General features: G+C 55.6%; 127 protein-coding genes, 1 tRNA gene and 3 pseudogenes (2 of these 131 running past the window's edge). 84 read left to right on the forward strand and 47 right to left on the reverse strand.

Annotated features, from left to right (window positions below):
• A protein-coding gene (gene folD, locus ACOTY5_RS01095; RefSeq protein ID WP_006809817.1) for a bifunctional methylenetetrahydrofolate dehydrogenase/methenyltetrahydrofolate cyclohydrolase FolD crosses the window boundary here: on the reverse strand, nucleotides 1-319 show its start. It extends 548 nt beyond the left edge of the window; the window shows 319 of its 867 coding nt (coding positions 1-319); its start codon is at nucleotides 317-319; its stop codon lies off the left edge, out of view.
• 310 nt (nucleotides 320-629) lie between these two features.
• On the opposite strand from folD, the gene fimA reads away from it, so the two are divergent.
• The 6 genes from fimA (at nucleotide 630) to sfmF (ending at nucleotide 6636) form a co-directional block, all read left to right on the forward strand.
• Complete coding sequence (gene fimA / locus ACOTY5_RS01100) at nucleotides 630-1193, forward strand: type 1 fimbrial major subunit FimA (protein ID WP_003858911.1); 564 nt, start codon at nucleotides 630-632, stop codon at nucleotides 1191-1193.
• Nucleotides 1194-1262: 69 nt separating this feature from the next.
• The gene (gene fimI / locus ACOTY5_RS01105; RefSeq protein ID WP_045142071.1) at nucleotides 1263-1805 is read left to right on the forward strand and encodes a type 1 fimbrial protein subunit FimI; all 543 of its coding nucleotides are present in this window, start codon (nucleotides 1263-1265) and stop codon (nucleotides 1803-1805) included.
• 34 nt (nucleotides 1806-1839) lie between these two features.
• Nucleotides 1840-2532, forward strand: coding sequence for a type 1 fimbria chaperone FimC (gene fimC / locus ACOTY5_RS01110; protein WP_045142072.1), 693 nt, complete (start codon nucleotides 1840-1842; stop codon nucleotides 2530-2532).
• A gap of 14 nt (nucleotides 2533-2546) precedes the next feature.
• Nucleotides 2547-5105, forward strand: a complete 2559-nt coding sequence (locus ACOTY5_RS01115; RefSeq protein WP_015571221.1) for a fimbrial biogenesis usher protein — start codon at nucleotides 2547-2549, stop codon at nucleotides 5103-5105.
• On the forward strand, nucleotides 5098-6105 hold the full coding sequence (fimH, locus tag ACOTY5_RS01120; RefSeq protein WP_045142073.1) for a type 1 fimbria D-mannose specific adhesin FimH: 1008 nt from the start codon (nucleotides 5098-5100) through the stop codon (nucleotides 6103-6105). Before ACOTY5_RS01115 ends, fimH begins: the two co-directional genes overlap by 8 nt.
• A gap of 9 nt (nucleotides 6106-6114) precedes the next feature.
• Nucleotides 6115-6636 carry a fimbria assembly protein gene (gene sfmF / locus ACOTY5_RS01125; RefSeq protein ID WP_023296055.1) on the forward strand — a complete coding sequence of 174 codons (522 nt, stop codon included), beginning with the start codon at nucleotides 6115-6117 and terminating at the stop codon, nucleotides 6634-6636.
• Nucleotides 6637-6686: 50 nt separating this feature from the next.
• Here the strand turns inward: sfmF and fimZ are convergent, their stop codons facing one another.
• The 3 genes from fimZ to ACOTY5_RS01140 form a co-directional block, all read right to left on the reverse strand.
• The gene (gene fimZ, locus ACOTY5_RS01130) at nucleotides 6687-7319 is read right to left on the reverse strand and encodes a fimbria biosynthesis transcriptional regulator FimZ (RefSeq protein WP_003858901.1); all 633 of its coding nucleotides are present in this window, start codon (nucleotides 7317-7319) and stop codon (nucleotides 6687-6689) included.
• A gap of 809 nt (nucleotides 7320-8128) precedes the next feature.
• Nucleotides 8129-8845 (reverse strand): helix-turn-helix transcriptional regulator, encoded by a 717-nt coding sequence (locus ACOTY5_RS01135; RefSeq protein WP_017383240.1) that lies wholly within the window; start codon nucleotides 8843-8845, stop codon nucleotides 8129-8131.
• A gap of 24 nt (nucleotides 8846-8869) precedes the next feature.
• Nucleotides 8870-9532, reverse strand: coding sequence for an EAL domain-containing protein (locus ACOTY5_RS01140; RefSeq protein WP_045142074.1), 663 nt, complete (start codon nucleotides 9530-9532; stop codon nucleotides 8870-8872).
• 303 nt (nucleotides 9533-9835) lie between these two features.
• On the opposite strand from ACOTY5_RS01140, the gene ACOTY5_RS01145 reads away from it, so the two are divergent.
• Nucleotides 9836-9912, forward strand: a tRNA-Arg gene (locus tag ACOTY5_RS01145).
• 15 nt (nucleotides 9913-9927) lie between these two features.
• Here ACOTY5_RS01145 and ACOTY5_RS01150 read toward each other — a convergent pair.
• The 17 genes and pseudogenes from ACOTY5_RS01150 to ACOTY5_RS01230 form a co-directional block, all read right to left on the reverse strand.
• On the reverse strand, nucleotides 9928-11085 hold the full coding sequence (locus tag ACOTY5_RS01150) for a tyrosine-type recombinase/integrase (RefSeq protein WP_237707070.1): 1158 nt from the start codon (nucleotides 11083-11085) through the stop codon (nucleotides 9928-9930).
• Entirely contained in the window at nucleotides 10968-11390 is a 423-nt protein-coding gene (locus ACOTY5_RS01155) for a helix-turn-helix domain-containing protein (RefSeq protein ID WP_337459766.1), read from the reverse strand. The genes ACOTY5_RS01150 and ACOTY5_RS01155 overlap by 118 nt, the downstream gene beginning before the upstream one ends.
• Before the next feature lie 24 nt (nucleotides 11391-11414).
• A pseudogene (locus ACOTY5_RS01160) lies at nucleotides 11415-11687 on the reverse strand (dATP/dGTP pyrophosphohydrolase domain-containing protein); the annotation flags it as partial.
• Nucleotides 11688-11780: 93 nt separating this feature from the next.
• A complete protein-coding gene (locus tag ACOTY5_RS01165) occupies nucleotides 11781-11984 on the reverse strand; it encodes a DUF4222 domain-containing protein (protein WP_013095941.1) in 204 nt (67 codons plus the stop codon).
• Nucleotides 11962-12300: a phage protein NinX family protein gene (locus ACOTY5_RS01170; RefSeq protein ID WP_044158833.1), complete on the reverse strand. Its 339-nt coding sequence runs from the start codon at nucleotides 12298-12300 to the stop codon at nucleotides 11962-11964. Before ACOTY5_RS01170 ends, ACOTY5_RS01165 begins: the two co-directional genes overlap by 23 nt.
• On the reverse strand, nucleotides 12300-12518 hold the full coding sequence (locus ACOTY5_RS01175) for a TraR/DksA family transcriptional regulator (protein ID WP_045896259.1): 219 nt from the start codon (nucleotides 12516-12518) through the stop codon (nucleotides 12300-12302). The genes ACOTY5_RS01170 and ACOTY5_RS01175 overlap by 1 nt, the downstream gene beginning before the upstream one ends.
• A gap of 318 nt (nucleotides 12519-12836) precedes the next feature.
• Entirely contained in the window at nucleotides 12837-13055 is a 219-nt protein-coding gene (locus tag ACOTY5_RS01180; protein ID WP_421631810.1) for a hypothetical protein, read from the reverse strand.
• Nucleotides 13052-13603, reverse strand: a complete 552-nt coding sequence (locus ACOTY5_RS01185; RefSeq protein WP_259429735.1) for a phage N-6-adenine-methyltransferase — start codon at nucleotides 13601-13603, stop codon at nucleotides 13052-13054. The genes ACOTY5_RS01180 and ACOTY5_RS01185 overlap by 4 nt, the downstream gene beginning before the upstream one ends.
• 1 nt (nucleotide 13604) lies before the next feature.
• A complete protein-coding gene (locus ACOTY5_RS01190; RefSeq protein WP_350360795.1) occupies nucleotides 13605-14357 on the reverse strand; it encodes a hypothetical protein in 753 nt (250 codons plus the stop codon).
• Nucleotides 14354-14506, reverse strand: a complete 153-nt coding sequence (locus tag ACOTY5_RS01195; RefSeq protein ID WP_063438388.1) for a DUF1317 family protein — start codon at nucleotides 14504-14506, stop codon at nucleotides 14354-14356. Before ACOTY5_RS01195 ends, ACOTY5_RS01190 begins: the two co-directional genes overlap by 4 nt.
• Nucleotides 14503-14931: a regulator gene (locus ACOTY5_RS01200; protein WP_259429737.1), complete on the reverse strand. Its 429-nt coding sequence runs from the start codon at nucleotides 14929-14931 to the stop codon at nucleotides 14503-14505. Before ACOTY5_RS01200 ends, ACOTY5_RS01195 begins: the two co-directional genes overlap by 4 nt.
• Nucleotides 14928-15551 carry a lambda exonuclease family protein gene (locus tag ACOTY5_RS01205; RefSeq protein ID WP_259429738.1) on the reverse strand — a complete coding sequence of 208 codons (624 nt, stop codon included), beginning with the start codon at nucleotides 15549-15551 and terminating at the stop codon, nucleotides 14928-14930. The genes ACOTY5_RS01200 and ACOTY5_RS01205 overlap by 4 nt, the downstream gene beginning before the upstream one ends.
• The gene (locus tag ACOTY5_RS01210) at nucleotides 15548-15850 is read right to left on the reverse strand and encodes a hypothetical protein (protein ID WP_162183857.1); all 303 of its coding nucleotides are present in this window, start codon (nucleotides 15848-15850) and stop codon (nucleotides 15548-15550) included. Before ACOTY5_RS01210 ends, ACOTY5_RS01205 begins: the two co-directional genes overlap by 4 nt.
• A 2-nt stretch (nucleotides 15851-15852) precedes the next feature.
• Nucleotides 15853-16051, reverse strand: a pseudogene (locus tag ACOTY5_RS01215) (hypothetical protein).
• An 11-nt stretch (nucleotides 16052-16062) separates the two neighbouring features.
• Complete coding sequence (gamL, locus tag ACOTY5_RS01220) at nucleotides 16063-16347, reverse strand: host nuclease inhibitor GamL (RefSeq protein ID WP_259429739.1); 285 nt, start codon at nucleotides 16345-16347, stop codon at nucleotides 16063-16065.
• Between the two features lie 71 nt (nucleotides 16348-16418).
• A complete protein-coding gene (locus ACOTY5_RS01225) occupies nucleotides 16419-16616 on the reverse strand; it encodes a DUF1482 family protein (protein ID WP_059453074.1) in 198 nt (65 codons plus the stop codon).
• A gap of 275 nt (nucleotides 16617-16891) precedes the next feature.
• Nucleotides 16892-17530, reverse strand: coding sequence for a hypothetical protein (locus tag ACOTY5_RS01230; RefSeq protein ID WP_127341243.1), 639 nt, complete (start codon nucleotides 17528-17530; stop codon nucleotides 16892-16894).
• 694 nt (nucleotides 17531-18224) lie between these two features.
• Between ACOTY5_RS01230 and ACOTY5_RS01235 the strand changes: the two genes are divergently transcribed.
• The gene (locus ACOTY5_RS01235) at nucleotides 18225-18422 is read left to right on the forward strand and encodes a hypothetical protein (protein ID WP_063151926.1); all 198 of its coding nucleotides are present in this window, start codon (nucleotides 18225-18227) and stop codon (nucleotides 18420-18422) included.
• A 134-nt stretch (nucleotides 18423-18556) separates the two neighbouring features.
• Here the strand turns inward: ACOTY5_RS01235 and ACOTY5_RS01240 are convergent, their stop codons facing one another.
• The 4 genes from ACOTY5_RS01240 to ACOTY5_RS01255 form a co-directional block, all read right to left on the reverse strand.
• Nucleotides 18557-18796: a hypothetical protein gene (locus ACOTY5_RS01240; RefSeq protein ID WP_044704990.1), complete on the reverse strand. Its 240-nt coding sequence runs from the start codon at nucleotides 18794-18796 to the stop codon at nucleotides 18557-18559.
• Between the two features lies 1 nt (nucleotide 18797).
• Complete coding sequence (locus tag ACOTY5_RS01245; protein WP_046695767.1) at nucleotides 18798-19277, reverse strand: hypothetical protein; 480 nt, start codon at nucleotides 19275-19277, stop codon at nucleotides 18798-18800.
• A gap of 9 nt (nucleotides 19278-19286) precedes the next feature.
• Nucleotides 19287-19700 (reverse strand): hypothetical protein, encoded by a 414-nt coding sequence (locus ACOTY5_RS01250; protein WP_044704986.1) that lies wholly within the window; start codon nucleotides 19698-19700, stop codon nucleotides 19287-19289.
• A 112-nt stretch (nucleotides 19701-19812) separates the two neighbouring features.
• The gene (locus ACOTY5_RS01255; protein ID WP_017383045.1) at nucleotides 19813-20523 is read right to left on the reverse strand and encodes a LexA family protein; all 711 of its coding nucleotides are present in this window, start codon (nucleotides 20521-20523) and stop codon (nucleotides 19813-19815) included.
• Between the two features lie 103 nt (nucleotides 20524-20626).
• Here ACOTY5_RS01255 and ACOTY5_RS01260 point away from each other — a divergent pair, with 103 nt between their 5' ends.
• The 48 genes and pseudogenes from ACOTY5_RS01260 to ACOTY5_RS01495 all read left to right on the forward strand — a co-directional run bounded on the left by ACOTY5_RS01260 (nucleotide 20627) and on the right by ACOTY5_RS01495 (nucleotide 54104).
• A complete protein-coding gene (locus tag ACOTY5_RS01260) occupies nucleotides 20627-20827 on the forward strand; it encodes a Cro/CI family transcriptional regulator (RefSeq protein WP_017383044.1) in 201 nt (66 codons plus the stop codon).
• A gap of 3 nt (nucleotides 20828-20830) precedes the next feature.
• A complete protein-coding gene (locus ACOTY5_RS01265; protein WP_032666797.1) occupies nucleotides 20831-21373 on the forward strand; it encodes a toxin YdaT family protein in 543 nt (180 codons plus the stop codon).
• A 184-nt stretch (nucleotides 21374-21557) separates the two neighbouring features.
• Nucleotides 21558-22493: a replication protein gene (locus tag ACOTY5_RS01270; protein ID WP_259429740.1), complete on the forward strand. Its 936-nt coding sequence runs from the start codon at nucleotides 21558-21560 to the stop codon at nucleotides 22491-22493.
• On the forward strand, nucleotides 22490-23179 hold the full coding sequence (locus ACOTY5_RS01275) for a replication protein P (protein WP_045896281.1): 690 nt from the start codon (nucleotides 22490-22492) through the stop codon (nucleotides 23177-23179). Before ACOTY5_RS01270 ends, ACOTY5_RS01275 begins: the two co-directional genes overlap by 4 nt.
• A gap of 1 nt (nucleotide 23180) precedes the next feature.
• Complete coding sequence (locus ACOTY5_RS01280; protein ID WP_259429741.1) at nucleotides 23181-23756, forward strand: ArsR family transcriptional regulator; 576 nt, start codon at nucleotides 23181-23183, stop codon at nucleotides 23754-23756.
• Nucleotides 23757-23997: 241 nt separating this feature from the next.
• Entirely contained in the window at nucleotides 23998-24294 is a 297-nt protein-coding gene (locus ACOTY5_RS01285) for a DUF4406 domain-containing protein (protein ID WP_047727199.1), read from the forward strand.
• Entirely contained in the window at nucleotides 24291-24764 is a 474-nt protein-coding gene (locus ACOTY5_RS01290) for an ead/Ea22-like family protein (protein ID WP_047727197.1), read from the forward strand. The genes ACOTY5_RS01285 and ACOTY5_RS01290 overlap by 4 nt, the downstream gene beginning before the upstream one ends.
• Nucleotides 24761-25432 carry a Lar family restriction alleviation protein gene (locus ACOTY5_RS01295; RefSeq protein WP_259429742.1) on the forward strand — a complete coding sequence of 224 codons (672 nt, stop codon included), beginning with the start codon at nucleotides 24761-24763 and terminating at the stop codon, nucleotides 25430-25432. The genes ACOTY5_RS01290 and ACOTY5_RS01295 overlap by 4 nt, the downstream gene beginning before the upstream one ends.
• Nucleotides 25425-25751, forward strand: a complete 327-nt coding sequence (locus tag ACOTY5_RS01300) for a hypothetical protein (protein WP_229114422.1) — start codon at nucleotides 25425-25427, stop codon at nucleotides 25749-25751. Before ACOTY5_RS01295 ends, ACOTY5_RS01300 begins: the two co-directional genes overlap by 8 nt.
• Nucleotides 25752-25788: 37 nt before the next feature.
• Nucleotides 25789-26028 carry a DUF2767 family protein gene (locus ACOTY5_RS01305; RefSeq protein ID WP_063926221.1) on the forward strand — a complete coding sequence of 80 codons (240 nt, stop codon included), beginning with the start codon at nucleotides 25789-25791 and terminating at the stop codon, nucleotides 26026-26028.
• A 152-nt stretch (nucleotides 26029-26180) separates the two neighbouring features.
• Nucleotides 26181-26462 (forward strand): hypothetical protein, encoded by a 282-nt coding sequence (locus ACOTY5_RS01310; RefSeq protein ID WP_058655463.1) that lies wholly within the window; start codon nucleotides 26181-26183, stop codon nucleotides 26460-26462.
• Between the two features lie 210 nt (nucleotides 26463-26672).
• Nucleotides 26673-27122, forward strand: coding sequence for a recombination protein NinB (locus ACOTY5_RS01315; RefSeq protein WP_109948455.1), 450 nt, complete (start codon nucleotides 26673-26675; stop codon nucleotides 27120-27122).
• Entirely contained in the window at nucleotides 27115-27285 is a 171-nt protein-coding gene (locus ACOTY5_RS01320; protein ID WP_109948456.1) for a NinE family protein, read from the forward strand. The genes ACOTY5_RS01315 and ACOTY5_RS01320 overlap by 8 nt, the downstream gene beginning before the upstream one ends.
• Entirely contained in the window at nucleotides 27278-27922 is a 645-nt protein-coding gene (locus tag ACOTY5_RS01325; protein WP_045338843.1) for a recombination protein NinG, read from the forward strand. Before ACOTY5_RS01320 ends, ACOTY5_RS01325 begins: the two co-directional genes overlap by 8 nt.
• A complete protein-coding gene (locus ACOTY5_RS01330; RefSeq protein ID WP_101731559.1) occupies nucleotides 27919-28035 on the forward strand; it encodes a hypothetical protein in 117 nt (38 codons plus the stop codon). The genes ACOTY5_RS01325 and ACOTY5_RS01330 overlap by 4 nt, the downstream gene beginning before the upstream one ends.
• Complete coding sequence (locus ACOTY5_RS01335; RefSeq protein ID WP_163299835.1) at nucleotides 28032-28721, forward strand: bacteriophage antitermination protein Q; 690 nt, start codon at nucleotides 28032-28034, stop codon at nucleotides 28719-28721. Before ACOTY5_RS01330 ends, ACOTY5_RS01335 begins: the two co-directional genes overlap by 4 nt.
• Before the next feature lie 862 nt (nucleotides 28722-29583).
• Nucleotides 29584-29985 (forward strand): putative holin, encoded by a 402-nt coding sequence (locus ACOTY5_RS01340; RefSeq protein ID WP_001514183.1) that lies wholly within the window; start codon nucleotides 29584-29586, stop codon nucleotides 29983-29985.
• Complete coding sequence (locus ACOTY5_RS01345; RefSeq protein ID WP_001514184.1) at nucleotides 29982-30257, forward strand: phage holin family protein; 276 nt, start codon at nucleotides 29982-29984, stop codon at nucleotides 30255-30257. Before ACOTY5_RS01340 ends, ACOTY5_RS01345 begins: the two co-directional genes overlap by 4 nt.
• 2 nt (nucleotides 30258-30259) lie before the next feature.
• Nucleotides 30260-30802: a glycoside hydrolase family 108 protein gene (locus ACOTY5_RS01350; protein ID WP_108720712.1), complete on the forward strand. Its 543-nt coding sequence runs from the start codon at nucleotides 30260-30262 to the stop codon at nucleotides 30800-30802.
• On the forward strand, nucleotides 30799-31077 hold the full coding sequence (locus ACOTY5_RS01355) for a hypothetical protein (protein ID WP_108720713.1): 279 nt from the start codon (nucleotides 30799-30801) through the stop codon (nucleotides 31075-31077). The genes ACOTY5_RS01350 and ACOTY5_RS01355 overlap by 4 nt, the downstream gene beginning before the upstream one ends.
• Nucleotides 31028-31222 carry a hypothetical protein gene (locus ACOTY5_RS01360; RefSeq protein WP_044489031.1) on the forward strand — a complete coding sequence of 65 codons (195 nt, stop codon included), beginning with the start codon at nucleotides 31028-31030 and terminating at the stop codon, nucleotides 31220-31222. The genes ACOTY5_RS01355 and ACOTY5_RS01360 overlap by 50 nt, the downstream gene beginning before the upstream one ends.
• Before the next feature lie 87 nt (nucleotides 31223-31309).
• Nucleotides 31310-31519, forward strand: coding sequence for a hypothetical protein (locus ACOTY5_RS01365; RefSeq protein WP_017693186.1), 210 nt, complete (start codon nucleotides 31310-31312; stop codon nucleotides 31517-31519).
• A gap of 149 nt (nucleotides 31520-31668) precedes the next feature.
• Nucleotides 31669-31887, forward strand: coding sequence for a hypothetical protein (locus ACOTY5_RS01370; protein WP_259429744.1), 219 nt, complete (start codon nucleotides 31669-31671; stop codon nucleotides 31885-31887).
• Between the two features lie 165 nt (nucleotides 31888-32052).
• A complete protein-coding gene (locus ACOTY5_RS01375) occupies nucleotides 32053-32568 on the forward strand; it encodes a hypothetical protein (protein WP_039025437.1) in 516 nt (171 codons plus the stop codon).
• Entirely contained in the window at nucleotides 32568-34040 is a 1473-nt protein-coding gene (locus tag ACOTY5_RS01380) for a terminase (RefSeq protein ID WP_259429745.1), read from the forward strand. The genes ACOTY5_RS01375 and ACOTY5_RS01380 overlap by 1 nt, the downstream gene beginning before the upstream one ends.
• A 12-nt stretch (nucleotides 34041-34052) precedes the next feature.
• Complete coding sequence (locus tag ACOTY5_RS01385) at nucleotides 34053-35522, forward strand: DUF1073 domain-containing protein (protein ID WP_259429746.1); 1470 nt, start codon at nucleotides 34053-34055, stop codon at nucleotides 35520-35522.
• Nucleotides 35449-36462 carry a phage minor head protein gene (locus tag ACOTY5_RS01390; RefSeq protein WP_421631812.1) on the forward strand — a complete coding sequence of 338 codons (1014 nt, stop codon included), beginning with the start codon at nucleotides 35449-35451 and terminating at the stop codon, nucleotides 36460-36462. Before ACOTY5_RS01385 ends, ACOTY5_RS01390 begins: the two co-directional genes overlap by 74 nt.
• An 18-nt stretch (nucleotides 36463-36480) precedes the next feature.
• On the forward strand, nucleotides 36481-36669 hold the full coding sequence (locus ACOTY5_RS01395) for a hypothetical protein (RefSeq protein WP_259429748.1): 189 nt from the start codon (nucleotides 36481-36483) through the stop codon (nucleotides 36667-36669).
• Between the two features lie 30 nt (nucleotides 36670-36699).
• Nucleotides 36700-36819, forward strand: a pseudogene (locus ACOTY5_RS01400).
• Between the two features lie 67 nt (nucleotides 36820-36886).
• On the forward strand, nucleotides 36887-38272 hold the full coding sequence (locus tag ACOTY5_RS01405) for a DUF2213 domain-containing protein (protein ID WP_421631813.1): 1386 nt from the start codon (nucleotides 36887-36889) through the stop codon (nucleotides 38270-38272).
• Between the two features lie 3 nt (nucleotides 38273-38275).
• A complete protein-coding gene (locus ACOTY5_RS01410; RefSeq protein ID WP_047647778.1) occupies nucleotides 38276-38716 on the forward strand; it encodes a hypothetical protein in 441 nt (146 codons plus the stop codon).
• Nucleotides 38717-38727: 11 nt separating this feature from the next.
• On the forward strand, nucleotides 38728-39792 hold the full coding sequence (locus ACOTY5_RS01415) for a major capsid protein (protein ID WP_063963173.1): 1065 nt from the start codon (nucleotides 38728-38730) through the stop codon (nucleotides 39790-39792).
• Between the two features lie 9 nt (nucleotides 39793-39801).
• Entirely contained in the window at nucleotides 39802-40203 is a 402-nt protein-coding gene (locus ACOTY5_RS01420) for a hypothetical protein (protein WP_063963172.1), read from the forward strand.
• Between the two features lie 2 nt (nucleotides 40204-40205).
• Nucleotides 40206-40586 carry a DUF7370 family protein gene (locus ACOTY5_RS01425; RefSeq protein WP_063963171.1) on the forward strand — a complete coding sequence of 127 codons (381 nt, stop codon included), beginning with the start codon at nucleotides 40206-40208 and terminating at the stop codon, nucleotides 40584-40586.
• Complete coding sequence (locus tag ACOTY5_RS01430) at nucleotides 40586-40759, forward strand: 50S ribosomal protein L13 (protein ID WP_198740158.1); 174 nt, start codon at nucleotides 40586-40588, stop codon at nucleotides 40757-40759. The genes ACOTY5_RS01425 and ACOTY5_RS01430 overlap by 1 nt, the downstream gene beginning before the upstream one ends.
• A complete protein-coding gene (locus ACOTY5_RS01435; RefSeq protein WP_063931518.1) occupies nucleotides 40752-40985 on the forward strand; it encodes a hypothetical protein in 234 nt (77 codons plus the stop codon). The genes ACOTY5_RS01430 and ACOTY5_RS01435 overlap by 8 nt, the downstream gene beginning before the upstream one ends.
• A complete protein-coding gene (locus ACOTY5_RS01440) occupies nucleotides 40982-41332 on the forward strand; it encodes a hypothetical protein (protein ID WP_063931517.1) in 351 nt (116 codons plus the stop codon). Before ACOTY5_RS01435 ends, ACOTY5_RS01440 begins: the two co-directional genes overlap by 4 nt.
• Before the next feature lie 653 nt (nucleotides 41333-41985).
• Nucleotides 41986-42450: an HK97 gp10 family phage protein gene (locus ACOTY5_RS01445; protein WP_259429750.1), complete on the forward strand. Its 465-nt coding sequence runs from the start codon at nucleotides 41986-41988 to the stop codon at nucleotides 42448-42450.
• Nucleotides 42447-42830 (forward strand): phage tail termination protein, encoded by a 384-nt coding sequence (locus ACOTY5_RS01450; RefSeq protein WP_421631815.1) that lies wholly within the window; start codon nucleotides 42447-42449, stop codon nucleotides 42828-42830. The genes ACOTY5_RS01445 and ACOTY5_RS01450 overlap by 4 nt, the downstream gene beginning before the upstream one ends.
• 64 nt (nucleotides 42831-42894) lie before the next feature.
• A complete protein-coding gene (locus ACOTY5_RS01455) occupies nucleotides 42895-43638 on the forward strand; it encodes a phage tail tube protein (RefSeq protein WP_006808946.1) in 744 nt (247 codons plus the stop codon).
• Between the two features lie 57 nt (nucleotides 43639-43695).
• Complete coding sequence (locus tag ACOTY5_RS01460) at nucleotides 43696-44367, forward strand: DUF6246 family protein (protein ID WP_259429751.1); 672 nt, start codon at nucleotides 43696-43698, stop codon at nucleotides 44365-44367.
• A 12-nt stretch (nucleotides 44368-44379) separates the two neighbouring features.
• Nucleotides 44380-47310, forward strand: a complete 2931-nt coding sequence (locus ACOTY5_RS01465) for a tail protein (tape measure) (RefSeq protein WP_259429752.1) — start codon at nucleotides 44380-44382, stop codon at nucleotides 47308-47310.
• Complete coding sequence (locus tag ACOTY5_RS01470; protein ID WP_016245414.1) at nucleotides 47310-47807, forward strand: hypothetical protein; 498 nt, start codon at nucleotides 47310-47312, stop codon at nucleotides 47805-47807. Before ACOTY5_RS01465 ends, ACOTY5_RS01470 begins: the two co-directional genes overlap by 1 nt.
• Nucleotides 47807-48277 (forward strand): hypothetical protein, encoded by a 471-nt coding sequence (locus ACOTY5_RS01475; RefSeq protein WP_259429753.1) that lies wholly within the window; start codon nucleotides 47807-47809, stop codon nucleotides 48275-48277. The genes ACOTY5_RS01470 and ACOTY5_RS01475 overlap by 1 nt, the downstream gene beginning before the upstream one ends.
• A gap of 76 nt (nucleotides 48278-48353) precedes the next feature.
• The gene (locus ACOTY5_RS01480; protein ID WP_032668726.1) at nucleotides 48354-48818 is read left to right on the forward strand and encodes an HNH endonuclease signature motif containing protein; all 465 of its coding nucleotides are present in this window, start codon (nucleotides 48354-48356) and stop codon (nucleotides 48816-48818) included.
• Nucleotides 48819-48841: 23 nt separating this feature from the next.
• Entirely contained in the window at nucleotides 48842-49207 is a 366-nt protein-coding gene (locus tag ACOTY5_RS01485) for an NlpC/P60 family protein (protein ID WP_259429798.1), read from the forward strand.
• Nucleotides 49194-51671 carry a host specificity factor TipJ family phage tail protein gene (locus ACOTY5_RS01490; protein ID WP_259429754.1) on the forward strand — a complete coding sequence of 826 codons (2478 nt, stop codon included), beginning with the start codon at nucleotides 49194-49196 and terminating at the stop codon, nucleotides 51669-51671. The genes ACOTY5_RS01485 and ACOTY5_RS01490 overlap by 14 nt, the downstream gene beginning before the upstream one ends.
• A 57-nt stretch (nucleotides 51672-51728) precedes the next feature.
• Entirely contained in the window at nucleotides 51729-54104 is a 2376-nt protein-coding gene (locus ACOTY5_RS01495; RefSeq protein WP_259429755.1) for a hypothetical protein, read from the forward strand.
• A 24-nt stretch (nucleotides 54105-54128) separates the two neighbouring features.
• Here the strand turns inward: ACOTY5_RS01495 and ACOTY5_RS01500 are convergent, their stop codons facing one another.
• The 3 genes from ACOTY5_RS01500 to ACOTY5_RS01510 are packed head-to-tail and all read right to left on the reverse strand — an operon-like array spanning nucleotide 54129 to nucleotide 56721.
• On the reverse strand, nucleotides 54129-55439 hold the full coding sequence (locus ACOTY5_RS01500; RefSeq protein WP_032652862.1) for a DUF3329 domain-containing protein: 1311 nt from the start codon (nucleotides 55437-55439) through the stop codon (nucleotides 54129-54131).
• Nucleotides 55436-56362, reverse strand: a complete 927-nt coding sequence (locus tag ACOTY5_RS01505) for a glycosyltransferase family 2 protein (RefSeq protein WP_045344716.1) — start codon at nucleotides 56360-56362, stop codon at nucleotides 55436-55438. The genes ACOTY5_RS01500 and ACOTY5_RS01505 overlap by 4 nt, the downstream gene beginning before the upstream one ends.
• Nucleotides 56359-56721: a GtrA family protein gene (locus ACOTY5_RS01510; RefSeq protein ID WP_032652865.1), complete on the reverse strand. Its 363-nt coding sequence runs from the start codon at nucleotides 56719-56721 to the stop codon at nucleotides 56359-56361. The genes ACOTY5_RS01505 and ACOTY5_RS01510 overlap by 4 nt, the downstream gene beginning before the upstream one ends.
• Nucleotides 56722-56833: 112 nt before the next feature.
• On the opposite strand from ACOTY5_RS01510, the gene ACOTY5_RS01515 reads away from it, so the two are divergent.
• From ACOTY5_RS01515 to ACOTY5_RS01555, 9 genes are all read left to right on the forward strand, one after another.
• Nucleotides 56834-57223, forward strand: a complete 390-nt coding sequence (locus ACOTY5_RS01515) for a S24 family peptidase (protein WP_032652866.1) — start codon at nucleotides 56834-56836, stop codon at nucleotides 57221-57223.
• Nucleotides 57224-57673: 450 nt separating this feature from the next.
• Entirely contained in the window at nucleotides 57674-57949 is a 276-nt protein-coding gene (gene yahO, locus ACOTY5_RS01520; protein ID WP_015571217.1) for a DUF1471 family periplasmic protein YahO, read from the forward strand.
• A gap of 200 nt (nucleotides 57950-58149) precedes the next feature.
• Entirely contained in the window at nucleotides 58150-60333 is a 2184-nt protein-coding gene (locus tag ACOTY5_RS01525) for a TonB-dependent receptor (RefSeq protein WP_023296057.1), read from the forward strand.
• 127 nt (nucleotides 60334-60460) lie between these two features.
• On the forward strand, nucleotides 60461-62434 hold the full coding sequence (locus ACOTY5_RS01530) for a PhoX family protein (protein ID WP_023296058.1): 1974 nt from the start codon (nucleotides 60461-60463) through the stop codon (nucleotides 62432-62434).
• Between the two features lie 102 nt (nucleotides 62435-62536).
• Nucleotides 62537-63925: a phenylalanine transporter gene (pheP, locus tag ACOTY5_RS01535; RefSeq protein WP_421631818.1), complete on the forward strand. Its 1389-nt coding sequence runs from the start codon at nucleotides 62537-62539 to the stop codon at nucleotides 63923-63925.
• A gap of 294 nt (nucleotides 63926-64219) precedes the next feature.
• Nucleotides 64220-65455, forward strand: coding sequence for an MFS transporter (locus ACOTY5_RS01540; protein WP_421631819.1), 1236 nt, complete (start codon nucleotides 64220-64222; stop codon nucleotides 65453-65455).
• Nucleotides 65456-65470: 15 nt separating this feature from the next.
• Nucleotides 65471-66496 carry a sugar phosphate isomerase/epimerase family protein gene (locus ACOTY5_RS01545; protein ID WP_023296060.1) on the forward strand — a complete coding sequence of 342 codons (1026 nt, stop codon included), beginning with the start codon at nucleotides 65471-65473 and terminating at the stop codon, nucleotides 66494-66496.
• Nucleotides 66489-67631, forward strand: a complete 1143-nt coding sequence (locus tag ACOTY5_RS01550) for a Gfo/Idh/MocA family protein (protein WP_032682234.1) — start codon at nucleotides 66489-66491, stop codon at nucleotides 67629-67631. The genes ACOTY5_RS01545 and ACOTY5_RS01550 overlap by 8 nt, the downstream gene beginning before the upstream one ends.
• Before the next feature lie 75 nt (nucleotides 67632-67706).
• Entirely contained in the window at nucleotides 67707-68678 is a 972-nt protein-coding gene (locus tag ACOTY5_RS01555) for a LacI family DNA-binding transcriptional regulator (RefSeq protein WP_045142075.1), read from the forward strand.
• On the opposite strand, the gene ACOTY5_RS01560 is transcribed toward ACOTY5_RS01555, so the two are convergent.
• On the reverse strand, nucleotides 68679-69923 hold the full coding sequence (locus ACOTY5_RS01560; RefSeq protein WP_015571212.1) for a mechanosensitive ion channel family protein: 1245 nt from the start codon (nucleotides 69921-69923) through the stop codon (nucleotides 68679-68681).
• Between the two features lie 67 nt (nucleotides 69924-69990).
• On the reverse strand, nucleotides 69991-71427 hold the full coding sequence (locus ACOTY5_RS01565) for an MFS transporter (protein ID WP_015571211.1): 1437 nt from the start codon (nucleotides 71425-71427) through the stop codon (nucleotides 69991-69993).
• 107 nt (nucleotides 71428-71534) lie between these two features.
• Here ACOTY5_RS01565 and ACOTY5_RS01570 point away from each other — a divergent pair, with 107 nt between their 5' ends.
• The 3 genes from ACOTY5_RS01570 to ACOTY5_RS01580 all read left to right on the forward strand — a co-directional run bounded on the left by ACOTY5_RS01570 (nucleotide 71535) and on the right by ACOTY5_RS01580 (nucleotide 73141).
• On the forward strand, nucleotides 71535-72404 hold the full coding sequence (locus ACOTY5_RS01570) for a helix-turn-helix transcriptional regulator (protein ID WP_045142076.1): 870 nt from the start codon (nucleotides 71535-71537) through the stop codon (nucleotides 72402-72404).
• A 139-nt stretch (nucleotides 72405-72543) separates the two neighbouring features.
• A complete protein-coding gene (locus ACOTY5_RS01575; RefSeq protein ID WP_045142077.1) occupies nucleotides 72544-72873 on the forward strand; it encodes a type II toxin-antitoxin system RelE/ParE family toxin in 330 nt (109 codons plus the stop codon).
• Nucleotides 72854-73141 (forward strand): helix-turn-helix domain-containing protein, encoded by a 288-nt coding sequence (locus tag ACOTY5_RS01580; protein ID WP_015571209.1) that lies wholly within the window; start codon nucleotides 72854-72856, stop codon nucleotides 73139-73141. The genes ACOTY5_RS01575 and ACOTY5_RS01580 overlap by 20 nt, the downstream gene beginning before the upstream one ends.
• 36 nt (nucleotides 73142-73177) lie before the next feature.
• Here ACOTY5_RS01580 and nfsB read toward each other — a convergent pair whose 3' ends face one another.
• The 3 genes from nfsB to ACOTY5_RS01595 all read right to left on the reverse strand — a co-directional run bounded on the left by nfsB (nucleotide 73178) and on the right by ACOTY5_RS01595 (nucleotide 74900).
• Complete coding sequence (gene nfsB / locus ACOTY5_RS01585; protein ID WP_003858884.1) at nucleotides 73178-73831, reverse strand: oxygen-insensitive NAD(P)H nitroreductase; 654 nt, start codon at nucleotides 73829-73831, stop codon at nucleotides 73178-73180.
• A 120-nt stretch (nucleotides 73832-73951) separates the two neighbouring features.
• Nucleotides 73952-74320 (reverse strand): MmcQ/YjbR family DNA-binding protein, encoded by a 369-nt coding sequence (locus ACOTY5_RS01590; RefSeq protein ID WP_017382552.1) that lies wholly within the window; start codon nucleotides 74318-74320, stop codon nucleotides 73952-73954.
• Nucleotides 74310-74900 carry a TetR/AcrR family transcriptional regulator gene (locus tag ACOTY5_RS01595; protein WP_045142079.1) on the reverse strand — a complete coding sequence of 197 codons (591 nt, stop codon included), beginning with the start codon at nucleotides 74898-74900 and terminating at the stop codon, nucleotides 74310-74312. The genes ACOTY5_RS01590 and ACOTY5_RS01595 overlap by 11 nt, the downstream gene beginning before the upstream one ends.
• Nucleotides 74901-75091: 191 nt before the next feature.
• Here ACOTY5_RS01595 and ACOTY5_RS01600 point away from each other — a divergent pair, with 191 nt between their 5' ends.
• Both ACOTY5_RS01600 and ACOTY5_RS01605 read left to right on the forward strand, forming a co-directional pair.
• A complete protein-coding gene (locus ACOTY5_RS01600; protein WP_017382551.1) occupies nucleotides 75092-76195 on the forward strand; it encodes a RomA family MBL fold metallo-hydrolase in 1104 nt (367 codons plus the stop codon).
• A gap of 32 nt (nucleotides 76196-76227) precedes the next feature.
• Entirely contained in the window at nucleotides 76228-76569 is a 342-nt protein-coding gene (locus ACOTY5_RS01605; RefSeq protein WP_003858880.1) for a RamA family antibiotic efflux transcriptional regulator, read from the forward strand.
• 106 nt (nucleotides 76570-76675) lie between these two features.
• On the opposite strand, the gene ACOTY5_RS01610 is transcribed toward ACOTY5_RS01605, so the two are convergent.
• Nucleotides 76676-78820 (reverse strand): TonB-dependent siderophore receptor, encoded by a 2145-nt coding sequence (locus tag ACOTY5_RS01610; RefSeq protein WP_045142080.1) that lies wholly within the window; start codon nucleotides 78818-78820, stop codon nucleotides 76676-76678.
• Nucleotides 78821-78943: 123 nt separating this feature from the next.
• On the opposite strand from ACOTY5_RS01610, the gene ACOTY5_RS01615 reads away from it, so the two are divergent.
• Complete coding sequence (locus tag ACOTY5_RS01615) at nucleotides 78944-80512, forward strand: alpha/beta hydrolase-fold protein (protein WP_421631821.1); 1569 nt, start codon at nucleotides 78944-78946, stop codon at nucleotides 80510-80512.
• Here ACOTY5_RS01615 and ACOTY5_RS01620 read toward each other — a convergent pair.
• The gene (locus tag ACOTY5_RS01620; RefSeq protein ID WP_003858875.1) at nucleotides 80498-80746 is read right to left on the reverse strand and encodes a DUF1158 domain-containing protein; all 249 of its coding nucleotides are present in this window, start codon (nucleotides 80744-80746) and stop codon (nucleotides 80498-80500) included. The genes ACOTY5_RS01615 and ACOTY5_RS01620 overlap by 15 nt on opposite strands.
• Nucleotides 80747-81234: 488 nt before the next feature.
• Here ACOTY5_RS01620 and ACOTY5_RS01625 point away from each other — a divergent pair, with 488 nt between their 5' ends.
• From ACOTY5_RS01625 to ACOTY5_RS01635, 3 genes are all read left to right on the forward strand, one after another.
• Entirely contained in the window at nucleotides 81235-83943 is a 2709-nt protein-coding gene (locus ACOTY5_RS01625; RefSeq protein ID WP_017382547.1) for a cation-transporting P-type ATPase, read from the forward strand.
• A gap of 106 nt (nucleotides 83944-84049) precedes the next feature.
• Nucleotides 84050-85114, forward strand: a complete 1065-nt coding sequence (locus ACOTY5_RS01630; RefSeq protein WP_017694366.1) for an efflux RND transporter periplasmic adaptor subunit — start codon at nucleotides 84050-84052, stop codon at nucleotides 85112-85114.
• Nucleotides 85115-85123: 9 nt separating this feature from the next.
• Entirely contained in the window at nucleotides 85124-88279 is a 3156-nt protein-coding gene (locus ACOTY5_RS01635; protein ID WP_045142082.1) for an efflux RND transporter permease subunit, read from the forward strand.
• Here ACOTY5_RS01635 and ACOTY5_RS01640 read toward each other — a convergent pair.
• Nucleotides 88209-89330, reverse strand: coding sequence for a YbdK family carboxylate-amine ligase (locus ACOTY5_RS01640; protein ID WP_045142083.1), 1122 nt, complete (start codon nucleotides 89328-89330; stop codon nucleotides 88209-88211). The genes ACOTY5_RS01635 and ACOTY5_RS01640 overlap by 71 nt on opposite strands.
• Before the next feature lie 105 nt (nucleotides 89331-89435).
• Between ACOTY5_RS01640 and ACOTY5_RS01645 the strand changes: the two genes are divergently transcribed.
• On the forward strand, nucleotides 89436-90323 hold the full coding sequence (locus ACOTY5_RS01645; protein WP_045142084.1) for an oxidoreductase: 888 nt from the start codon (nucleotides 89436-89438) through the stop codon (nucleotides 90321-90323).
• Nucleotides 90324-90649: 326 nt separating this feature from the next.
• Nucleotides 90650-91345, forward strand: coding sequence for a hypothetical protein (locus ACOTY5_RS01650; RefSeq protein ID WP_047746743.1), 696 nt, complete (start codon nucleotides 90650-90652; stop codon nucleotides 91343-91345).
• Nucleotides 91346-91605: 260 nt separating this feature from the next.
• Here the strand turns inward: ACOTY5_RS01650 and ACOTY5_RS01655 are convergent, their stop codons facing one another.
• The 3 genes from ACOTY5_RS01655 to ACOTY5_RS01665 form a co-directional block, all read right to left on the reverse strand.
• Nucleotides 91606-92061 carry a hypothetical protein gene (locus ACOTY5_RS01655; protein WP_045142667.1) on the reverse strand — a complete coding sequence of 152 codons (456 nt, stop codon included), beginning with the start codon at nucleotides 92059-92061 and terminating at the stop codon, nucleotides 91606-91608.
• Between the two features lie 26 nt (nucleotides 92062-92087).
• Nucleotides 92088-92195 carry an ash family protein gene (locus ACOTY5_RS01660; protein WP_157843337.1) on the reverse strand — a complete coding sequence of 36 codons (108 nt, stop codon included), beginning with the start codon at nucleotides 92193-92195 and terminating at the stop codon, nucleotides 92088-92090.
• A 302-nt stretch (nucleotides 92196-92497) separates the two neighbouring features.
• Nucleotides 92498-93379, reverse strand: a complete 882-nt coding sequence (locus ACOTY5_RS01665) for a LysR family transcriptional regulator (protein WP_003858850.1) — start codon at nucleotides 93377-93379, stop codon at nucleotides 92498-92500.
• A 105-nt stretch (nucleotides 93380-93484) separates the two neighbouring features.
• On the opposite strand from ACOTY5_RS01665, the gene budA reads away from it, so the two are divergent.
• The 4 genes from budA (at nucleotide 93485) to ACOTY5_RS01685 (ending at nucleotide 97359) form a co-directional block, all read left to right on the forward strand.
• Nucleotides 93485-94264: an acetolactate decarboxylase gene (gene budA / locus ACOTY5_RS01670; RefSeq protein ID WP_026080550.1), complete on the forward strand. Its 780-nt coding sequence runs from the start codon at nucleotides 93485-93487 to the stop codon at nucleotides 94262-94264.
• Entirely contained in the window at nucleotides 94236-95957 is a 1722-nt protein-coding gene (gene alsS / locus ACOTY5_RS01675; RefSeq protein ID WP_152818972.1) for an acetolactate synthase AlsS, read from the forward strand. The genes budA and alsS overlap by 29 nt, the downstream gene beginning before the upstream one ends.
• Before the next feature lie 20 nt (nucleotides 95958-95977).
• A complete protein-coding gene (locus ACOTY5_RS01680) occupies nucleotides 95978-96748 on the forward strand; it encodes a (S)-acetoin forming diacetyl reductase (RefSeq protein ID WP_003858846.1) in 771 nt (256 codons plus the stop codon).
• Between the two features lie 137 nt (nucleotides 96749-96885).
• Nucleotides 96886-97359, forward strand: a complete 474-nt coding sequence (locus tag ACOTY5_RS01685) for a cold-shock protein (RefSeq protein ID WP_015571193.1) — start codon at nucleotides 96886-96888, stop codon at nucleotides 97357-97359.
• 69 nt (nucleotides 97360-97428) lie between these two features.
• Here ACOTY5_RS01685 and ACOTY5_RS01690 read toward each other — a convergent pair whose 3' ends face one another.
• The 5 genes from ACOTY5_RS01690 to ACOTY5_RS01710 all read right to left on the reverse strand — a co-directional run bounded on the left by ACOTY5_RS01690 (nucleotide 97429) and on the right by ACOTY5_RS01710 (nucleotide 102462).
• Nucleotides 97429-98133: an ABC transporter ATP-binding protein gene (locus ACOTY5_RS01690; RefSeq protein ID WP_032103075.1), complete on the reverse strand. Its 705-nt coding sequence runs from the start codon at nucleotides 98131-98133 to the stop codon at nucleotides 97429-97431.
• Nucleotides 98120-98956 (reverse strand): ABC transporter ATP-binding protein, encoded by an 837-nt coding sequence (locus ACOTY5_RS01695; RefSeq protein ID WP_045142668.1) that lies wholly within the window; start codon nucleotides 98954-98956, stop codon nucleotides 98120-98122. Before ACOTY5_RS01695 ends, ACOTY5_RS01690 begins: the two co-directional genes overlap by 14 nt.
• Nucleotides 98949-99782 carry an ABC transporter permease gene (locus tag ACOTY5_RS01700; RefSeq protein WP_045142669.1) on the reverse strand — a complete coding sequence of 278 codons (834 nt, stop codon included), beginning with the start codon at nucleotides 99780-99782 and terminating at the stop codon, nucleotides 98949-98951. The genes ACOTY5_RS01695 and ACOTY5_RS01700 overlap by 8 nt, the downstream gene beginning before the upstream one ends.
• Nucleotides 99782-100795 carry an ABC transporter permease gene (locus tag ACOTY5_RS01705; protein WP_023303249.1) on the reverse strand — a complete coding sequence of 338 codons (1014 nt, stop codon included), beginning with the start codon at nucleotides 100793-100795 and terminating at the stop codon, nucleotides 99782-99784. The genes ACOTY5_RS01700 and ACOTY5_RS01705 overlap by 1 nt, the downstream gene beginning before the upstream one ends.
• A gap of 98 nt (nucleotides 100796-100893) precedes the next feature.
• Nucleotides 100894-102462 carry an ABC transporter substrate-binding protein gene (locus ACOTY5_RS01710; protein WP_045142670.1) on the reverse strand — a complete coding sequence of 523 codons (1569 nt, stop codon included), beginning with the start codon at nucleotides 102460-102462 and terminating at the stop codon, nucleotides 100894-100896.
• A 200-nt stretch (nucleotides 102463-102662) separates the two neighbouring features.
• Here ACOTY5_RS01710 and ACOTY5_RS01715 point away from each other — a divergent pair, with 200 nt between their 5' ends.
• Complete coding sequence (locus tag ACOTY5_RS01715; RefSeq protein WP_045142671.1) at nucleotides 102663-103361, forward strand: GNAT family N-acetyltransferase; 699 nt, start codon at nucleotides 102663-102665, stop codon at nucleotides 103359-103361.
• Between the two features lie 93 nt (nucleotides 103362-103454).
• Here the strand turns inward: ACOTY5_RS01715 and betA are convergent, their stop codons facing one another.
• Genes betA through betI form a run of 3 tightly spaced genes read right to left on the reverse strand, consistent with a single transcriptional unit; the run spans nucleotide 103455 to nucleotide 107206 of the window.
• The gene (betA, locus tag ACOTY5_RS01720) at nucleotides 103455-105119 is read right to left on the reverse strand and encodes a choline dehydrogenase (RefSeq protein ID WP_023303251.1); all 1665 of its coding nucleotides are present in this window, start codon (nucleotides 105117-105119) and stop codon (nucleotides 103455-103457) included.
• Nucleotides 105120-105132: 13 nt separating this feature from the next.
• Nucleotides 105133-106605, reverse strand: coding sequence for a betaine-aldehyde dehydrogenase (gene betB, locus ACOTY5_RS01725; protein WP_045142672.1), 1473 nt, complete (start codon nucleotides 106603-106605; stop codon nucleotides 105133-105135).
• 13 nt (nucleotides 106606-106618) lie between these two features.
• A complete protein-coding gene (betI, locus tag ACOTY5_RS01730) occupies nucleotides 106619-107206 on the reverse strand; it encodes a transcriptional regulator BetI (RefSeq protein ID WP_017382531.1) in 588 nt (195 codons plus the stop codon).
• A 128-nt stretch (nucleotides 107207-107334) separates the two neighbouring features.
• Between betI and betT the strand changes: the two genes are divergently transcribed.
• The 3 genes from betT to sitB form a co-directional block, all read left to right on the forward strand.
• Nucleotides 107335-109368 (forward strand): choline BCCT transporter BetT, encoded by a 2034-nt coding sequence (gene betT / locus ACOTY5_RS01735; protein WP_045142673.1) that lies wholly within the window; start codon nucleotides 107335-107337, stop codon nucleotides 109366-109368.
• A 235-nt stretch (nucleotides 109369-109603) separates the two neighbouring features.
• Nucleotides 109604-110515, forward strand: a complete 912-nt coding sequence (gene sitA, locus ACOTY5_RS01740; RefSeq protein ID WP_062933920.1) for an iron/manganese ABC transporter substrate-binding protein SitA — start codon at nucleotides 109604-109606, stop codon at nucleotides 110513-110515.
• Nucleotides 110516-110517: 2 nt separating this feature from the next.
• Nucleotides 110518-110613 carry the beginning of an iron/manganese ABC transporter ATP-binding protein SitB gene (sitB, locus tag ACOTY5_RS01745; RefSeq protein ID WP_017382524.1) on the forward strand. 711 nt of this gene lie beyond the right edge of the window, so 96 of the gene's 807 nt are visible here — the first part of the coding sequence; its start codon is at nucleotides 110518-110520; its stop codon lies beyond the right edge, outside the window.

Here is a 110613-nt window from a genome sequence, read left to right on the forward strand (position 1 = left end):
TGTCAATGCCCGCAGGCAGCGGCAGCTGAACCAGGATGCCGTCGATCTCTTTATCGGCATTCAGAGTGTCGATCAGTTCCAGCAGTTCCGCTTCGCTGGTGGTTTCCGGCAGATCGTAAGAGCGGGAGACGAACCCCACCTCTTCACACGCTTTGCGTTTGCTGCCGACATAAATTTGCGAAGCCGGGTTGCTGCCAACCAGCACAACGGCCAGCCCGGGGGCGCGAAATCCGGCGGCTTTACGCGCCTTCACTTTTTCCGCAACCTCAGAGCGCACCTGCTGCGCAATCGTTTTACCGTCAATAATCTTTGCTGCCATCAGAGAGAAGATTCCGTCTGTAACGTTAGAAAGGGGGGATTGCCTGTATTTTGTCAGAAGCGAGCGCCGCTGTCAGTCACCCTTTACGAGATTTCATCGATGGCCCGCAAAACCCCTTCTCAGGGCATGGTCAATTTCTTAGAGGCGATTAGGATGTGACCTGGCAAAATGGCAGCGTTTTGACATATTACGAAATAGATTCCTGAGCTACTTTGTCCTCTCCGAAATAAGCCTTCAATTTTTTAATTGAACGTATTTCTTATTCCCGAATATGCGCGGGAAGGGTTATTTACATTTTAAAGGAATAGACATGAAACTCAGCAACATTGCTTCTACTGTTATTGCAACTCTGGCCCTGGTCGCGGGTGCCGCTCACGCAGAAGATCCGGTAGCGCCTGTATCTGTAAACGGTGGTACGGTGCATTTTAAAGGTGAATTAGTGAATGCCGCGTGTTCAGTGAATACTGACTCTTCAGAGCAGACGGTTAATCTTGGCCAGTACCGTACCGCGAAATTCACTAAAGTGGGTGACACCACCTCCAATATTCCGTTCACCATCGAACTGAACGACTGCGATCCTGCGGTAGCGAAAACCGCTGCTGTCGCGTTTACCGGCCAGATCGACGCCACCGACAAAACGCTGCTGGCGGTAAGCTCCGGTAACAACGACAACTCCGCGAAGGGCGTAGGTATTGAGATCCTCGACAGCAAATCCTCCACGCTGACCCCGGACGGCGCCACCTTCTCTGCGGCGCAGAACCTGATTGAAGGGACTAACACCCTGAACTTCACCGCGCGCTATAAAGCCACGGCGGCGACCACCGAGCCGGGCCAGGCAAACGCGGATGCAACATTCGTAATGAAATACGAGTAATGCCTGAGTACAGGGATGTGTCTGGCCTCAGGGAAGAGGTCTTTTGATCGCCTATACCGGGAGCGAAGGATGACAAGGACTGGGATACTGCTGTGCGCCCTTGCGATTGCCCCAGCGGTAAACGCACATACCGTGGTCATTGACGGCGGCAAAGTACACCTCAAGGGAGAGCTGGTTAACGGCGGCTGCGCCGTGGCCCCGGACAGCCAGAATATGCGCGTGGATATGGGGCAATACCGCACAAACGCCTTTTCCGGCGTCGGCAGCTTTTCCACGGTTAATGTGCCTTTCACCGTACGTCTGCTGGATTGCAGCGTGGACGTCTCCCGCACCGTGGGGATCCAGTTCCAGGGAGTGACACCGACAGAAGACCCGCAGGTTTTCCTGGCGACATCGCGGCCGGGGGAAAATGCGGTCAGCAGTGGTGTCGGGCTGGCGCTTTTTGACGAACAGCAACGTCAGATCATCCCGAACGCGACGGCGGTGAGCTGGTTACCCATTGACACCCGCGAGCTGGTATTTCATTTCAGCGCCCGCTACCGGGCAATTTCCGAACACCTTGTACCAGGCACTATTCAGTCGAATGTCTGGTTTACGTTGATTTATCCCTGACGCCTGCGAACTAATTATTAAAGGTACGGTTGTGATGAACACCCTGATTAAACCTGGACTGTTTTTAGCTTTTATTTTGATGATGGTTTCTGCCAGCGCGAATGCGTCCGGCGGGATTGCGCTGGGCGCGACGCGCGTTATTTATCCGGCCGATGCCAAACAAACGTCGCTGGCGATCACCAACAGCAATAAACAAGAGCGCTATTTAATTAACGCGTGGATAGAAAATGCCAACGGGCAAAAGGAAAAAACCTTTGCCGTCACGCCGCCGCTGTTTGTCAGCGAGCCGGCCAGCGAAAACACCCTGCGCATTATCTACGCAGGCCCGGCGCTGCCTGCCGATCGCGAATCGCTCTTTTACATGAACGTCAAAGCGATTCCCTCCGTCAGCAAAAAACATCAGGACGGTAACAACGTCCTGCAACTGGCTATTCTGTCACGTATCAAGCTGTTTGTTCGCCCGGCTAACCTGGCGATGCCGCCGGAAGAGGCGCTCTCACAGCTGCGCTTTGAGCGCGTCGGCAACCATCTTAAGGTGAGCAATGCCTCGCCGTATTACGTCACGCTGGTCAATCTGAAGCTCGGCGGTCAGACGCTGGATAACCTGATGGTTGCTCCTAAAAGCTCGGCGCAGCAGGTGCTGCCTGCCGCTACGAGCGGCACGCTCTCCTGGCAGAGTGTGAATGACTATGGCGCCATTACGCCGGCGCGTAGCGTCAGCCTGTGAGCAGAGACAGGGCGATGAACACTCAATGGCGTTACTGCCCGGTTGCGCTGGCACTGATGGCAACGCTCTGGCCACTCGCTGGCTGGGGCGAAAGCTACTTTAACCCGGCGTTTCTCTCCGATGACACGGCGAACGTGGCGGATTTGTCGCGTTTTGAAAAAGGCCACCAGCAGGCACCGGGCGTCTATCGCGTCGATATCTGGCGTAACGATGAGTTTATCGGCACGCAGGACGTGCGGTTTGAGCAAGCTGACAACACGCCGCCGGTCGCGGGCGGTTTGTCGCCGTGCATTACGCGCGCGATGCTCGATCGCTTTGGCGTCAATATCGCCGCCTTCCCGGAACTGAGCAACGTGCAGGGCGATACCTGCGTTCCGCTCACCACGGCTATTCCGGGCAGCGAAACGGCGTTCAACTTCGCCTCGTTGCGCCTGAACGTCAGCCTGCCTCAGGTGGCGATGCAAAACAGCGCCCGCGGGTATATTCCACCTGAACAGTGGGATGAAGGCATCCCCGCCGCGCTGCTGAACTACAGCTTTACCGGCAACCGGGGCAGCGACGACGACAGCTACTATCTGAACCTGCAAAGCGGGTTGAACTATGGCGCCTGGCGATTACGCAATAACGGCGCGTGGCGTTATACCGAAAGCAACGGCCAGCGGCACAGCAGCTGGCAAAATATTGGTACCTGGGCGCAGCGTACGATCATCCCGCTGAAAAGCGAGCTGGTGCTTGGCGACAGCAACACCGGTAACGATGTCTTCGACAGCGTTGGTTTTCGCGGTGGTCGCCTCTATTCGTCCGACAGTATGTACCCGGACAGCCTGCAAGGTTACGCGCCTACCGTGCGCGGAATCGCCCGCACCCCTGCCAAAGTGGTGATCCGCCAGAACGGATACGTGATTTACCAGAGCTATGTGCAGCCGGGGGCTTTTGCGATAACTGATCTTAACCCGACCTCCTCAAGCGGTGACCTGGAGGTGACGGTGGAAGAGAAGGACGGCAGCCAGCAGCGCTACACCGTCCCGTATTCCACCGTTCCGCTGCTCCAGCGTGAAGGACGCTGGAAATACGATCTGGTGGCAGGGGACTATCGCAGCGGCAACAGCGAGCAGGACACGCCGTTCTTTACTCAGGGTACGATGATTGCGGGTCTTGCCGACGGCTACACGCTATACGGCGGAACGCAGCTGGCCTCGCGCTATACCGCCATCGCCATTGGCGCGGGTAAAAACCTCGGTGACTGGGGAGCGGTTTCACTTGATCTCACCCATGCCCGCAGCCAGCTTGCCGATGACAGCCGCCATGAAGGGCAGTCCCTGCGGTTCCTGTACGCAAAATCCCTTAACGGATTCGGCACCAACTTCCAGCTGCTGGGCTATCGCTACTCGACCAAAGGCTTCTACACCCTCGACGATGTGGCCTGGCGCACAATGGAAGGCTACCAGTATGGCGACGATCAGGACGATGACGGCGTGCCGGACGTGCAGAGCTATCACAACCTGACGCTGAATAAAAAAGGGCGTTTCCAGCTCAATATCTCCCAGTCTCTCGGCGATTACGGCTCGGTGTACGTGTCGGGCAGCCAGCAGAGTTACTGGGGCACCAGCGAATCCAACGTCTGGTATCAGCTTGGCTACGCGGGCGGGGTGAAAGGGGTCAGCTACGCCTTATCCTGGTCGTGGAACAAGGCCGTCGGCATTGACGGAACCGACCGGATCGCCTCGTTCAACGTCTCCGTCCCGTTCAGCCTGTTCACCCGTCACGGCTACCGTCGCGATAACGCGATCGACCGGGCCTATGCCACAGCCTCTGCCAGCCGTAACAGCGACGGTGATACCAGCTGGCAGACCGGGATCAGCGGAACGCTGCTCCAGGATCGTAACCTGAACTACAGCGTCACGCAGGGTCACACCAGCAATAACGGTGCCAGCGGCAGCGCCAGCGCTAACTGGCAGGCGACGTACGGCACGCTGGGCGTGGGCTACAACTACGCCCGGGATCAGCACGACCTCAACTGGCAGCTCTCCGGCGGCGTGGTAGGGCATTCAGACGGCATCACATTCAGTCAGCCGCTGGGCGATACCAACGTCTTGATCAAAGCGCCGGGCGCGTCAGGCGTGAGCGTCGAAAACCAGACCGGCGTCAAAACAGACTGGCGTGGCTATGCGGTGATGCCGTACGCCACGGTGTACCGTTACAACCGCGTGGCGCTCGACACCAACACCATGAGCAACAACACCGACATTGAAAATAACGTTTCCAGCGTCGTGCCGACGAACGGTGCGCTGGTGCGCGCCAGTTTTGACACCCGCATCGGCGTGCGTGCGCTGCTCACCGTGAAGCGTGATAACCAGCCTGTACCGTTTGGGGCGGTGGTGCGTGAGACGCAGAGCGGCGTAACCAGCATGGTGGGAGATGACGGTCAGATTTACCTGAGCGGGCTGCCGCTGAGCGGAGAACTGCTGATTCAGTGGGGAGACGGGAAACAGTCCCAGTGTCGTGCGCCCTACAGCCTGCCAGAACAAAGCCTGCAACAGGCGATCACACTTAAGGGGATCCGCTGTGAATAAAATCCATTATCTGGGGCTATCCCTGCTGGCGTTTTTTCCGCTATCTGAGGCCTTCGCCACGGTCTGCGTCAATGAAAATGGCGTGCCGACGGAGGTGTATTACGACCTGACGGGTAAATTTAACAGCTCCAATAACCAGGTGGGGCAGATTGTCACGCTCAGCGAGAAGTCCCAGTGGGTGGGCGTCAACGCCGTCTGCCCTAAGGGAACGTCCGGGAACACCACCAAGCGCAGCTATGTTACCGATTTCCCTGTTACGGGCACCAGCGATGGCTACCAATATCTGAAGCTAAACGACTATCTGGACGGGGCGATGAAAATTACCGACAGCTACGCTGGCACGTTTTATCCGCCCAAAAGCTACATTCAGATGGGGAGCCACCCGAATGTGTCTAAAAACAAACCGTTTGGCGTACAGGATTCCAGCCTCGTCTTCCGGCTTAAAGTGACCCGACGCTTTATCAATATGGTGGTGATCCCCCGGGCGACTATGTTCCGGGTTTACGTCACCACGACCTCCTCGGATCCACTCACCACGCCGGTTTATACCATCAGCTACAGCGGGACCATTCAGGTGCCTCAGAGCTGTGAAATTAATGCCGGGAATGTGGTGGAGTTCGATTTCGGAGATATCGGCGCCTCCCTGTTCAGTAAAGCGGGCATCGGGAATAAGCCGGAGGGGATCTCAGCGCAAAGCAAAACCATCGGCATCAAATGCACCAACGTCGAGGCGAACGCCATGCTCACGATGCGTGTTGAGGCGGAGAAGGTTTCAGGCAGTACGCTGGTTTCCGATAACGCGGATGTGGGTTTTGTGATTGCCAACAGTAATGGCGTGCCGCTGACGCCCAACAACCTGACCAGCAAAATCCCGTTCCGTCTGGACGACAGCGCTCAGGCGCAGGTGGGGATCCGCGCGTGGCCCGTCAGCGTAACCGGTAAAAAACCTGCCGAGGGGCGTTTTACCTCTCGCGGCTATTTACGCGTCGACTACGACTAAGGAACAGGTATGCGAAACGGAATGCGGTATTTAGCCGTCGCTCTCTTTGCGCTTTGCTCCCCTGCACACGCAGAGACGGCGCTTGGGGAAATTAACATTCAGCTCTACGGCAATATCGTGGATTTTACCTGCGTGGCGGAGGGGGACGACAGCAATAAAACCGTCACGCTCGGCACCTGGCCCACGAAACAGCTTCGCACAACGGGGAGCCGGACGCAGCCTGTACCGTTCACCCTGAAGCTGACCGGATGTCCGCCGGGGGCGGCTTCGGTCACATTTACGGGGAAGATGGACGGGCATGATAACAGCCTGCTGGCGCTGAATGATGCCAGCGCGGCCAGCAACGTGGCCGTGGAGATCCTCGACCGGGATAAAACGCGCCTCGCGTTGCAGCAGGCCAGCCAGACGGTGGCGGTAGATGCGCAGGGAAATGCCGAACTGTCGTTTTATGCCAATTATATCGCCACAGCGGATAACCCGCAGCCGGGACGGGCTGACGCCGATGCAACTTTCATGATTAATTATAATTAATCGTATCCACTCTCCCTGTAACGGTTATATGTTGCAGGGAGAGGGTAGGATTATAGTAATTCGTGCGCTTTCGCGTAATCAATTAATTCAACGATACTTTGCACGCCCAGCTTGGAAAAGATATTAGACTTATGAGCGCTAATTGTTTTGTTGCTAAGTAATAATTGATCCGCAATCTCCTTATTAGATAATCCGTTCGCCAGATATCGCAGAACCGTCACTTCACGATTCGATAACGGCATATCCACAGCGGCGCCCGTCCGCGAGCCCAGATGGTTTATAAAACTCAATGTTTCTGAGGGGAAGAAGGAATAGCCCGTCAGGATCATTTCCACCGCGTTATAAATTTCCCCCAGATCTTTTCGCTTACTGACAAAACCATTTGCCCCGGCGCGGATGGCGCGTCCTGCGTAGAAGGCTTCAGATTTCGAAGAGAGGAAAAGAACCTTAATGTCTTTATTTAAGTTCCTGATTCTTTTCAGTAATACGAACCCATCCGTGCCCGTCATTTCAATATCGAGAATGACCAGGTCAATGGGGTGGTTGCGTATACAGTCAAGCACCTCGTGGCTGTCGCCTGACTTCAGTTTGACCTGGATGTTTTTATTTTTCTGTAGCAGGACTTCTATCGACATTCTGACGATAGGGTGTTCGTCCATAATGATAACGGATGCCGGTTTCATTTTTTATGCCTCAGATTGTTAAAAGCGTTATGCTGAGTTTTGTTAAAACTCTCGAAAAGCCGGAAGGATAATTGCGCAGATCCTTGTACGGTAAATGTCCCTGGGAAGAGCGAAAGCATCCTTGTTTACGTAGTGGTGATATCAATGCCTCAGCGCAGTTATCTCATAAGGCTGGTTATGGCAAAATGATTTTTCTTATTCGCGTGTCAAACACGTCTTATTATACCGTTTAAGTATTGTCCGAAAAGCCTGTAAATTAATATCCATATATTGCTGATTATTATGTTCTGGATCTGAATCACTAACTTTTTAAAATTAGCAAAAATGTCCTGATATTGCATTTACCACACACTTTCATCTTTATGTAATAACAAAAAATAAACGATTTTACTGTATGTTAAACGAATGTTAACAGCGAGCAGGCTGTGACAACCAGCATCCCGCCTGCCTGCCATCCCTGAAATCCGCCATTTCGTGCGTCATCTCTCCGTTTCAAACGCCTCCTGGCAAATTGCCGTTCCCAACAACAGAACAGTACTATCTGCTGTTTTCTTCACCTCTCATCGCATTCTTTTACAGGTGAATCGCTTGTTTTTACACCATTATCATCCTGTTAACTGAAGCGCCAGAACCTTAACGCATGGATAAAATCACTCTCGTTGAGCGTACCGGCAGCATTTCGCATGGTTTAAGACCTGGAATTAGGAATAGTTATAAAATCGAAAGTTTTGTTAAAAAACACAAAAATTTAACATATATCCTAAGTAATTTCCTAAAGGTCTTTAGGAATTAAGAAGTTACTGAATACGTTAATACGTGAAATCTGAGAGGTTGTTGAGAAGATGTAGCAACTCATGACGATGATTCAGCCCAAGTTTCGCCAGGATGCAGCTGAGACGGTAAATAATGCGGCTGTAGGGGCGGTTCTGTAACTGCGCGATCTGCCGCAAGGAGCTCCCCTGCGACAGCGCCTGTAAGATCGGCCATTCATCCCGTGAAAACCACTCTTTGCGGTTGCCGGCCGGTGACGGTGCTTCCAGCAAGGTTTGTTGCATAGCCAGCGCCGTTAGCTGGCGTTCAAGCACATGAAAAGGGCCAGCCGCTTTACAAAACAGGCGAGCATCATAATCATCGGCGCGGACGAGCAGGTAGGGTGTCAGGTAGGGGGCGAACAGGCTGTGGCGGCGTAATCGGTCCAGCAGGTCGATGAGCGGCGAGGCGCGGCTCTCAATGTCTATTACCAGACGCGATGAAGGCCAGTGATTTAAATCACTGAGGGCGGCTTCCAGCGTGGAATAGTCGCAGCAATTGCTCAGGGGCGACTGCCCGCTCAGTAAACCGGAACGGAAAAAATTATCCTGTGTGACCAGAATGATAAAGGGAGCATCGGTTTTGCGGGTCTGGTTGATTGACTGGCTCAAATATTCGAGACGATCAAAAAATGGGAGAGCAAAAGGCGAGTGCGTAGAACCCAGTGAATCACTTCCTGTCCGACGACGCCGGTAACGGCGCACTGTCATTCGCATAGCTTCCCTCTTGGCGATGACCGTTCAGTCCTCCTGCCATCTCCAGGATGGCCAATAATATCCCTGACCGAAGCGCGCGCCAGCATGAAGCGCGCAAGTACGGTCCCGTTCTGTTTCAATGCCTTCAATAAGCACATTCGCAGCGATTTTTGAACAAAGGGTGACCAGCTGTGTCAGCGCCTGCGTTTCACGTAAACGCCAGAAAGCGATCTTATCGATTTTTATTCCGCTTAATGGCAGGCGGCAGGATAAAAATGCTTGTCCTGACGCTTCATCAATATCATCCAGCCAGATCCGGTGTCCTCGCGCGGTCAACTGCTGAAGCGCACAACTCACCCTCAGACGCGCCGGGTCTGAGAGTGTAAAGAACGAGGCAGGCTCCACGAGTTCAATGTTCAGCGGTGGGCTGTTAAGTTGCAGTAAACGCTGGAACATTTCCGGTATGGTCAGAACGGTTATCGGCAAATTTATGAAAAGGTTGTCACAGGGGAAGGGTTTTTTTAACGCGGCGATCTGTGCTTCCAGCAGCATAAGCGCCCGGGCGGCGGACCAGTCCTGGAAAAAGCTTTCGTTTTGCTGATGCGGCGACAGCACACTGAGCACTTCGGCCCCCACCGTGCGCGAAGATGAGAGGGCGACAATGGGTTCAAGCTTAATGCCTGTAATATCGTGTGAGATGTGCTGCACGCACGAGGGAAAACCTGTCTGGTCTGGCGCTGTCACTCCGTCGTCCTGTTCACTTCCAGCCTCCAGGCGGCCGGGTTACCGCAGGACAGTGTGAAGGTGAAGTAAACAGGAAAACAGCAGGCGTTACTTAAAAGCGGCTAAGCCTTTTCGCAGCCCGTAAAAGAGGGATAAATGTTGAAAAAACAGCCGTATTTACAATCAGCTAGTCATTATCGCCAGAGAAGGCGGAAAAGGCATTGACTCACTACGCATTGACCGTATAATTCCAGGCGTTTCACCACCGCGAAGTACACTCTTCTCCGTGCGCCCTTAGCTCAGTTGGATAGAGCAACGGCCTTCTAAGCCGTAGGTCGTAGGTTCGAATCCTACAGGGCGTGCCATTTAAAAACAGGCACTTACGCCAGTTTCAAACCAGCCTGATTTTCTCCTTGTGTCGTAATTGTGTCATGGTTGCCAAAAATGGCATCAATTTTCCGTGCATGTTCGCTTAAATGGTTCGGTGCCAGGTGAGCGTATCGACGGACCATTTCGATTGACTCCCAGCCTCCCATTTCCTGAAGAACTGACAGCGGAACGCCGGACTGGATTAACCAGCTTGCCCAGGTATGGCGGAGGTCGTGAAAACGGAAATCCTCAATCCCCGCTTTTGCCAGGCCAATTCGCCAGGCGCTGTTATCATCCACACGCATTTTCCTGACCGCCGGAGTGACAGTTTTATCCGGGCGCGTTGATGGCTTCGTGTGAACGAATACCCACCTTGAACTTTTACCAATCTGATCCCTTAATACCCTGCATGCGGTATCATTCAGAGCCACGCCGATAGCCTTGCCCGCCTTCGCGTTCTCCGGATTTACCCATGCAACCTTTCTCTGCATATCGACCTGCTGCCACTCCAGATCAATTATGTTGGAGCGGCGCAGGCCGGTTGCCAGTGCAAATATCACCACCGGCTTTATCGACTCCGGCATGCAGGCAATTAACCGTTCTGCCTCGTCCCTGGTCAGCCAGCGGATGCGTTTGCTGATCGGCTTTTTGGTTTTTATAACCGGGGGCGTTTTAATCCAGCCCCAGTCATTAGCCGCAGCCTTGAACAGAGATCGCATGAACGAAAGGTGCTGGCTCTTTGTGGCGTGGCTTACCGGTTTCTCAACATACGGCGGCGGTTCTTTCCCCCGGCGTATAGCCGCGTCCCGGCGCGACTCCCACACCTGAATATGCTTGCGGTTGACCATCTTCGAAACTGCTTCGTTTACCTGGTCCGCCGTGATGGTCGAAATATCCCGGCCAGAGAAATGCCGCAGGAAATATTCGATTTTGGTCTTATCGTCATCGAGTGACCGCTTATGCTCCTTCTCGCGGATCCACCTGATGCAACATTCCTCAAACGTCCTCGTCGGTAGTTCCCCAATTTTATCAACCCGCCACGCTTCAGCCTTCAGCTTGTCGTGCAGCTCCTGCGCTTGTTTCTTGTCCCCCGTACCAAGAGATCGTCTAATTCTTTTCCCTGACGGCGTAACGAAATGACAGTGCCAGACGCCGCCTCTGAGGGTGATTGACATAAAATTTCTCCTTTATGTTCACCCGCGCTCGCAGGAACAGGATCGCGCGGGTCATGTAAATACGCAATACAGGCGACGTCGGTCGTTCGGTATTTGTTCCCGATCTTCTTCCCGGCCAACTGCCCCGAGTCGATAAGCCGGTAGACAGTTCTCGGTGAGGTGATCAGTAGTTCTGCCGCCTGTCTGGCTGTCAGTGTTTTTGCCTCAACCATGTATTTCCTCCAGGCAAAAAGAACCCGGCGCAGGGCCGGGCAAAAGGGATCACGAGGTGGCGCTTTCGCACCCAATAGCCAGCTCATAACTGGCTATCAGTTGCGTCATGCTTTGATGTGGAGGCGCGGCTCCCCGTCTTTCGGTTCCGGCCACTGGCGCGCCATATTCACCTTCAGCTTTTCTTCCAGCGCCGCGGTGATTTGCTCATCGGTGATACCGGCGCGCCGCTGTGCGTCCCATAGCAGGAACTGCAAATCAGCCCATTCGCTGAGGTCGCCAGGATCGGCAGCAGCTTCCAGCGCCTCTTTCGAAAGGTGCTTCAGTGGTCCAATGGGGCCGACGTTGCCGAAGGTTTGTTCTGACCATTCAGCGTGGCGCCGCCGGATCAGGTTTCTGGTGAACTGTGATTTCTTCGATTCGTAAGGTTTCACGCTCTCTCCTTATGCCGCACGCTGGGCGCGCAGCTTCTTCAGGTGTTATGCTGTTTCGATTTCTTCAGCGATCCGCTCGGCCTCTGCTTTGGTCAGCGGCTCGAAATCCTGATTAAAGCGTCCCATGCTGGCAATGCAGGTGCGGCCGTTGCGGATGTAGTGGATGACTTCGTGGGTAGCGCGGAGGATTTTGCAGGGCGCGCCGTGGGGATCGGCATGCCAGGTATTAGGCTGTATTATCCTGAACATTGGCTGACTCCTGCATCATGAGGAAGACAATCATTGCGGCACGAAGTGGGTTATCGTTAAAGCTATATGCATCGTTGGGATGAAAAGCCTCGGCCCCCCAACCGCCTCTTTTGTCCGCTTCGCTCATTGCGTAAATGCTGATTTTATTTGCGGTGATAATCGGCCATGCATCTGCCGGGTTATTGCACGGATCGAAGAATTCCCACTTTCCATCCCTGACAATTAGGACGCCTCTACCCGTCATTGAACCAATTAGTCTTGAAGCTATCTGAACCTTTCGATTAACTTCCTTATCACTCAACTTGCTGTAATCCATCAAATCCCCCTCTGCTTATTCCTCAATTCGATGACGCTCTGGCAATCCGCACAGGTCTGGCAGCCGGGAACGGCAGCGCGCCGCGGCTCGGGAATCGGTTCGTCGCATTCTTCACAACGCTCAGCTGATACGTCGTTACGGTTCACTCGGTGAGCGGAAAGGGCAGCGTTACGCTGAAGCTCTTCAATCTCTGCTGCTGTGTCGATGATATCGGCCATGGTCAATGCTCCCGGAACTGTCGGTTAATTCGGTTGAATGTGAACGCCAGCAATAAAAAAGGCAGCTTTAGCGACCTGGTTATTTGCGATGTCATGGCTGTATCCACCCCTTGCCTTTGACGTGCTGGATGACGCCAAGCTTCCTGAGTGACTGGAGTCGGCGATCAAGGATGCGGAAGACGTCCATCGGGTGCTTTCCTTCTGCTTCAGCAATGACGAGGCACTCCTGCCTGACGGAAGGGCTAAATAGTTCAGAAAACGAGGTAGGCTGAGCGCCGATAGCGCTTAACACTTCGCTATCCAGTTTCGCGTATTTGGTCACGATTCCACTCCGAAGCGGCGATTAAGCCGCCCTGTGTATACGACGAACTCCAGGAGGCTAACTCCCAGAGCTTCTATTTTCTTGTGATGCTTGTTGATGATGGGAGGCACCGTACCGTTCCAGTTTGGCTTTGACTTCTTGCGCATTGCCTGCTGGATTTCTTCGGTGCAGCGGCGGCAGGCTGCGCGGATGGCGTTTTCATTTGCTGGCGTCATGCGGCCTCCCGGCGGGCGAGAAGTTTCACCCCGAAAGCCATCAGCTCGTCCCGGTCCACAGTTGCGAAGTGGCAGTGTGTACGCGGGTACGGTCGCCAGATAATGAGCATGCTGCCTTTATTATTTCCGCTGACTGGCTTACCGGTGACCGGGTTGATAAATGCCAGCCGCCCGGCGGTGATGAGACGAACCTCGCTGGCGGTCTGGATAGCCTCTTTGAACCAGCCAACCGAAGTATCTGCCGGTACCAGCATGACCGTACCGATCTGATTGGCGCTCTCGGCAGCGGCCTTCTTCACGAATGGCGTGATGTCGCTGTACGGCGGGTTAAGCCAGACGTAGCCGGGAATGCTCAGGTAATCAGCCCAGGACGTTTCCAGCGTGTTCTGCTCGGCGGTGATGAACTTCCGGCACAGCGCGTTATGCGGAGCTGCTGCGGCATCAAGTTGGAAGCAGAACTCAGCATCAAGGGAAGCAAATAGGGCTGGTGGAGTGCGCCAGAGGTCGCGCTGTTCTGCTGGAGTGTTGCTGCCGGTGTAATCGGTCATATCAAACCTCGAATGCCAGTTGTGGTGTGAACCGATCGCGTTCTGCGTCGTAATTCAGTGAACTTGCAGAGTTAAAGGCTTCAATGCGTTCGACCAGCACCGCAGCGCGTGTTTCTTTGCTTGCCGGCGCGTAGGGCGAACCATTCCACACTTTGTCTATACCGATATTGCGAGCTACGTTTGTGCTGTCAGCTGACGAGAGCGGAACGTGGGAGAAGATATCTTTATTCAGCATGCGCAAGCCGTGAAGCTTCGTAATTGGATAGCCGTTTTTATCGACTACGTGGCGTATCAGGTCGCGCAGTTTCGCCCGGCACGCACTTGGTCGCTTGGCGTCATATTCACCCATGCTGCCGATACAAACGCGCGGGAACTCATGACACAAACGAATAAAGCGTTCGTCTGGCTCATTAAAGTGATACACCGGCGCGCCTACGACTTTTCCGTGAGGCCATTCAGCAATAAGCGCGTCATTCTCTTCGCTGGTGCCGCCTATAACGTCTGGGATAACAGCAAACCCGAAACGAGGATGGTTACCCCAGCGTTCAACGAAGCGATAATACTCGTTCCAGTCAACAACACGATTCTTTGTCCAGAAACTGAACGCGCCGTTATCCAGAGCGAATGACTGGGTTACTTCCGATGCCAGGTTAATCTGAGCTGGGTTGGCGAAGCTGATAAATGCATGACGGCCTTTCCATGCTTTCAGTGCGCATGTGTCCGGCGTAATAGGGCCGCCGTGAAAATGAATCATGCCGCCTCCTGCCTTTCCCGATATTCCTCAGCGAGCCGCTGCGCCTTTAATGGATTGCTGACCACTTCACCCCATGGCATTAGCCAGCCGTTACCAATGAAGGGAAGACATAGTGTGCCAACCCTGATTTCGTCGTGAGCGTGAGTCATAGGATGGACTCCATTTCGTCGATGTAGAGGCCCTGAGCAATCAGGCGGCTACGGCGGGCGGCACGTTCAATGCACTCCTGCCGTCTGCCTTCCTGCGATTGCTCTATGGCGCGCCGGGTGAATAGTCGTGATTTGCCCTGCGGCGTTACGACCTTTGGCTTCGTGACCAGGTCGAATATCCGGTCGCAGATCCCGTCCTCGTTGAGCCATTTTTCCGACTCAACGATCTGAGCTATCTGTCCGGATCCGCGGGTAATGCCGTTGGCGACCCGGTTAAACTCGATGAGCGTTACGCCAAACTTCTCAGCGATTTCGCTGCCGGTTACCGGGCGCCCTCGCGTCTGAATCATCCAGATAACGCGCTCACGGAGGCCGGAGAATTGCCCGGTTCGCCCGGGCCTGCGGTAGAAAGGTGTGCGTTTCATTCGAGCTCCAGAATGCGGCGCTTCGTGTCCGCAACAAGTTCGAGAAAGTCTTTTCTGCGCGCGCGAAGCCGGACTATTTCTGATTCACATTCAGCAGCTGTAAGGCGATAGACGATGAGCTGCTTACCGTCCGGGAAGTCTGAGCAGTAGCTGATGAAGTCCACCCAATCCCTGCCGGAGCAATCAAGGTGACCGACCAGTTGCCATCTGTATGCCGGATCGAAGGAGCCGCGGGTGAGGGTGGTGTAGTGAGTGGCGGCAATGACCGACTTAATCTCAACGAGCCCGTCCTGGCCAACGAGGCCGTCGGGGCTGTCTCCGTATGTTTCGTGATCAAAGAACCCGCCGTTATCCACGTCGACAAAGTTCATCTCTTCGTACAGCATGCGGGCAATTGGCTCCTGTTCGTGCCCGCGCTCCATGTGGTCGTTTGAGAAACCAAACTCAGACTTGCAACCCTTAATCTGCTCAAGAGCCAACTGAAGGGCATAACGCTTGGCTGGTTCGCCAAATGCCTTCCCATCGTTAGCCATGATCAGTCCGAAGTTTGAAGCGGTGGCCTTACCCAGGCGAAGAGCATCCCACTCTTCACCATTTTGCTCGACGTCATGCCATATCATGATGAACACTCCTGCTCAAGCTGGCGGCGATGCTCTGGAGAAATGTCCATTCTCGCCAGCACTGCATCAAGGTTGCCGTCGCGTTTGAAAGCTGCTTTAGCGTTATTCCATGCCTGCTTTTTTTCCGGCGAAAGCACCGGTTTCGTGACGCGCGCCGGGCTTAAGCGGAGACCTTCAACCGATTCCTTTCCGAACCGGACATTTTTATCGACGTAAACAGTGACCTTCACGCCAACCCAATCCTCAAGGAAAGGTGATCCGGTGATGCTTTTCAGCATCTTGCTGTTGGTGGCATTCAATATCATCGGCTTAAGCTTTTCGCCGGGGCGCAGCTCGCGCTCTTCAAAATAAGCGGTGTTAAAAACGTCTTTGGATTTTTTTGTTTTGTCGTTTTCTAACGTTGCCCGGGCGATCGTCAGCACGGTTGGCTCTACGATGTCGGCGCTGCTCAGGTATGGAGAGTCAAAAGCTTTGCGGTAGTGGGTTTTAGATTCAGACATTTCATGCATCCTTAAAACGGGCAGCCGGTACGGTGCTCCCAGTCGTATTCCGCCTGGGCGTAAGCAACTGCCGAAATGAAATCGTTGTAGGCCTCGCCAGCTTTATCGCTGCGAAGCCCTTCGTATGGGCTGGAGTCAATCGGGATCGTGAAGTGGAAGAGGCCGGACGGCTTTTTCGGCATCATGTCGATAATTTGCTGCGCCCGGTCGTCGATCCACTTCTCTTTCTCGTCGGTGAGCTGCTGCTCAGCCCAGCGCCGATCTTCGATGCGGTCGTAAGTGAGGTATGCGTTCATGGCTGAACTCCTGAAATTTGGATGTGCAGATCCCGCCCGCATTGAGCCAGGCCGATCGGTTGAATAGGGGGTTAGTGCTGCGCGATGGATTTCGCCGGGAACTCGCCGTTGCGGAGGATGCTTTCTACCGGCCAGCATTCAGCTGTTACTTTCTGCTCAGTAGCTGCCTGGCTGCATTCCTGCTGGCTGTCGTAAACGCCGAGAATGACGTCCTGATAATCACCGTTGGTCATTGCCACGGTCAGGACGAGCGCGAATAAAGTTTCCATCAGTGAAGAGTCCTCCCGATGGCGACGGCGTAAAGGCGCTTTGCTTCTTCCCACGCCGGAGCATTGCGATGGAGTACCGCGAACGACGCGAGCCGTTGGGCCTCTCTGATCTGCTGCTGGTTTACCATGATTTCCTCTTGGCCTTATCGCGGCGAACGGAACGGTTAATACAAGACTTCTGCGCTTGCAAAAAAATGTGAGGGCGGTGGATGGCCGCCGGTTGTCATAACTAAGCCGCCTCGGTGAAGCGACTGAGGTATGAAAAAAGCCGCTGGTTAGGCGGCTTTGATTGCTCGAATTGTTGTCCAGGTCACGGAGTGCTCAGCCGTCAGTTTGAAGTGGCGCTCGCACTCATGGCATTGATGCTCTTCTTGGCAGGCGTCGTATGATTCATCGGTGGAAATTTCAGCCTTACACCATGGGCAGCGAGCCTCATCTTCGTGCCAAAAATCCATCTCATCATATTCATCATCAGGAACGATCCGCGCCTCTGCTTCTGCAAGACGCTTTTTGTTAATTTGTTCCTGACAGTCATTGCAACGCCATCCGTCACTGCAACCCCAAACAGCACCAATTCCATCAATGCCTGGAGATTTAGCTGCACGCTCTCTATCTACACCGCAATCAACGCAGACATCATGCTTGTCACAGCGAACATAGGCCCATTTAATAGGTGAGCCATTGCAATGATCACAACCCTCAACCCAATGCCAAACCCCATCAATTTCCTTTGAGTACCAACTCCTTTCTGGTGGCGTGATTTCAAAGTCGCATTCCTGGATGCACTTTCCACCCTGGACAATCCGCTTTCCAAACATCTGAACTCTGCCGCTTCTGACACGTTCGATTCCTGAGAAGAGTCGAGGGTCGTTAATGACGCCCCGGATAATCTCCCCATCAATTCGTTTACACATACCCTTACCCTCTGTCGTTACCCGCTGATGCGGGAGAAATGCTTTGGTGCTGGCTCCCCACAATGAAGCAGGGAAGGCCGTCGTCGCCTTGGTGAGCCATTACCTCACCAACTAGCTGATAACCGTCTGCCAGCCCAAAGCACTCACCAAAAACCCCGACATCGCCGGGGTTTCCGAAAGCATTTGTGGTACCAATTATTTGTGAGCGATATAGCTTTGCCGTCGCATAGAAGCTCCTTTGTTGCGTGGGTTGATGAATCGAAATGCTTTGGTGATTGGATGGCCGGCGCTGATCTCCGGCATAAGGCGCTTATTCGGCGGCGTCGAGCTTGCTTATTCGCTTGAGCCATCCTTGTGAGTCAGCCACGTCCCACTGCGCATCAGCCTGCGCATTCATCCAATCCCAAAACATTCCAGTTACGCACCATTGCCGCTCTCCCTGAGCCCGCCGGGCGTCCGACGCATGGTTTACTGTCGCGCCGTTCGACTGACCGAATCTCCACTTCGCCGCTGGCTAACTTCGCTCAGCTGTCGATGTTTCGTTTCGATGGGTTAACAATACTAGCGGTATTAATATATAGCAATACCGCTAGTATTAATAAATCTTTGATTAATACTAAGAGTATGAATTTGATGTGATTTTATTTTTGTAAATACCAGTGCTACGCTTAAAAAAACAGCAGGAGGGATGTGCATGGTTCTGGATGAAGAGCGTATAAGCATGAAAATTCAGGCGATGGGGCGGGCGGTCATGGAATTGTCACTGGCTGATTTACCCATGACCCAGCAAAACATCATCGACAAGCTGGAGCAGTACCGGAAGGAAACAGGAAACGTGATAGGTAAGGGCGTGAGCAGGGATACAGCCGATATAGTGCCGAAGGGACAATAAAAAAAGCCCGCACGGGGCGGGCAGGTAGTGTTGCGATAGTTATTGTTATCAGCTTCAGGCTGGATAGTTATCGGCAGAATGGGTGATGGCTTTATGGGTGGGCAATAAAAACCCGGCGCGGTGGCCGGGTTGATTCAGGATGCCCACACCTCTGCATCAGGAAGTTTTCCACTGGTTTGCCAGTGTTTAATGACTTTAAAGGCTGCACGAGAAAAATAAACATTCTTCACGTCATTCGGCATTTTGCAGTAGTAGTCAATCTTACCGCTTTGTTCGTTTACGCTGAACTCTCCACTGCCATTTTCATTAAAAAACACATAGTTAGATGTCTTTCCATCAGAGGATTTTTTTTGAATTTGAACATAAAAGCCCATATCATTCCTCCTTAAGATTCCATACAAAACCGGCTTCGATCGTTCTCTTGTGAGCTTCATTATAGGTGAGTCCATCTTTTTTTTCTATATGAGACTCATATTCCTCGTGCGCGAAAAACTCTACGTCAGAACTGATATGTAGGTTGCAGGCTAGTCTATCCCAAGCATTTACTATTTCCGGGTCTGCGTCGAGCCTGCCATAACGTTTAGTATTGTCCTGATACACTATCTCATGATCATCGAAGAAAATATGATTTTTCACCCTTTCAACTATGTCTTCAGTCTTTGAGAGAGTGTTACAGATTTTATTAATATCTGTAGTGTCATTCCTTATGCGTTCGTACTCAATTTCAGACCGTTCAATTGCCTCTAAATAGCACTCTGGAGAGGTGTTGATCGTCATCGATATGTGATTAGACTCCTCGTCACTACCAAGAAGCGAGGCTATTTCATTAAATGCGTTTTCAATAGGGTTTATCATATCGCACCCTTACTCGATGAATTCTGAGCAATCTATTCTTTTAAAGTTGATTGTTTGAAAAGCGAAATATCCATTTATTGTGAAAATAAAATGTGGAATGTAAACACCAACGCTTGTCAGATATGTCATTGAGATCACGAGTTTGTTTTTTGCCTCATTGAGGCTGGAGTTGCTAAGGGAGTGGGCGCTGTTTAGTTCTAAAATCTTGTCTTTAAAATCATCAATATTCACTTCTGGCTTAACTTGGAAGGACGTAAATATGCTTATAACGTCAGACCTTAGATAGACCGATGCAACGGTTCCTTCATGATTGATGACGATCCTGTTTTCAAAACTCTCAGTTTTAAAGCCTGCGTTTGCAAAAATCTCTTCGAGACGCTTTATTGTAATATCAGCATTAGATAGAATCTGGTCGTTAGACATTCTACAGTCCTTTTGTAAATGTTAAATGGCTAAATTTTTATACAAAATAATTGCTTTGAGAGACGGAATCTTCGCGTTCTGATGATGCAGTTATCGCACACTCTCCAAACATCTAAACCAGCCGCATCTTCGTCTCTACTGCAACACCGATAATTCGACAGTTACCATTCACCGCTACCAATGGCCACTGTGGATTTAAACCCTTCAGGTACTTCTGCGCACCGTCGATCACTAACTTCTTAAATGTTGCCTCGTTCGAATCGGATAGCTTTGCTATTACTAGGCTGCCGTTGATCGCCTCGCGCCCAGTATCGAAGAGGACAAAGGTTCCTTCTGGGATGCTAAGACCCGCCGGTGCTGTCATTGAGTCACCATCTACCTGTAGCCAGAATGCCTCACCTTGAATGTGAGCATCTGATTCAAGCCAAAGGTCTATATCCTTTAGGGTGTACGGCTCAACCGCTTCACACCAGGCGCCCGCCTGAACTTTGCTAATCACCGGATATTTTGAGCCAGGTGAATAATGCCCTGCGAAAGAAGTATTTTCCGACGCCACCGAGCTCATATCAGAGATATCCTTCGCAAGTGACGGGCTGAAATCAGAGACACTAACCCCAAGAAGCCTGGCAAAGACCGATGCTACCGCTGTATTTAAGGCATTCCTTCCATTGAGGTAATGGCCGACGGCACCCTGAGAAATGTCCAGCGCGTCCGCAATGGATTGCTGAGTAATACCCAGTTCTTTTTTCTTCGCTTCGTAAAGGGCTTTTAAACGCTGTGAATCAGCCACTTGAGCGGGGGTGAGAATCTTTTTCTTTTCCATTATCAGATATTAATACCAAAGCTCATATTTTAAAAATACCGCAAGTATTGATTTGTGTAATACTTCTGGTATTGTTTGGTTATGCACTCAATGGAGCAACCACATGAAAATTTCTTTAGCTGAGTTTGTTGGCGAGGTAGGTCAGGCCAAAGCAGCTGATGCCATCGGCGTTCACCAAACGGCAATTAGTAAAGCGATCAGGGTTGGTCGTCAGATTTTTATCAACAAGCTTCCTACTGGCGAGGTGAAGGCGGTCGAATACCGCGATTTTCCTCATAGCAAGAAGCAGGAACATCAGGAATAGCACATGCAATCACTTACTTATCAACACAATACCGGATTACACCCGGGAGCGATGATAAACCGCGCTCAAGCTAAAGCGGCGCCAGACCACGAAAAGATCCGCGATGCGGTCCGGGCATGGTCGTCGGCGCTGGACAATCAGGACGTCGTTTCGGCGCTGATCATTAACGAATACCGGGAGCAGGGCGGTACCGCCATCAGCTTTCCGGAAGACATCAGCCGGGCGCGCCAGAAACTGTTTCGCTTCCTGGATAATCGCTTCGACTCCGAGCAGTACCGCGAGAACGTGCGCCAGCTGACGCCCGCAATCATGGCCGTGCTGCCTGTTGAGTATCGCACTCGCCTTATCGGTGCCGATTGCAAAATGTCTCGTCTGGCTGAAGCCGAGAAAGAACTCGCTGAGGCTAAACAGGCCGTGCTGCTGGACGCTCCAGAGCATCAGAAGCTGAAAGAGGTAAGCGAGGGTATAGCGTCGCTGTTCCGCCTCATGCCGGAGCAGGTAGGCCCTCTGATGACGATGGTTACGTCGATGCTGGGGGTTATGTGAGAACTACAAAAATGGCGAAAGCCGGTCTGCGCGAACAGAACCGACTTTCAGGTGCAAATGCAGATAACAAGTGCGAGGTCATTATGACAAATGCTAATCAAAAACGCCAGGCGCAGGAGGTTTAACTGTGTCGAACGTCGCTTACGCAAATTTCGCGGCGCACTCAGCCGCAAGGAGCAACAGGATGGAGAACCAGAAATCTGGTTACGTCCCGTTGTACCGGAGCATCAAGAAGAAGTCCTGGGCTAAGGATGTTTTCCTGCGCGCGCTGTGGGAGAACCTGCTCATTGACGCAGCCAGACAGCCATACACGGCATTCTTCAAGGGCAAGCAATGGCCTCTGCAACCCGGTCAACTGGTCGTCACTGCTGCGGATCTAGGCCTTCAGTTGTGTGACCGCCAGGGCAACCCGACAAGCCGCGACGCAGTGGAGAGAATGCTGTCTGTTTTCGTCCGCGAAGGGATGATTTCCATCGAAGGAGAGAAGCGAAAAGGCAGGGTGATCACCATCACGAACTACGTCGAATATGCTCAAAAAATGGACGATTTACCCGCACATAAAGCCGCACATACAGGCGCACATGATGAAGCCAGTAACGGCGCGGGTTCAGATGGGTATACCGCACATAAGGCCGCACAATTCCCCGAACATCATGAACAAGAAGGTAATAACAAGAATATAAATAACTTATCGTCCGAGAATTCTGACGAATCCTCTGACGCACGTCTCAAGAAATTTTTATCAGCTCATCCAGAAGCTGCGATTTACACACCATCCGGTGCTAAGTGGGGATCGGCTGAAGACCTCAAAACTGCCCAGTGGATTTCCACCAGGGTGAAGCTGATTAACCCAACCTGCAAAGCCCCGGACATGACCTCCTGGTCTAACACCGTTCGCCTGATGCGCCAGATAGACAACAGGTCGCACCAGGACATCTGCGCGCTGTACGACTGGGCAAGCAAACACCACTTCTGGCAGACCAACATCCTGAGCCCGGAAAGCCTGCGTAAGCAGTGGGACAAGCTGACGATGCAGCGCAGTGCTGGTGGTGTGCAGCGAGGCGGAAAGCCGGATCTGGACTTCAACAACACTGACTGGGCCTATGGGGTGATTCGATGAAATCTCTTGCAGAGCAGATGCGTAACCATGACCGCGAGCAGATGAGTCGCATGGCCCACAACCTGCCAGAGCAGTACCAGGAGCGCGCGCCGGTCGAGCAGGTGGCTCAGGTATTCAACGGGCTGTTCACCCAACTGCGTGCCGCGTTCCCGGCCAGCATGGCGAACTTCCGCACTCAGGACGACCTGAACGAATTCCGCCGTCAGTGGCTGCTGGCGTTTCAGGAGAACGGGATCCACTCGATGGCTCAGGTTGATGCCGGTATGCGCATTGCCCGCCGCCAGGAGCGTCCATTCCTGCCGTCGCCGGGCCAGTTTGTCGCCTGGTGCAAACAGAGCGGCGGGGCGCTGGGCATAACCGTTGACCAGGTGATCGCCGAATACTGGGACTGGCGTAACCGTTCGTTCGAATTCACCTCCAGCGAACAATTCCCCTGGTCGCAGCCGGTCATGTACCACATCTGCGTAGAACTGCGCCACCGCAGCACAGAGCGTCAGTTAACGCATGGGGAGCTGGCTCGCGAGGCGGGCGATCTGCTGGACATGTGGGAGAAGCGCGTCACTGAGGGTAAGCCAGTGCCGCCTGTACGCCGGGCAATTGCCGCACCTGCCGCCGAGCATGGTCCTACGCCGATCCAGCTGCTCCAGGCGAAGTACAACCGCAACAAGTCGAACGGGATGGTGTGAGATGGACAGCTTAAAACAACGCATCGTTGATTACGTGGGCGCTAACCAGCCTGTTAAGCGCGCTGACCTCATCGTGGTGATTGGCATCAGTGGCAAGGGGCTGGATCGGGAAATCGCTGCACTGCGCGGCCTGGGTCTGATTTTCAGCATGGCTGGCTTTGGTTACTTCACCAGTGAGGCTGACTATCAGGAATGGCGAAAAGGTGCTGGCGCTCTCCACCTGAAGAACCGGGCGATGAATGGCGCATTCAGCAGTGCAGCAGCACGAAGAGTGAGCGATGAGAGCTATCCGGCGCGGATCGCGTCTGTACTGAGTGATGGCAGCAAACTGGGAGCAATTCAAATTGCTGAGGCCATGGGTACCAGTTACCGGAGCATCTCCAGCGTTATCTCGGTGATGGTTAACTCTGGCGAGCTGAAGTTTGAAGGCCCGAAAGGCCACCGCGTTTATTCGCTGGCACAGGCAAAAAAGAAAACTGGCCGCCGTGCTGAGTCGGTGAACGTGATCTGCCAGGAGTGCCGCAACAGTCCGGCGATGAGAAGGATATTGATGGTTTGGGGGAGGGTAGGGGTATGAGCGAATGGAGTGATTATCGCTTGATGGTTAGGACCATGGCGAAGGGTAACGGTGTAACGCTCATCAGCATCGCCAGGCACTGCGGCGTATCGCACAGGAAGCTTAATCAAATTCTGCAAACCGGGCCATCCAAAGAGCAGGAAGAACTCATAGCCGAAGCTCTGGGGTGCGCAGGGTGTGACCTTGCGGAAATCCACAGGAAAATGGGCGAGTTATCAGACAAGTACGGGGGGGCAGGGGTATGAAAATTTACATCGCAGGACCAATGACGGGTTACGAAAACTACAACCGTCCGATGTTTAACGCAGTAGCACAGCAGATGTTATCAGGTGGTCATGTGGCATTAAATCCGGCCACGCTCCCGGATGGTTTATCTCAGCGTGAGTATATGGACATCTGCCTGGCGATGCTTCGCTGCGCAGACGCCATTCACATGCTGCATGGGTGGCAAGAGTCGGAAGGTGCCGTCGCTGAGCATGCCATGGCTAAAAAGCTGGGAATTAAAATTTCTTACCAATTTGAAGGAGCCGTCCAATGAGCAACATCGACAAACATGCATTGCGTGAAGCGGCAGAGAAGGCGACGCCTGGCAATTGGTGGATTAATAGTCATGGGCAGGCCATGGTGTCGTTTATCGACAACGACGTGCTGGAGGTATTTGCCACCGATAACAAGCGAGCTGCCGTTCGGCATGATGATACCTGCAATCTCTCACGATGGAGAAACGATAACGACGCCACGTTCATCGCAACGGCAGATCCCGCCACCGTGCTGGCGCTGCTGGATGAGTTGGAAGCCAAAGACGCTCAAATAGCAAATCTTACCGCCGAACGCGATGCTCTTCGTGAAGGCGCGATGGGTGACGCGAAGCACAGCAATACCCGTGCTGCGGCCGATATCTATTTCCAGTTAGTCGAGGAGTGCGAAATACCTGCTGGCGGATCACTGGTTGAGTATGTAAGCGAACTGCGTGAACGTGCCGCAGCCGATAAAGGAGCAGCATCATGATTACCCTTACCAAAGAATGGCTTTTAAAGACCATCGCGGAGCTTGAAGAAGAGCGCGATGCTGTGCCCGGCGTTGTAAACGAAGATGCGACTATGGCGCTGGCGGCGATGAAATTGGCGCTGGCATCGCTCGAAGCGGAGGCCGTTGCGTATGTCGACCCGTTCGCTTTCCATAACTTTATCGTCTATCGTGCTGGCGAAACTTATAACAAGCGCATGGGCAGAGAATGGATGTGGGCCAATCCAGACGCCGGGCTTATCCCTGTTTACACCGCCCCGCCAGCCACGCCAGCGCCGGTATCTGTGCCTGATGAAAATGGACTTCTTCCATGCCCATGCTGCGGAGGGCGTGCTGAGTTTGATTATGACGACGATAACCTCAACTGGATATCTTGCAACGTTTGTGGAATCTCGACCGACACCGCATATCACACAGACGTAGACGCAAGAGATCGGTTGCGTAATGTATGGAACCTCCGCACCGCCATGCTTCAGGGTTCCGATGGCAACTCTCAGGTGATTCCGGATGGCTGGAAACTGGTTCCGATTGATTTGACCGGAGCAATGACCAACGCAATGACAGATGCGATTCTTGATGACCTGCATAACGTCGATGTATGGCGCAGTGTACTCGCAGCAGCACCGCAGCAGGAGGCTAAAAATGTCTAATTTGAAGCCAGGCAATGTTTATATTGAAATTTCTCATAATCAGGCTGGAGGCCTTTCACTCTGCGTAGGCAATGACGATGGTGGATATCGAATCTCCGGCGCCAAGGTTGGCGGATGCGAAACTCTGAAGTGCTTTGAGGTTAATGCCGAGGAGCTAATCGCGCAGATTCGTGAGCACGCGAAAAAGGCAGCCGCAGAGCCTGAGTATATCGACGAAATCGCTATTCAGGCAGGAATTGACCCAGCCGTTGCTGATGCTTACATGCAGGGATATCACGACGCTGAAGCGCGGAGAGCTGAGCAGCAGGATGCAAACTGATGTGATATAAAACCCCTTCATGGTGGAGGGGTTGTTTATGTCAGAATATGAGAAGCTGTCAGAAGACCTGTATCGGGAAGCGTGCCGAATTGTTGGCGAGTGCTGCTTGATGCTTGCCAGCAATGATGCGGAAACAAACAGAGGCCAGTTAGTTCACGAGTTAAAACGGCTTCACTGGGAAATCATGAAGAGCACGGATGAATCAAATCTGCCGATTTTGCTGGCCATAGAAAGGCTTGCTACCAGCGAGGACTGGAAGAAGCCATACCTTGGATGATGCCTAACCCATTCGACGCAGAAAGGCTGTAAGAAAAAATAGCAAACTATTTTAACTCATTGATATATACACATGTTTTACAATTTAACTGCTTCTTTTCCTCTTTCTTGGTGGTACATTCATTTGGCGATGTAAAACCAACAGGAGGCGTTATGAGTATCGATCAACTTTGCATGAAACAAGAGTGTTGGGCATTGGAGATGCTTGGTAGGGTTGGCGCTTTAACACAGTGCCCTCATCATGAGAGCACTTATGTTGATGAGGGCATAGAAGAGTCCGACATCTACAAATACGCTGCTGGAGCTTATAAAAAAAGCAATGGTGGTCATCCATTTGAAAATTTTAAAGAGATGACTGATGCCGTTAAAGCCGCATACGAAGAGCACGGTGGAAATGATGTTTGCCCGCTGTGCTTTAAACGCGTGGACGACTAACTCATTGGCCTCTCCGGAGGCCTTTCTCTTACGTTGATTTTGTTGAATCAACCGTCCATAATCATGTCATCGGAGCCTGAACAACTCCGGTGACTTCTGCGCATTTAAGGGGACTTAAATGCGACCACAATCTGAACTCCTCACCTTGTCACAGATGCAGAAATGCACCTGCGATTTTCTGCATTCTGCGTTACCTCTCGGAGGTGGCGCATGAAACAGCACTACTGCATCGTTAACGACACCGTTAAAGACAACCTCATCGCATACATTCGCACCCTGCCAGTAAACCCACGCGCGCCGATCGTTGTTGAGGCCCGGGAAGAGACACGCACCGACAAGCAGAACCGCCTGATGTGGCCGCTGCTGAAAGACCTGTCTGCTCAGGTTGTCTGGCACGGCGAAAAGCTGACCCGCGAGGAATGGAAGGACCTTATCACCGTTCTGGTGAATCAGACTCAGGACCAGGAACAGAAATCAGCCCCGGGCATCAACGGTGGCCGCGTATATTTCGGCGTCCGCACATCCAAATCCAGCAAGCGCTACATGGTCGACGTCATCGAGGCGATTTACTGGTTCGGAACCGACCGCGGCGTGAAGTTCTCCGAGGCATCCAGTAAGCGCATCGCCTGGGCGAAAGAGTGGAGGGCTTCCCGTGGGTAATCCTCTCGCACGCGTCATCACAAATCATATCTTCAACGTTCCGGCGCGCCGCAAGCGTAAGCCCGCGATTAAGCCGTCCGATATCCCGACACTGAAGGGCTACACCGCCCGCCTGGTTGATCAGAAATGGCTGCGTCTCGCGGCGAGGAGAGCGCATGGCTAAGTTACCGCGCCGCAAGTGCGCCCATAAAGCCTGTCGCCAGTGGTTCCACCCGGTACGCGACGGGCAGGTAGTTTGCTCATTCGAGTGCGCCAGCGCGATCGGCAAAGAACAGACCGCAAAAGCCCGTGAAGCCGCTAAGCAGAAGGCGGCGCAGCGCCAGCGCACCGAAGAGAAGGCAGGACGCCAGCGTCGCAAGGCCAAGCGCGAGTCATTCAAGACTAAAGCTCAGTGGGATAAAGAGGCCCAATCGGCCTTCAACCGCTACATACGGATCCGGGACGAGGGAAAAGAATGCGTCAGCTGCGGCAATCCACTCATCGGCAAGAGCAATTACCTGACAGGCAGCGCCATTGACGCCAGCCATTACCGTTCGCGCGGCGCTGCATCGCATCTCAAATTCAACGTGTTTAACGTCCACTCCGCTTGCACCCGCTGCAACCGGCAGTTGAGCGGCAATGCTGTCGAGTACCGGATCCGTCTGATTGAGCGTATCGGACAGGAACGTGTCGAGCGCCTTGAATCTGATAACGATCCGCGCCGCTTCGATATCCCATACCTTCAGCGCATCAAATCCATTTTCACACGCAAAGCCCGCGCGCTGGAAAAACGCCGGGCACGCCGACAGGAGGCCGCATGAACCACGCCGATTTCCTGCGGTACCAGGCAGAAAGCGTTAAGCGCGCCTGCATGCCACCAGTAGCAAAGCACAGCCAGACTAAAACCAACCAGCCACATAAGGAAGCCGCATGAACAGTCAGCAACTGGAATACGTACGTCAGCAGCTCATTGTGGCGACCGCAGATCTGAGCGGGGCGACGAAAGGGCAGCTGGTAGCCTTCGCCGAAAACGCACAATTCACTGTGACGGCGCGCAGCCGGGGGCGGAAGAAAATAACCGACCCGGTCACCGGCCGGAAGGTTAACCCCGACGGCCCGGCGATGAGTGGCAGCCAGTCCCGCGCCAAAGGCTCATCCATCGCGCTGGTTGGGCCGGTGGAGTTCGTGACCGCATCCTGGCGCCGCGCCGTGCTGTCTCTGGAAGACCATCAGAAAGCGTGGCTGCTTTGGAACTACAGCGAGAACATCCGGTTCGAGTACCAGGTGGCGATAACCCAGTGGGCGTGGGCCGAGTTTCGGGAGCAGCTCGGAACTAAGAAGGTTGCCGGAAAGACACTGGAGCGGCTGAAGAAGCTAATTTGGCTGGCGGCGCAGGACGTTAAGGCTGAGTTGGCTGGCCGTGAGGCGTACGAATACCAGGCGCTGGCAGAATTGCTGGGTGTGGCTAAATCCACCTGGACAGAAACCTATCTGCCTCACTGGTTGGCTATGCGTAACAGCTTTAAGCGGCTCGATAGCGGTGCGCTTATATCCGTAACGCGATCACGTTCACAACAAAAGGCGACAAATTCGCACGCAACTCTTGCAAAACCGAACTGAAACGCATATATTTCATGTAAATCTGATATCGTCGCCATAGCTTTGATTGTCGACAAAGAATTAAGAGCCTCGCCATCGTGCGGGGCTTTGTTTTTTGTGCTTTATGTAAACCAAGTAGTCTTTAAAAGTTAAAAATCATTTTTAACTTATGTAAAATGTGGCCTCCAGTTAAAACAGAGAGGCCTCATCATGAAGAACTTCCAGCTTTACGTTGGCGGCACTAACAACATCACCTATCGTTACGAAATCAGAAAGGTGGATGATGCTTTTAGTGTTCGAATATTTAACGTCATAAACAAAGTGCACAAAGAGGTTGGTAGCAAGTCACTTCGTTTTGTGTCAGCTCATGATGTCATTGATGAGTGCACATCGCATTACAGGCGACACGCTGAAGGCTTCAAAGGCTTTATACGTGGGCTCATGATGCGGTGAAGGTGAAAACCAACAAACAGGTCGCTCAGGCGGCCTTTTTTGTATCTGCACAACAGGAAAGAGCATTGGCGTGAAGGGCTCATAACCCAACCCACGCAGCAGCATGGAGCGCCAACGAAATGCTCAGTGCTCTGTCCGTTGTGGTGTAACTTAATTCCCGCTTGCGGGTTAGATGGGTAGAGTAATGCATCAACTGGCATAGCCAGCAGGGCAGGCATGATGCTAATGCTGAACCTGAGTATCGGTTCGAGTCCGATCGCCACACACTAAACCCAGCCAGGGTATTTACGGCCATAGAGCCGACATTGCCTTACCCTCACATTGCCAGCCTGTCGCTGGTTTTTTTATTTTCAGGCTCCGGGAACCATCATCGACACGCCTACTTGTTAAATCGTCCCGAGGGCCTGAACCAACTACACACGGAATAAATATGTCTGAGACCTTCACTATCGTAGGCGTTGGTCTTACATCGTCATCAGTCGGTGTAACCTTTGCCACGCTGTTTCCGGAGGCGACTCCAGCAGTGATGCTCGGATCACTCGCCGGAACGGCGCTATACGTTCTGACCTCAGATCCCCATCAACTCTGGAAGCAGGCTATCTTTGCGCTGATATCGTTTATCAGTGGCGTGTTCTTCTCCGTACCCATGGCGAAAATCATGGCCGGAATCATCAACACGCCGTTAAGCCTGATGAAGCCACCGGCCAGCATTGAGGTATCGCCAGCTGTCGGTGCAATTGTCACTGCTTCCATTTCCGTGGCAGTCCTGCTGCGTATTCTCCGCAAATCCAAAAGCGGGAAGATGCCGGGGCTGGGGGAGGAAGATAAATGACATGGCAGCTTCTTCTGATGGATGCAAACGCCATAGTTTGCCTTTTAATCATGGTCAGGCTGATGTTTTTCCGGAAAGAGGGAAAGCGTCATCGCCTGAGTGTCGCGGTACTGGCCTACCTGGTCATACTTGCCGCCGGATTCAACGCCTTCAACATTCTGCTCGGCCATTACGTACAGGTTAACCTCGGCGATTTGCTGCTTAACTCCGTCATCTGCATGGCGGTGTGGCTGGCACGCGGGAACCTGGCGAAGGTCGTCATTACGGAATAGCCATGACCAAAGACGATATCTTTAATACCATCCTCGGCAAAGAGGGCGGTTATGTTGATCACCCGAATGATAAGGGCGGACCAACGAACTGGGGAATTACTCAGGCAACTGCCCGCGCGCATGGTTATACCGGTGATATGCGAAACCTTACACGTGAGCAGGCTCTGGCGATCCTTGAGTCTGATTACTGGTATGGCCCGCGCTTTGACCAGGTGGCAGAAGTATCCCCTTCCATTGCCGCCGAACTTTGCGATACCGGTGTGAACATGGGGCCATCGGTGCAGGTTAAATGGTTCCAGCGCTGGTTGAACGTTTTCAATAACCAGCAGCAGTTCTATCCGGATCTGATCGCCGACGGGCAGATCGGCCCACGTAGCATCAGCGCGCTGAAGTCCTTCCTGGCGAAACGAGGCGGCGAAGGAGAAATCGTATTGCTTCGTGCACTGAACTGTAGCCAGGGCCAGCGGTATCTTGAGCTGGCAGAACAGCGGCCGGCTAACGAATCATTCGTTTATGGCTGGATGCGCGAGCGGGTGAACCTATGACGACGCTCAAATCAGTACTGGCGGCAATCGGAGTTGCGATCCTGATGGTGCTTGGTGCGTTTGGTGTGGGCCGTTTTCGCGGGCGTGAAGAGGCTGAAGAAAGAGCCGATCAGCAGCGCACAGAAGAAAAGGCCTCGGCCATTGAGTCAGCAGCCGAACGCCGGGTAGAAGCAACGAAAGAGGCCAGCAATGTACAGCAGAATGTTAACCGCATGCCTGATGACGATGTTGATCGCGAGCTGCGTGACACGTGGAAGCGTCCCGGTGGTGGTTGACACAGCCTGTGACTGGGTAAAGCCAATCTACCTTACTGATCACGACATTGATGTTCTTGACCGCCAGACGAAACGCGACATCCTGGCGCATAACAAAGCGTGGCAGGCGAACTGCCAGAAAACAAAAGAATCGGGTGCAAAGTGATGAAAACCAACCAGTGCAGTGAAGGTTTCGACAACCCATCCAAGTTCCGCGAGGAATGGGATAAGCAGACCCAGGGGAAATAGCGCAATGGGGACTTTAATCAAAGGCTGGAAGGTGATGCTTCTGACCAAGGATGGGTATGATTCTGGAAAGGCACCTGAGGAAGTCGGCTGGCAAAGCACCAATGAGCCAGACATTCGTGATGGGGTGCTGATTATTAAAAATGGCCTTGATACCCATGGCGTACCGCTCAACATCATTCACGGATTCAGCATCGAAGCTGTAAAGGCTGAATGACATTGCAGAAGCTCTTCATTGAGGGGCTTCGATAATGATCTGTGTAACCCCGCAAGGATGGTGATCACATCTTGCTGACGGGTAAGCCGTAAGTGGCTAAGCACTTCTGAGAAGCAGGGCAACAGCTGCGACAAGGCAAAGAGGTAATCATGTCCGACATCTACCAAATCACTATCACCACCCAAACAGGCGAAACCTTCACGGGCAAGATGTCACGACGTCAGCCAGAGCTGGTTAACGGCTTTGTGCCGCTGGCGACGGAGACGGGACAGTGGCTTTACTTCGCTCCGGCCGATGTGAAGCGCGTGGAGTTCACGCCGGTACCGACAGAGGAAGACACCAATGGCGATGAGCAGACTGTCAGTTGAAATCAAAAGCAGGTGGTGGCTTCCCGTTTACATCAAGACGCTGACACTGCTCTGCTTGATGATGCGTTGCGAGCCTGATTACCAAAAGGTGGGTAACTTCATCGTTAAGTATGGCATTAGCCAGAAGCTGAAGTATGAGCCTGTAAAGAAATAACGGAGTAACCAATGAGCAAACCAGATTGGGAGGCCATTGAATCGGCTTACCGGGCTGGTTCATTGTCAGTAAGGGCCATCGGCGAAAAGCATGGCGTTAACCACGCCACCATCCTGAAGAGAGCGAACAAAGAAGGATGGCAGCGCGACCTGACAGAAAAGGTCAGGGCGGCAACAAAGGCCAAGGTAACCAAGTCGGTAACCAAAGACGGTAACCAGTCACCAGTGGTTACTGATGAGCAGATTATTGACCAGGCATCCGATGAGGCGGCCGCTGTAGTCATGGCTCATCGAGAAAGTTTGGCAGCATGGCGCGGCATCACCAATAAGCTCCGCGACTTCCTCGAAGATGCAGATATCACGGAAGAAAATCACGCCTCAATGTCTCGTTCGATCACTGCCGGTGTTGATGCTCAAATAAAAGTGATAAACGCTGAGCGCAAGGCGTATAACCTCGACACCGAGGAAGGCAATAAGACAGTTGATGACCTGTCTAACCTGATGGATTCATTGTCTCAGGGGGCGTAATGAAACCTGAGCACCTAAAACTGCTGTCCGATAAAGACTGGCGGCTGAATAATCTCTACTGGATCACCGACAAAGAGGGTAAGCCAACGCGCTTCAGGATGACACCTGAACAGCGGGAATACTTCGAGGGGATCCACACCCGCAACATCATCCTGAAAGCACGTCAGCTCGGTTTCACAACTGAGGTGTGCATTATCCAGTTGGACGCGGCCCTGTTCGAATCGGCGAAGTGCGCGCTGATTGCCCACACGCTGAATGACGCAAAGCGCCTGTTTCGCGAAAAGGTGAAGTACGCATACGATAAGCTGCCTGCAGAGATAAAGGCTGCCAACCCGGCCAGCAATGACTCTTCCGGCGAGCTCGTCTTCAAGAAGGGCGGCTCACTATACGTCAGCACTTCATTTCGTGGCGGTACGCTGCGTTACCTGCACGTTTCCGAGTTCGGGAAGATATGCGCCAAGTATCCTGACAAAGCCCGTGAGATCGTCACTGGTGCGTTTGAGGCGGTATCGACAGGATGCTTCGCTACTATCGAGAGCACGGCAGAGGGCCGGGCGGGTTACTTCTTCGATTACTGCCAGACGGCAGAGAAAGCGTTGCTGCAGGGAAAGCCCTTATCCGCGCTGGACTGGAAGTTTTTCTTCTTCTCCTGGTGGAAGAATCCGCAGTACGCAATCGACCCGGTCGAAGCACTGCCGGTGCGCCTGCTGGAATACTTCGCTGAGATGGAAGCGAAGCACGGCGTAGTCATCAATGAACGCCAGAAAGCCTGGTACTACGCCAAAGAGAAAACGCTCGGCGACGACATGAAGCGCGAATACCCGACCATTCCGGCCGAGGCGTTCCAGCAGTCTGTCGAGGGCGCGTATTACGCCAAACAGTTCCGCTGGCTCTATACCAACAAGCGGATCGGCCAAATTCCGGATAACTCACACCTGCCAGTTCATACATTCTGGGATATCGGTGTGGGCGACTCCACGGCTATCTGGTTCGTTCGTGAGGTTGGCGAAGAGTTCCACATCATCGACTACTACGAAAACTCCGGCGAGGGGCTGAGGCACTACATGAAGGTGTTGAAAGACCGCGGCTATGAGTACGGCGAACACTGGGGGCCGCACGATATCGAGAACCGAGAGTTTGCCGCTGATGCTAAGTCACGCAAAGAACTGGCGCGCGAGGGTTACGAGATTGACGGTCAGATGTACTCACTGAATTTCAAAGTGGTGCCGAAAGCTGGCATCGATACCGGCATTGAGTCGGCGCGTGAAATCCTTCCGAAATGCGTATTCGATGAGGATAAATGCTCAGAAGGTATCTCTCACCTTGAGGGCTACCGGAAGGAATGGGACGACAAGCGCGGATGCTGGAAAGACAAACCTCTCCATGACGCCACCTCACATGGTGCTGACAGCTTCCGTTACTTCGCAGTGACGAAGAACAACCGTAAGCAGGTCGGCACAGTATTCTTCTAAGGAGCATCGCCAGTGAGCGAACAAGATAACGGCCTGAAGATGGCTGTGAACAACCTCGCCACTGAAATGCGGCGAGCGAATTATCTGAATGCCATCGGTATCGGTGGCGGCAACACGAAGCGACCGACGCTTTACCAGGAATTTGGCTACCCGCGCACGATCACCTTCAACGACTTCTACAACATGTACCGCCGCAACGCCGCTGGCTTCGCTGTGGTGCATCGGCTGCTGGAAGGTTGCTGGCAGGACTATCCGGTCATAGTTGACGGTGATGAAGCGCAGGAGGCGAAGAAAACAAACTCCTGGGAAAAGAACGTCACCAAGTTCATGAAGAAATGGTGGCCAAAGGTGAAGGATGCCGACCGCCGCAATATGGTCGGGCGTTACTCCGCACTGCTGCTGCAGGTCAAAGACAATCGGAAATGGGATCAGGAAGTCGACACGGCTTTAGTAAAACGACTCGGCGAGTCAGCGTTGGTAAAACTTATCCCGGTATGGGAGCCGCAGTTAACTGTCGCCGAATGGGATAACGACCGTCAGTCAGAAACTTTCGGGCAGCCGAAGATGTTCAACTTCAACGAGCAGCCGGTTGGTGATGAGCCTTTTGTCGGGCCGATGCGCGGAGAACCGGTACACCCGAGCCGCGTTATCCTGTTCTGCGAAGGATCTGAAGACGACAATGTCCTGTCCGGCATCCCGCTGCTGGAGGCTGGTTTCAACAAAGGCCTAGATATCGAGAAGATTTCCGGCGGTGGCGCTGAGGGCTTTCTGAAGAACGCCAGTCGCCAGATTGCCGTCGAGTTCAGTAAAGAAACCGACATGGCCACGTTGGCTGACCAGGCCAAAAAGGCTGGCTATGCCGATCTCGGTGAAGCGATGGGAGACAAGGTCAACAAGCTGAACCGCGGCACCGACGCGGCTGCAGTTATGCAGGCCGGGCAGATGCACGTTCTGAGCGTTACCCCTGGCGACCCGGGTCCGACCTGGGAAGTCACCGCGAACGAACTGGCAGCCTCCGTGCAGATCCCGTTCACCATTCTTTTCGGTCAGCAGACCGGGCGACTGGCGAGCGACGAGGACAAAACTGACTGGGCTATCCGCCGAAATACTCGGCGCAATGGTTTCCTGACAGACCGCATCACCGCGTTGCTGGAGCGTTTCTGGACGCTTGGGATTATCGACCCGCCGACCAAAGGCGAGGTCACCATCTCATGGAGCGACCTGCTGGCGCCAGGCGAGAAAGAGAAGATCGAGAACGCTTCGAAACTTGCCGACATTGTGCAGAAAACCACTGGCTTCTATGGCGGTGAGCCGCCGATTACAGCCAATGAGCTGCGCGAAGTTGTTGGGCTTGACCCGCTGCCGGAGCCAAAAGAACCGCCGAAACCGGACGAGAAGGTGACTACCGATGATCCACTGGCCGATGACACCAGAACAGACGGCAAAGGTGGGCCTGCCGATAGTTCCGCGCAGCAAGGTTGACCCAACCCGATCGGCAAAGCAGGTAACCGCGATGTTCCGGGATATCGAGGAGCGATACCTCGGCATCAAGCGAGCGCTGAAAGCTCTGTTTGACCAGCGCCTGACCGGGCGAGAGCGAGAGATTAACAGTCACAACTGGCATTTCCTGTGCCACGACCACGGCGAGGATATGCGGCTCTACCAGGTCAACGCCGGTAAGTTCATCTACGACATGTCGGCGAAGGAGTTGGCGGACCTGCTTGAGGCGGTGCAGGGCATTCTCGACGAATACCTGCTGGATGGTGGCGAGCAAAACCTGTGGGCGATGGATTACGTCGTCGCTGAGGCGCAGCGCGGCACGCTGGAGGCATTCAACAACCTCTCGCAGCAGTCGCAGGTGTACGCTAGCCAGACGACGCTACAGCAGCTTTTAAGCAGTCCAGGCTATCTGAACCAGATATCGGCGGCCAAGCTGACAACGTTCAGTGACTGGAAGGTCATCAGCGATACAGCCCGCGGCGATCTGACCAATATCATCACCGACGCGGTAGCGCGCGGGTTGAATCCTCGCGAGACAGCCAGCGTCGTCAGCAAGCGCCTCGATGTGTCGATGTCGAAGGCCAAGACCATCGCTCAGACTGAGCAGGTCGGCGCGCTGCGGCAGGCGCAATGGAACGAAACGGACTGGGCTGCCGACAGGCTGGGGATGAATACCGGTCTGCTGTGGCTGTCTGCGCTAAAACCAACGACGCGCACCTGGCACGCCAGCCGTCACGGCAAAGTCTACACCACGGAAGAGGTGCGTGACTTCTACGCCGAGAACGGCAACCGGTACAACTGCTACTGCAGCCAAATTCCGGCCCTGCTCAACGACGACGGCAGCATCTTCAATGAGGGTCTGGCGGATAAGCTGACTAAAGAACGTAAACAATGGGTTTCTTCTGCCGATAACAAATCCTGAAATTAAAAAGGAGGAGTTATGGAAACGTGGTTTATCTCGTATAAATATTTTCGTGAAAATGGAGCTATAGGTGAGGGTGACTGGTTTTATGATGCGCCATCAGCACTTAAGCCGGAAGATATTGCTAAGCAGTTTAAGGTTATGGTTGGTGCACTTAAAAAAGTGAGTGCTGATTCCATCATCCTGCTGGCTTTCAATAAAGTTTAAATTCAGTAATGTTATAGATGTCAATTTTATTGCGGTGTAACTCAATCGGTAGAGTAACGCATCAATGCGGCCATGCCATTGCTGGTCGTACTCGGTTCGGCATGATGTTGACGCCTGACGAGAGTGCTGGTTCGAGTCCAGCAGCCGCAACTTAAAACAAGACCCAGCCGTAGTGCTGGGTTTTTTATTGCCTGAAATCCACCATTGAGGACCCAGCATGAAACGCAACCGCGTTAACGTGCTGACCGTCGTCAACTCCGCTTCAAACATCACCACTGAAACCATCGACGGCAAGCCACATATCGTGGTTCGCGGCATCACGCCTGTCGTGGACGATATCGTGATGAACCGGAAGTTGTACCCGGCAGCAGAAATCGAAAAGGCCTACAACACGCTCGAGCGTAACCCGATGCCGCTGGGCCACCCGAAAGTGGATGGTAAGCATGTGTCGGCGCGGGATGTCCGGGCAGTGAACGAGTATCACGTCGGGGCCTGGTTACAGAACGTCAGCCACAACGACGGGAAGGTGACGGGCGACATGTACGTTAACCGCCAGTACGCCGAGTCGAGCGACAAGGGCAAACGCCTCATCAACCGTCTGGATGAGATGCTGGCCGGTACCAATTCCGACCCTATCCATATTTCCACCGGCCTGCTGTATTCCGGTATTGCTGCCAACGGCGAATCAAAGGGCAAGAAGTACAACGAGATCGCCACCAACATGATGTTTGACCATGTGGCGGTGCTGCTTGATGAGCCGGGCGCTGGCACGCCGGAGGAGGGCGTGGGCATCTTCGTTAACGCCGAGGGTGATGAGCAACAGATCGAAGTTGCCCGCCTGGCTGACGGAATCGACTGCACCCGCGACGGCCTGCTCAACAAAACCAGATTCTTCTTCACCAATGCCTCCAACTTCTCTTTCGACGACATCTCCCGCGCTATCAGCGACAAGCTGCGGGAAGGTGATACTGAAGATAAGTGGCTTTGGCCTGAAACGGTGTGGCCGGACAGCTTCATCTACCGCAATGACACCAAATACCTGAAGCAGAAGTACCTCATCGATGACGACGGCAAGGCCGTGTTCGTCGGCGAACCTGTAGAAGTCGTGCGCAAACCCACTGAGTACGAGATTAAAACCAACGGAGAGAACGATCCGATGAAAGAACTGATTATCAATGCGCTGCAAGCCGCTGGTAAGCCGACTGAAGGCAAGTCCGACGCCGAGCCGATGGACGCATACAACCAGATGAAGGCAGAAGAAGCCACCGCCAAGAAAAAAGGCGATGAAGAAATCGACCCGGAAACCGGCAAGCCCAAGAAAAAAGAGCAGGCCACCAATAACGAAGAGATGCCAGCGTGGGCGAAAACACTCGCCGATCGCGTGGACGTCGTTTTCAACAGCCTGAACGCGAACGCCGACAAAGAGAAAGGCGAAAAGCGCGCGGCTGTGAAGCTGGCGATGAACATGAGCGATGAAGAAGTCGCAGATCTGGATGGTAAGGCGCTCGACGCCATGTATGCCAAGTGCCAGACATCTTTCGGCCTGAACGGTGCATTCCGCCAGGCAACCAACACCCAATCAGTCAGCGAAATGCCGGAGTAAAAAATGGCTAAAGACGGAAAACACGTAATTCACGCGGGCGGTATCTTCGCGAACCCACAGCTTCACCGTGAAGGTGCTGCAGCCGCTGATACGCCTCCTGGTACGATTGGTTTCTTCGACAACACCACGAAGAAATTCACCGCTTCCGTGGATGGCAATGAAGCCGCGATCCTCTACGTAGCCAACTATGACTACCTGCGTTGCAAAACCGTAGACGACGTCATCAAGGCTGGCGATTGGGTTGTTGCTTTCCACCCAACCCCGGGCGTTTTCTTCAACGTTCCCGCCGCAGCAGGCACTTACACAAAAGGGCAGCCGCTCTCAGTTGCCAACGGTCGTGTTAAGGCTGTTGGTACTGATGAATCGGTCCGCTGCTACGTAGAAGAAGACCGCTCATACACCATTGCGACGGCAGGTGACCTCCTGCGCGTGGTCATTAAATAAGGAGCACCTGAATGTTTGTATTCTCCACTAAGCAGGCGACCGAAACCGGGAACCTTGAAGTTAACCAGGCTCAATTTCGTCAACTCGAATTCGCACGAAACTCCAGTGCACAGGCAGTAGCTGATCTACTCGCTCGCGCTACTATCGGTGAATTTGGGAAACTGGACGCAGTAAACGCAGTCGACGATATCCGCCGGTTGTACAAGGCCTATGACCAGACTGTGCTCAAGCAGTTTGAGCCGAACACCGAATTCACGCTGCTGAACGACCTGATGCCGCTGTCTCGTTCTGTTCGCCTGGAAGAGTCTGTGTACGAATACGCTCGCACCGGCGGCCGTGGCTGGGCGCACACTTCCATGTCCGGTCAGATTGGCGCTGCGCTGGATGCGAAGTCTTACACCTTCGATGGCACCATGGTGCCGATCCACGACAGCGGCTTTAAGTTCAACTGGCGTGACCCGGTATTCAACAAAGGATCTGCTCTCTCATCCCTGGCGGATGCTCAGGCCGGATCTGTTGATGATGTGCGTCGCCAGTATGTGGACTACATCTGGGAAGGCTTCCGTGATGCGGCTGGTAACTACATCAAATTCGATGACAAGACCTGGAAGGGTTTACGTCACGATGAGCGTGTGGCGCAGGTGACACTGACCGTTAACTTCGCAACCAGCACCGACCCGAAAGCCATGCGTGCCGCGGCGATCGCCCTGCGTGACGTCCTCAAGCTGCAAAACATGCAGTACGGCCAGCAGACGTGGTACGTCTCCAGCGAAATCATGTCCAACTGGGAGCAGTATTTCGATGTGAACTCTCTCCGCACCGTGCTGGAAGAGATCTCCAAACTGTCAGGCATCGCGGCAATCAAAGAAGATGCTGAGCTGACCGGCAACGAAATCGTAATCGTGCCGCTGCAGGCTGGCGTGATTGCTCCTATCGTCGGCCAGGCGTTCGGTACCGTCGCTGATCCGCGTCAGTTCTACAACTCAGATTACGTTTGGCGTACCTGGGGCGCTGCTGGCCTGATGGTCAAGCAGGACATCAACGGCCACTACTCTGTAATTCACGCTTCGAGCTAAGGAAACAACATGGCACTCGTAAAGGTATTGGTAGCAAACCTCTTTGCTGGTGCCAGCCTTCAAAAGCTGGAGGCTGGACAGGTTTACGACGTCGATGACTCAATTGCTGAGAAGTGGATTGAGCAGGGCAAGGTTGAGAAATCCACCGAGAGGAAGGGTGAAAAGCTCGTCTTCGAAGTGGCGACACCGTCTGCGCCGGTTACATCCGGTGCATCCGATCTGCAGTCAAAACTCAATGATGCCCTTGAGCAGCTGAAGCAGGCCCAGTCAGACGCTGATGTGAAAGACAAAGAGCATGCTGATGCCCTTGAGCAGCTGAAGCAGGCCCATGCAACTGAGCTTGAATCCGCGAACAAGCGCGCCGACGAAGCTGAAGCAGCACTGGCAGAAGCAACCAAGAAGGCGAAATAACCATGGCTGACCCAATCACAGCGGCAGACGTGCAGGCGTTCCTCGGTGAATTGGGTTACTCCATCCCGGGCGCGCTGCTGGATCCGATCCTCTGCGTGGTGAATAAGATTATCCCGTGCCTCAATGGCGCGGGGTATGACGATTGCACCGCGAAGCTGATTCTGATGTACGCCGCCGCGCTTATGGCTACGTCGTCTGGTGCACGCCGCATCAAATCGCAGGGTGCGCCGTCTGGTGCATCCCGCTCGTTTGAATATGGCGACGACAGCATTACCTGGTTGCGCGACTCGTTGGCCCGGCTAGATACCAGCGGCTGCACCGGAGAGCTGCCGATCAGCGCCGGTAACAGCGTCGGCCTGTTCATGGTGGTCGGGGGCTGCTGATGACGTACAAATCAGTTAAGCGCGGCATTCCGCGCGCGTTCACCCGCGTCTGGGTAATGACCGACACCGGGAGGGAGACGACCGGCTACGTGAAATCGGATGGCGAGTGGTTCATCAACTGCGCGCGCATCCGGGCGACTGGCGCGAAGGTGTTGAGGTGGAAAGATGGCTGAACGATACGATGTGCATGCCTTTAAGTGCGAAGGCAACTGGTCGCTGTTCATCTGGATAAACGACTCCGGAGTTAAGTTTATTGGCCGACATGCTGAAACTTACGAGAAAGCCAAAGTTGACTTTCTGGAGCAGGCTGATGCTAAGCGCCTCGCCAGTCAATCAGGCTCGATGCGGCCTCTTGATGATTTCAAAATCGTTGAGAAGGTGGAGGTATTCACTCTATGAGCAGCGTTGCCAACTGGTCTTACACCGCCACGGCGACCATCTGGCGTAAACGGGAAGGTAATGACGAATACGGCGATCCTCTGGGTTATGCCGAACCTGAGCAAATCCTCTGTGATTACGAGGGCGGGCTCAGCAAGAAGTTAGCCAGCCTGGGCGCTGAAATCGTCGTGAAGAATACGGTCTGGACTGAGTTCGCTCTGGCTGCCGCAGGTGATTACCTTCTGATTGGCGTATCGACGGAAGCCGACCCGGTTGTGGCCGGTGCCGACGAGGTACGGCAAGTTATCCGCCATGCCGATACGTTTGAGCGCCTGGCTGATGATTATGCGATACTGACCGGCATCTAACCAGAGGTCTTCATGAGCATTTCTTTCTTTGTCTTTTATTTATGGTTGATGGCAATCTGTTTTCTTTGCTGCGCCAAAGAGCTGATGACTAATCACCGCAAAATAGCGTGGCTTGCTGCTCCACTTGTATTTGCTGCGCAGGCGGTCTCTGTATGTGCAGTTTACAGATTCATCTGGACTTAAATGGGGGGATTTATGGGGCTCGACCTGCTCACAATGTCTATCTCAGCGCTAGCTGTGGCTATTTCTGTGTACGCCGCTGTACCGGTTCATGAACAGAAGTCCAAGCAGATTAAGCGCACGCCTCGCGATCAGCTCCACCCGAGATGAGAAAGCTCATTGAGGACGGTGATGAGCTTGAGCGCAGGGTTAAATTACTCTGATTACGCCATCCTGACAGGAATATGATAAAATATTCACGTGGTGAATGCGCAGGCTGATGCGCTAAACATAGCAGTGTAAAACTGTCAGTTTCACGAAAGTGACACTAAAGGCTAAGCAAGACCGATAAAGCTAACCGCTGTGCCTGGAAGGCGGAAAAGTTCGGCATCTGACAGTTAAAACATTTAGCTAATTCCGGAGATCAGCGCCGGACACCACATCACTTTTGAAGGTCGCCTTATGGCGGCCTTTTTTATTGCCTGGAGAAAACCATGGGCATCAAAGTGAAGGGCATCAGCCAGGCGAAGAAGCACCTTAACGATGTCATCAACGACGTTAAGGGGCGCAAGGTAATCCGCGCCCTCCAGTCAGCGATGATTCTCATCGGTGCCCGGGCAGCCTATTACACTCCGATCGACACCTCTACGCTGATTAACAGTCAGTTTCGGGAAATCGACGCTGGAGGCGTTCTCATCACCGGGCGAATCGGCTACTCAGCCAACTATGCCGCCTACGTGCATGAGGCGTCAGGTAAGCTGAAGGGCCAGCCGCGCGCGCACTTCGGCGTGACCAGTAACCGGTCTGAGTTCGGCCCGCAGAAACCGAAAGAATTCGGTGGCGGGACAGGAAAGGGCAACTACTGGGATCCGCATGGTGAGCCGCAATTCCTGACCAAAGGCGCGAATGAAGAGCGCGATAACGTTGATGCGGTGATGCGCAAGGAGCTTTCGCTATGACACCCATGATGCACGAGCGGGTGCGCAACATGTTCGGCGACGCCGGGCTAACTACCGGTTTCACGGTGCAGCAGCTGATGTACGACGACCCGGGCGACCTGTCCAAGGCGATCATGGTATTCAGGCCAAACGGCAGGTCGAATATCCGTACTGACCTCGGTTCTGAGTATCACGTCCTGGTCGACGTTGTCGGCGCGAAGGACAAGCGCAAAGACGCGCTCAACGCCGTACAGCGTATCGTCGACTACGTCCAGGCCAACCCCATGGCTGACGAGTGCGTCGGCTACATCCAGAACATGGGCGCAATTCCCGCGCCGGTGCTCACAGAAGAAGGGCGAATAGTCTTCCGACTCCAGTTCGCCTGCACTTACGGCGAATAGCCATCCCAACCAAACAACCCGCTCCGGCGGGTTTTCTTTTTTATACGTCAAAGAGGAGTTTCACATGGCTAATTGCCAGAACTCGAACGAGCGCCTGTTCGGCGGTGCGGTCGTGCTGGAAGTCGCCGATGGCTGCCCGGACGTCAAACCACTCGAAGGTGAGTGGATGGCGCTGGCCGCTGGTACGTCGAAGGGCTTCGACTTCAACCCGAACTCGGTTACCTCTGATGCGGATGACGGCGGCGGCTATGTCGAGACCATCATCACCAACAGTGACTTCACCCTGAGCTTTGAAGGCGAAGTGCGCAAGAAGGACAAGCTGGATCAGTACGGCGTTGGCAAGTTCATCAAGTATTTCGCTGATGAGCTGAAGGCCAAGCGCCAGCCCGGTATCTGGGTACGCATGGACTACGGCCCGGTCGAATTCGTCGGCTATATGAACATCACGGCGCTGAGCTCTGACGGCGGCACCAACGACATCGTCACGTTCTCAACCGAGTTCAAAGTCGGTGATGCAACTACCATCGAAGTGAACGAGCTGACTGCTGTAGCGGTGACTGGCGTAACGGTAACTCCGGCTACCAGCACCGGCACAGCAGGCGGCACCAGCACCTTCACGGTGAACATCGCACCAACCGGCGCTACAAACAAAGATTTCACTGTAGCGACTACCGATGCGACCAAAGCAACGGCTACCGCCTCCGGCAACACCGTTACCGTGACGCGCGTCGCCACCGGCAGCGCGCAGATAATCATCAACACCGAAGACGGCAACTTTGTGGCCGTGCATACGGTTACCGTTACCTAACGGACATTCCAAAGGGCGGCGTGCTGCCCTTGATAATGACCGTTTACTGGAAGGCCTATGACTGCTTTAACCGATATTGGCGAACTGTCTATCAGCGACAGCTGCGAAGGCGGGAAAGATTACCTGTTGCGACCTTCATTCGAGGCCATGACCAGGATCGGCACTCCGGAAGAGATTGTGCAGGCATACGCCACCATCCACGGCAATGATGTCGCTCATCTCATTGAGGTGTGCGCTGGCACGCTGGGGCGCTTTCCTGAATGGATGTCTCCTTCTTTCAACCGCGCCGCTGAGAAACTGTTATCTACGTGCATGCTAGTGCTTCAGGCGTGCAGCGAGAAAGACTTGACGCCAATGATAGGCGAGTGGAAGGGGTGGCGTCACTGCGTCGTATACCGACCGGGAAGATTACCAAAGAACGACATCATCGTGCTGGCGCAGCACCTCATGCAGCACGGCATTGTCGGAAAAGCCAGGGTTCGCCAGTTGCAGCGCCATGAAACAGGCGAGCGCACAACAGAGTTTAAAGCATTCGACTACATCAGCGCAGCTCGCAGCCACTTCGGCATGAATCGCGCCGAAGCCTCGCAGTTAACGATGACCGAATTTCAGATGCTGTTGGCGGCAAAATACCCGGACCAGAAAGGCTTCACTCGCGATGAATACGACAGCATCGCTGACGAATACCTGGCTAAACAGGCCGCGCGCAGGGCAAAAGCAAAGCAATAACCGGAGAATGACATGGCAGGTGAGAAGAACGCCGGTAGCATCGTTTATGAAATCAGCGCCGACGTTGAGCCGCTGTTACAAGGCGGCAAACAGGCCATTGATGCTCTAGATAAACTGGATGCTGCGGCCCAGCAGTCCGGAAAGGGCATGGATAACCTCGACGAGAGCACCTTACAAACCGGGGCAGCGTTTACAGAACTGGCTGGATATGCCAACTCCATGGATAACCAGCTGCGCAAGCTAAATACCAACGTCAGCGGCATTGCCCGCGCTATGGAAGAGGCCCGCAGCGGTACCGGTGGCGCTAACAGCGAGTTTAATCGCGCTGAATCAATCATCGAGGCGCTGGGTAATCAGTTAGCTGTGCTGGATGAAGCGCAGGAGAATGGCGCGCGCAGTGCTGCTATTCTTGCCGCCCAACTCCGCGCCGGGTCAAAAGCGACAGACGAAGAAAAACAGAAGATCGGCGAGCTGACCGGTCGCCTGTATGACATGAAGACTGGCGTTGAAAATGGTGCAAAAGGCACTGGTAGCTGGAAAACCAGCATGCAGCAGGCCGGTTACCAGGTGCAGGACTTTATCGTACAAGTCCAGGGTGGGCAGTCTGCATTGGTAGCATTCGCCCAGCAGGGATCGCAACTCGCTGGCGCGTTCGGGCCTGGCGGCGCTGTTTTCGGTGCCATAATTGCGCTTGGTTCAGTTCTGGCGGGTGTGCTTATCACTTCGCTTAATGGCGGCAAGAATGCCATGGACGCGCTGAAAGATGCAGCCGAAGCGATGGACAAGGTTATCAACGTCTCTATCAATGGCGTGGCCGCGCTGTCTGACAAATATGCGTACCTGGCGAAGACCAACGCTGAGGTCGCAACGCTGATGCGTAACCAGGCGCTCCTGGAGTACAACGAGGCGATCAACAAAATACCGAAAGCCATCAGCGACGCATCAAGTTCTCTACTGTCTTTCGGTGATAAAGCGTTGTCGGCGTTCTCAGGCGGCTATGCATCGGTAGATGGATTTAATGACCGTCTGGCTACTCTGGAAATTACCACCGATAACTATGCCGAGGCAGTTAAGCAGGCATACGGCGCAGGTCAGGCGTTCCAGGCTACTGCGAACAGCATCGGCAATACCGTTGGAGCCGTAGCGGACAAGTTCGGCATCACCGAGCAGAAAGCATTTGAGCTGAGCAAACAGCTTTCAGATATTGCCAAAAACCCATCGCCAGAGGCTTTACAGCGTTTGGCTACAGAGTTGCAGAACACGCAGAGCTCTACTGAAAAGGGACAAACTGCGCTCACAGCGTTCGTTGGTAAGTTGGTAGAGCTTTCGCGTGAGGCGGTAATCGCCAAAGGCAACGTCGCGGCGCTCAAGCAAGAGACAGACAACCTCACCAGCGGCCAGAAGAACCTGATCAAGCAGTCAGAACGCAATCTGGCACTGTCTAAGCTCCAGGGGGAGGCCCGCGCGCGGTTGCAGGCTCAATACGCTGCCGAAGATGCCGGATTTGCGAAGGATGATCCGCATGCCAAGCAGATGGAGGATGACGCTGCTGCCACTTACAAAAATACAGAGGCGCAGAAGGCCCTCAAATCCGAACAGAAGAAAGGAGCGTCTCAGGCGGAGTCTATCGCTCAGAAGCTGGCTAATCTCAAGCAGCAATCGGAGCTTGCCGCTGACTCAACAAATAAGCTTAGTCGCGAGCAGGCGATCCTTAATGCGCAGCAGTCTCTCGGAAAAGGAGCCACAAAAGAACAGCTCGAGCTGGCGGGGCAGTACGCGGCGGCAAAATGGGATACGGCCAATGCGCTCAAAGCACAGGCCGCAGCCGAGAAGCTCCTGCCAGAAGCGCGTGAAAACGCAAGCTATAAGCATGATGTTCAGGATCTGAATACCGCTCTGGCTGCTAAGAAAATCAGTCAGGAGCAGTTCAATCAGACATCTGAGAGACTCGAGGCCACACACCAGGCAAACCTCGCAAAAATCCGCGCGCAGCAGGCGGTGACGCCACAGCAAGATGCTGTAGGGGGCGTTGATCCGGTTCAGCAACTAGCGAATGAAAACGCCCGAAAACTCGCGCTTATTCAGGCATACGAGCAACAGGGGCTTATCACTCACCAGAACGCACTGGCTCTACGCGCCGCAGCCGACACTGAATACGAGCAGCAACGCCTTGCGGCACAGTGGACTCTATTCTCTCAGCAAAGCGCAGCCAACCAGATGCTTGCGGCATCGCTTGATGCTCTTGGCAATAATGCATCCAGCGCTTTCGCTGGAATTATCACTGGCACGCAAAGTGGTGAGGAAGCTGTTCGTTCACTCGCTAACTCTGTTGTTAACCAACTGATCAACTCCTTTGTGCAAATGGGCGTCGAGTGGGCTAAGTCTGCAATCATGGGTTCCACAACCCAGCAGGCTGCAATTGCAGCGACAACGTCAGCTCAGGTTGCTGGCATTGGCGTGCAATCCGCTGCCAGTACCACTGCCGCCGCTGCTTCGACTGCCGCATGGACTCCGGCGGCTATCATGTCCTCCGTGGCTTCATTCGGTGGCGCTGTTGCTATTGGCCTTGGCGCGATGGCTGGCATCCTGGCACTGTCAGGAAAGCGTAAAAATGGCGGCCCAGTTTCGGCTGGCGGGATGTATCAGGTCGGAGAAGGCGGGATGCCTGAGATTTACCAAGCCAGCACCGGTAAGCAGTACATGATACCGGGCGACAACGGCAGGGTGATCAGCAACAAGGAGATGACTGCCGGGGGAGGCGGCGGGGTGGTTATCAATATCCAGAACTACACGTCATCGTCCGTCGATGCGCAGGCCGGTAGCGATGCAAATGGTGGAGTGACTGTGGATGTAATTGTCGCTGACCTGAACAACGGCGGGCCAATCAGTAACGCCATCACAAGCAACATGAACGTTAAACGCACGCCGAGGGGACAGGGCTGATGCCAATTATCGACTATCCCGACTGGCTGCCACTGGCGCAGAAGGCCAGCAAAAACATGACTCTCGATACCGGGTTCCAGACCGATCAGCCAGCGGTCGGCCCGGCAATCTTCGAGAATCAAACCGACGACCTGAAAGTGACCTGGTCACTGACGTGGATCTTCACCCTGGCGCAGGAGCGCGCTTTCCAGCAGTGGCTGCGCAGCCCAAACTATCTCAACCGGGGCCTGAACTGGTTCCGGATGAATATCAATCTGGGCGGAAGTGGCCTCCAGTTGCAGGAGCTTCACTTCACGCAGATGCCGGTGCAAACCAGTATCGACGGCGGGGTGGTGACCTGGACGGGGACGGTTATTGCGAACCACCTATACAACGCCGACGACGAGTTCGACGACATCATTGTTGAGCTGCCGCCGCCGTGGGATTCGTGGCTGGATATCGTTGTCACGGGTTATCCGGACGGTCGCGATCCGGAATCACTACCGAGGGTGCCGTAATGCCGAGCTTCAGGGAGTATAAGCAGCAACGCCCGACGCGCGGACTGTACGACACCATTACGTTCTACCATCCATCCTTTGGTTACGTTCGCCTTGTCGACAAGCAGTTCTTCCCCAAGACGCTCGGCGGACAGGCGTACACACCCGCCCGTTTTGAAATCGAAGAGAGCCAGCAGAGCGGTACGCCGGTGATCGACGCGACGGTGAAGTTAGGGCGGCTGTCGTCTGACATCAAAGCGTTGATGAAGCAGTGGAAGGGTGCGGCCAGGCTGACTGCCATCACGGCCACGCGGCAGATCTTCGACAGCGGCGACGTGTCGGTGCCGATTAAGTCGTGGCAGCTTTACGTCAAGACGGTGGACATCGACGCAGACTCCGCCTCGGTAACCCTGTCTGTCACAAATCCGCTCAATAATAATATTGGGAAATTATACGACCCCCGCGAATATACTGGGCTTCAATATTTATGAAGTGGTATAATTATTAGGCGCGCTACTCCTCTTGCTCGTATTAAATATATTTGTATCTTCTGGTTGAGGTCTCTATATGAATTGGCATGAACTTTTCAGATATGATGATGGAAAGATATATTGGAATATAAGAAGGAGTGGTGTCAGATACGGAAGGTCACCAAACAAGACTACTACACAAGGATATCTCTCTGTAATCGTTGATGGAAAGCAATTGCTTGTTCATAGGATTATTTATGAGATGCACCATGGTGAAATACCTAACGGTCATGAAATTGATCATATTGATGGTGATAAAAAAAATAACAACATAGATAACCTCAGGGCGGTTAGCAGAGCTGTCAACTCAAGGAATAAAAGAAAACTAACTGGTAATACATCAGGTGTTACTGGCGTGGATTTCTTGAAGAGAAGGAATGAGTGGCGCGCAAGATTGGCAAATGCTCATCTTGGTTGGTTTCCTGACTTCCCTTCAGCTTGTGAGGCGAGAATTATTGCTGAAGTGAGAAGCGGCGATGTAACTGGTAGGCACGGCACATGACTACCTCTGATTTCATCATCAGGATGATCGGCGTGCCGTGGGCTAACCGGGCATGTTCTTTCGAGAAAGTCGACTGCTGGGGATTGTGCGTGCTGTATTACCGGCACGTTCTCGGCATTGAGTTGCACCAGACACCGGACTACGAAGCCGGGGCGGACTTCTTCACCTGCTATCAGGGTGACGTCGTCTTCTGGCGCCAGGCCGATAAGCCGGTCGAGGGCGGGATATTCGTTGGATACCGCGGCGCGCAGCCGGCACACGTTGGACTGGTGCTTAACAGGCAGGCGCTGCATTCACGCGGCGAGAACGGAAGCGTACGCATGGACTCGTTGCTGGTCATTCAGCGGGCATTCACCAAAGTGGAGTATTTTTCGTATGGCGCTGGTTGAGATATCGAATTTTCCAGGAACGCCTAAGCTGCGTTGCAGGGTGCCAAACGGCACCCTTTTTTATGACTGGCTGGCGGCCAATGACGCTACTTTCCACCGTGACCTGCTGATTGTCCGCAATGGCGTAAAGCTGGGTGACGATGACGAGTTGGCGTTTGAGTTGAGCGAACTGGACAACATCCAGATATTCGACCAGCCAAAGGGCATTGTCGGCGACATCCTGAGCCCGATCTTTAAAGTGGTGGGCCAGGTGTTTTCGTTCCTGGCGCCGAAGCCGGCAATCGCGAACAACGGCGGTAATACCGTCGACTCACCGAACAATAGCCTGACCGGTCAGACAAACACCGCGCGCGTCTACAAAGCCAAACCGGACATCTACGGGCAGATTCGCTCTTTCCCGGACCTGATCCAGGAATCAGTATTTGAATACGTGCACCAGACGTCCACCGACGGCGGCCTGAAGTACGTTACAGAGTGGATGTGCATCGGGATCGGAAAATACGATTACGAGTCCGTGCGCTACTCAGAATCAAGCCTCGGTTCACTGGCCGGTGCCGAATTCCAGTTCTTCCAGCCTGGCGAAGTTATCCCGCAGATCGTTGAGGGGTACGGATTCGATGACGTTGACGGTCAGGAGGTCCCAGGGCAGAACGAAGCCAGCGACTTCCCGATCGAAACAGCAACGGCAAACACAGTGGTCAGCGGAACGTATTCCGGCGGACAGATAGCGATGAAAATCGTCAAGCAGGCTGAGTTTGACTATTTCATGGGCCTGGTTCTGCCGCATGCGGTTACCTTCACCATCAACGTTACGTACAACACAGCATCAGGCAGCGTCACCACTGACGCAAATTTCTCCGGCACGTTGATTTCCGCCGTTGAAACAAACGATGGCGCTGTGGTTAACCCGGTGCGCTGGTACACGTTTACGATGAACCAGCTGGAGGGGCCGCAGGATATTCCGGCGAATGCCACGATCAACACCACGAAATTCATCCTGAACGATAACGAGGCGCTGGTGGTTGGGCCGTTCTTTTCCCCGGTCGAGTCAACGCAGCTGTGGCTGCATACACAGTCCAGCCTCGGCGGGAAGAAAGAGACCAACTGGAAGGTTGTCATCTGGAAAATTGACGATGACTACAACCAGGTTCCCGGCACACAGCAGACATTCACGTACCGGCAGACGACTCCACACCAGTCGACGAGTGAGGTGTTTTATCGCACTGACAAGATCACTCCGACCGGCGGCTTCGGGAAATACGCGGTCAGCTTCCAGCGCACGGATAACTCCGGCGACGCGTCACTGCTCAAGGTCGAAGAGATCCACAGCATCAACATCAGGACGAACGTCGTTCATCCGACCGATACGCTGGTGCGGGTGAAGGTGAGGGCGACCGAGAACGCTCTTGGCAGCCGTGAGCGCAAATATAACGCGCTGGTGACGCGTCATACCATCACGTACGACCTCGATACGCAGACCGTGGATTACACGCTGCGTCCGTCGCGCTCGTTCGCTGATGCGGTGGCGCACACTTGGATTGTGATGGGTGAGCAGCCGGTCAGCAGCATTGACCTGTACGGTCTGTACTCTATTGCTGAAAGCCTTCCTGATGAGCGACTGGGTTACTTCGACTACACGTTTGATGACGAGAACGACTCGCTTGGCGACCGCGTGCAGGCGATCTGCAATGCGGCGTCGGTTGTGGCGTACTGGGACGACGGCGTGCTGACGTTTACCCGTGATCAGAAGGTTGACTACCCGGCGGCCGTATTCAACCGGGCCAACATGAAGACGGACGAGTACAAAATGACGTACGAGGCCACGCTTCCTGGCGGCTACGACGGCGTCCAAGTGTCCTATGTTCACCCGACCACGAACAACAAGACGTACATCAACTACCGCGTGCTGAATGGTGCCATCGTCGAGCAGGAAGCGGAAAACCCAAACAAGCTGGAGATCGTCGGCTTCCGTAATGAGTATCAGGCCCGGGAACGAGCTCTGCGCGAAACCAAGCGCCTGATCTACTCGCGCGTGAAGATGAACGCCAAAGTGTTTGAAGACGGGATAATTCAGGTTGGAAGTGTCATTCAGATGCCTGATATCTACGACAGCAACCAGCAGGGTGGTTACGTCACCGGCCGCTCCGGGAATGACTTCGATACCAGCGAGGCGATCACGTTTACCGGCTCGATGTATGTGCTGGTTACCGACAGCCTTGGTAACCCAACGCTGCGCTATCCGGCCACCGCCCGTAGCGACACGGAGTACGGATTCACCGCGGCTATCCCTAACATTCAGCTCAATATATGGAACGGTGACACTGTGCAGCTCCCGTCGAGATATCTCATTGCGACAGTTGAAGAACTGGACAGTCAGCTATGGACGGTCAACAGCATCAAACCGAACACAGATAACACGGTATCTCTGACCGTCGCAGAATACAGCGACGCCATCTACCAATAAGAACCGTCCCCGACAAACCATACCCGGCACCGCGCCGGTTTTTTTTATGGAATCAATATGGCTACGACACCAACAAACCTGCCCGTCCCAAGCGAATCACCGCGCGATCTGAAGTTTAACGCCGGGAAAATTGACGAGTTCGTTACCTCGATGGGGTGGACTTATACCGATCGCTTCGGCAATCAACACTACACCGTTGAAGGTATCAATTATCTTTCTCAGCAGGCTATGGCAGCGTTCGGTTACGTTATCCTCACAGGCAAAACGTTTACTACTGGCGCAACTATTAACGAGCCTAATGAAGTACTGCTTAATACTGCCGATGGTGAATATTACAAATGGACTGGGTCATTTTTATCTGGTCCAAAGGTAGTTCCTGCGAACTCAACACCAGAAAACACTGGAGGTATCGGTCCAGGTGCATGGCTGTCCGTAGGTGATACTACTGCGCGTCAATACGTTGATATGCGAACAAATACGTTCAATGTTGAATATTTCGGGTTCAAGACTGGTGCGGGACAAGACATCTCAAAGCTTTTGACGGCGTTCAACCAGGCTGAAGAGTTGGTGTTCAGCGGAGGTACATATTACGTAGATGACTTCACCATGCCATCTACAGCAAAATGTAAAAAAATTACTATCCTGCCAGGATCAATGGTCAAGCAGAATGGGTATAACTGTATTTTCAATGTTACAGATGAGTTCACCATAGACCTTAGTGGCGGTGGTGTCTGGCATGGCGGTCTCAAGAAAGCGCTTGTTACAGCAGATGCGGCTGTAGGCGCAAATTCATTCACAGTAGATGACGCAAGTGTATTCCAGGTTGGGGATATGATAACCACATCATTCCTCATTCCAGATGGTGATGTTAATACATGGAAATGGAGTAACTCATCGTCATATGGACAATTCAACTATATAACAGCTATATCTGGAAATACCATCACAGTGCTGAATCCTGTTGAAAACCGTACTCTCATGCGCAACGTGTGGGTTGGCAACTGGAGATTTGGTATGGCTGGCCTGGAGTTCCGAGGGTCTGGAAAAGCCACGATAATTGGTGGCAAGATGCAGGAATTCAAAACTTATGGCTTAACTTGCCGTAATGTGGACGTTACCGTGGAAGGTACGGAAATTACTGGCATGACCATTGATTGCATCTACGTAATTGGATCTGCCAACTTCACAATGCGTAACTTCAGATTTGAAGGTTGCTACGACTTTGGAAAGCTTGGCATCCAGCACACCAGTACTGGCCGTGTCACTCTCCAAAACGGATATTGGAGGCGTGGTAACTTTGACGCAGATATTAACCATGCTAATCAAACTAACGTCTCTAAATTCGGTAAAGTTATATTAGATAGAGTTACCTGCGTAGGAACATCAACACTTCCTCTGTCCGGTGACCAGGTTGACACTATAACTGGGCAGACAGCTAACCAGTTATTTGGTGGGCGTGTTAACCCTGCGCGTATTTTCTGTAGCGCTAGTTCTGCAAGTACAGACTTTAATACAGAAGGGTTTGAAGCAATCAATGGTACACAGTTCCTGGATTACCAACGCACAACTTACGGTGTAGAGGGCGCTTATTCAGGAAATATCACAATTGACTCTCTTATTCTTCGTGGCGTTATTACAACTGGCTCACTCTTTCACCTTCAGGTTGCTTCTGGAAAAACTGTTATTGTACGAGCGCATGAACTTCGTGATTTAAGTGTAACGCGAAAATATACCGTTAATTACTACCCACTATTCTATATATCAGGAGGCTTCCTTACATTTTCCGGATTGCTTAAGTATGATAATGGTGGGTATGCCAGTGCGGATCATCGTATTGAGACAGAAAATGCGTACATCCCTGAAATGGAAATCACAGGTTCTGGAAATACTATTCTCGTATCACCCACCTTCATCGACACCATGCTAATTCGATCTGCATCAGTCACCAAGATGGGAACGGGGCAACGCAACGACTTTACTAGTCTCGTCCTCCTTCAAGGTGGAGCAATCACAGGTGATTTGAAGACGTATCCTTCCCGTTTGCAGAGGCTTAGATCTGTAGATATCGATTTTAACGCTAATGACTCAACAAGCTGGGTAACTTTGTACACTAACTCCGATAGTCTCACGTCCGTTGATTTAAGGATACAATTGGCTCCCAGGAAGACCATTAACGCATCCGCTGGAATAATCGGAACTATAGGGGCCAAGTTGAATAAGAATGGCGCTTCAGTTCCGGTTTTAACTAACGCATCTACGTATCTGTCAGCAGCTGCTGGAAATATAGCTTTCTGGGAGGGCAAGGTTATAGGTACGCAAGGGGCTATTTCAGACGGCACTGTAGCCCTAAGATGCTTGGCTTCTGGGGAGGTACAAATAAACATTAACTCTGCCAGTCTCACTAACTGCACAGCATTTGTCGCAGGAGTCTAAAAAAAGGCCCTTTCGGGCCTTCATTTAGTCCTTACCTGATATTGAGTTCATATTATAGAATCTAGCCGCCCACATATTCATCCATGAATTTTTACGATGTGTTAAGTATATTGCATTTTTATAAGCGTTAGCTTGTGATTTAGGTTTGGAAATCATCGGAACAACTATGTCAGAACCAGGTTGGGAATCATGTATTACATTCACCTGAATCATCAGTTCTTTATAAGTGTTGTAAATATCAGTTGCTGCATAGGTATAGGTAGCAACAAATGATGTGTATAAAGAAAATGCTAATGCTTTAAATAATACAGAGGAAGGGCTAATCTTGCATATGTAATGAATCAATAATATTGAAAGCATGATAGCTGCCCCAAAAGCAGTTCTTTCAGGAAATGACGGCGCAGCCACCATACTATATATTGATGCAAAATGCCCAGTAAGAAATATTATGGTGAAATCCACATCTCTTTTGGAAACTATATTTTTGTATATGCATACAACAAATAGTAATATAAACAGCGTATAAAACGGCAAAAATAAAGAAATGTTTGATTGCAACACATCATAAAAATGAGAGGCGAATATTTCTAAAGAGAAGTGACTGCCTCCTCTCTTTTGCGATCCAGGGGAGCTCATCATTAGTGCAAATCCCGCAATTGAAAGAGCGGTTCCGATCAATTTCCACCAACTAATCCTTCCATTTCTAATGTATTCTAAAAATACTATCATTAAGACGATAAGGGCTGATGCTGGCCCACTGTTTTCATTTGTAGCCCCAGCAAGGAAGCTCAAAGCTAGGTACAAAATAAGTGTTAATGCTCCAGGCCTCTTCTCACGCATACTTATCAGTATGAATGTTGTGTAAATAATAGACATCCACAAGTAATTCATTGACCCAGAAACCCAAAGAACCGATGAGCCAAATTCCGGAACAATAAGCCATAACGTCATGAATGTAATTAGAACTGCAAAGCCAGTTTCATTAATATTTGAAATTGACTTTACTACCATTAAAACTAGTATACCTATTGTAATAAAAGCGATTGTATTGAAAATATCGAATATTGATTTATCGAATTGCATGAAAAATTGAACAAGCGAGTGAGCCACGAATCGTCCATTCCATATCTCATAGTGTCGAATTTGAGAGTAAAGTATTGAAATGATACCGTTAATTGGAACGGCGCTTGGAGATGGGTTTGTTTGGTATACAAATCTATAAACAAAGTCGTCAGCAACATAAAGCGTCATATGATTCAATGAATAAATCAATATAAAGACAGTGCATATTACAACTAAGGAAAGAATGTTTTCTTTTATCAACTTGCTGATCATTTCATTTTTCCTCCATCCTTGACTATGTATCTAGGTCTCATTTTCACTTCAATGTATATCCTTCCAATGTACTCCCCAAGCACACCAATACCGATCAACTGAATGCCACCAAGGAAAAGAATAGATACAAGTAAAGATGGATAACCACTAACAGAATTACCGAACACCAACGTGTCGAAAATCATCCACGCCCCGTAGATGAATGCCACCCCAGCAACGAGCAGGCCGATGTAAGTCCACATACGAAGAGGGAATGTAGAGAAGCTGGTGATCCCTTCAAGTGCCAAATTCCACAACTTCCAACCGTTAAATTTCGTACTTCCTGCTACGCGTTCTGCGCGTGCATATTCAACGACATCGGTGCGGCCGCCAACCCAGCTCAACACTCCCTTCATGAAAAGGTTGCGCTCTGGCATGAGCTTAATATTTTCAACAACATCACGCGACATCAGGCGGAAGTCACCAACGTTTTCTTCGATCTGCGGGTTGCTGATTTTGTTATGGAGCTTATAGAACCATTCAGCTGTCTTGCGCTTCAGTCGGCCATCTGTTGAGCGGTCAGAACGTTTAGCAAGAACCATATCAGCCCCGGCCTGCCATTTCTCAATCAAATGAGGAATGACTTCGATAGGGTCCTGCAAATCTACATCAATCGGGATAATCGCTTCACCGGTCGCGTGGTCAAGGCCGGCGAACAGAGCGGGCTCTTTACCGAAGTTTCTTGTGAATGACAGCGGGACCACAAGCGGATCCGAAATAGCAAGCGCGTTGATAATTGATTCTGTAGCATCTTTGCTGCCGTCATTGATGAAGACTATCTCAACTTCATGCTGCTGAAGCCCTTCAAATTCCCGAACCGTTTTATAAAAAATAGGTATCGCGTCTTCTTCGTTGAAGACGGGAACGACGAGAGAAATTTTCATTTCGCATCCCTAAAGACAATGAACTTTGAATAAATAAACCCGCACACCAGGCTGATGGCGGAGAAAAGAATGAGAGTCACGATCGGAGCCATACCGGACTTATCTGCGGCCCAACCAACAGCTGCGCTCAGGGTTCCCATAAACCCTACATACACCATGTAGCGCATCGTAGTTGTCGATGACTTAAAGGTGAACCTGGCGTTTGCAAAGAAGCTGAAAGACACTGCCACGACGAATCCGGCGAAGTTACCAAGCGCCTGACCTGTGTGAAACACGTATATGCAAATAGCGAACACAACCCAGTGAATGAGCGTGTTTATGACGCCGATTGATGTGTACCTGGCAAATAACTTTAACATGATATAAATCAGTAAATTCTGAAAGGTCTGAAGTGTAGCACTACAAAGACTATTGATCGATACCGTCGATCGATAATACTGTATACATATACAGTAACTATCGGAGGTGAGTATGGGATTCCCGAGCCCGGCTGCTGATTACGTTGAAAGTCGCCTGTCACTTGATGAGGCGCTTATCATGAAACCTGCTGCTACGTACTACATGCGGGCGGGTGAGACTATCTACAGATGCGGCATCATGAAAGATGCGCTCCTTGTCATCGATTCGTCGCTTAAGCCGTGTGACGGCTCGCTGCTTATCTGTGACTGCAACGGTGAGTTTAAAGTAAAGAGGTATCGCACATACCCGCATCCGCATCTGGAGAATGTGGCGAACGGGAGAAAGGAGAGGCTGCCTGGTAACGACGAGGGTATCAGTGGGGCGCTACCAATATTCGGGGTAATCACGTACATCATCAACGATGCGCGGACAGGTGAGTTTGATGATTGCCCGGTGATGTAGAAAGGAAATTACACAGCTATACCATGAGGCATGGCTGTGTACTCTCTGTGTCACAGTTGTGTCATGCATGGATGAATCAGAAGGAAATACGACAGCAAGTAATGACACGTTATGACACAAACGCGGTGCGAGCGCGGAAAAACCAATGATATTACAGTGTGTTAAACAGTACTCTACGTTCTTCTAAGCCGTAGGTCGTAGGTTCGAATCCTACAGGGCGTGCCATTAAATTTCACATATTGCCGCCTGCGCGACGTCCTGCTGATTTTCTCCATGAAATACCCCTCGCGAAAGTAGCGTTAACGCACATTTTTCACAGCACAATTGACTGTTATAACAGTATTTTTCTTACCCTATGGCAATTTTGCTATTCCTCTACCATGCTCATATCACCTCACTCTTACTCGTGGGGCTTTTCGTAGTTGCTGATTAATCTCAAGGAAAAAGGTTATGAAAAAAACGACTGCTATTTTGATGGGCGCTGCATTTCTGTTTACCACCAATACCTTTGCGGCTGAACTGCTGACGAAAAACGAGTTTGAGAAAGTGGAATCACAGTATGAAAAAATCGGTACGGTTAGCACTTCCAATGAAGTCTCGGTAGACGACGCGAAAAAAGAGCTGATCGAGAAAGCCGATAAAGAAGGTGCTGATGTTCTGGTGCTGACTTCCGGCAACACCAACAACAAAATTCACGGTACCGCCGATATTTTCAAGAAAAAATAATGCCTTAGCAACCACCCCTGTTTCGGGGTGGTTGCGCGCCATACCTCCCGCCAGCCTTGTTTCTTGTCTCTTCTCGCTCAGAGATGTCCGTTGACACTTGATTACGCATTCATAATGCGTATAGTTCTCATTTGCATTTCTTTTAATAACTTTTAAGGCCCGACAACGGGTCATTTTTGCGCGCACGTTAAGAGCTCATTATGAACAACACCACAATGCACAAAACGCTGCTGGCGATTGCCATCGGCGCGGTTACACACTCCGCTTTTGCGGCGGATGAGAAAAAAGAGGACACCATCGTGGTCCAGTCCACGGCGGGGAGTGATTTCAAACCCGGTGGTGACCAGCTGCTTCCAGCCTTCCTCGACGGCCAGGTGGCGAACGGCGGGCGCATGGGTATGCTCGGTCAGCAGAACGCCATGGACGTGCCGTTCAACATCATCAGCTACACCTCGAAGCTGGTGGAAGATCAGCAGGCAAAAACCATTGCTGACGTGGTTGCCAACGACGCGGGCGTACAATTTGTTCAGGGTTACGGCAACAGCGCGGAAACCTTCCGCATTCGCGGCCTGAAGTTTGACGGCGACGATATGACCTTTGGCGGATTGTCCGGGGTGCTGCCGCGTCAGGTGGTGGATGCCCAGATGGTCGACCGTATCGAGATCTTCAAAGGGGCCAACTCCCTGATGAACGGCGCCGCAAGCTCCGGCGTGGGCGGGATGATCAACCTTGAGCCCAAACACGCGGGCGACACCCCGCAGGCGAAAGTGGGCGTTGACTACACCTCGGATTCCCAGATTGGCACCACGCTGGATGCGGGTCGTCGCTTTGGTGATAACGACCAGTTTGGCGCGCGCGTGAACCTCGTGCATCGCGAAGGCGAAACCGGCGTGCCGAACGACCGCCGCCGCACCACGCTGCTCTCCACCGGCCTGGATTACAAAGGCGACCGCTTCCGCACCTCGTTGGACCTGGGCTACCAGAAAAAAACCTTCCACGGCAGCCCAACCAGCGTCAACATCTCGGCGGTGGACTTTGTGCCTGAGCCGCCGAAGAACGATCGCAACTTCTCGCAGAAGTGGGCCTACAGCGATATCGAAAACGAGTTCGGGATGTGGCGCAGCGAGTATGACATCACCGATAGCTGGACGGCATATACCGGTCTCGGCGCGCAGCACGCGCACGAAGAAGGGATCTACAGCGCGCCGAAGCTCCTCGATAAGAGCGGTAATGCGACGGTCAGCCGCCTTGATACCAACCGCATCAGCGATTCCGTCAGCGGCATGGCGGGCATTCGCGGTAACTTCACTACCGGCTTCGTCTCGCACAAGGTGAACGTCGGGTATTCGGCGATGACCAAAAACGAAAAAATCGCGTGGAAAATGTCGGCCGCGGCGGATAATCCGACCACCAACATCTACCACAACACCGGCGTGGCTATGCCGGACAGCAGCAACTTCAGCGGCTCTGGCGGCAAATACAGCGATCCGCTGACCAGCGGGCGCACCCGCACGCAGGGCTGGCTGCTGAGTGATACCCTGGGCGTGCTGGATGACAAGCTGCTGTTCACCGCAGGCGCACGTCATCAGAAAGTTGTCATCCGCGGGTACAACAAAATCACCGGCGCGGAAAACGACGCGGACGGTTTCGACGGCAGCCGCTGGATGCCAACCTACGGCGTAGTCTATAAACCGTGGGAGGAAATTTCCCTCTACGCCAACCACACCGAGGCGTTACAGCCCGGTGAAACTGCGCCGAACACTGCTACTAACTACGGCCAGAGCACCGGTATCGTGCACTCTAAGCAGAACGAAGTGGGCGTAAAGGCGGACTTTGGCCGCGTGGGCGGCTCCCTGGCGCTGTTTGAGATCAAAATGCCGTCGGCGATCCTTGACGACAGCGGTCACTACGGCCTGGATGCAGAACAGCGTAACCGCGGCGTGGAGCTGAACGTCTTCGGCGAGCCAATGCTTGGGATGCGCCTGAACGCCAGCGCCACCTGGTTGCAGGCCGAGCTGACCAAAACCAAAAACGGCGTCAATCAGGGCAACGATGCGATCGGTATTCCGAGCTTCTACGCCGTGCTGGGCGCAGAGTACGATATCAAGCCGATTGAAGGCCTGACGGCGACCGCGCGCGTTAACCACTCCGGCACGCAGTATGCCGATCTTGCGAACACCAAAAAGCTGGACAGCTACACCACGCTGGATCTGGGCATGCGCTATCGCTTCGCGGTGAACCACAATGAAAACCAGATGACCGTGCGGGCAGGCATCGACAACGTGACCAACGAGAACTACTGGTCAAGCGTGGATGATTCCGGTACTTACATCACTCAGGGCGAGCCGCGTACCTTTAAGGTCTCGGTTGGCTACGAGTTCTAAGCGTTCCACCTCGTTATCCGGGGCAGGGACGCCCCAATCCCTTCGTTGTCGTGTTATAAAATTGTAATAAAAGCTTCTTACACTGGTCGCCACATCCTTACCTCTTGGCCAATGACAGGAAGCCGCTATGGGCAGACCCCTCAAATCCGTATTTAAAAAAGAACATCGCGACGATATCAGTAACCGCAGCGCTAACCCGGTATTCTCCGAGGTTGCAGAGGTGTTCCTCTCCCGCCGCCGTTTTCTCCAGATGGGGGCCGTAGCGGGGGCCGCCGTATCATTCCCGTATCTGATCACACCCGAAAATGCCATTGCCGCGGTATCGAAGCCTTCCGCGCTGGCAAAAGCGGTTTCCCTGGGCTTTACCAGCATCGACGTCTCCACGGAAGACACGGTCAGGGTGCCAGAAGGCTATATTGCCCGCCCGTTCTATCGCTGGGGTGATCCGACGGGAATCAAAGACAACATGCCGGCATTTAAGCCGGACGCCAGCAATACCACAGACGAACAGGCTGTGCAGGCGGGTATGCACCACGATGGCATGGCGTGGTTTAGCCTGCCGCAGGGGGCGCAAAACCCGGAACATGGCCTGCTGGCGCTGAACCATGAATACATCGATAACGGGATGCTGTTTACCGACGGTACGGCGAACTGGAGCCTCGATAAAGCCCGCAAGGGGCAGAACGCGATGGGCGTGTCGGTGGTGGAAGTGAAAAAAACGGGCAGCGGCTGGGAGGTGGTGCGTCCGTCTTCCTTCGCCCGGCGTATTACCGTCAATACGCCGATGCAGCTTACCGGCCCGGCGCGGCATCAGGATTTAATGAAAACCGCCGCCGATCCGCAGGGGGAACGCGTTCTGGGCACCATGCAGAACTGCGCCAACGGCCACACGCCGTGGGGCACCTATCTCACCTGCGAGGAGAACTGGTCGGACATTTTTGTGAAAAAAGCCGATCTCAATCCGCTGGAAAAACGCTACGGCATCAGCGACAGCGATGAGTCCTACCGCTGGAACGAGGTGGATGAGCGGTTCAGCGTCGATAAAACCCCTAACGAACCCAACCGTTTCGGCTGGGTGGTGGAGATCGATCCCTACAACCCGACCTCCACCCCGCGCAAGCACACCGCGCTGGGCCGCTTCAAGCATGAGGGGGCCGCCGTCACGCTCGCCGCCGATAATCGCGTGGTGGTCTACATGGGCGACGACCAGAAGTTTGAGTACATCTATAAGTTTGTCTCCGACAAAAAATACGATCCCGCGAACCGGGAAGCCAATATGCAGCTGCTGACGTCCGGCACGCTGTACGTCGCCAGGTTCAACCAGGACGGAAGCGGCGACTGGCTGCCGCTGATCTTCGGGCAAAATGGCCTGGATAAAAGCAACGGGTTTGAAAGCCAGGGCGATCTGCTGATCAAAACCCGCCTGGCGGCCGACGCGGTGGGGGCAACGAAAATGGATCGTCCCGAGTGGATTGCCGTCGATCCGCACGCCAGCGGCAGCGTCTACTGTACGCTCACCAACAACAGCGATCGCGGTAAAGAGGGGAAGGCACCGGTCGATGCCGCTAACCCGCGCGCCAACAACGTGTTTGGTCACATCATGCACTGGCACGAAGAGGGTGCCGATCCTGCCGCCGCACGCTTTAAGTGGGATATTCTGGTTATGGCCGGGCGTACCGACGGCGACGATCCGAAGGCCAAAGGCTCCATGCAGGGCGCGGCATTCGGCAGCCCTGATGGGTTGTCGTTCGATCACCAGGGCGTCCTGTGGATCCAGACCGACGTCTCCTCCAGCACCATCAATAAGAAAGCGTACGAGGGGATGGGCAATAACCAGATGGTCGCCACCATTCCGGGTACCAACGAGTATCGCCGTTTTCTGACCGGGCCGCGCGGATGTGAAATCACCGGCATTGCATTTACGCCGGACAACCGCACGCTGTTTATCAACATTCAGCATCCGGGGGAGGGCGGGGATGATATTACCGACCCGGCCAATCCGCGCGCTGTTTCCAACTGGCCAGACGCCAGCCCGAACGGGCGTCCGCGATCGTCAACGGTGGTGATTACCAAAGCTGACGGCGGGATCATCGGGTCGTGACGTTTATCCGCCGGGCGCATGCGCTGGCCCGGCGTTAAGCTTGCTACCACCAGCATGAAGTGTTAAAACGTGCCCCTTCTAAAAAAGAGACAGGGGTAGGGCGTGAAAGACGCGTCATCCGCTTCAGGCCATGGTAGCGCTGAAGCTTCGTCGGATCAGAGTCCGACGCTGCAACGTGGTTTGCAAAATCGACATATTCAGTTAATTGCCCTTGGCGGCGCGATCGGTACCGGGCTGTTTCTCGGCATCGGCCCCGCCATTCAAATGGCTGGCCCGGCGGTTCTGCTGGGTTACGCTATCGCCGGGATTATCGCCTTCCTGATCATGCGCCAGCTCGGCGAGATGGTCGTTGAAGAGCCGGTGTCCGGCTCCTTCGCACACTTTGCCTATAAATACTGGGGGCCGTTCGCAGGCTTCCTCTCCGGCTGGAACTACTGGGTGATGTTCGTGCTGGTGGGCATGGCAGAGCTGACCGCCGCTGGCATCTATATGCAGTACTGGCTCCCGGACGTGCCGACGTGGATTTGGGCCGCGGCCTTCTTCATCATCATTAACGCCGTTAACCTTGTGAACGTGCGCCTGTATGGCGAGACCGAGTTCTGGTTTGCGCTGATCAAGGTGCTGGCGATTATTGGCATGATCGGCTTTGGCCTGTGGCTGCTGTTCTCCGGTCATGGCGGCGAGCGCGCAAGCATCGACAACCTGTGGCAGCACGGCGGCTTTCTGGCGACCGGCTGGAAAGGGCTGATCCTCTCGCTGGCAGTCATTATGTTCTCCTTCGGCGGGCTGGAGCTGATTGGCATCACCGCGGCTGAAGCGCGCGATCCGCACAAAAGCATTCCGAAAGCGGTCAACCAGGTGGTATACCGTATCCTGCTGTTCTATATCGGCTCGCTGGTGGTGCTGCTGGCGCTCTATCCGTGGGTAGAAGTGAAATCTGACAGCAGCCCGTTCGTGATGATCTTCCACGATTTGAACAGCAACGTGGTGGCTTCGGCGCTGAACTTCGTCATTCTCGTGGCGTCATTGTCGGTTTACAACAGCGGGGTTTACTCCAACAGCCGCATGCTGTTTGGCCTCTCCGTACAGGGCAACGCGCCGAAGTTCCTCACCCGCGTCAGCCGTCGCGGCGTGCCGATCAATTCGTTGTTCCTGTCTGGCGCTATCACCTCGCTGGTGGTGCTGATTAACTATCTGCTGCCGAAAGAGGCGTTTGGCCTGCTGATGGCGCTGGTTGTCGCCACGCTGCTGCTGAACTGGATCATGATCTGCCTGGCGCACCTGCGCTTCCGCGCGGCGATGCGCCGCAAAGGGCGCGAGACCCAGTTTAAAGCGCTGCTCTATCCGGCGGGGAACTACCTCTGTATCGCCTTCCTCGGCCTGATTCTGGTGCTGATGTGCACCATGGATGAGATGCGCCTGTCAGCGATGCTGCTGCCGGTGTGGGTGGTGTTCCTGGTCATCGCGTTTAAGCTTTCACGCAAAAAGTAGCGCGGTTTTCTCCCTCTCCCTGTGGGAGAGGGCCGGGGTGAGGGCACCAGACCGCACCAAACCAGACCGCACCCGCCTTCACGCCCGGTGGCGCTGCGCTTACCGGGCCTACATGTTCGGGGACGTTATTTAGTAGGCCGGGTAAGGCGCAGCCGTCACCCGGCACCTCCCCTTCACCTTTATCGTGACTCCCCTCCCAATTCTGTTTTGATCCACAGGATCTTTGTTTTGTAATCGATTACTTTTCATTTGAACGAATTTGTAATCGATTACTTTTTCCGGGTGAGGCTTATCATGGTGTCAACTGAGAGTAGTGAAAAGGCGATAACGCAGCACCGGCTGCTGGTGCCGCGTCTGTCGCTGATGATGTTTCTGCAATTTTTTATCTGGGGTAGCTGGTCGGTCACGCTTGGCCTGGTGATGACTCAGCACAACATGTCTTTGCTGATTGGCGACGCGTTCTCTGCCGGACCCATCGCTTCCATTCTTTCGCCGTTCGTGCTCGGGATGCTGGTGGACCGCTTCTTTGACTCGCAGAAGGTGATGGCGGTGATGCACCTCGCAGGCGCGGCGATCCTCTGGTTCGTGCCGGGGGCGCTGATTGCTGAGAACGGCGCGCTGCTGATTGGCCTGCTGTTTGGCTACACGCTCTGCTATATGCCGACGCTGGCGCTGACCAACAACATTGCGTTTCACAGCCTGGCGAACGTGGATAAAACCTTCCCGGTAGTGCGTGTGTTCGGCACCATCGGCTGGATCGCGGCGGGCATTTTCATCGGCGTCACCGGCGTGGCGTCCAGCGTCACCATCTTCCAGGTGGCGGCGATAAGCTCCGTGTTGCTGGCGGTCTACAGCCTGACGCTGCCGCACACGCCCGCCCCGGCAAAAGGCCTGCCGGTAAAGGTGCGGGATCTCTTCTGCGCGGACGCCTTCGCGCTGCTTAAAACCCGCCACTTCTTCGTTTTCTCCGTCTGCGCGATGCTGATCTCCGTCCCGCTCGGCACCTATTACGCCTACACCGCCTCGTATCTGGCGGATGCCGGCATTGCCGACGTCAGCACCGCCATGTCCTTCGGGCAGATGTCTGAGATCGTCTTCATGCTGGTTATTCCTCTGCTGTTCCGCCGCCTGGGCGTGAAATATATGCTGCTGATCGGCATGCTGGCGTGGTTTGTACGTTATGCCATGTTCGCGCTGGGCGTCAGCGAGGAGGGGCGCATTCTGCTGTATCTCGGCATTCTGCTCCACGGCGTCTGCTACGATTTCTTCTTTGTCGTCGGCTTTATCTACACCGACCGCGTGGCGGGCGAAAAGGTCAAAGGCCAGGCGCAGAGCATGATCGTGATGTTCACCTACGGTATCGGCATGCTGCTCGGCTCTCAGATTTCCGGCGCGCTCTACAACCGCCTGGTGGCAGGACAGACCGTGCCGCAGGCGTGGGTCACATTCTGGTGGATCCCGGCGGTGGCTGCCGCGGCGATCGCGCTAATTTTCCTTCTCACGTTTAAGTATGACGATGACAAGGCGTAACGTTCAGGAGGTGGTATGAGGACAATGAAAGGACCGGGCATTTTTCTGTCGCAGTTTATTGGCGGGGAAGCGCCCTTCAACACGCTCGACGGGCTGGCAGGATGGGCGGCGGGGAAGGGTTACAAAGCGGTGCAGATCCCCTGCAACCATCCGCATATCTTTGATGTGGAGAAAGCCGCAGAGAGTCAGGCCTACTGCGACGACATCACCGCCAGGCTGGCCGCGCATGGGCTGGTCATCAGCGAGCTGTCGACCCATCTGGAAGGGCAGCTTGTTGCGGTAAACCCGGTTTACAGCGAGGCGTTTGACCACTTCGCCCCTGCTTCCGTGCGCGGTAACGATGCGGCGCGACGGGCGTGGGCGACGGAGAAGCTGAAGCAGGCGGCGGTTGCCTCGGCCCGATTAGGCCTCAAAGCACACGCCACCTTCTCCGGATCGCTGGCCTGGCCGTTTTTCTACCCGTGGCCGCCGCACAACGAGCAGCGTTTTCAGGATGCATTCGGGGAGCTGGCAGCCCGCTGGCGGCCGATTCTGGATACCTTCGACGAGCAGGGCGTGGACGTCTGCTTTGAGCTGCATCCGGGGGAAGATCTGCACGACGGCGTCACCTTCGAGCGTTTTCTGGCGCTGGTCGATAACCATCCGCGCTGTAATATTCTCTACGATCCAAGCCATATGCTGCTCCAGCAGATGGACTATCTGACCTTTATTGATATCTACCATGCGCGCATTAAAGCGTTCCACGTGAAGGACGCCGAGTTCCGCCCCAGCGGGCGCAGCGGCGTCTACGGCGGCTACCAACCGTGGATCAACCGCGCCGGACGCTTCCGCTCGCCCGGCGACGGACAGATCGACTTTAAGGGCATTTTCAGCAAGCTGACCCAGTACGACTACGACGGCTGGGCGGTGCTGGAGTGGGAATGCTGCCTGAAGGATGGCGATACCGGCGCGAGTGAGGGCAGTGAATTTATCCGCCGTCATATCATCCCGGTTTCCGGACGGGCGTTTGATGATTTCGCCGCAGGGGGCAGCCATGATTAACGTCGGGATTATCGGCAGCGGGTTTATTGGCCCGGCACATATCGAGGCGCTCAGGCGTCTCGGGTTTGTGCAGGTGGTCGCGCTCTGTGACGGCTCGCTCGTTAAGGCGCAGGAAAAGGCGCACCAGCTCAATGTGCCGCACGCCTGTGCCAGCGTGGAGGAACTGCTCGCGCTCCCTAATCTGCACGCGGTGCACAACTGCACGCCGAACCACCTGCACGCGGAGATTAACTGCCAGATCCTGCGTGCGGGCAAGCACGTGTTTTCCGAAAAGCCGCTGTGCATGACGCCGGACGAGGCGCGCGAGCTGGTGGCGCTGGCGGAGCAGGCAGGTGTGGTGCATGGCGTGAGTTTTGTCTATCGCCAGTTTGCGATGGTGCGCCAGGCGGCGAGCATGATGCGTACGGGCAGCCTCGGGCGGCTGTTTGCTTCGCACGGCAGCTATTTACAGGACTGGATGCTGCTGGAAACCGACTACAACTGGCGGGTGGATGCCGCGCTCGGCGGCGCGTCGCGGGCGGTGGCGGATATCGGCTCCCACTGGTGCGATACGGTACAGTATGTGACCGGCAGGCGCATTACCGAGGTGATGGCTGATTTATCCACCGTCTGGCCGACGCGCAAGGCCAGCGCGGGCGGTCATCAGACCTTCTCCCATGACGAGCAGGCGGAGTATGAAGACAAACCGGTCACCACCGAAGACTTTGGCTCGGTGCTGTTCCGCTTTGACGACGGCAGCAAGGGCAGCTTTAGCGTCTCGCAGGTGAGCGCGGGGCGAAAAAATCGCCTGACCTTTGAAATTAACGGCAGCGAGCAGTCGGTGGCGTGGGATCAGGAAATCCCGCAGCAGCTGTGGGTCGGCCATCGCGCCAGGGCAAACCAGATTCTCAGCGACGATCCGGGCCTGATGAACCGTGACGTGGCCGACAGCGCCCACTTCCCCGGCGGGCACATTGAAGGCTGGCCGGATGCCTTTAAAAATATGATGGCGCAGTTTTACCGTGCCGTGCAGGCGGGCGCGATGCCGGATAATCCGCAGTTTGCCACCTTCCACGATGGCGCCTGTGTGATGTATATCATTGATGCGATTATGAAAAGTCATCAGCAGCAGCGCTGGGTGCGCGTGGAATACTGACGCATTGCCCGGTTCGCCGGGCAATCAATTTATGGTAGCCTGCACAAAACGCTAACCGCAGGATGTATCGTCACTATGTCAATTCAGAAAATCGCTCAACTGGCCGGGGTATCCGTGGCAACGGTCTCCCGCGTACTGAATAACAGCGATACCGTGAAGGCGAAAAACCGCGAGCGCGTTTTGCAGGCGATCCAGGAGAGTAACTATCAGCCCAATCTGCTGGCGCGTCAGCTGCGCACTGCCCGCAGCTATATGATCCTGGTGATGGTCTCGAACATCGCCAACCCGTTCTGCGCCGAAGTGGTGAAGGGCATTGAAGCCGAGGCAGAAAAGAACGGCTATCGCATTCTGCTGTGCAACTCCGGCTCGGATATTGAGCGCTCCCGCTCGGGCTTAAGCCTGCTCTCCGGCAAAATCGTCGACGGCATTATCACCATGGATGCGTTCTCGAAACTGCCGGAGCTGGCCGCGCTGATTGGCAACGCGCCGTGGGTGCAGTGCGCTGAATACGCCGATGCGGGCGCGGTCTCCTGCGTGGGGATTAATGATGTTGATGCCTCCCAGCACGTTGTCAGCCAGCTTGCCGACGGGGGACGCAAACGCATTGCGCTCATCAACCACGACCTCAGCTACAAATATGCCCGTCTGCGCGAGCGCGGCTATAAGAGCGTCATACACCTGCGGGATCTGGATTATCAGGCGGTGGAGTACGCCAGTGAGCTCAGCTCTGGTGCGGGCATGGCGGCGATGCAACATCTGTTAAAAGCAAACCCGCCGGATGCGGTGTTTGCCGTTTCCGATACGCTGGCGGCGGGGGCGCTGCGCGCCATTCAGCAGGCAGGGCTGCGGGTGCCAGAAGATATCGCGGTGGTCGGCTTTGACGGCACTGAGCTGGCGGAGATGATTTCACTCACCACTATTGAACAGCCGTCGCGGGATATCGGGCGCAAGGCGGTCAATCTGCTGTTAAATAAGATCGACAACCCGGATGCGCCCACGGAAAGGGTCATGATGGACTGGCGCTTTATTTCCCGCGCCAGCTCCTGATTATCTGGCGATGACGCCAGCCAGCGAGCGAATATCGTTTCCGGTTGGCGACTGGTGAATACGCAGGCCAAATTCATCTACCACCGCGAAAATATGATCGAAGATGTCGGCCTGAATATCTTCGTATTCCGCCCAGATCACCGTGTTGGTAAAGGCATATATTTCAATCGGCAGCCCGTTGGCATCCGGCGCGAGCTGGCGCACCATCAGCGTCATATCTTTGCGAATGCGCGGGTGGTTACGCAGATATTCATTCAGGTAGGCACGGAAGGTGCCGATATTGGTCATCTTGCGCAGGTTTAATACCGATTCCCCTTCGCCGTTCTGCTGATTCCACAGGTTAATTTCCTCATGACGCGCCGCCAGATACGGCTTCAGCAGTTTCGCCTGAATCAGTTTCTGCTGCTCCTGCTCGTCGAGGAAATGAATGCTGGTGGTATCGATATTCAGGCTACGCTTGATGCGGCGACCACCGGAGGCGGACATGCCGCTCCAGTTGATGAACGCATCGGACACCAGCGCCCAGGTCGGGATGGTGGTGATGGTGTTATCGAAGTTGCGCACTTTAACGGTGGTCAGGCCGATGTCGGTCACCGTGCCGTTGGCGCCGTACTTCGGCATCTCCAGCCAGTCGCCGAGCTTGAGCATGTCGTTGGCGGAGAGCTGAATGCCCGCCACTAAGCCCAGTATCGGGTCTTTAAAGACCAGCATCAGAACGGCAGCCATCGCACCCAGGCCGCTTATCAGAATGGCGGGTGACTGACCGATCAGCAGGGAGATAATCAGTATCCCCACCAGAATGGCACTCACCAGCTTAACGCCCTGGAATATCCCCTTCAGCGGCAGCTGCGAGGCGGTGGCCATTTTCTGCGACAGATTGAAAATCACGTCCAGCAACGAGAAGAAGGAGAGCAGGGCATAAACCATCACCCACAATTTCGCGCAGGTGGTGAGTAATTCCGCCGCTTCGCTGCCTTTTTGCAGCCACAGAACCGCCTGAACGTTGACGATTATCCCCTGGAGGGTAAACGCCAGACGGTGAAATAATTTGTTCTGCGTAATGATCTGCAACCATAAATGACTGCTGGCCTGGGCGCGTTTCTCGAATGCGCGCAGCACCACTTTGTGCAGAATAAAATGAACGATAATGGCTGTAAGAAAAATAATACCAAAGATAATCACTAAAGAGGTGGTGTGATTAATTTCAATCCCTAACTCTTCAACCTGAGCAATTAATTCCTGCATAACGTCTCCTGTATTGATGCAGCCCCATAATGGCGGCTGCGGATCTATTATGCAAATTCAGGCAGTTTTATTTTGTCGCCGGACAGGCCTTGACGACCGGTAAACACAGACGATGACGCATACGCAGCGTGACCAGCGCCAGCACCACCATCATGGCCGTTTCCACCATCAGGAAGACGTTGACCGCCTGGGTGTAATCTCCGTGATGATTTTGCAGCCCGTGCAGCAAAATCGCGCCGAAAATGGCCGGGCCAAGCCCCAGCGCAGCCTGTTGCAGCGTGCTTAAAATCGCGCTCGCGGCCCCCGCGTCGTCAGGCTGAATATCGCGCATCCCGATACGGTAGAAGCTGTTTACAATCAGCGCCTGCCCGTAACCCACCAGCCCGGTGGCCGGGGCCAGCGTCAGCGCGGTATTCTGCATTCCCCAGTGACGGAACGTGGCGATCAGCGCCACCAGGCCGACAAGCTGAATCGCAAGCCCGGTCAGCAGGATGGCGCTGGTGCTGTAGCGGGCAATCAGGCGTGGGGCGAACCAGGCAGAAATAAAATAGGTGACGCCAAGCGCGATAAAGCTGTTCCCGGACTGCCACGGCGCCATTCCCAGACCGCTTTGCATGGTCAGCGCCATGCAGAACATAAACCCGGACCAGACGCTGAAAAAGAGTATCCCAATCAGCACGCCAAAGCGGATGCTGCGCAGCTGTAACAGGCGCGGCGCGATGAGCGGATGGGCATTCTCACGCTCTTTTTTGCGCGCGTTCAGCACCATCAAACAGGCCAGTGGCACAATCGCCAGCAGGGCGGCCTTCAGCGGCCACGACCAGTGCCACTGCGGGCCGAGCGCCATCGGGAACAGCAGACAGCACAGTATCGCCGTCAGCAGGACAGTCCCGGTCCAGTCAATGCGCGACGGCGTGTCGCGGCGGGTTTCCGGCACGTAGCGACGGCTCAGCGCCAGCACCACCAGACAAATCGGCACGTTGATAAAGAAGGCGTTGCGCCAGCCCAGCCCGGCGATGTCCGCCGACACCAGCCAGCCGCCACCCATCTGGCCGACGATAAACGCAATTCCGCCGATACCTCCAAACAGGCTGATCGCTCTGGCGTGTGCCGTTCCTTTTAACGTCACATGCAACGTCGCGAGAATTTGCGGCATGATCAGCGCGGCGCCCGCACCCTGCATAATGCGCGCGCCAAGCAACTGTTCGATATTGCCCGCCATGCCGCACAGCAGTGAGGCCAGGCCAAAACACGCCACGCCCCACATAAACAGGCGACGGCGGCCAAGGTTATCGCCCAGCTTGCTGCCGGGGGCCAGGCAGACGGCAAAGGCCACGCCGTAGAGGGCGACGATCAGCTCCAGTTCGGTGGCGGTGGCGTGTAACGAATGGGTGATGGAATCCAGCGCCACGTTGGTGATTGAGGTATCAATCAGCGGCAGCATCTGGCCGGTTAACAGCAATATCAGGCCCGCACGACCCGGTGAAACAACTGACGTATTCATGGTGACTCCATTGCGTCAAACAGCGTAGAGTCGTAGCATCAACCATCTGATAAACGGGTACCAGTTCTTGCTTATACTGGTACTGACACTACCATGCAGGAGATGTTATGGCGCTGATGTCTGAACCTGTCACCTCTCTCCAGGATGACACCCGCAAGCAGCTGGGCGCGTTTTTGCGTGCCCGGCGCGAAAGCCTCGATCCGCAGCGGCTCGGCTTACCGCGCAGCGGCCGCCGCCGCACGCCGGGCCTGCGGCGAGAGGAGGTGGCGATGCTCGCGGATGTCGGCGTGACCTGGTACACCTGGCTGGAACAGGGCCGGGACGTCAATCCGTCCAGCGCGGTGATGGCCGCCATCGCAAAAGCGCTGCAATGCACCCCGACCGAAGCCCGACATCTTTTTGTGCTCGCCGGTTTGCCGCCGGGCGAAGCCCCGCAGGCGGTGTGTTGCGAGGGGATCAGCGAAGGCACGCGTCGCCTGCTGGATACCCTGATGCCGAAACCAGCCAGTATTCAGAAACCGAATTTCGATATCGTGGCCTGGAACGACAGCTTCGGACACCTGATGGGCGTCGATTTCAAAGCCATCCCGCCGGAAGATCGCAACTGTATTTACCTGTTCCTCACCCATCCGGCGTGGCGCGCGCGGCTCGGCAAACGTGACGACGTGCTGCCGATTTTCGTCTCCTACTTCCGCGCGGCCATGGCTGAGCACCGTGGCGACCCGCTCTGGGAAGCGAAGCTGGCGCGTTTTTTTGCGGTGTCCGAAGAGTTCAAAACCCTGTGGCACCAGCGTAACGACGTGCGCGGTGTGGAGAACCAGCTCAAGCTGTTCACCCATCCCGAGCTGGGGGATTTTCATCTCCAGCAGATGTACTGGTACTCCGCCCCGCGAAACGGATCGCGGCTGCTGGTCTATTTACCCGTGGATGAGGCAGGGGAGAGGGCGATGGCGTGGCTGGCGGAGCAGGGGAAATAAGTTTTTTGCGAGGGGCTTTCAGGGAATCAACGCGGATCCGGTCCTGCCTGGAATAAGCTGGTAAGGTGAATCACGAAAGGCAAAATTAGCCTTTAATGCAAATTGCCTTACATGCTAATATTATCAGGGATGAAATACAGTGTTCAGACTTATCGTTCATGCGGCAGTCAGGGAGGAGATCCTCTCATTGCCTGCGGGAGTACAGGCGAAGCTGATTCGCCAGCTTGATAAATTACGCAACAACCCGACAGTATTGCGTGAACCTGACAGCAAACCCTTACCCAATGGTTTGTTCGAAATCCGAACCGTCGGGCTGATCCATACTCGTGGGATCTACGTTTATCAGCGGGAAAGAACCATTTTTCTGCCGCGGGTGTTTATCAAGAAGACGCAAAAAACGCCCTCTGCTGAACTCCGTCTGGCACTGAAACGACAACAGGAGATGTTGGATGAGCAAAAAGATTATTGACTGGGACGAACTCAGAGCTGAACTGTTAAGCGATTCAGAAGTTCAGGCTTCCTTTGATGCAGAAGAGCGCAAGGAACGCCTGCGGGAGATGCTGGCGCAATGGCGCAATCATGCTGGTCTGACGCGCGCCCAGGTGGCGGAGCGGATGGGCGTCAGCGCACCGACGGTATCACGAATGGAAGCAAATATTACCCGGGCGAGTCTCGATACATTAACGCGTTATGCGCTGGTGTGCGGGGTAAAGCATCCGCAGATAACGCTTTACTGAAAACGGGCACGCCGATAGCCGGCGTGCCAGAAGCGCTTAGCATTCAGTCACAATCGTGCTCAGCGGCAGGCGAGATTTCGGCAGCGTGGCGTTGAAATCTTCCACGCTGTGATGCCCGACCGGGACCACCACCAGGCTGGTGAAGCCTTTCTCTTTCAGGCCAAACTCTTCGTCGAGGATCGCGGCGTCAAACCCTTCGATGGGGACCGCATCGAGGCCCATCGCGGCCACGCCCAGCAGGAAGTTGCCGACGTTCAGGTAAACCTGCTTCGCCATCCACTGGTCGTCATCTTTCAGATCCACGCGGTGCATGTCGGCAAAATAGCAGCGGCCTTTATGGTTCGCGGCTTTTGCTTCTGGCGTGGCGAAACGGCCGTCAGCCTCTTCCTGATCGACAACGCGCTCAAGCCAGGCATCGTCCATCGCGGTTTTCGCGCAGAACACCACCACGTGAGAGGCATCCAGCATTTTGCGTTCGTTAAACACATAGGTGCCCGCCGCGGATTTTGCCACGCGCGCTTTACCCTCTTCAGTGCTGGCAACAATAAAGTGCCACGGCTGGGAGTTGGTGCTGGACGGGCTGTATTGCAGCAGCGTTTTGATTTTTTCCGCTTCTTCTGCGGTCAGTTTTTTGGCTGGGTCGAACGCCTTGGTAGAGTGGCGTTTCAGGGCGACAGAAATAATATCCATAACAACTCCTGGTGATGAAATTCGCCCGCGGGCGGGCGTGAAAGGAAAGCAGATTACCGCGCGAAGCGGGAAAAGATAAGTGCGATTCGAGCGCTTATTCTGTTCGTCTCAGACGAACAATCAGGCTGGCCGAATCCACTTCTGATCTTTTTTCGGCAGTTTATCAACGACCAGATTCCACGAATCCGTAATCAGGTCGGTGACCAGTTCAGGCGTGATGTCGTCCGTGCCATAAAGTGAGATCCAGTGTTTTTTATTCAGATGGTAACCGGGCTCCACGCCACGGTAGATCTGCTGATTGAGCAGCGATTTTTCCGGATCGGATTTCAGGCTGACGTGGGCCCGACCGTGTGCGGTCGCCATCAGCATAAAAATTTTCCCGCCCACCTTAAACACGTCATACTCCGGGCCAAACGGCCAGCAATGTTCGGTAAAAGGCCTCTCCAGCGCGACGCGTCTGGCATGTTCCTGCAAGGATTTACTGTCCATGGTTATCTTCCTCAGCAAGCCCGCGCCACATGACTTCAAAGCCCAGCGCTTTAAAATCGACGGCACGGGACGGATCGCGCGCGGCAAACTCCATGGTGGTTTCAGCCAGCGATAAGAACATTGCATCACCGAAGGTCTTAAACTCGTCAGACATAAACACCGGGCGGATCGAACGACGACACAGTTCATGCAGTTCCGGGAACATGTCTTTCACCGCCTGCTCGGTTTCGGCGTTCAGCTTTTCACTGACGCCAATCTGGCGGATAGCCGCATGCGCCAGGGGGTTACGAATGCCCCAGTCTACATAGCTGTTCCAGATATTGCGGGTATGCTCTTTTGGCTCGGTGATGGTGCGATCGAGATTCGCCAGCATGGTCTGGCAGAGATCCTGCTTCAGATGCAGGTAGAGGGCATTCAGCAGATCGTCTTTGGTAGCAAAGTAGCGAAACAGTGTCCCTTCAGCGACGCCCGCATTACGGGCAATTAACGCCGTTGAGGCGGCAATACCTGACTGCGCAAACGCAGCCGTTGCTGCTTCCAGTAAGGCCTGTTTTTTATCTTCACTCTTCGGACGTGCCACTAAATTTTTCCTCCCGTCAATTGTAAAAGCCCTGATTGAAACACGAGCCTTGATACGCTGCAACGCGGAATGTCAAAGAACGAAAACCTTCTTGACGGCGTAATCATCCTATCTATAATGAGTGCTTACTCACTCATAATCAAGTGTCACCCGCGCAAACCATCGGATGGGGCGCGTAGGCGGGTCAGGAAATGAAAAAGCCTCTATTCATCTGCGTGGTGTTAGTCATGATTATTGCTTCAGCTGCCAGTTTACCGTTTGTACTGAATGCCGGATTTGGCCAGCCACCGCAGGGTGCGCAGCTCTCTGAAGTGGAAGCCTCTCCGCACTATCGCGACGGGCAATTCCATAACACGCTCCCTACGCCGGGCTTTACCGGGCAACAAAATATGCTGGTGGCGTGGTGGCAGTTCCTTACCCGTAAAACCGAAAACGCCCGTCCTGCGCAGCCGCTGCCGCTGGTGAAAACCGATCTAGCGAGCCTGTCGCCTGAACAGGACACGCTGGTGTGGCTCGGCCACTCCTCCTGGTATATGCAGCTGGCGGGGAAACGCATCCTGATCGATCCGGTTCTGAGTAGCTACGCCGCACCGTTCTCCTTCCTCAATAAAGCGTTTGCGGGGGAGTACCCGTGGCGTGCGGAGAGCATGCCGGAGATCGACCTGCTGATTATCTCCCACGATCACTATGACCATCTGGATTACGCCACCATCAAGGCGCTGCTGCCGAAGGTTAAGCGCGTGGTCACGCCGCTGGGCGTGGGTTCGCATCTGCGCTACTGGGGGATGAACCCTGAGATTATCGACGAGCGGGACTGGAACCAGTCGGTGCATATCAGCGATACGCTGACGGTGCACGTTCTGCCGGCGCGCCATTTTTCCGGGCGCGGCATTAAGCGTAACCAGACCCTGTGGGGCAGCTTTATGTTTGTCACCCCAGAGCGAAAGGTCTACTACAGCGGAGACTCCGGTTACGGCCCGCATTTCAAAGCGATTGGCGAGCAGTTTGGCGGAGTTGACTTAGCCATCATGGAAAACGGCCAGTACGACCAGGACTGGAAGTACATCCATATGCACCCGGCAGAAACGGCGCAGGCCTCGGCAGATCTCAATGCCAAAGCGGTCGTACCGGGACATAACGGGCGTTTTGTGCTGGCGAAACATACCTGGAACGATCCACTGATCCAGCTGGCGAAAGCCAGTAAGGATAAAAACTACCGGCTGCTGACGCCGGAGCTGGGCGAGCCCGTGCGGGTGAGTGATACCACGCAACAATTTCGCGAGTGGTGGGAATAATGTTTAAGCGAGAAGCAGAGGGGGAGAGCAGTATGACGATTTCCGCTCAGGTCATTGATACGATTGTCGAATGGATCGATGACAACCTACACCAGCCGTTACGCATCGAAGAGATTGCCCGCCATGCGGGTTACTCAAAATGGCATTTACAGCGGCTGTTTATGCAGTACAAAGGCGAAAGTCTGGGGCGCTACATCCGCGAACGCAAGCTGCTGATGGCGGCGCGCGATCTGCGTGAGTCAGACGAGCGCGTGTACGATATCTGCCTGCGCTACGGGTTTGACTCGCAGCAGACGTTTACCCGCATCTTTACCCGCACCTTCAACCAGCCGCCCGGGGCGTATCGCAAAGAAAACCACGGTCGGGCGCACTGAAAAACATCCCCTCACCCTAACCCTCTCCCCAAAGGGGAGAGGGGACGATTACACCCTCGCCCCTTTGGGGAGAGGGCCGGGGTGAGGGGATCAGACAGCACCATGCTTACCAGCTGTAATTCACCGTCGCCGTCACCGTCCGGCCAATCCCGTAGAAGCACGCCGTATCGCTTGCGCATGACGCCACATACTTCGTGTCTGCCACGTTATTGACGTTGAACTGCACGCTTGCCCCTTTCAGGCTGCGGTTCATCTCGCCCAGATCGTAGCGCAGCATCGCGTCATACAGATCCACCGATGGCACCTTGAAGGTGTTCTTCGCATCGCCGTAGCTGGTGCCGATGTAGCGCATCCCCACGCCAGCGGTCAGGCTCTTCAGCGCTCCGCCCGGAACGGTATAGCTGGCGAACGCCGATGCCATATGCGCTGGAATGCGCGCAGGCGTTTTGCCTTCAGTTCCCGCCACCGTGGTGCTTTCGGTTTTTGCATCGGTGTAAGTGTAGGAGCCAATCAGGTTGATGTTATCCATCAGCGTGGCGTGGATTTCCGCTTCAGCGCCTTTCGAACGCACCTTGCCCGCATTTTCGAACCAGCCTTCAGCGCTGTTATAGGTCGCTACGTTGTCCTGAGTCAAATCGTACAGCGCCAGGGTCATCAGCGTGGTGTCGACCGGCTGATATTTCAGGCCAATCTCGGTCTGCTCCCCGGTAGTGGGCCTGAATGGCGCGACGCCCGGCGCACGGTTGGTTTGCAGGTTCGGTTCAAACGAGGTGCTGTAGCTGATGTACGGCGACAGGCCAGAATCAAACGCGTACAGCAGGCCAGTGCGCCAGGTAAATTTGCTGTCGTTCTGCTGCGTAAAGCTGTTATCGGTGAAGTCGCTGGTACGCACTTCGCTCCAGTCGTAGCGCCCGGAAACCAGCCACTCCCAGTTGTTCCAGCTCATCTGATCCTGAAGATACAGGCCCATCTGGTCGAGATTTTGCTGCTCGTCGGACGCCGTATTGAAGGTACTTTCATCCACGTTCACGCCGTAAACCGGGTTTGTCCAGTCGAGGTCATACTGTGAGCCGCTCCCGCGCGCCAGCAGCTGTTTATTCTTACTGGTCTTGTAATCAAACCCGCCGAGCAGGGTGTGGTTGACGCTTCCGGTCTCCAGCAGATATTCCAGCTGGTTATCAAGGCCAAATTCGTTGGTCGTGCGCTCTTCACGCTGGGCGCGACGGGTCAACACCGTGCTGTTGGCCGCGCTGTTGGCGTAAACCAGATAACGATATTTCTGCTTGATGGTGGCGTAACGGGCGTTCTGGCGGAAGGTGAGGTTGTCGGCGAACTGGTGTTCCAGCTCGTAGCCAATCATCGTCTGCTCGCGCCAGGATTGATTGTAATTCGGATCGCTGACGTTAAAGTCGCGCGGGATGTACTTCCCGTCGGCACTTTTCACCGTGCCATACGCGGGCAGGAAGTTGCGGTATCCGGCATCCGGATCTTTCTGGTAGCTGGTCAGCAGCGTAAAGCGGGTCTGATCGTTCGGGTACCAGGTGATCGCCGGGGCGATCGCCATCCGCGTCTCTTTATAATCGTCCACCTGATTATGCTGCGTACGGGCGATACCGTTCACGCGATACAGCACGCGGCCGTCGTCGCTCAGCTTGCCGCCGAAATCAAACGCACCTTCGGCGAGATCGTTATTGCCGGTGCGGAACTGCACGTTGTGAATGGCCTCCGCCGTCGGGCGCTTGCTGGTCATACTGATTAACCCGCCAGGATTCACCTGTCCAAACAGCACCGAGGCCGGGCCGCGCACCAGCTCCACGCGCTCCAGCAGCCACGGGTCAACTGTGCCCGTCTGTGAGGAAGCCGTTGCGCCAAAGCTTAAGCCGTCGAGGAATTTCGGCACGTAGCTAAAGCCGCGCACAAACACCTCGTCGTTACGGTTAGACGAGCCCCGGTACTCGGTAAACACGCCCGCCGAGTAGCGCAGCGCCTGCGAAACGGAGGTGACGTCCTGCATGTTCATCTGATCGCGGGTGATCACCGATACCGACTGCGGCGTCTTCACGATCTCCGCGCTGGTCTTGGTGGCGGAGAGCGTTTTCGTCGCCACAATGCCTTTTACGGGCGCAGTGGGCTCTTCAGTCACGCCCTGCGTCACCGTAATCGTTTCTTCTTTCGTTTCTGCCTGAGCCGCGACGCTGGTCGTCGCCAGACTCAGCAGCCAGAGCTGCATTATCTTATTATTTTTAAACATTTTTATTGAACGTCCTTGGTTGCTATCGCCATAAAAACACCGGTAAAACGCCGTTGATGATATTGCAAATTATTACCATTTGCATTAGCGTTGTTAACAAATTTCGTTGGGGAACAAGCGGTAATGAAGAGGGTATGGAGTGGGTTGCTGTTGGGGATCGGCGCGCTGCCCGCCGTGGCGGCAACGTGCGAGCAGTCGTCCCGGCAGGGCGATGTTCAGGGAAAGTTTGATGCCAGCGGCGAAGTCTGCTTCTCCCTGCCCGAGCTGGATGAAAATTACGTTTCCGCCACGCTGCATGGCGTGACGGATGCGCGCCTGCTGGATGGGCAAAACCGTCGCATCCGCACGCTGATCGAAAACGGTCCTGCGGACGGGGAACACACGCTGCTGTTTGCCCTGCCGGTGAAACAGAACACCTCGCTGGTGCTACACGGCGAAGCTGGCAAGCCGTGGCGTTTTCAGTGGCGGATGAAAGAGACCTCTCCGTTACCACGCGTGCAGATGCTGGCGCCAGAAAGCCCGACGCTGAAGGCGCTGGCAAACGTCATTTCTGCCGGTGGAAGTACCGAGGCGTTCTGGCAGGCGCAGCGTCGACAGGGAACGCCGATGGTGGAGCCGGTAGATGCGGGCCATAAGCGCGTGACCTTTCTGTGGCGCGGCGCGCGGGATAACGTCTTCATTCTCGGCTCTCCGGCGGGGGATCACGATCCGCTGTTCCGTCTGGGCAACAGCGACGTCTGGTTCCGCAGCTACGTGGTCCCCGCTGATACGGTGATGCAGTACAAGCTCGCCCCCGATGTGCCGATCGTTGAAGGCTCTGCCCGCGATCAACGCCGCGCCATCCTGGTAAGCGCGCAGGCCGATCCGCTTAACCCGAATAGCTTTGGGGAGCAGAAGACCGATCGCTGGAATCGCTATTCTCTGCTCGATCTCAGCCCGGCGCGCTACTGCTCCGTTCGGGCTACGGCACAGCCGCTGTTACACGGGACGTTGAGCCGCCAGAGGCTGAGCAGCAACATCCTCGGCAATGCCCGCGACGTGATGATCTACCAACCGCGCGGCGCACAGCCTGCACGCTGGACGCTCATCCTTTTCGACGGACAGGTTTATCAGGACGAATACCATTTTGCCAACGTGCTGGACGGTCTGATTGCCCGACATCACCTGCCTCCGATTAACGTGGTGTTTATCGACAGCCTCGATCACGCCCGTCGCGGCAACGAGCTGCCGCCGAACCCGGATTTTGCTGACTTTATGGCGCACGAGCTGCTGCCGTGGCTGCGGGGGAAGGGCATCGGCATGCAGCGGCAGAAAACCGTACTGGCAGGATCAAGCTACGGGGGAATTGCCTCTTCATGGGTGGCGCTGCGCTATCCGCGCCTGTTTGGCAACGTGCTGAGCCTTTCCGGTTCTTACTGGTGGGCTCCAGAAGGTGACGCCCCCGGCTGGCTGACGCGTCAATACCAACAGTCTCGACCGTATCCGGTGCGTTTCTGGTTACAGGCCGGGAAGTTTGAAACCACGGGGCCGGGCGGCGGCATCTATCGCACCACGCAGGATTTTGAACAGATGCTGAGGAATAAAGGCTACCGCGTCAGCTTCCACCCCTCATCCAGCGGCCACTACTACGCGGCCTGGTGTGAAGCGCTGATCCACGGGATGCGCGATCTCACTGGCTTACGACGCCAGTGAAAACCAGCGGCGCCAGATGAAACGCAGGATAAAGAATTCGATGGCGCCGAGCACCAAAAACCACAGACAGAACAGAATGGTGTACAGCTGATTCAGATCGACCATATGAAAGGTCTGAACCAGCTTCTGCGCCAGCACCAGACCCAGCGACGGCGCGGGTAACAGCAGGCAGGAGAGCAGGGCCATCAGCAAAATGCCCCCTGCGGTGAGCAGCGATTCTAACGGATGTTTCATCGTAATGTTAATCGTCAGTTAAAAATGTCATTGTCCGGCATCCTGAAACGTAAAGCAATATCATCCCCGCTGGCAAAATTGGGTAAAAGGCCACCGTTATTCTGCGAATTAATAACAGAAAATAGATAATATTTTCGGGGCGATTAAATTAATATCGCGTTATGTAAATAAACGTCTTTCTCACGAAAATAATTTTACAAAGCTATAGGTGCTATATCCAATTAACGTCGCAATAACAATGGCTGCGACAATGTATAACGCCAGACGCCGTCCGCGATAAATACCAAACATGCTTCCTCCTCGTTTAGTGTTGGTTTAGAAATATTTTGTAAAAATCAACGCATCAAAATAATTTTAATCAGTTTTGAATAACCGGGTAGTCAATATATTGCGGTAGATCAATTTAACCCGCAAGACTTAAAAATGAATTATTTAAAGCCAGAAAGGAATTCCGGCTTCCGTCCACCGGATATTGAAGGAAAAATACCATGACCAAAAAAAATTTCTCGCAGAATATGCCACCCGCAGGCGGGCAGGCGTACCAGCAGACCGTAGAGCAGGTGCTTGCTCAGGCGCAGAGCCAGGCTAATGGCCTGGACCGTGCCGAGGCGCAGGCGCGTTTACAGAAGCATGGCCCGAACGCGCTGCCGGAGAAAAAAGGCAAGCCGGGCTGGCTGCGTTTTCTCGCGCATTTTAACGATGTCCTGATTTACGTCCTGCTGGCAGCCGCCGTATTAACGGCAGTAATGGGACACTGGGTTGATACGCTGGTTATTCTGGGCGTGGCGGTAATCAATGCCTTAATTGGCCACATTCAGGAAAGTAACGCGGAAAAATCCCTGAAGAGTATTCGCAATATGCTCTCCAGCGAGGCGCGCGTTATTCGTAACGGCAACCATGAAACTATCCCGACGACGGAAATCGTCCCGGGCGATATTATTGTGTTGCGCGCAGGAGATCGTATACCGGCGGATATGCGCTTAATCGAAGCGCATAATTTACGCGTGGAAGAGGCAATTCTGACCGGTGAATCCACCGTGGTGGATAAACACACGAACCCGCTGAACGGCGAATTACCGTTGGGCGACCGCACGAACCTGGTCTTTTCCGGTACGACGGTCAGCGCGGGCGGCGGCGTTGGCGTGGTCATTGCCACGGGCCAGGAGACCGAACTCGGCCACATCAACCAGATGATGGCGGGCATTGAAAAACACCGCACCCCGCTGCTGGTGCAGATGGACAAGCTGGGCAAAGCGATCTTCGCCATCATTCTGGCGATGATGGCCGCGCTGTTTGTCTTCAGCCTGGTGTTCCGCGAGATCCCGATGGGCGAGCTGCTGCTCTCCCTGATTAGCCTGGCGGTAGCCTCCGTACCGGAAGGTCTGCCAGCGATTATCTCCATTATCCTCTCCCTGGGTGTGCAGGCGATGGCGCGCAAGCGGGCGATTATCCGCAAGCTGCCGACGGTTGAAACCCTGGGCGCGATGACCGTGGTCTGCTCGGATAAAACCGGCACCCTGACCATGAACGAGATGACGGTGAAAGCCATCATCACCGCCGACACCTGCTATCGCGTGGACGGCAACAGCTACGAGCCGGTGGGCAACATCTACCTCGAAGGCAGCGACGAGCCGGTGCAGATCCAGCCGGGCACCGTGCTGGAGCAGTACCTGCGCACCATCGACCTGTGTAACGACAGCCAGCTGATTCAGGACGAGCGTGGCCTGTGGGGCATCACCGGCGGGCCAACCGAGGGCGCGCTGAAGGTGCTGGCGGCCAAGGCCCACCTCGAGCCGGTCGTGACCACGCTGGTTAACAAGATCCCGTTCGACTCTCAGTACAAGTACATGAGCACCCACTACCAGATTGGCAGTGAGGAGCAGATTTTGATTACCGGCGCGCCGGACGTGATTTTCGCCCTGTGTGAGCAGCAGCAGACCCGCAACGGTGCGCAAGCCTTTGACCGCGCGTACTGGGAAACGGAGATGGAGCGCTATGCGCGTCAGGGGCTGCGCATGGTCGCCGCGGCGTTCAAGCCAGCGAACGGCGAGCAGGCATTAACTCACGACGACCTGAGCCACGGTCTGATCTTCCTCGGCATTGCCGGGATGATGGATCCGCCGCGTCCGGAAGCGATTGAGGCGATTAACGCCTGCCAGCAGGCGGGGATCCGCGTGAAGATGATCACCGGGGATCACCCGCAGACGGCGATGAGCATCGGCCAGATGCTGGGGATCACCAACAGCGAGCAGGCGGTTACCGGCTACCAGCTGGAGAAGATGGACGACGCCGAGCTGGCGGAAGCGGCGGTGAAGTATGACATCTTCGCCCGTACCAGCCCGGAGCATAAGCTGCGCCTGGTGAAAGCGTTGCAGGACAAAGGCGAAATCGTCGGCATGACCGGTGACGGCGTGAACGATGCCCCGGCGCTGCGCCAGGCGGACGTGGGTATCGCGATGGGCATCAAAGGCACGGAAGTGACCAAAGAGGCGGCGGACATGGTCCTGACGGACGATAACTTCGCCACCATCGCCAGCGCGGTGAAAGAGGGACGTCGCGTTTACGACAACCTGAAGAAGACCATTCTGTTCATCATGCCGACCAACCTGGCGCAGGGGCTATTGATTGTGATTGCGCTGCTGGCGGGGAACATCATTCCGCTGACGCCAGTGCTGATCCTGTGGATGAACATGGCGACCTCCGCCACGCTCTCCTTCGGCCTGGCCTTCGAGGCCGCCGAGCGCAACATTATGCGCCGCCCGCCGCGTCAGACCGGGCAGCACGTGATGGACGCCTACGCCGTCTGGCGCGTGGCCTTCGTCGGCACCATGATTGCCATCGCCGCCTTTGCGCTGGAAGCCTGGCTGGCCCCGCGCGGCCACAGCGCGGAGTTCATCCGCACCGTGCTGTTGCAGATGCTGGTCTGCGCCCAGTGGGTATACATGATTAACTGCCGCAATACCGACGGGTTCTCCCTGAACCGCGGCCTGCTGGCGAACAAAGGGATCTGGCTGGTAACGGGCGTACTGTTCCTGCTCCAGGCGGCGATTATCTACCTGCCGTTTATGCAGATGCTGTTCGGCACCGAAGCGCTGCCGCTGCGCTACTGGTTCGTGACGCTGGCGGTGGCGGGCGTGATGTTCTTCGTCGTCGAAATCGAGAAGCGACTGACCCGCAGGTTCCGTAAGGCTGCATAACCTTTTGCCCTCACCTTAACCCTCTCCCACAGGGAGAGGGAACTCTGACCTCCCTCTCCCTGTGGGAGAGGGCCGGGGTGAGGGAAAACAACGCCGAGGTACTCCCATGAAATTCCCACTCCTGTTCGCGCTCCTCGCCTGCACCCTGCCACCCGCATTCGCCGCGGCCATTCCCGTGCGTGTCGCCACCGTGGAGCAGACCGCCCACGCCGCCGAGCGTCAGATCCCGGGTCGCATTGAAGCTATCCACACCGTTGAACTGCGCGCCCGCACGGAAGGCGTCATCACCAGAATCCACTTCCGCGACGGGCAGTACGTGAAAAAAGGCGACGTGTTGTTCGAACTGGACGACGCCGAGCCGCGCGCCGCCCTGCGTCTGGCGCAGGCCGAAGTGAGAAGCGCCGAAGCCACGCTGCGTCAGGCGCAGCAGCAGCTGTCACGCTTCGAAAGCCTGGGCAGCAGCAACGCCATCAGCCGCCACGACGTGGACAACGCCCGCATGCAGCGCGACGTAGCGAGCGCCGCGCTGGAGCAGGCGAAAGCCCGGCTCGACACCCGCAGCGTCACCCTCAACTACACGCGCATTACCTCACCGATTGACGGGCGCGTGGGGCACAGCAACTTTCACGTCGGCAGCCTGGTGAATCCTGCCAGCGGTGTGCTGGTGGAGGTGGTGCAGCTCGATCCCATCCGCATCGCCTTTGCGCTGGAAGAGGGCACGTTTGCCACTAAAGCCGGACAGCATGCGGATATCAGCGCCATGAAGCAGGCCTGGCAGGCGCTGATTGACAGCAACGGCCAGCGCATCAGCGGGGAACTCACCTCCGTGGACAACCGCATCGACCCGCGCACCGCCAGCGTGATGCTGCGCGCCGAGTTCGCCAACCCGCGCCATCAGCTGCTGCCCGGCGGCAACGTGAACGTCTACCTGCGTCCGTCAAGTGAGCAACCAGTGCTGACTCTGCCCGCCGCTGCCGTACAGCAGAATGGCCACGGATTCTTCGCATGGGTGGTTAACGCCGAGGATAAAGCCGAAATGCGTCCGCTGAAGGTCGCCGGACAGATCGGCCAGCAGTTCCAGATTGCCTCCGGCCTGAAGCCCGGTGAGCGAGCGATTACTGACGGTGCGCAGCGCGTGCAGCCAGGCGTTGCCGTCCAGATACTGAATTAAGGAGCCATCATGCTGACGTTTTTCATCAAACGCCCGCGCTTTGCGATGGTGATTGCGCTGGTCATCACCCTGCTGGGGGCCATCGCGCTGAGGATTATTCCGGTGGAGCAGTACCCGCAGATCACCCCGCCGGTCGTGAATGTGTCAGCGTCATGGCCGGGCGCCAGCTCGGCTGACGTGGCGGAGGCCATCGCCACGCCGCTGGAAACCCAGCTGAACGGGGTGGATCATATGCTCTATATGGAGTCCACCAGTTCGGACGAGGGTAGCTATAGCCTGAACATTACCTTTGCGGCAGGCACCGACCCGGATCTCGCCGCCATCGACGTGCAGAACCGCGTGGCGCAGGCCGTGGCGCAGCTGCCGACCGAGGCACAGCAAAACGGCGTGCAGGTGCGCAAGCGCGCCACCAACCTGATGATGGGGGTAAGCCTTTACTCACCGAACAACACCCACACGCCGCTGTTCGTCAGCAACTACGCCAGCACCCAGGTGCGCGAGGCGCTGTCTCGCCTGCCGGGCGTCGGGCAGGTACAGATGTTTGGCGCACGGGACTACAGCATGCGCATCTGGCTGCGTCCGGACCGCATGAACGCCCTGAACGTGACCAGCGATGACGTGGCGCAGGCGCTGCGCGAGCAGAACGTGCAGGGGGCGGCAGGCCAGGTCGGCACGCCGCCGGTGTTTAACGGCCAGCAGCAGACCCTGACCATTAACGGGCTGGGGCGCTTAAATCAGGCCGACGACTTTGCCAACATCATTATCCGCGCCGGGGAGATGGGTCAGCTGGTGCGCCTGAAGGACGTCGCCACCATCGAGCTTGGCTCGCGCAGCTACAGCTCTGGCGCGCAGCTGAACGGGCACGACTCTGCCTACCTCGGCATCTACCCGACGCCGTCCGCTAACGCCCTGCGCGTGGCCGATGCGGTGCGCGCGGAGCTGGAACGGTTATCCACGCGCTTCCCGGACGATCTGGTCTATGAAGTCAAATTCGACACCACCTCGTTTGTGGCCGCCACCATCAAAGAGATTGGCGTCTCGCTGGCGCTGACGATGCTGGCGGTGGTGGTCGTGGTGTCCCTGTTCCTGCAAAGCTGGCGCGCGACGCTGATTGTTGCCCTTGCCATTCCGGTGTCGCTGGTGGGCACCTTCGCGGTGCTCTATACGCTCGGCTACTCCGCCAATACGCTGAGCCTGTTCGCTATCATTCTGGCGCTGACCATGGTGGTGGATGACGCCATCGTGGTGGTGGAGAGCGTCGAAACGCTGATGGCGGAAGGGCAGAGCCGGACGGCGGCGACCGCGCTGGCGCTGCGCCAGATCGCCGGGCCAGTGATTGCCACCACGCTGGTGCTGCTGGCGGTGTTTGTGCCGGTGGCGCTCCTGCCGGGGATTGTGGGCGAGCTGTACCGCCAGTTCGCGGTGACGCTCTCGACTGCCGTCACGCTCTCAAGCCTGGTGGCGTTGACTCTTACGCCCGCCCTGTGCGCGCTGTTGCTGCGCCCGCGACCGGAGAAACCTGCGGCACTCTATCGCGCCTTTAACCACGGGCTGGACGCCACGCGCGGTTTCTACACCCGCATCGTGAACGTTTTAAACCTGCGCCCGTGGCTGGCGCTGCTGGCCACCGCGGGTGCGGCGGCGGTGGTGGTATTCAGCTTTATGTCGATGCCAAAAGGCTTCCTGCCCCAGGAAGACCAGGGCTACTTCTTCGCCAGCGTCCAGCTGCCGGAGGCAGCCTCGCTGGAGCGCACCGAAGCGGTGATGACCACCGCGCGCGAGCTGATCGCTAACAACCCGGCGGTAGAAGACGTGATTCAGGTCTCCGGGTTTAACATCCTCAACGGCACCAGCGCATCGAACGGCGGGTTTATCTCCATCATGCTCAAAGACTGGAGCGAGCGTCCGCCGCTGGATGAGGTGATGGGCGCCTTGCAGCGGCAACTGCTGGCCCTGCCGGAAGCCACCATCATGACCTTTGCGCCGCCGACGCTGCCGGGGCTGGGCAACGCCTCCGGCTTCGACCTGCGCATTCAGGCGCAGGCGGGGCAAAGCCCGGCGGAGCTGGAGCGCGTGACGCGTGAGGTGCTGGCGAAAGCCAACCAGAACCCGCAGCTGAGCCGCGTGTTCACCACCTGGAGCAGCAACGTGCCGCAGATGACGCTCACCGTTGACCGCGAGCGCGCGGCCCGCCTCGACGTGCCGGTGTCACGCATCTTCAGCAGCCTGCAAACCGCCTTTGGCGGCACGCGCGCCGGGGATTTCAGCGTCAACAACCGCGTCTACCACGTAGTGATGCAGAACGAGATGCAGTGGCGCGAGCGCGCGGAGCAAATCAGCGAGCTGTTCGTGCGCAGCAACAGCGGCGAGCGGGTGCGTCTGAGCAACCTCATCACCATCACGCCGACCGTCGGCGCGCCATTTATACAGCAGTACAACCAGTTCCCGTCGGTATCGGTGAGCGGCTCGGCAGCGGAAGGGGTGAGCAGCAGCACCGCAATGGCGTCGATGGGCGAGATTCTGGCGGAAAACCTGCCAGCCGGGTACGACTACGCCTGGAGCGGCATGTCGTATCAGGAGCAGCAGACCGGCAATCAGGCGATATGGATCGTGCTGGCGGCGGTGGTGATGGCGTGGCTGTTCCTCGTCGCCCAGTACGAGAGCTGGACGCTGCCGGCGAGCGTGATGCTCTCGGTGCTGTTCGCCATCGGCGGGGCGCTGGTCTGGCTGTGGCTGGCGGGCTACGCCAACGAAGTGTATGTGCAGATAGGTCTGGTGCTACTGATAGCCCTCGCCGCCAAGAACGCAATTCTTATCGTGGAGTTTGCCCGCGCCCGGCGCATGGATGGAATGGCGATTATCGATGCCGCACGGGAGGGGGCATCGCGCCGCTTCCGCGCGGTAATGATGACCGCCGTGTCGTTCATTATCGGCGTCCTGCCGATGATGCTGGCGACCGGGGCGGGTGCCCAGAGCCGCCGCATCATCGGCACTACGGTGTTCAGCGGCATGCTGGTGGCGACCGTGGTGGGGATAGTGTTCATCCCGGCGCTGTTCGTGCTGTTCCAGCGCCTGCGCGAGTGGGGCCACGGCCTTACGGACTCGTCGCCCACAGCTCACAGTGCTTCTGCACCAGAGAAATCAGCGAGCCGCCATCGGCGATAAAGTCCCGCATGCGCTGCGCCTCGCTCTTGCCCTGCTTTAACAGCAGGGCAATCTCATTGATTGCGCTTGTCGCGCCGAGCTTCTCGGCCGACGGCGCAACCTGCTCGAGCAGCCAGGCGGTATCTTCCGCCACGGTTTTGTGCTCGCCGGTATGTACGTCCGTCAGAATGCCTTCCAGCCCGTAGCGACAGGCCTGAAAACGGTTAAAGCGATACAGCAAAAAATCCCGTTCCTGATGCTTATACGGCCGCGCGGTCAGCAGCCAGTGCGACGTCGCCTGAATAAGCCCGGCGATGTTAATGGCGTGGCTGAGCGTCAGCGGCGTATCCATCACCCGCACCTCGACGGTGCCGAAGTGCGGGCTGGGGCGGATGTCCCAGTGCAGATCCTTAATGCTGTCAATCATGCTGGTGGAGCTCAGGCGGCGGAACAGCCCCTCGAACTCCTGCCAGCTGTTGACCCACGGCATCTGACCGTTATCCGGGAAGCCCGAGAAGATGTTGAGACGCGATGAGGCGAACTTCGTGTCCGTGCCCTGCATATACGGTGATGCGGCGGCCAGGGCGATAAAGTGCGGCACAAAGCGCGACAGGCCGTGCAGCAGGTAAATGGCGTCGTCCCCGGTCCGACAGCCGACGTGTACGTGCTGGCCGAACACCGTCGCCTGCAAAATCAGATAGCCAAAGCGCTCCAGCGTGACGTTATAGCGCTCGTCGTCGCACACTTCCTGCCGCTGCCATTTCTGGAACGGATGCGTCCCACCGCCGCAGATCTGGATATGCTGATCTTCCGCCGCGCGCAGGATGCTCTGCTGCATCACTGAAAACTGCGCCGCTGCCTGGTCGATGGTCTGGCACACGCCGGTGGCGATTTCGAGCATGCTTTCGGTGATGTCGTGTTTGACTTCCCCCCCTTTGATGTCGTCTTTGACGGCGGCGATGAGGGCAGAGGAGTCCTGGCTCAGATCGTAACCCGGCGGGTTAACCACCTGGAGTTCGAGCTCAATGCCGAGGGTATAAGGTTCAGAGGATTTGAAGTCGGGTAAAGGCATGGCGCACTCCGTTGTCTGTTATGAGTTGAGTATAGACAATGGGCGTGGCGCGCTCTTTTCAGGGTGGTATAACTGATAGCAGGCTTAGCAAAAGGGGAGTGATCCATGTCTGACTATCCAACCATTGCGCTGACAGGACCCGGTGCGATTGGGACCACCATCGCCGCGGTGCTGCATGAAGCGGGCCGCACGCCGCTGCTGTGTGGGCGCACCGCGCATCCGGAACTGCGCCTGCGTCATGATGAGGGTGAAATTGTGGTGCCCGGTCGGGTACTCACCGATCCCAGCGTCATTACGCGCCCCGTTGACCTCGTTTTTTTGGCGGTCAAAACGACGCAAAATGCCGACAGCGCCGGGTGGCTGCGCGCTCTGTGCGATGAAAACACCGTGGTCTGCGCGCTGCAAAACGGCGTGGAGCAGAAAGCCCAGCTTGCGCCTTTGGTCAATGGCGCAACGGTGCTGCCCTCGGTGGTCTGGTTCCCTGCCCAGCGCGAGCCGGATGCCTCCGTCTGGCTGCGCGCCAAACCGCGCCTTACGCTGCCGGACGTGCCGCAGGCGCAGCGGGTGGTGGAGGCGCTTCGCGGCACGCGCTGTGACGTTGAGCTCTCGACAGATTTCACTACCGTCGCCTGGCGCAAGCTGCTGCAAAACGCGGTCGCCGGGCTGATGGTGCTGGCCAATCGCCGCGCCGGGATGTTCAGGCGCGAGGATATCAGCGAGCTGGCGCTGGCCTACCTGCGCGAGGGGCTTACCGTCGCCCGCGCCGAAGGGGCGAAGCTGGACGATGCGGTGGCCCAGGAGATTCTGGCGAACTTCCAGCGTGCGCCAGTGGATTTAGGCACGTCGATCCTTGCCGACCGTCAGGCGGATCGCCCGATGGAGTGGGACATACGCAACGGCGTGATCCAGCGCTATGGCCGCAGGCACGGGATTGCGGTGCCCGTCAGCGACGTGGTGCCGCTGCTGGCGGCGGGGAGCGAGGGGCCGGGCTAACGGCCGCTGTTTTTCCGTTCGGCATAGTAATGGGCGGCCGTGCTGCCCATCGCTTTTCTAAACAAGGTGATAAACGCATTCATACCTGAGAGTGGCGGCGGGCCGATAGAGAGGAAGAGAGATGAATATGAATGTCCGCTCTGTGCCAGAAGCAGAAGTTGTTAACATTCCTATACAAGGGTAGAACTTTTAGGTGAACACTTCAAACCAAACTCTTAGCCACGTAATAATTTAAAACAAAACAATAAAATGAGAAGATATACAATTGGTGGCGTATTTTTAATTTTACATGTCTGCTGTTCATAAAGCCCTGATGGAGATTTACTATGAATGATAAGGATAAGGTCATGAGAGAGAAAACAAAGGATTTTTTGCTATCGTTAGGAGTTGTCGCGACTGGGCTGCTGCTTCTGGAGTTCAAGCATGTTTTTATCGCATTTTCAGTTTTGTTCATCTACAGCTTATATAAGCTGTACCCAGAAAGATATATGCTGGAAAAAATAATAAAAAGCACATTTTCTATTAAGTTTTATAATGTAGTGATATGGTTTATTTCATATGTATTGACGCTAAAAATGCTTAGTGTGATTTATGGTGTTGATGAGGAGTATTTGAAATATTCACCTGCCGTTGTTGCTATCCCTATTTCTATTTGTATTCTGTACTTCTTCTTGGTGCTTGTCGCCGGCATATCCAGTGCAGTAGGCATGATTACTGGTAACGTTGTTGGCTTCCTCCCCGAACGGGCAAAAGTTTATTATGAGCAATCAATCTTTGTCAGGTTTGTTACCATACTTCAATCTCTGGTGATTGTTGTAGCAATACCGTTCTTACTTGCCGCTATATCTTCAGGTTATGTCGCAAAGATAGCTATCTTGTCGGATGCGTCATTTGTATCTGATTGCGGAGTAAAGCAATGGGGGGTGATGTATCTAAGAAGAAACAACAATGAGTGCTATAGGTTTACTTTAAATAGGAATGTGTTTAGTGAACAGCCAGTGATTATGAATTCAAAAAAATAGAAAGGTGAGTTTCCCAGCCTTGGCTTTTACAGGTGAATCATGAGCAATAGAGTTGCGGGACAAATATATACGGTCCAACCAGACTCAGATACTAAAAAGTGATTCTACTCATCTTATTGCACATCATGAATCGCCACGGCTTCGGCAGCCAGCTTCCGCTCCTCGCTCTTAACGGACATTCAACAAACCACATTGCATTATGCATAAGGCCGAAATCCTGCTTTTTACCCCAGCAGAGCCCCGGCCTCCCATCACCCGCCTCAGTGCGCCGTTATATAAGGCTCCTTCACAAACTCCGCCAGCAGCCAGACCATATCATGCAGTAGCCCGGTGAGTTCTTTCGCCACGCTCACAGGCAACGTCCCGCCCATTACCGCCAGCGTTAACGCCACAGCATAATCCACCTGCAACGCCGTATCCTGCCAGCAGTCCGGTACGCAGGAGGCGATCTTTTCCCCCGCAATTAGCTGTTCCACCAGATACGGCGGAAGTTCCGAGTCACAGCGCTCACGCATTCGTTTTAGCGCAGCCAGCAGTTGCTTACAGAGCGTGGCAAATGTCACCGCATCGTCCGTTTCCACCAGTACGCTTACGTACGCCGCACAGGTGTCAGCCAATTCAAAGAGATCCGCAGAATCGGGAAGTTGCAGGTGAAGAAGGTGATGAAGAGCGCTTTCTTCAGTAAGCGCGTAAGAAAATCCAGGGATAGTAGCCATAAGGCATCCTCTTTATGCAAAAAATGTTAACCGCCCGATGAGTTCCTACGCTCAGAGGGGGTAGCGCTGACGGAGGTAGGAATACCGTGCATAAAGAAAAACGGCCAGCCTTTCGACTGCTCCGTCAGCGCCACCGTGATTCTAACGGGATATGCGCTGTCGCGACAAAAAATATCGCTTTATGCTAACGGGTTCCTACGCCCGGTTACGGATGTGCCGCAACGCAGGCACTTTACGACCGCGGAGAAGGGATGAAAAGGGATGCCCCTGAATTACATAAGGTTGCTTAAAAGTTTGCGAGGCGGCTTCCAAAGGGCATTGCCGGGTGGCGGCTGCGCCTTACCCGGCCTACAAAACCGCCAACAAGCCAACCAACCCGCGACACGAACCGTAGGCCCGCGCAAGCGCAGCGCCGCCGGGCACAGCCACACCGTAGCTACCCCTCGCTCATCATCGCCAGAAACCGCTTCACCGTCCGCGAACGCTCAAAACGCCGCCAGCAGAGCGCGATATCGGTATAAAGCTCCGGTGAGCGCAGCGCATGGTAGGTGACATTCGGCGGAGAAATAGCGGCCATGGATTTCGGCACCAGCGCGAACCCGCCGCCAGCGGAGACCATGCTCAGGGAAGAGGAAAGTTGTGAGGATTGCAGCGTGTGTTGCATATCGATCCCGGCCCGCTCGCAGCTGCCGTAAACGCGGTCATACAGCCCCGGTGCTACCTCCTGGGGGAACAGCACCACCGGCGTATCCCGCAGCTCGTCCAGCGCCAGATCGCCACATGCCGCCAGAGGATGATCGCGATGCAGCGCCACCACCATCGGCTCCCGATCGAGGATTTTTAATTCGAACACCTTACTGCTTTCGCACGGCAGGCGCACAAAGGCGATATCCAGCTCACCCTCCGCCAGCATCGTCGTCAGCGACGACATATTGGCTTCCACCTGGTGAACCTGCACCGCCATGTTCTGCACCTGAAACTGACGTATCAGGGCGAAGATTTTGGGATGAAAAGCATCTGAACTGGTGATGCCAATCGACAGGCTGCCGTTCAGCCCGCGCGCGATGCCCCGGGCTTTCTCCAGCGCGGCGTCGCTCAGCGCCAGGATCTTACAGGCGTCCTCATAGAAGGCCTCTCCCGCCTCGGTCAGCTCCACGCCCCGTGTCAGGCGCCTGAACAGCGGCGTGCCCACTTCCTCTTCGAGCCGTTTGATCTGCTGACTCAGAGGAGGCTGTGAAATACCCAGCGCTTTGGCCGCCCTGGTGAAGTGTCGCTCGCGTGCTACCGCGACAAAATAGCGCAGATAACGAAGTTCCATATCAAAAACGTCTCAAACCAGCATGGATTCTATATTGGAACTCTCTGCTGAATCGGGTCAACATTTATTTAACCTTTATAAATAAAGTTGAAGAGGACGGGCATGATGATGCATTCATCTGCATGCGACTGTGAGGCGAGTTTATGCGAGACCCTGCGTGGGTTCTCGGCTCAGCATCCTGACAGCGTGATCTATCAGACATCGCTAATGAGCGCCCTGCTAAGCGGCGTCTACGAAGGGGAGACGACCATCGCCGACCTGCTGGCACACGGTGATTTTGGTCTCGGTACCTTTAACGAGCTGGACGGTGAAATGATTGCCTTCAGCAGCCAGGTGTACCAGCTGCGCGCCGACGGCAGCGCCCGCGCCGCGAAGCCGGAGCAAAAAACGCCGTTCGCGGTGATGACCTGGTTCCAGCCGCAGTACCGCAAGGCCTTCGACGGGCCGGTCAGCCGTCAGCAGATCCACGACGTGATCGACCAGCAAATCCCCTCCGATAACCTGTTCTGTGCGCTGCGCATCGACGGCAATTTCCGCCACGCGCACACCCGCACCGTACCGCGCCAGACACCGCCGTACCGGGCGATGACCGACGTGCTGGATGACCAGCCGGTGTTCCGCTTTAACCAGCGCGAGGGCGTGCTGGTCGGGTTCCGCACCCCGCAGCATATGCAGGGCATTAACGTGGCGGGCTATCACGAACACTTTATCACCGACGACCGTCAGGGCGGGGGCCACCTGCTCGACTATCAGCTGGAGAACGGCGTGCTCACCTTCGGCGAAATCCACAAGCTGATGATTGACCTGCCCGCCGACAGCGCGTTTTTACAGGCCAACCTGCACCCCAGCAACCTTGATGCGGCTATCCGCGCCGTCGAAAACTAACAGGAGAACTACCGTGAACAGTGAGAAACAGTCACGTCAGTGGGCGCACGGCGCCGATATGGTTGTCGGCCAGCTGGAAGCGCAGGGTGTGAAGCAGGTGTTCGGCATACCGGGCGCAAAAATCGACAAGGTCTTTGACTCCCTGCTGGACTCCTCCATCGAGATTATCCCGGTGCGTCACGAGGCGAACGCGGCGTTTATGGCGGCAGCGGTAGGACGGTTAACCGGCAAGGCCGGGGTCGCGCTGGTCACCTCCGGGCCGGGCTGCTCCAACCTGATCACCGGCATCGCCACCGCCAACAGCGAAGGTGACCCTGTGGTCGCGCTGGGCGGGGCGGTGAAGCGGGCAGATAAAGCGAAACTGGTGCACCAGAGCATGGATACCGTCGCCATGTTCAGCCCGGTCACCAAATACGCCGTCGAAGTTAATTCACCGGACGCGATTGCCGAGGTGGTGTCGAACGCGTTTCGCGCTGCCGAGCAGGGCAGGCCGGGCGGGGCGTTTGTCAGCCTGCCGCAGGATATTGTCGACCAGCCCACCACGGGGGCGATTTTACCCGCCAGCACCGCGGCGCTGATGGGCCCGGCGCCGGAGTCAGCCATCAACGACGTGGCGAAGCTTATCGCGAAGGCCAAAAACCCGGTCATCTTACTCGGCCTGATGGCCAGCCAGCCCGCCAACAGCGCCGCGCTGCATAAGCTGCTGGAGAGAAGCCGTATTCCGGTCACCAGCACCTATCAGGCAGCCGGGGCGGTGAATCAGGAACACTTCACCCGCTTCGCCGGACGCGTCGGACTCTTTAACAACCAGGCGGGCGACCGGCTGCTGCATCTGGCGGACCTGATTATCTGCATCGGCTACAGCCCGGTGGAATACGAGCCGTCCATGTGGAACAGCGGCGACGCGACGCTGGTGCACATTGACGTGCTGCCCGCTTATGAGGAGCGCAAGTATGTTCCCGATCTGGAACTGGTCGGGGATATTGCCGCCACGCTGAATCTGCTTGCCAGTCGAATCGAGCACAAACTTGAACTCAGCCAGCGCGCCTCGGAAATTCTTGTCGATCGCCAGCATCAGCGGGACCTCCTCGACCGTCGCGGCGCATCGCTTAACCAGTTTGCCCTGCATCCGCTGCGCATTGTGCGCGCCATGCAGGACATCGTGAATAACGACGTAACGCTCACCGTGGACATGGGCAGCTTCCACATCTGGATCGCCCGCTACCTCTACAGCTTCCGGGCGCGTCAGGTGATGATCTCCAACGGTCAGCAGACCATGGGCGTGGCGCTGCCGTGGGCGATTGGCGCGTGGCTGGTCAACCCGGGGCGCAAGGTGGTCTCGGTCTCCGGGGACGGCGGCTTTTTACAGTCGAGCATGGAGCTGGAAACCGCCGTACGCCTCAACGCCAACGTGCTGCACATCATCTGGGTGGATAACGCCTACAACATGGTGGCCATCCAGGAAGAGAAAAAATACCAGAGGCTTTCCGGCGTCGAGTTCGGCCCGGTCGATTTCAAAGCCTATGCCGACGCGTTCGGTGCGAAAGGCTTTGCCGTCGAGAGCGCCGATGCGCTCGAACCGACGCTGCGTGCGGCAATGGATGTCGATGGCCCGGCCGTGGTGGCCATTCCCGTCGACTACAGCGATAACCCGCTGCTGATGGGCCAGCTCCATCTCAGCCAGATTTTGTGAATCAATATAAGGACAGAGAAATGCAAAAAGTGGCTCTCGTAACCGGCTCCGGCCAGGGGATTGGCAAAGCGATCGCGCTTCGCCTGGTGAAGGACGGCTTTGCCGTTGCTATTGCGGATTACAACGAAGAGACGGCGAAAGCGGTCGCGGATGAGATCACCCGTAACGGCGGGAAGGCCGTCGCCGTGAAGGTGGACGTCTCTGACCGCGAGCAGGTGTTCGCGGCGGTGGAAAAAGCCCGCACCGCGCTGGGCGGTTTTAACGTCATCGTCAATAACGCCGGGGTGGCGCCGTCCACGCCCATCGAATCCATCACGCCGGAGATTGTCGACAAGGTTTACAACATCAACGTGAAAGGGGTGATCTGGGGCATTCAGGCCGCAATTGACGCGTTTCGTAAAGAGGGGCACGGCGGCAAGATCATCAACGCCTGCTCCCAGGCGGGCCACACCGGTAACCCGGAGCTGGCCGTCTACAGTTCCAGTAAATTCGCGGTGCGCGGCTTAACCCAGACCGCCGCGCGGGATCTCGCGCCGCTGGGGATCACTGTTAACGCCTACTGCCCGGGGATCGTCAAAACGCCGATGTGGGCGGAAATCGACCGTCAGGTCTCCGAGGCGGCGGGTAAACCGCTTGGCTACGGGACGGAAACCTTTGCCAAACGCATCACGCTTGGCCGTTTGTCCGAACCGGAAGACGTGGCTGCCTGCGTCTCTTACCTCGCCGGGCCGGATTCCGACTACATGACCGGTCAGTCGCTGCTGATTGATGGTGGGATGGTGTTCAACTAAATACACAATACTAAAAAGCTCTGACATGAACTTTCCCCTGCTCCCGTGCAGGGGCTTTTTTTTGTCTCGTCAGCCATTGTGCATTACACTGCGCGCTGCAAAACTTTAGTCTTAAGATCTGACAGGCGGTAACAGCGATGAACGGTACAATCACAACGTGGTTTAAAGATAAAGGCTTTGGATTTATCAAAGATGAAAACGGCGACAACCGCTATTTTCATGTGATTAAGGTCGCCAACCCTGATCTGATTAAAAAAGATGCGGCGGTGACCTTCGAGCCAACCACCAACAGCAAAGGCCTTTCCGCGTATGCGGTGAAGGTGATCCCGGAGAGTAAGCATCTCTATATTGCGGGCGAGCGCGTGAAGCTCACCTCAATTAAATCCTTCGTGGTGTTCAGCGAGGAAGAGCCCGTTGAGACCAAAATCGACAAAGAGAATGCGGTGCTGTCGGTGGGGCTGCTGATGAACAGCATCAAACCCAAAACCGAGAAAAAGCCGGGCGAAATGCGCACGGTGAAGAAGCTGGCGATCACTACCTTCCAGAACACGACGCTGATCTTCACTGAAGATGAGATCGACATTGATGCCACGGTGAAGCTGCTGAAGTAACGTTTTGCCGGGTGGCGGCTACGCCTTACCCGGCCTACGAAATGCGTGCGGCACTCGCCGCCGCACGGTTTACCCCATCCTGTGCTCCCCCCGCAACATTGCTTCACGGTCAAATACCCGCTGGATCTCCCCGTGCGCCATAAATGCCGCCCGGTCGGACATATGCGCAATCACGTCCGCATCGTGGCTCACCAGCAGGTAGGTCATGCCGTGCTGCGCCTTCAGGCGGTTGAGCAGGTTCAGGATCTCCGCCTGTACCGACATATCCAGCGCCGAGGTCGGTTCATCCAGCAGCAGAAGCTGCGGGCGCAGCAGCAGCGCGCGGGCAATGGCCACGCGCTGACGCTGTCCGCCGGAAAGCTGATGCGGGTAACGCCTGCCCGCGTCGGCAGCCAGACCCACCTGTTGCAGCGCATCCGCCACCTTTTCGGCAACCTGGGTTTCGCCGTGGATGTTTAACGGCTCCGACAGGGTGCGGGCAATGGTGTGGTTCGGGTGCAAAGACGCCCACGGATCCTGGAACACCATCTGCACGTTACGGCGAAGCGCGCCTTCAAAACGTCGTCCTGGCCGTAAATTTTCCCCGAGGACGGAAATGTGGCCATTCCACTCGCGCAGCAGCCCCGCCAGCACGCGCAGAAGAGTCGATTTGCCGCAGCCGGATTCACCGATCAGGCTGAAGGTTTCGCCTTTTTCGATCGCAAAACTGGCGGCGGAAACCGCCGTTTTTTCACCAAAACTCACCCGGAGCTGGTTAACCTCAACGAGTGCCATTGTCGGCCTCCTTCCACGGTTGCGAACGGTCGAGCGTCGGCAGCATCTGGCCAAACGTCCCGGCGTTCGGGCGGCAGGTCCAGAGCGTGCGCGTGTAAGGATGGGTTGCCTGCGGCAACTGGCTCGCCGCCATTTCATCAACTTTCTCACCCTGATACATCACCAGCACGCGGTCACAGTGTTCCGCGACGAGCGGCAAATCGTGGCTGATTAACAGCATCGCCATCTGCCGCGCCTCGCACTGCTGTACCAGCAGCTCCAGGATCTGGTTGCGCAGGCGTGCGTCCAGCGCGGAAGTCGGTTCGTCGGCGATCAGCACCTGCGGGTTGTTGATGAGCGCAATGGCGATCATCACGCGCTGGCCCATGCCGCCGGAGAGTTCGCCGGGATAGCGCTGGAGCACGTGCTCGTTCAGCCCCACGGCGCGGATGATATCGTGAATGCGCGCCAGGCGTTCGGCGCGGGGCAGGCGCTGATGGAGGGTCAGCGCCTCATCAAGCTGGGCGGCGACGGTTTTCACCGGGTTTAGCGCGTAGCGCGGGTCCTGTAGAACCATCGCAATGCCGTTGCCGCGCAGCGCCTGCCAGCGGCGGCTGTTCAGGGTCAGCAGGTCGTTGCCAAGCACGTTAAGCCGCTTAGCGCTCACGATGCCGGGCTTGCGCACCAGCCCCATCAGGGCGCGGGCAGACATGGACTTGCCGGAGCCGGATTCTCCCACCAGCGCCAGCCGCTCGTTGCCTAACGTAAAGCTCAGGTTGTGGACCACGCGCGCGGCGGGGTAGTCGATATTTAGCGCATCGACGATGACGCGGTGTTCAGTCATGCTGTGGCTCCAGTACGTCGCGCAGGCCATCGCCCAGCAGGTTAAAGGCCAGGCTGGCAAACAGAATCGCCCCGCCTGAAATGGCGGCAATCCACCACTGGTCAAAAATGACCTGCATGCCGTCGGCTATCATCGCGCCCCATTCCGCCATCGGTGGACGTGCGCCCAGGCCAAGGAAACCCAGCCCGGCGGCGGCCAGAATGATCCCGGCCAGATCCAGCGCCAGCCGTACAATCGCGGAGGGCAGGCACAGGGGCAGAATATGGCCGACCAGCAGGCGCGGGCCGCGAATGCCCATCATCTCCGCGGCGGCCAGATAATCGCTGTGGCGCAGACGCTGGATTTCACTGCGCGCCTGGCGCGCATAGGCAGGCCAGGTCGTTAAGGCCAGCGCCAGCGCGCCGTTCACCAGACCGGGGCCGAGCATCGCGACAAACGCGAAGGCGAGGATCAGGCGCGGCATCGACATCACCACGTCGGTAAAGCGCATCAGGATGCGCTCCATCCAGCCGCCGTAGTAGCCTGACAAAATCCCCACCAGCAGACCGGCGGGGAGGGTAATAACGGTGACTAAGGCCACCAGCCCCAGTGCCGGACGGGTGCCGTAGATTAATCGGGAGAGCAGATCCCGCCCATAGCTGTCGGTACCCAGCCAGTGCTGCGCGTTGGGCGGTTGCAGACGCGCGGCGGCGTCCTGCCAGTTGGGGTCATGCGGCGCAAGCCACGGCGCGAACAGGGCAATAAGCACCAGCAGCGCGATGGCGATCAGCCCGCAAAACGCGGCAGGGGAGCGGCGCAGGCGGCGTAAGAAGAGATAAAACGGCATTAGCGCACCCTGGGATCGGTCGCCCGCACAAGCAGGTCGGTAAGGTTATTGATCAGAACAAAGCAGACGCCAATCAGCAGCGTACCGCCCATCACGGCGGTGGTGTCACCGGCGAACAGGGCCGTGGTGAGGTAGCGCCCGATGCCCGGCCACGAGAATACGGTTTCGGTTAATACCGCGCCCTCCAGCATGCTGGTGTAGGCCAGGGCAATCACCGTCAATAGGGTGCTGCGAATGTTCGGCAGCACGTGACGCAGCAGGATGGTCATCTCTCCGGCGCCTTTGGCGCGGGCGAGCAATATGTACTCTTTGTTCATCTCGCTCAGACAGGCGGAGCGCGTCAGGCGGGTGATACTTGCCAGCGAGTAGTAGGCCAGCAGCAGCACCGGCAGCACCAGGTGGCTGATGGCGTTGCGGAACGCCTCGCGGTCGCCGGAAAGCCAGGTATCAACCAGCGCAAATCCGGTTCGTGGCTCGACGGTGAATTGCCAGATGTCGTCCAGCCTGCCGGGGCCAGCGCTCCACTGTAGTTTCGCGTAGAACAGCGCCAGCATCAGCAGTCCGAGCCAGAATATCGGCACCGAATTGCCGAGCAGGGTGAGCGTTCTGATCGCTAAGTCCAGTGGCGAACCGGCGTAGCGGGCGCACAGTACACCCGCAATCACGCCGAGTACCGTGCCGATAATTAGCGCCAGCGTTGCCAGTTCCAGCGTGGCGGGAAAGGCGTGCAGCAGGTCCTGCAATACCGGCTGACCGGTAGCGCTGGCGGTGCCTAAATCCCCGTGAGCGAGGTTTTGCAGGTAGTGCCAGAACTGCACCGGCAGGGGCCGATCCAGCCCAAGCTGGTGGCGAACCTGATCGTAAGTGGACTGGCTGGCGTGATCGCCGACGATCTGCAATACGCGATCGACCGGGGAAAAGGCAGAGAGCGCAAACGTGACCAGCAGTAGCCCGAACAGCGTGAGCAGGAGAGTCAGCAGACCCTGAAGCACGCGGGTGGAAAGATGTGGCATGGGAAATCTCTTTATGCCGGGTGGCGGCTTCGCCTTACCCGGCCTACAAAAACCAGGAACGTAGGCCGGGTAAGCGCAGCGCCACCCGGCAACAAGGGCTACTTCGTAACGCGATCGTACCAGACCATATCCGCGTTCAGCCCCTGCTGATACCCCTTCACGTTATCGCGCACCACGATCTGGGTTTTGCCCTGGTCAACGAACACATACGGCGAGTTATGCTGTAACTGTTCCTGCATCTTCTTATACAGATCCAGACGTTTTGCCGGATCCGGCTCGGCAACCGCCGCCAGCGTAGCGTTGTTCAGCTCCGGAATTTTCCAGCCGTTAAGCCCGGCCACGGTGCTGGATTTCCCGTCATTCCATGCGAAGGCGCTGGCGTTGGAGTGCGCATCGAAGTAGTCCGGGATCCACAGACGTATGGCCGCCTGATGCTGTTTCGCACGCACGCGGGCGTACACCTGGCTACCCGCCGCGGGCAGCAGATCCACCTTCACGCCGCCCTGAGCGAAGCTCGCCTGCATGGATTGCGCGATGGTGATGAACGGCGGTTTATTCTCTACGTCCAGCGTGAAATGCGCGTCTTTGATGCCCGCCCTGGCGAGGATCGCTTTTGCTTTTGCCGGGTCAAACGTGAACGGATTGTCCTCCAGCGCGCCCGGCAGGCCGACCGGCAGGAAGCTCTGATGAACAAAATACTGGCCTTTCAGCAGGTCCTTGGTGATGCCTTCATAATCCACCAGCCAGCGCGAGGCTTCCCAGAACGCTGGATTATTCAGCAGCGGGTTAGCGCTGTTGCCGGTGTTAAACACCAGATAGTTTTGCTCGGCAGAAGGGATGCTCAGCACCTTCACGCCCGGCTTGCCGCTGAGGGCGCTTATCTGGTCTGCACCCAGATCGCGCGCCACGTCCGCATCACCCTGCTGGATCAGCAGGCGGCGGGAAGCGGGATCGGGGACGTTTTTAATGATGATGCTTTTAAGCTTCGGCGCGCCGCCGGGCGCGGATTCGTTGGCTTCCAGCACGATGGCCTGATGCGGCTGGTAAACGCGCATTTTGAACGCGCCGCTGCCCGCAGAGTGCATTTTTAACCACGCGTTGCCGAAGTCGTTATCCTTCACGTTCGCCGCAACCTGCTTTTCATCGACGATGGAGGCAATCGGCGTGGAGAGTATATTCAGCGCTACCGACGGGCTGACGTCCGCCGTCCAGCGAAGCGTGAGGGTATGGTCGTCCACTTTCTTCAGCTGGCTGGCGATGTTGCTGGCGTCCCAGCCCAGTACGTTGAGGATAAACGCCGGGGATTTGTTCAGCGTCACGGCGCGGGTATATGAGAAGATCACATCTTCCGGGCGCAGCGGGTTCCCGGAGGCAAATTTTGCATCGGGCTTAAGTTTGATGGTCAGGGTTTTTGCTGCCGCGTCCGCTTCCCAGCTTTCGGCCAGAACCGGGGTGATTTTTTCCGGGTTATCGCGGTCCGGCTGTACCAGACGCTGATACAAACTCGGTACGGTCTGGATGCTGGAAAGTTCGTTGGCTTCGGCCGGGTCAAGGCTCACGATATCATCCAGACCCTGGGCGACAACCAGCGTGTTGGGCGGGGTAGCGGCGTGAGCAGCGCTTGAGAGCGCAGCCAGCACCAGTAACGGCAGCAGTTTTTTATTCATAGCGATCCCTGAAGAAAATATATTGTGATTGTTTTATGCACCGTTACGGTAGGCTGGCTGAGGATTTCCTCAAAGTCGAAATTCTGCTTTGCTTATGCCCTCCGGGAATAACGCATTCGGTCTGGTTATGAGTCACCTCTCTTTTCGTTCGCTTTTTAACCTGCTATAACAAACTCCTTACCTTTCAGGGAGTCACCGCCGTGCCCGAAATCAATCAACATGGTCAAACCGTAAATGATATTGTCCCGGACTGGAAATGCGCCCGCGCGTTAACCCGTACCCTGCTCACCGGGCGGTATTGCCGCCTGGAGCCGCTGGATGCTGACCGCCATTCGGCTGATTTGTTTGAAGCCTATGCGCTGGGTGACGACAGCGACTGGACGTGGCTTGCCAGCACCCAGCCTGTGAGCGTTGAGGCCACTGCGCACTGGGTGCTGGGAAAGGTGCTGGATGACGACCTGGTGCCCTTTGCCGTTATCGATCTGCGCACCGAAAAGGCGGTAGGGCTGGTCAGCTATATGGCGATAGAACGCTTTCAGGGCTCGGTTGAGATCGGCCACGTCACCTGGTCGCGCAGAATGAAGGGCACCCGCGTGGGTACCGAAGCGGTGTGGCTGCTGCTGAAAAATGCCTTTGAGCATCAATATCGCCGGCTGGAGTGGAAGTGCGATTCGATGAACATCGCCTCACGCAACGCGGCGGAGCGGCTGGGGTTTGTCTGGGAAGGGCGCCTGCGCCAGAAGCTGGTGCGTAAAGGACGCAACCGCGACAGCGATATGCTTTCGATTATTGACGGCGAATGGCCGCAGCGCGATGCAGAGCTGCGCGCCTGGCTGGCGGCGGAGAATTTTGACGGGGAAGGACGGCAGGTTAAGCGGCTTGAAGCATTTCGGCAATAATTTCCCCTCACCCTAACCCTCTCCCAGAGGGAGAGGGGACGATGACACCCTCTCCCTTTGGGAGAGGGCCGGGGTGAGGGGAGAAGTTCGCACTCAGCGGCGAACCGGCGCCCCATCCGCCACATAATACGCCGCCGTGCTCTTCGCCAGCGGCTCGCGCCCGCGAATGGCGTCGGCAATCTTTTCGCCAATCATGATGGTGGTGGCGTTCAGGTTGCCGGTGATAATCTGCGGCATAATCGACGCATCCACTACGCGTAACCCTTCCAGCCCGTGAACCCGGCCTTCGCCGTCAACCACCGCCATTTCGTCGTAGCCCATTTTGCAGGTGCCGCACGGGTGGAAGGCGGTTTCGGCGTGGTTGCGCACGAACTCGTCCAGCTGTTCGTCGGTCTGGCATTCGATGCCCGGGCTGATTTCACGACCGCGATACTTGTCCAGCGCAGGCTGGTGCATGATCTCTCGGGTGATGCGGATCGCGTCGCGGAACTCCTGCCAGTCCTGCTCGTGGGACATGTAGTTGAACAGGATCGCCGGATGCTGGTGCGGATCGCGCGACTTGATGCGCACGTGGCCGCGGCTCGGCGAGCGCATGGAGCCAACGTGGCACTGGAAGCCATGTTCTTTCACCGCGTTCGAGCCGTTGTAGTTAATCGCCACCGGCAGGAAGTGATACTGAATGTTTGGCCACTCGAACTCCTCGCGGCTGCGGATAAATCCGCCCGCTTCGAAGTGGTTGCTCGCGCCCACGCCTGTGCCGCCAAACAGCCACTCCGCGCCAATCTTCGGCTGGTTCCACCATTGCAGGGCAGGGTAGAGTGAGACCGGCTCCTTACATTCATACTGAAGGTACATCTCCAGGTGATCCTGCAAGTTTTCACCCACCCCGGGTAAATCATGTACCAGCGGGATATCAAACTGCTTCAGCAGTTCAGCGTTGCCCACGCCGGAGCGCTGGAGGATCTGCGGAGACGCGATGGCGCCCGCGCACAGCAGCACCTCTTTCTTCGCCGTCGCTTTTGACGGAATGGTGCTTTCGCCTTCCAGCCACTCGACGCCCACCGCGCGCTTGCCGTCAAAGATAATGTGATCGGTCATGGCGTGGGTGCGGATGGTCAGATTCGGGCGCGGTTTGGCCTGGTCCAGATAGCCGCGCGCGGTGCTGGCGCGTCGGCCCTGCGGCGTGACCGTACGGTCCATCGGGCCAAAGCCTTCCTGCTGATAGCCGTTAAGGTCGTCGGTGCGCGGGTAGCCCGCCTGCACGCCCGCCTCTACCATCGCTTCAAACAGTGGGTTCACGCCCGGCTTAGAGGTGGTGACGCTCACCGGACCGTCGCCGCCGTGGTAGTCGTTCGGCCCCACGTCGCGGGTCTCTGCCTTGCGGTAGTAGGGCAGGCAGTTGAGGTAGCTCCAGTGCTCCAGACCCGGTTCTTTCGCCCAGTTGTCCAGATCCATCGCGTTGCCGCGCACGTAGCACATGCCGTTGATCAGCGACGAGCCGCCCAGCCCTTTACCTCGTCCGCACTCCATGCGGCGGTTGTTCATGAAAGGCTCTGGCTCGGTTTCATACGCCCAGTTGTAGCGCTTGCCCTGCAACGGGAAGGCCAGCGCGGCAGGCATCTGGGTGCGGAAGTCAAAGCGGTAGTCCGGCCCGCCCGCCTCAAGCAGCAGGACGGTGGTGTTCGGATCTTCAGTCAGTCGTGTTGCCAGTACGTTGCCGGCAGAGCCGGCTCCGATAATGATGTAGTCAAATTGCAAATAAACCTCCCGGTTAAAATATGGACTGGAATTTACCCATCTCAACCTGGATGGACTTCACCTGGGTGTAACTCTGTAGCGTCATCACGCCGTTCTCACGGCCAATGCCGGAGTGTTTGTAGCCACCGACCGGCATCTCTGCGGCGGATTCACCCCAGGTGTTGATCCAGCAGATGCCCGCTTCGAGCTGATGAATAGCACCGTGGGCGCGGTTCAGATCGGCGGTGACGATGCCCGCCGCCAGACCGTAGTCGGTATCATTGGCGCGGCGAATGGCCTCTTCGTCAGTGTCATAGGTAAGAATGGACATCACCGGGCCGAAGATCTCTTCGCGCACGATGGTCATTTCGTCGGTGCAGTCGGTGAACACGGTCGGGGCCACCCACGCGCCGTTGTCAAAGCCGTCACCCTTCAGCACGTCGCCGCCGCACAGCACGCGCGCGCCTTCCTCTTTGCCTTTGGCGATGTAGCGCAGCACGCTGTCGCGGTGCGGGAAGCTGACCATCGGGCCAAAGTTGGTGTTTTCATCGAACAGGTCGCCCGCGCGGATGCGGCCCACGCGCTCAACGATTTTTTGCTCAAACGCGGCTTTGACCTTCGCGGGCACGAACACGCGGGTGCCGTTGGTGCACACCTGACCGGAGCTGAAGAAGTTCGCCATCATGGCGATATCTGCCGCGAGATCCAGATCCGCGTCGTCAAACACTATCAGCGGAGATTTACCGCCCAGCTCCATCGTCACCTCTTTCAGGGACGAGGCCGCCGAGTTCGCCATCACCTTTTTGCCGCTGGCCACGCCACCGGTGAAGGAGACTTTGGCGATGCCCGGATGCTCGGTCAGGAACTGGCCGGTCTCTGCGCCCACGCCCGGCAGGACGTTAAACACGCCGTCCGGAACGCCCGCTTCGGTGTAGATCTCCGCCAGTTTCAGGGCGGTAAGCGGCGTCACTTCGCTCGGCTTGAAGATCATCGCGTTGCCCGCCGCCAGCGCCGGGGCAGATTTCCACAGGGCGATCTGGATCGGGTAGTTCCACGCGCCGATGCCCGCCACCACGCCCAGCGGCTCGCGGCGGGTGTAAACGAACGAGGTGTCGCGCAGCGGGATCTGGCTGCCTTCCAGCGCCGGGATCAGCCCCGCGTAGTACTCCAGCACGTCCGCGCCGGTAACGATGTCGACGGTCGAGGTTTCGGAATACGCTTTACCGGTGTCGAGGGTTTCCAGCGTTGCCAGCTCGTCGTTGCGCTCGCGCAGGATATCGACGGCGCGACGCAGGATGCGCGAGCGCTCCATGGCGGTCATCGCCGCCCAGATCTTCTGCCCGCGCTGTGCGCTTTCCACGGCGCGGTCCACATCTTCGTGCCCGGCGGCCTGCACGGTTGCCAGAACTTCACCGTTCGCCGGGTTGATGGTCTCGAAGGTGCGACCGCTGGTGGCGGATGTATAACCACCATTGATATAAAGCTGCTGTTCTGCCATTCGGGACATAAATTCTCCTCGGTTAATCGGTCGGTAAATGCTGGCTGATAAAGTGGCTGGTGAGCGACTGGGCCAGGGTTTTATCCAGCGGTTTGCCGCTGAGCGCAGCGCGCAGCCATAGCCCGTCAATCAGTGCGGCAAGCCCGTAGCCCGCCTCTTCAGCCTGTTCACGCGGCAGCTCGCGGCGGAACTCGTACACCAGGTTTGAGAGCAATCGGCGGCTGCTGACCTGCTGCAAACGGTAGAGCATCGGCTGATGCATGCTGCTGGCCCAGAAGGCCAGCCAGGCCTTCATCGCCGCGCCGCTGATCTGGGTTTCATCAAAATTGCCGCCGACAATCGCCTGCAATCGCTGCTCTGCGCTGCCGTCCGGCAGGGCGCGTAAACGGCTTAATACCGCGTCGCGCAGCTGACCGGTGATGTCACGCATGGTCGCTTCCAGCAGACCGTTTTTATCTTTGAAATAGTGGCTGATGATCCCCGTGGACACGCCCGCCCGACGGGCGATTTGCGCGATGGTTGCGTCATGCATTCCCACTTCATTAATTGCTTCCAGCGTGGCATCGATTAGCTGCCTGCGCCGGATCGGCTGCATCCCCACTTTGGGCATTTTTGCCACTCCATTCATCAGCGTTGGTTAACTATTAAAGCGGTTTTTGATTGGACGTTCAATATAAAATGTGTCTTAATTGTTGCGTATTTGGATTTCAATAGTTACAAAAACAGTGGGGATACTGGATGACAGACCTTTCACAGGACAGAGAAAAAGACAAAATCAACCCGGTCGTTTTTTATACGTCCGCCGGGCTGATTTTGTTGTTTTCCCTGACGACCATTTTCTTTCGTGATTTTTCTGCCGAGTGGATTGGGCGCACCCTGAACTGGGTGTCGAAGACCTTCGGCTGGTACTATCTGCTGGCCGCGACGCTCTATATCGTCTTCGTGGTCTGCATTGCCTGCTCGCGCTTCGGTTCGGTGAAGCTCGGGCCAGAGCAGTCTAAGCCCGAGTTCAGCCTGCTGAGCTGGGCCGCAATGCTGTTTGCCGCCGGCATCGGCATCGACCTGATGTTCTTCTCCGTGGCGGAACCGGTCACGCAGTATATGCAGCCGCCGGAAGGGGCAGGGCAGACGATGGAGGCTGCGCGCCAGGCGATGGTCTGGACGCTCTTCCACTACGGCCTGACGGGCTGGTCGATGTACGCCCTGATGGGCATGGCGCTCGGATACTTTAGCTATCGTTATAATTTGCCCCTTACCATCCGCTCCGCGCTGTACCCGATTTTCGGCAAAAAGATCAACGGCCCTATTGGGCACACGGTAGACATCGCGGCGGTGATCGGCACCATCTTTGGTATCGCGACAACGCTCGGAATTGGCGTGGTGCAGCTTAACTACGGGCTGAGCGTGCTGTTTGACATCCCGGATTCGATGGCGGCGAAGGCGGCGCTGATTGCGCTGTCGGTGATTATCGCCACCATCTCGGTGACCTCCGGCGTGGATAAAGGGATTCGCGTGCTCTCCGAGCTGAACGTCGCGCTGGCGCTGGGGCTGATCCTGTTCGTGCTGTTTATGGGCGACACCTCGTTCCTGCTGAATGCGTTAGTGCTGAACGTAGGTGATTACGTAAATCGCTTTATGGGCATGACGCTGAACAGCTTCGCCTTTGACCGTCCGACAGAGTGGATGAACAACTGGACGCTCTTCTTCTGGGCGTGGTGGGTGGCGTGGTCGCCGTTTGTCGGCCTGTTCCTGGCGCGTATTTCGCGTGGGCGCACCATCCGTCAGTTCGTGATGGGCACGCTGATCATCCCGTTCACCTTTACCCTGCTGTGGCTGTCGATTTTCGGCAACAGCGCGCTGCACGAGATCATCCACGGCAATGCGACTTTTGCCCAGGAAGCGATGGCGCACCCGGAGCGCGGCTTCTACAGCCTGCTGGCGCAGTATCCGGCGTTTACCTTTAGCGCGTCCGTAGCGACCATTACCGGCCTGCTGTTCTACGTCACCTCGGCGGACTCCGGCGCGCTGGTGCTGGGGAACTTCACCTCGAAGCTCAAGGACATTAACAGCGACGCGCCGAACTGGCTGCGCATCTTCTGGTCCGTCGCCATCGGCCTGCTGACGCTCGGCATGCTGATGACCAACGGTATCTCGGCGTTGCAGAACACCACGGTGATCATGGGCCTGCCGTTCAGCTTCGTGATCTTCTTCGTGATGGCCGGGCTGTATAAATCGCTTAAGGTGGAAGACTACCGCCGCGTCAGCGCCAGCCGCGACACCGCCCCGCGTCCGCTGGGCGCGCAGGACAGGCTGAGCTGGAAGAAACGCCTCTCGCGCCTGATGAACTACCCCGGCACGCGCTACACCAGCCAGATGATGGAGACGGTGTGCTTCCCGGCGATGGAAGAGGTGGCGCAGGAGCTGCGCCTGCGCGGTGCCTACGTGGAGCTGAAAAACCTGCCCCCGGAAGAGGGCGAAAATCTGGGGCACCTGGATCTGCTGGTGCACATGGGCGACGAGCAGAACTTTGTCTATCAAATCTGGCCGCAGCAGTATTCGGTGCCCGGGTTTACCTACCGGGCGCGCAGCGGGAAGTCGACCTACTACCGGCTGGAGACCTTCCTGCTGGAGGGCAGCCAGGGGAATGATTTGATGGATTACAGCAAGGAGCAGGTGATCACGGACATTCTGGATCAGTATGAACGGCACCTGAACTTTATCCATCTGCACAGGGAAGCGCCGGGGAATAGCGTGATGTTTCCGGATGTTTAAATGATGACAAACCCCTGTCGTTAACAATCCAGCCATCTTTCTTGCCGGGTGGCGCTGCGCTTACCCGGCCTACAAATCTGCTTTACCGTAGGCCTGATAAGCGAAGCGTCATCAGGCACGCCCTTCATTGACACAACTTTAATGATAATTATTTTCATTTAAATATAGCCTATGCTATACCTTATAGTACAGGCTAATTTTGCTTTGAATTTAATCACCTCAGGAGACTTCTGCGATGCATCCACGGCAAGGATTGAAGCGTTTGTTGCTCGGCGCGCTGCTCATGACCGCGACCACGACCGGCGCGCTGGCGGCTGAAAAGTTCCAGGTCATCACCACTTTTACCGTTATCGCTGATATGGCGAAAAACGTGGCGGGGGATGCCGCAGAGGTCACCTCCATCACCAAACCGGGCGCGGAAATTCACGAATACCAGCCCACCCCGGGCGATATCAAACGCGCGCAGAAGGCACAGCTGATCCTGGCGAACGGCATGAATCTGGAGCTGTGGTTCCAGCGCTTTTATCAGCATCTGAACGGCGTGCCGGAGGTGATTGTCACCAAAGGCATCACCCCGATGGGCATCAGCGAAGGGCCCTATAACGGCAAGCCCAATCCGCACGCGTGGATGTCGCCGGACAACGCCCTGATTTACGTCGATAACATCCGCGACGCGCTGGTGAAGTACGATCCGGCCAACGCACAGACCTATCAGCGCAATGCGGAAGCCTACAAGCATAAGATCAACGCCACTCTCGAACCGCTGCGCAAGCAGGTCGCGGAGATCCCGGAAGACAAGCGCTGGATGGTAACCAGCGAAGGGGCGTTCTCCTATCTGGCGCGGGATTTGGGCCTGAAGGAGCTTTACCTGTGGCCGATCAACGCCGATCAGCAGGGCACGCCCCAGCAGGTGCGCAAGGTTATCGATCTGGTGAAAAAACATCACATTCCGGCGGTGTTTAGCGAAAGCACGGTCTCGGATAAGCCCGCCCGTCAGGTGGCGCGTGAAACCGGCGCCCACTATGGCGGCGTGCTGTACGTCGACTCTCTGAGCGCGGAAAACGGCCCGGTGCCGACCTATATCGATCTGCTGAACGTCACCACCCGCACGCTGGTGCAGGGCATCCGTGACGGCATGAAGGAGTAACCATGCACGAGGGGATTGTTGTAACCGACGTGACCGTGACCTACCGCAACGGCCACACGGCGCTGCGCGACGCATCATTCAGCGTGCCGGGCGGATCG

This window comes from Enterobacter cloacae complex sp. SHL018 (assembly GCF_049237905.1).
GTDB classification, from domain to species: Bacteria; Pseudomonadota; Gammaproteobacteria; order Enterobacterales; family Enterobacteriaceae; genus Enterobacter; species Enterobacter hormaechei_C.

Coding starts and splice junctions, on each gene's coding strand:
- fimA (WP_003858911.1), top strand. CDS start 630: ATGAAACTCAGCAACATTGCTTCTACTGTTATTGCAACTCTGGCCCTG.
- fimI (WP_045142071.1), top strand. CDS start 1,263: ATGACAAGGACTGGGATACTGCTGTGCGCCCTTGCGATTGCCCCAGCG.
- fimC (WP_045142072.1), top strand. CDS start 1,840: ATGAACACCCTGATTAAACCTGGACTGTTTTTAGCTTTTATTTTGATG.
- ACOTY5_RS01115 (WP_015571221.1), top strand. CDS start 2,547: ATGAACACTCAATGGCGTTACTGCCCGGTTGCGCTGGCACTGATGGCA.
- sfmF (WP_023296055.1), top strand. CDS start 6,115: ATGCGAAACGGAATGCGGTATTTAGCCGTCGCTCTCTTTGCGCTTTGC.
- fimZ (WP_003858901.1), bottom strand. CDS start 7,319: ATGAAACCGGCATCCGTTATCATTATGGACGAACACCCTATCGTCAGA.
- ACOTY5_RS01135 (WP_017383240.1), bottom strand. CDS start 8,845: ATGCGAATGACAGTGCGCCGTTACCGGCGTCGTCGGACAGGAAGTGAT.
- ACOTY5_RS01155 (WP_337459766.1), bottom strand. CDS start 11,390: ATGAGCTGGCTATTGGGTGCGAAAGCGCCACCTCGTGATCCCTTTTGC.
- ACOTY5_RS01165 (WP_013095941.1), bottom strand. CDS start 11,984: ATGTTCAGGATAATACAGCCTAATACCTGGCATGCCGATCCCCACGGC.
- ACOTY5_RS01170 (WP_044158833.1), bottom strand. CDS start 12,300: ATGGATTACAGCAAGTTGAGTGATAAGGAAGTTAATCGAAAGGTTCAG.
- ACOTY5_RS01175 (WP_045896259.1), bottom strand. CDS start 12,518: ATGGCCGATATCATCGACACAGCAGCAGAGATTGAAGAGCTTCAGCGT.
- ACOTY5_RS01180 (WP_421631810.1), bottom strand. CDS start 13,055: ATGACGCCAGCAAATGAAAACGCCATCCGCGCAGCCTGCCGCCGCTGC.
- ACOTY5_RS01185 (WP_259429735.1), bottom strand. CDS start 13,603: ATGACCGATTACACCGGCAGCAACACTCCAGCAGAACAGCGCGACCTC.
- ACOTY5_RS01190 (WP_350360795.1), bottom strand. CDS start 14,357: ATGATTCATTTTCACGGCGGCCCTATTACGCCGGACACATGCGCACTG.
- ACOTY5_RS01195 (WP_063438388.1), bottom strand. CDS start 14,506: ATGACTCACGCTCACGACGAAATCAGGGTTGGCACACTATGTCTTCCC.
- ACOTY5_RS01200 (WP_259429737.1), bottom strand. CDS start 14,931: ATGAAACGCACACCTTTCTACCGCAGGCCCGGGCGAACCGGGCAATTC.
- ACOTY5_RS01205 (WP_259429738.1), bottom strand. CDS start 15,551: ATGATATGGCATGACGTCGAGCAAAATGGTGAAGAGTGGGATGCTCTT.
- gamL (WP_259429739.1), bottom strand. CDS start 16,347: ATGAACGCATACCTCACTTACGACCGCATCGAAGATCGGCGCTGGGCT.
- ACOTY5_RS01225 (WP_059453074.1), bottom strand. CDS start 16,616: ATGGAAACTTTATTCGCGCTCGTCCTGACCGTGGCAATGACCAACGGT.
- ACOTY5_RS01230 (WP_127341243.1), bottom strand. CDS start 17,530: ATGTGTAAACGAATTGATGGGGAGATTATCCGGGGCGTCATTAACGAC.
- ACOTY5_RS01235 (WP_063151926.1), top strand. CDS start 18,225: ATGGTTCTGGATGAAGAGCGTATAAGCATGAAAATTCAGGCGATGGGG.
- ACOTY5_RS01240 (WP_044704990.1), bottom strand. CDS start 18,796: ATGGGCTTTTATGTTCAAATTCAAAAAAAATCCTCTGATGGAAAGACA.
- ACOTY5_RS01245 (WP_046695767.1), bottom strand. CDS start 19,277: ATGATAAACCCTATTGAAAACGCATTTAATGAAATAGCCTCGCTTCTT.
- ACOTY5_RS01250 (WP_044704986.1), bottom strand. CDS start 19,700: ATGTCTAACGACCAGATTCTATCTAATGCTGATATTACAATAAAGCGT.
- ACOTY5_RS01255 (WP_017383045.1), bottom strand. CDS start 20,523: ATGGAAAAGAAAAAGATTCTCACCCCCGCTCAAGTGGCTGATTCACAG.
- ACOTY5_RS01260 (WP_017383044.1), top strand. CDS start 20,627: ATGAAAATTTCTTTAGCTGAGTTTGTTGGCGAGGTAGGTCAGGCCAAA.
- ACOTY5_RS01265 (WP_032666797.1), top strand. CDS start 20,831: ATGCAATCACTTACTTATCAACACAATACCGGATTACACCCGGGAGCG.
- ACOTY5_RS01270 (WP_259429740.1), top strand. CDS start 21,558: ATGGAGAACCAGAAATCTGGTTACGTCCCGTTGTACCGGAGCATCAAG.
- ACOTY5_RS01275 (WP_045896281.1), top strand. CDS start 22,490: ATGAAATCTCTTGCAGAGCAGATGCGTAACCATGACCGCGAGCAGATG.
- ACOTY5_RS01280 (WP_259429741.1), top strand. CDS start 23,181: ATGGACAGCTTAAAACAACGCATCGTTGATTACGTGGGCGCTAACCAG.
- ACOTY5_RS01285 (WP_047727199.1), top strand. CDS start 23,998: ATGAAAATTTACATCGCAGGACCAATGACGGGTTACGAAAACTACAAC.
- ACOTY5_RS01290 (WP_047727197.1), top strand. CDS start 24,291: ATGAGCAACATCGACAAACATGCATTGCGTGAAGCGGCAGAGAAGGCG.
- ACOTY5_RS01295 (WP_259429742.1), top strand. CDS start 24,761: ATGATTACCCTTACCAAAGAATGGCTTTTAAAGACCATCGCGGAGCTT.
- ACOTY5_RS01300 (WP_229114422.1), top strand. CDS start 25,425: ATGTCTAATTTGAAGCCAGGCAATGTTTATATTGAAATTTCTCATAAT.
- ACOTY5_RS01305 (WP_063926221.1), top strand. CDS start 25,789: ATGTCAGAATATGAGAAGCTGTCAGAAGACCTGTATCGGGAAGCGTGC.
- ACOTY5_RS01310 (WP_058655463.1), top strand. CDS start 26,181: ATGAGTATCGATCAACTTTGCATGAAACAAGAGTGTTGGGCATTGGAG.
- ACOTY5_RS01315 (WP_109948455.1), top strand. CDS start 26,673: ATGAAACAGCACTACTGCATCGTTAACGACACCGTTAAAGACAACCTC.
- ACOTY5_RS01325 (WP_045338843.1), top strand. CDS start 27,278: ATGGCTAAGTTACCGCGCCGCAAGTGCGCCCATAAAGCCTGTCGCCAG.
- ACOTY5_RS01330 (WP_101731559.1), top strand. CDS start 27,919: ATGAACCACGCCGATTTCCTGCGGTACCAGGCAGAAAGCGTTAAGCGC.
- ACOTY5_RS01335 (WP_163299835.1), top strand. CDS start 28,032: ATGAACAGTCAGCAACTGGAATACGTACGTCAGCAGCTCATTGTGGCG.
- ACOTY5_RS01340 (WP_001514183.1), top strand. CDS start 29,584: ATGTCTGAGACCTTCACTATCGTAGGCGTTGGTCTTACATCGTCATCA.
- ACOTY5_RS01345 (WP_001514184.1), top strand. CDS start 29,982: ATGACATGGCAGCTTCTTCTGATGGATGCAAACGCCATAGTTTGCCTT.
- ACOTY5_RS01350 (WP_108720712.1), top strand. CDS start 30,260: ATGACCAAAGACGATATCTTTAATACCATCCTCGGCAAAGAGGGCGGT.
- ACOTY5_RS01355 (WP_108720713.1), top strand. CDS start 30,799: ATGACGACGCTCAAATCAGTACTGGCGGCAATCGGAGTTGCGATCCTG.
- ACOTY5_RS01360 (WP_044489031.1), top strand. CDS start 31,028: ATGTTGATCGCGAGCTGCGTGACACGTGGAAGCGTCCCGGTGGTGGTT.
- ACOTY5_RS01365 (WP_017693186.1), top strand. CDS start 31,310: ATGGGGACTTTAATCAAAGGCTGGAAGGTGATGCTTCTGACCAAGGAT.
- ACOTY5_RS01370 (WP_259429744.1), top strand. CDS start 31,669: ATGTCCGACATCTACCAAATCACTATCACCACCCAAACAGGCGAAACC.
- ACOTY5_RS01375 (WP_039025437.1), top strand. CDS start 32,053: ATGAGCAAACCAGATTGGGAGGCCATTGAATCGGCTTACCGGGCTGGT.
- ACOTY5_RS01380 (WP_259429745.1), top strand. CDS start 32,568: ATGAAACCTGAGCACCTAAAACTGCTGTCCGATAAAGACTGGCGGCTG.
- ACOTY5_RS01390 (WP_421631812.1), top strand. CDS start 35,449: ATGATCCACTGGCCGATGACACCAGAACAGACGGCAAAGGTGGGCCTG.
- ACOTY5_RS01395 (WP_259429748.1), top strand. CDS start 36,481: ATGGAAACGTGGTTTATCTCGTATAAATATTTTCGTGAAAATGGAGCT.
- ACOTY5_RS01405 (WP_421631813.1), top strand. CDS start 36,887: ATGAAACGCAACCGCGTTAACGTGCTGACCGTCGTCAACTCCGCTTCA.
- ACOTY5_RS01410 (WP_047647778.1), top strand. CDS start 38,276: ATGGCTAAAGACGGAAAACACGTAATTCACGCGGGCGGTATCTTCGCG.
- ACOTY5_RS01415 (WP_063963173.1), top strand. CDS start 38,728: ATGTTTGTATTCTCCACTAAGCAGGCGACCGAAACCGGGAACCTTGAA.
- ACOTY5_RS01420 (WP_063963172.1), top strand. CDS start 39,802: ATGGCACTCGTAAAGGTATTGGTAGCAAACCTCTTTGCTGGTGCCAGC.
- ACOTY5_RS01425 (WP_063963171.1), top strand. CDS start 40,206: ATGGCTGACCCAATCACAGCGGCAGACGTGCAGGCGTTCCTCGGTGAA.
- ACOTY5_RS01430 (WP_198740158.1), top strand. CDS start 40,586: ATGACGTACAAATCAGTTAAGCGCGGCATTCCGCGCGCGTTCACCCGC.
- ACOTY5_RS01435 (WP_063931518.1), top strand. CDS start 40,752: ATGGCTGAACGATACGATGTGCATGCCTTTAAGTGCGAAGGCAACTGG.
- ACOTY5_RS01440 (WP_063931517.1), top strand. CDS start 40,982: ATGAGCAGCGTTGCCAACTGGTCTTACACCGCCACGGCGACCATCTGG.
- ACOTY5_RS01445 (WP_259429750.1), top strand. CDS start 41,986: ATGGGCATCAAAGTGAAGGGCATCAGCCAGGCGAAGAAGCACCTTAAC.
- ACOTY5_RS01450 (WP_421631815.1), top strand. CDS start 42,447: ATGACACCCATGATGCACGAGCGGGTGCGCAACATGTTCGGCGACGCC.
- ACOTY5_RS01455 (WP_006808946.1), top strand. CDS start 42,895: ATGGCTAATTGCCAGAACTCGAACGAGCGCCTGTTCGGCGGTGCGGTC.
- ACOTY5_RS01460 (WP_259429751.1), top strand. CDS start 43,696: ATGACTGCTTTAACCGATATTGGCGAACTGTCTATCAGCGACAGCTGC.
- ACOTY5_RS01465 (WP_259429752.1), top strand. CDS start 44,380: ATGGCAGGTGAGAAGAACGCCGGTAGCATCGTTTATGAAATCAGCGCC.
- ACOTY5_RS01470 (WP_016245414.1), top strand. CDS start 47,310: ATGCCAATTATCGACTATCCCGACTGGCTGCCACTGGCGCAGAAGGCC.
- ACOTY5_RS01475 (WP_259429753.1), top strand. CDS start 47,807: ATGCCGAGCTTCAGGGAGTATAAGCAGCAACGCCCGACGCGCGGACTG.
- ACOTY5_RS01480 (WP_032668726.1), top strand. CDS start 48,354: ATGAATTGGCATGAACTTTTCAGATATGATGATGGAAAGATATATTGG.
- ACOTY5_RS01485 (WP_259429798.1), top strand. CDS start 48,842: ATGATCGGCGTGCCGTGGGCTAACCGGGCATGTTCTTTCGAGAAAGTC.
- ACOTY5_RS01490 (WP_259429754.1), top strand. CDS start 49,194: ATGGCGCTGGTTGAGATATCGAATTTTCCAGGAACGCCTAAGCTGCGT.
- ACOTY5_RS01495 (WP_259429755.1), top strand. CDS start 51,729: ATGGCTACGACACCAACAAACCTGCCCGTCCCAAGCGAATCACCGCGC.
- ACOTY5_RS01500 (WP_032652862.1), bottom strand. CDS start 55,439: ATGATCAGCAAGTTGATAAAAGAAAACATTCTTTCCTTAGTTGTAATA.
- ACOTY5_RS01505 (WP_045344716.1), bottom strand. CDS start 56,362: ATGAAAATTTCTCTCGTCGTTCCCGTCTTCAACGAAGAAGACGCGATA.
- ACOTY5_RS01510 (WP_032652865.1), bottom strand. CDS start 56,721: ATGTTAAAGTTATTTGCCAGGTACACATCAATCGGCGTCATAAACACG.
- ACOTY5_RS01515 (WP_032652866.1), top strand. CDS start 56,834: ATGGGATTCCCGAGCCCGGCTGCTGATTACGTTGAAAGTCGCCTGTCA.
- yahO (WP_015571217.1), top strand. CDS start 57,674: ATGAAAAAAACGACTGCTATTTTGATGGGCGCTGCATTTCTGTTTACC.
- ACOTY5_RS01525 (WP_023296057.1), top strand. CDS start 58,150: ATGAACAACACCACAATGCACAAAACGCTGCTGGCGATTGCCATCGGC.
- ACOTY5_RS01530 (WP_023296058.1), top strand. CDS start 60,461: ATGGGCAGACCCCTCAAATCCGTATTTAAAAAAGAACATCGCGACGAT.
- ACOTY5_RS01540 (WP_421631819.1), top strand. CDS start 64,220: ATGGTGTCAACTGAGAGTAGTGAAAAGGCGATAACGCAGCACCGGCTG.
- ACOTY5_RS01545 (WP_023296060.1), top strand. CDS start 65,471: ATGAGGACAATGAAAGGACCGGGCATTTTTCTGTCGCAGTTTATTGGC.
- ACOTY5_RS01550 (WP_032682234.1), top strand. CDS start 66,489: ATGATTAACGTCGGGATTATCGGCAGCGGGTTTATTGGCCCGGCACAT.
- ACOTY5_RS01555 (WP_045142075.1), top strand. CDS start 67,707: ATGTCAATTCAGAAAATCGCTCAACTGGCCGGGGTATCCGTGGCAACG.
- ACOTY5_RS01560 (WP_015571212.1), bottom strand. CDS start 69,923: ATGCAGGAATTAATTGCTCAGGTTGAAGAGTTAGGGATTGAAATTAAT.
- ACOTY5_RS01565 (WP_015571211.1), bottom strand. CDS start 71,427: ATGAATACGTCAGTTGTTTCACCGGGTCGTGCGGGCCTGATATTGCTG.
- ACOTY5_RS01570 (WP_045142076.1), top strand. CDS start 71,535: ATGGCGCTGATGTCTGAACCTGTCACCTCTCTCCAGGATGACACCCGC.
- ACOTY5_RS01580 (WP_015571209.1), top strand. CDS start 72,854: ATGAGCAAAAAGATTATTGACTGGGACGAACTCAGAGCTGAACTGTTA.
- nfsB (WP_003858884.1), bottom strand. CDS start 73,831: ATGGATATTATTTCTGTCGCCCTGAAACGCCACTCTACCAAGGCGTTC.
- ACOTY5_RS01590 (WP_017382552.1), bottom strand. CDS start 74,320: ATGGACAGTAAATCCTTGCAGGAACATGCCAGACGCGTCGCGCTGGAG.
- ACOTY5_RS01600 (WP_017382551.1), top strand. CDS start 75,092: ATGAAAAAGCCTCTATTCATCTGCGTGGTGTTAGTCATGATTATTGCT.
- ACOTY5_RS01605 (WP_003858880.1), top strand. CDS start 76,228: ATGACGATTTCCGCTCAGGTCATTGATACGATTGTCGAATGGATCGAT.
- ACOTY5_RS01610 (WP_045142080.1), bottom strand. CDS start 78,820: ATGTTTAAAAATAATAAGATAATGCAGCTCTGGCTGCTGAGTCTGGCG.
- ACOTY5_RS01615 (WP_421631821.1), top strand. CDS start 78,944: ATGAAGAGGGTATGGAGTGGGTTGCTGTTGGGGATCGGCGCGCTGCCC.
- ACOTY5_RS01620 (WP_003858875.1), bottom strand. CDS start 80,746: ATGAAACATCCGTTAGAATCGCTGCTCACCGCAGGGGGCATTTTGCTG.
- ACOTY5_RS01625 (WP_017382547.1), top strand. CDS start 81,235: ATGACCAAAAAAAATTTCTCGCAGAATATGCCACCCGCAGGCGGGCAG.
- ACOTY5_RS01630 (WP_017694366.1), top strand. CDS start 84,050: ATGAAATTCCCACTCCTGTTCGCGCTCCTCGCCTGCACCCTGCCACCC.
- ACOTY5_RS01635 (WP_045142082.1), top strand. CDS start 85,124: ATGCTGACGTTTTTCATCAAACGCCCGCGCTTTGCGATGGTGATTGCG.
- ACOTY5_RS01640 (WP_045142083.1), bottom strand. CDS start 89,330: ATGCCTTTACCCGACTTCAAATCCTCTGAACCTTATACCCTCGGCATT.
- ACOTY5_RS01645 (WP_045142084.1), top strand. CDS start 89,436: ATGTCTGACTATCCAACCATTGCGCTGACAGGACCCGGTGCGATTGGG.
- ACOTY5_RS01650 (WP_047746743.1), top strand. CDS start 90,650: ATGAATGATAAGGATAAGGTCATGAGAGAGAAAACAAAGGATTTTTTG.
- ACOTY5_RS01655 (WP_045142667.1), bottom strand. CDS start 92,061: ATGGCTACTATCCCTGGATTTTCTTACGCGCTTACTGAAGAAAGCGCT.
- ACOTY5_RS01665 (WP_003858850.1), bottom strand. CDS start 93,379: ATGGAACTTCGTTATCTGCGCTATTTTGTCGCGGTAGCACGCGAGCGA.
- budA (WP_026080550.1), top strand. CDS start 93,485: ATGATGCATTCATCTGCATGCGACTGTGAGGCGAGTTTATGCGAGACC.
- alsS (WP_152818972.1), top strand. CDS start 94,236: ATGCGGCTATCCGCGCCGTCGAAAACTAACAGGAGAACTACCGTGAAC.
- ACOTY5_RS01680 (WP_003858846.1), top strand. CDS start 95,978: ATGCAAAAAGTGGCTCTCGTAACCGGCTCCGGCCAGGGGATTGGCAAA.
- ACOTY5_RS01685 (WP_015571193.1), top strand. CDS start 96,886: ATGAACGGTACAATCACAACGTGGTTTAAAGATAAAGGCTTTGGATTT.
- ACOTY5_RS01690 (WP_032103075.1), bottom strand. CDS start 98,133: ATGGCACTCGTTGAGGTTAACCAGCTCCGGGTGAGTTTTGGTGAAAAA.
- ACOTY5_RS01695 (WP_045142668.1), bottom strand. CDS start 98,956: ATGACTGAACACCGCGTCATCGTCGATGCGCTAAATATCGACTACCCC.
- ACOTY5_RS01700 (WP_045142669.1), bottom strand. CDS start 99,782: ATGCCGTTTTATCTCTTCTTACGCCGCCTGCGCCGCTCCCCTGCCGCG.
- ACOTY5_RS01705 (WP_023303249.1), bottom strand. CDS start 100,795: ATGCCACATCTTTCCACCCGCGTGCTTCAGGGTCTGCTGACTCTCCTG.
- ACOTY5_RS01710 (WP_045142670.1), bottom strand. CDS start 102,462: ATGAATAAAAAACTGCTGCCGTTACTGGTGCTGGCTGCGCTCTCAAGC.
- betB (WP_045142672.1), bottom strand. CDS start 106,605: ATGTCCCGAATGGCAGAACAGCAGCTTTATATCAATGGTGGTTATACA.
- betI (WP_017382531.1), bottom strand. CDS start 107,206: ATGCCCAAAGTGGGGATGCAGCCGATCCGGCGCAGGCAGCTAATCGAT.
- betT (WP_045142673.1), top strand. CDS start 107,335: ATGACAGACCTTTCACAGGACAGAGAAAAAGACAAAATCAACCCGGTC.
- sitA (WP_062933920.1), top strand. CDS start 109,604: ATGCATCCACGGCAAGGATTGAAGCGTTTGTTGCTCGGCGCGCTGCTC.